This window comes from Vibrio ostreae, from assembly GCF_019226825.1.
Lineage (GTDB): Bacteria > Pseudomonadota > Gammaproteobacteria > Enterobacterales > Vibrionaceae > Vibrio > Vibrio ostreae.
Map to the genome: position 1 here is coordinate 2,478,435 of NZ_CP076643.1, position 115,343 is coordinate 2,593,777.

General features: G+C 49.2%; 96 protein-coding genes, 6 tRNA genes, 3 rRNA genes and 3 pseudogenes (2 of these 108 cut by a window edge). 54 read left to right on the top strand and 54 right to left on the bottom strand.

What is annotated here, in order from left to right; translation table 11 throughout:
• The 5 genes from tuf to KNV97_RS17515 all read right to left on the bottom strand — a co-directional run.
• Positions 1 to 464, bottom strand: the 5' portion of a protein-coding gene (gene tuf / locus KNV97_RS17495) for an elongation factor Tu (protein ID WP_218562431.1). 721 nt of this gene lie to the left of the window's left edge; 464 of the gene's 1,185 nt are visible here — the first part of the coding sequence; it begins with the start codon at positions 462 to 464; its stop codon lies off the left edge, out of view.
• 105 nt (positions 465 to 569) lie between these two features.
• Positions 570 to 645: transfer RNA gene (locus tag KNV97_RS17500), tRNA-Thr, on the bottom strand.
• A gap of 13 nt (positions 646 to 658) precedes the next feature.
• Positions 659 to 733: transfer RNA gene (locus KNV97_RS17505), tRNA-Gly, on the bottom strand.
• Positions 734 to 767: 34 nt separating this feature from the next.
• Positions 768 to 852 (bottom strand) — tRNA-Tyr (locus KNV97_RS17510).
• 48 nt (positions 853 to 900) lie between these two features.
• Positions 901 to 976: transfer RNA gene (locus KNV97_RS17515), tRNA-Thr, on the bottom strand.
• Between the two features lie 207 nt (positions 977 to 1,183).
• On the opposite strand from KNV97_RS17515, the gene coaA reads away from it, so the two are divergent.
• On the top strand, positions 1,184 to 2,107 hold the full coding sequence (gene coaA / locus KNV97_RS17520) for a type I pantothenate kinase (protein ID WP_136487962.1): 924 nt from the start codon (positions 1,184 to 1,186) through the stop codon (positions 2,105 to 2,107).
• Between the two features lie 108 nt (positions 2,108 to 2,215).
• Here the strand turns inward: coaA and birA are convergent, their stop codons facing one another.
• Both birA and murB read right to left on the bottom strand, forming a co-directional pair.
• Positions 2,216 to 3,178, bottom strand: a complete 963-nt coding sequence (birA, locus tag KNV97_RS17525; RefSeq protein WP_218562444.1) for a bifunctional biotin--[acetyl-CoA-carboxylase] ligase/biotin operon repressor BirA — start codon at positions 3,176 to 3,178, stop codon at positions 2,216 to 2,218.
• Positions 3,178 to 4,218, bottom strand: coding sequence for a UDP-N-acetylmuramate dehydrogenase (gene murB, locus KNV97_RS17530; protein WP_218562445.1), 1,041 nt, complete (start codon positions 4,216 to 4,218; stop codon positions 3,178 to 3,180). The genes birA and murB overlap by 1 nt, the downstream gene beginning before the upstream one ends.
• Before the next feature lie 65 nt (positions 4,219 to 4,283).
• Here murB and KNV97_RS17535 point away from each other — a divergent pair, with 65 nt between their 5' ends.
• Both KNV97_RS17535 and pssA read left to right on the top strand, forming a co-directional pair.
• Positions 4,284 to 4,718 (top strand): GNAT family N-acetyltransferase, encoded by a 435-nt coding sequence (locus KNV97_RS17535; protein ID WP_218562446.1) that lies wholly within the window; start codon positions 4,284 to 4,286, stop codon positions 4,716 to 4,718.
• Positions 4,719 to 4,807: 89 nt separating this feature from the next.
• On the top strand, positions 4,808 to 6,148 hold the full coding sequence (pssA, locus tag KNV97_RS17540) for a CDP-diacylglycerol--serine O-phosphatidyltransferase (protein ID WP_136487958.1): 1,341 nt from the start codon (positions 4,808 to 4,810) through the stop codon (positions 6,146 to 6,148).
• Positions 6,149 to 6,635: 487 nt separating this feature from the next.
• Here the strand turns inward: pssA and KNV97_RS17545 are convergent.
• From KNV97_RS17545 to trxA, 11 genes are all read right to left on the bottom strand, one after another.
• Positions 6,636 to 6,712: transfer RNA gene (locus tag KNV97_RS17545), tRNA-Asp, on the bottom strand.
• A gap of 86 nt (positions 6,713 to 6,798) precedes the next feature.
• Positions 6,799 to 6,914: ribosomal RNA gene (rrf, locus tag KNV97_RS17550) — 5S ribosomal RNA — on the bottom strand.
• A 167-nt stretch (positions 6,915 to 7,081) separates the two neighbouring features.
• A 23S ribosomal RNA gene (locus KNV97_RS17555) occupies positions 7,082 to 9,972 on the bottom strand.
• 317 nt (positions 9,973 to 10,289) lie between these two features.
• Positions 10,290 to 10,365 (bottom strand) — tRNA-Glu (locus KNV97_RS17560).
• Positions 10,366 to 10,465: 100 nt separating this feature from the next.
• A 16S ribosomal RNA gene (locus KNV97_RS17565) occupies positions 10,466 to 12,018 on the bottom strand.
• Together the 16S, 23S and 5S rRNA genes with 2 tRNA genes alongside form the textbook arrangement of a ribosomal RNA operon.
• Positions 12,019 to 12,543: 525 nt before the next feature.
• On the bottom strand, positions 12,544 to 13,257 hold the full coding sequence (gene fre, locus KNV97_RS17570; RefSeq protein WP_218562447.1) for an NAD(P)H-flavin reductase: 714 nt from the start codon (positions 13,255 to 13,257) through the stop codon (positions 12,544 to 12,546).
• Positions 13,258 to 13,272: 15 nt separating this feature from the next.
• Complete coding sequence (locus KNV97_RS17575; protein WP_136487147.1) at positions 13,273 to 13,542, bottom strand: 2Fe-2S iron-sulfur cluster-binding protein; 270 nt, start codon at positions 13,540 to 13,542, stop codon at positions 13,273 to 13,275.
• Complete coding sequence (gene ubiD / locus KNV97_RS17580; protein WP_218562448.1) at positions 13,539 to 15,392, bottom strand: 4-hydroxy-3-polyprenylbenzoate decarboxylase; 1,854 nt, start codon at positions 15,390 to 15,392, stop codon at positions 13,539 to 13,541. The genes KNV97_RS17575 and ubiD overlap by 4 nt, the downstream gene beginning before the upstream one ends.
• A 131-nt stretch (positions 15,393 to 15,523) precedes the next feature.
• On the bottom strand, positions 15,524 to 16,522 hold the full coding sequence (locus KNV97_RS17585; RefSeq protein WP_218562449.1) for a hypothetical protein: 999 nt from the start codon (positions 16,520 to 16,522) through the stop codon (positions 15,524 to 15,526).
• A gap of 100 nt (positions 16,523 to 16,622) precedes the next feature.
• Positions 16,623 to 17,882 carry a transcription termination factor Rho gene (gene rho / locus KNV97_RS17590; RefSeq protein WP_136487150.1) on the bottom strand — a complete coding sequence of 420 codons (1,260 nt, stop codon included), beginning with the start codon at positions 17,880 to 17,882 and terminating at the stop codon, positions 16,623 to 16,625.
• A 196-nt stretch (positions 17,883 to 18,078) separates the two neighbouring features.
• On the bottom strand, positions 18,079 to 18,405 hold the full coding sequence (gene trxA / locus KNV97_RS17595) for a thioredoxin TrxA (protein WP_136487151.1): 327 nt from the start codon (positions 18,403 to 18,405) through the stop codon (positions 18,079 to 18,081).
• Between the two features lie 111 nt (positions 18,406 to 18,516).
• On the opposite strand from trxA, the gene rhlB reads away from it, so the two are divergent.
• A complete protein-coding gene (rhlB, locus tag KNV97_RS17600; protein ID WP_218562450.1) occupies positions 18,517 to 19,869 on the top strand; it encodes an ATP-dependent RNA helicase RhlB in 1,353 nt (450 codons plus the stop codon).
• A 7-nt stretch (positions 19,870 to 19,876) separates the two neighbouring features.
• A complete protein-coding gene (gene gppA / locus KNV97_RS17605; RefSeq protein ID WP_218562451.1) occupies positions 19,877 to 21,370 on the top strand; it encodes a guanosine-5'-triphosphate,3'-diphosphate diphosphatase in 1,494 nt (497 codons plus the stop codon).
• A gap of 91 nt (positions 21,371 to 21,461) precedes the next feature.
• On the opposite strand, the gene KNV97_RS17610 is transcribed toward gppA, so the two are convergent.
• Together KNV97_RS17610 and KNV97_RS17615 are read right to left on the bottom strand one after the other, a co-directional pair.
• Positions 21,462 to 24,896: a hybrid sensor histidine kinase/response regulator gene (locus KNV97_RS17610; protein WP_218562452.1), complete on the bottom strand. Its 3,435-nt coding sequence runs from the start codon at positions 24,894 to 24,896 to the stop codon at positions 21,462 to 21,464.
• 150 nt (positions 24,897 to 25,046) lie between these two features.
• Positions 25,047 to 26,214, bottom strand: a pseudogene (locus tag KNV97_RS17615) (3-phenylpropionate MFS transporter).
• Between the two features lie 288 nt (positions 26,215 to 26,502).
• Between KNV97_RS17615 and KNV97_RS17620 the strand changes: the two are divergent.
• The 12 genes from KNV97_RS17620 (at position 26,503) to KNV97_RS17675 (ending at position 38,902) form a co-directional block, all read left to right on the top strand.
• On the top strand, positions 26,503 to 28,326 hold the full coding sequence (locus tag KNV97_RS17620; protein WP_136487156.1) for a DUF294 nucleotidyltransferase-like domain-containing protein: 1,824 nt from the start codon (positions 26,503 to 26,505) through the stop codon (positions 28,324 to 28,326).
• A 13-nt stretch (positions 28,327 to 28,339) separates the two neighbouring features.
• Positions 28,340 to 28,966: a 3'-5' exonuclease gene (locus KNV97_RS17625; protein ID WP_136487157.1), complete on the top strand. Its 627-nt coding sequence runs from the start codon at positions 28,340 to 28,342 to the stop codon at positions 28,964 to 28,966.
• A 213-nt stretch (positions 28,967 to 29,179) separates the two neighbouring features.
• Positions 29,180 to 31,129, top strand: coding sequence for an acetate--CoA ligase (gene acs / locus KNV97_RS17630; protein ID WP_218562453.1), 1,950 nt, complete (start codon positions 29,180 to 29,182; stop codon positions 31,127 to 31,129).
• 306 nt (positions 31,130 to 31,435) lie between these two features.
• Positions 31,436 to 31,885, top strand: a complete 450-nt coding sequence (gene aroQ, locus KNV97_RS17635) for a type II 3-dehydroquinate dehydratase (protein WP_136487159.1) — start codon at positions 31,436 to 31,438, stop codon at positions 31,883 to 31,885.
• A gap of 61 nt (positions 31,886 to 31,946) precedes the next feature.
• Positions 31,947 to 32,405 (top strand): acetyl-CoA carboxylase biotin carboxyl carrier protein, encoded by a 459-nt coding sequence (gene accB, locus KNV97_RS17640; RefSeq protein ID WP_136487160.1) that lies wholly within the window; start codon positions 31,947 to 31,949, stop codon positions 32,403 to 32,405.
• 13 nt (positions 32,406 to 32,418) lie between these two features.
• Positions 32,419 to 33,762, top strand: a complete 1,344-nt coding sequence (gene accC, locus KNV97_RS17645; protein WP_136487161.1) for an acetyl-CoA carboxylase biotin carboxylase subunit — start codon at positions 32,419 to 32,421, stop codon at positions 33,760 to 33,762.
• A 205-nt stretch (positions 33,763 to 33,967) separates the two neighbouring features.
• Entirely contained in the window at positions 33,968 to 34,855 is an 888-nt protein-coding gene (prmA, locus tag KNV97_RS17650; protein ID WP_136487162.1) for a 50S ribosomal protein L11 methyltransferase, read from the top strand.
• A gap of 139 nt (positions 34,856 to 34,994) precedes the next feature.
• Positions 34,995 to 35,963, top strand: a complete 969-nt coding sequence (gene dusB, locus KNV97_RS17655) for a tRNA dihydrouridine synthase DusB (protein WP_218562454.1) — start codon at positions 34,995 to 34,997, stop codon at positions 35,961 to 35,963.
• A 23-nt stretch (positions 35,964 to 35,986) separates the two neighbouring features.
• Entirely contained in the window at positions 35,987 to 36,283 is a 297-nt protein-coding gene (gene fis / locus KNV97_RS17660) for a DNA-binding transcriptional regulator Fis (RefSeq protein WP_000462885.1), read from the top strand.
• A 241-nt stretch (positions 36,284 to 36,524) separates the two neighbouring features.
• A complete protein-coding gene (locus KNV97_RS17665) occupies positions 36,525 to 37,391 on the top strand; it encodes a TIGR04255 family protein (RefSeq protein WP_218562455.1) in 867 nt (288 codons plus the stop codon).
• Positions 37,391 to 37,996 carry a hypothetical protein gene (locus KNV97_RS17670; protein ID WP_218562456.1) on the top strand — a complete coding sequence of 202 codons (606 nt, stop codon included), beginning with the start codon at positions 37,391 to 37,393 and terminating at the stop codon, positions 37,994 to 37,996. Before KNV97_RS17665 ends, KNV97_RS17670 begins: the two co-directional genes overlap by 1 nt.
• A 9-nt stretch (positions 37,997 to 38,005) precedes the next feature.
• Positions 38,006 to 38,902, top strand: coding sequence for a hypothetical protein (locus KNV97_RS17675; RefSeq protein WP_218562457.1), 897 nt, complete (start codon positions 38,006 to 38,008; stop codon positions 38,900 to 38,902).
• Between the two features lie 193 nt (positions 38,903 to 39,095).
• Here KNV97_RS17675 and KNV97_RS17680 read toward each other — a convergent pair whose 3' ends face one another.
• Positions 39,096 to 39,854 (bottom strand): AEC family transporter, encoded by a 759-nt coding sequence (locus KNV97_RS17680; protein ID WP_218562458.1) that lies wholly within the window; start codon positions 39,852 to 39,854, stop codon positions 39,096 to 39,098.
• A 403-nt stretch (positions 39,855 to 40,257) separates the two neighbouring features.
• On the opposite strand from KNV97_RS17680, the gene KNV97_RS22060 reads away from it, so the two are divergent.
• A complete protein-coding gene (locus KNV97_RS22060; protein WP_256612235.1) occupies positions 40,258 to 40,551 on the top strand; it encodes a uroporphyrinogen decarboxylase/cobalamine-independent methonine synthase family protein in 294 nt (97 codons plus the stop codon).
• Positions 40,448 to 41,422, top strand: a complete 975-nt coding sequence (locus KNV97_RS17685; RefSeq protein ID WP_256612236.1) for a uroporphyrinogen decarboxylase/cobalamine-independent methonine synthase family protein — start codon at positions 40,448 to 40,450, stop codon at positions 41,420 to 41,422. The genes KNV97_RS22060 and KNV97_RS17685 overlap by 104 nt, the downstream gene beginning before the upstream one ends.
• Before the next feature lie 62 nt (positions 41,423 to 41,484).
• Here KNV97_RS17685 and KNV97_RS17690 read toward each other — a convergent pair whose 3' ends face one another.
• Positions 41,485 to 41,655, bottom strand: a complete 171-nt coding sequence (locus KNV97_RS17690; protein WP_218562459.1) for a hypothetical protein — start codon at positions 41,653 to 41,655, stop codon at positions 41,485 to 41,487.
• A 412-nt stretch (positions 41,656 to 42,067) separates the two neighbouring features.
• On the opposite strand from KNV97_RS17690, the gene KNV97_RS17695 reads away from it, so the two are divergent.
• Positions 42,068 to 44,158, top strand: a complete 2,091-nt coding sequence (locus KNV97_RS17695) for a TonB-dependent receptor domain-containing protein (RefSeq protein ID WP_218562460.1) — start codon at positions 42,068 to 42,070, stop codon at positions 44,156 to 44,158.
• A 132-nt stretch (positions 44,159 to 44,290) separates the two neighbouring features.
• Here the strand turns inward: KNV97_RS17695 and zntR are convergent, their stop codons facing one another.
• Entirely contained in the window at positions 44,291 to 44,689 is a 399-nt protein-coding gene (gene zntR / locus KNV97_RS17700; RefSeq protein ID WP_218562461.1) for a Zn(2+)-responsive transcriptional regulator, read from the bottom strand.
• A gap of 74 nt (positions 44,690 to 44,763) precedes the next feature.
• Between zntR and KNV97_RS17705 the strand changes: the two genes are divergently transcribed.
• The 3 genes from KNV97_RS17705 (at position 44,764) to purD (ending at position 47,948) form a co-directional block, all read left to right on the top strand.
• Positions 44,764 to 44,892: a phosphoribosylamine--glycine ligase gene (locus KNV97_RS17705; RefSeq protein ID WP_136487254.1), complete on the top strand. Its 129-nt coding sequence runs from the start codon at positions 44,764 to 44,766 to the stop codon at positions 44,890 to 44,892.
• Positions 44,893 to 44,999: 107 nt separating this feature from the next.
• Positions 45,000 to 46,592 carry a bifunctional phosphoribosylaminoimidazolecarboxamide formyltransferase/IMP cyclohydrolase gene (purH, locus tag KNV97_RS17710; protein ID WP_136487168.1) on the top strand — a complete coding sequence of 531 codons (1,593 nt, stop codon included), beginning with the start codon at positions 45,000 to 45,002 and terminating at the stop codon, positions 46,590 to 46,592.
• Positions 46,593 to 46,655: 63 nt separating this feature from the next.
• Positions 46,656 to 47,948, top strand: coding sequence for a phosphoribosylamine--glycine ligase (gene purD / locus KNV97_RS17715; protein ID WP_218562462.1), 1,293 nt, complete (start codon positions 46,656 to 46,658; stop codon positions 47,946 to 47,948).
• Positions 47,949 to 48,080: 132 nt separating this feature from the next.
• Here purD and KNV97_RS17720 read toward each other — a convergent pair whose 3' ends face one another.
• Positions 48,081 to 48,788: a DUF1481 domain-containing protein gene (locus tag KNV97_RS17720; RefSeq protein WP_218563453.1), complete on the bottom strand. Its 708-nt coding sequence runs from the start codon at positions 48,786 to 48,788 to the stop codon at positions 48,081 to 48,083.
• A 42-nt stretch (positions 48,789 to 48,830) separates the two neighbouring features.
• Positions 48,831 to 49,103, bottom strand: a complete 273-nt coding sequence (gene hupA / locus KNV97_RS17725) for a nucleoid-associated protein HU-alpha (protein ID WP_136487170.1) — start codon at positions 49,101 to 49,103, stop codon at positions 48,831 to 48,833.
• Between the two features lie 330 nt (positions 49,104 to 49,433).
• Here hupA and KNV97_RS17730 point away from each other — a divergent pair, with 330 nt between their 5' ends.
• The gene (locus KNV97_RS17730) at positions 49,434 to 50,513 is read left to right on the top strand and encodes a CNNM domain-containing protein (RefSeq protein WP_136487171.1); all 1,080 of its coding nucleotides are present in this window, start codon (positions 49,434 to 49,436) and stop codon (positions 50,511 to 50,513) included.
• Positions 50,514 to 50,598: 85 nt separating this feature from the next.
• Here the strand turns inward: KNV97_RS17730 and KNV97_RS17735 are convergent, their stop codons facing one another.
• Complete coding sequence (locus tag KNV97_RS17735; protein WP_136487172.1) at positions 50,599 to 51,894, bottom strand: mechanosensitive ion channel family protein; 1,296 nt, start codon at positions 51,892 to 51,894, stop codon at positions 50,599 to 50,601.
• 366 nt (positions 51,895 to 52,260) lie between these two features.
• Positions 52,261 to 52,866: a YjaG family protein gene (locus tag KNV97_RS17740; protein WP_136487173.1), complete on the bottom strand. Its 606-nt coding sequence runs from the start codon at positions 52,864 to 52,866 to the stop codon at positions 52,261 to 52,263.
• Between the two features lie 72 nt (positions 52,867 to 52,938).
• Here KNV97_RS17740 and KNV97_RS17745 point away from each other — a divergent pair, with 72 nt between their 5' ends.
• The 8 genes from KNV97_RS17745 to KNV97_RS17780 all read left to right on the top strand — a co-directional run bounded on the left by KNV97_RS17745 (position 52,939) and on the right by KNV97_RS17780 (position 60,071).
• Positions 52,939 to 53,865: a D-2-hydroxyacid dehydrogenase gene (locus tag KNV97_RS17745; RefSeq protein ID WP_136487174.1), complete on the top strand. Its 927-nt coding sequence runs from the start codon at positions 52,939 to 52,941 to the stop codon at positions 53,863 to 53,865.
• Positions 53,865 to 54,509 carry a uracil-DNA glycosylase family protein gene (locus KNV97_RS17750; RefSeq protein WP_218562463.1) on the top strand — a complete coding sequence of 215 codons (645 nt, stop codon included), beginning with the start codon at positions 53,865 to 53,867 and terminating at the stop codon, positions 54,507 to 54,509. Before KNV97_RS17745 ends, KNV97_RS17750 begins: the two co-directional genes overlap by 1 nt.
• Before the next feature lie 105 nt (positions 54,510 to 54,614).
• Positions 54,615 to 55,589, top strand: coding sequence for an LPP20 family lipoprotein (locus tag KNV97_RS17755; protein ID WP_218562464.1), 975 nt, complete (start codon positions 54,615 to 54,617; stop codon positions 55,587 to 55,589).
• 97 nt (positions 55,590 to 55,686) lie between these two features.
• A complete protein-coding gene (locus tag KNV97_RS17760) occupies positions 55,687 to 56,700 on the top strand; it encodes a hypothetical protein (RefSeq protein WP_136487177.1) in 1,014 nt (337 codons plus the stop codon).
• A 3-nt stretch (positions 56,701 to 56,703) separates the two neighbouring features.
• Entirely contained in the window at positions 56,704 to 57,300 is a 597-nt protein-coding gene (locus tag KNV97_RS17765) for an LPP20 family lipoprotein (RefSeq protein ID WP_136487178.1), read from the top strand.
• Between the two features lie 156 nt (positions 57,301 to 57,456).
• Positions 57,457 to 59,061, top strand: coding sequence for a transglycosylase SLT domain-containing protein (locus KNV97_RS17770; RefSeq protein WP_218562465.1), 1,605 nt, complete (start codon positions 57,457 to 57,459; stop codon positions 59,059 to 59,061).
• A 63-nt stretch (positions 59,062 to 59,124) separates the two neighbouring features.
• Entirely contained in the window at positions 59,125 to 59,295 is a 171-nt protein-coding gene (locus KNV97_RS17775; RefSeq protein WP_256612240.1) for a hypothetical protein, read from the top strand.
• A 2-nt stretch (positions 59,296 to 59,297) separates the two neighbouring features.
• A complete protein-coding gene (locus tag KNV97_RS17780; RefSeq protein ID WP_218562466.1) occupies positions 59,298 to 60,071 on the top strand; it encodes an ETEC_3214 domain-containing protein in 774 nt (257 codons plus the stop codon).
• A gap of 97 nt (positions 60,072 to 60,168) precedes the next feature.
• On the opposite strand, the gene KNV97_RS17785 is transcribed toward KNV97_RS17780, so the two are convergent.
• Positions 60,169 to 61,488 carry an MBL fold metallo-hydrolase RNA specificity domain-containing protein gene (locus tag KNV97_RS17785; RefSeq protein WP_218562467.1) on the bottom strand — a complete coding sequence of 440 codons (1,320 nt, stop codon included), beginning with the start codon at positions 61,486 to 61,488 and terminating at the stop codon, positions 60,169 to 60,171.
• Positions 61,489 to 61,908: 420 nt separating this feature from the next.
• Here KNV97_RS17785 and KNV97_RS17790 point away from each other — a divergent pair, with 420 nt between their 5' ends.
• Entirely contained in the window at positions 61,909 to 62,781 is an 873-nt protein-coding gene (locus tag KNV97_RS17790) for an alpha/beta hydrolase (RefSeq protein WP_218562468.1), read from the top strand.
• A 27-nt stretch (positions 62,782 to 62,808) separates the two neighbouring features.
• On the opposite strand, the pseudogene KNV97_RS17795 reads toward KNV97_RS17790, so the two are convergent.
• A pseudogene (locus KNV97_RS17795) lies at positions 62,809 to 63,189 on the bottom strand (GDP-mannose 4,6-dehydratase); the annotation flags it as partial.
• 357 nt (positions 63,190 to 63,546) lie between these two features.
• Between KNV97_RS17795 and wecA the strand changes: the two are divergent.
• Complete coding sequence (wecA, locus tag KNV97_RS17800; protein ID WP_218562470.1) at positions 63,547 to 64,623, top strand: UDP-N-acetylglucosamine--undecaprenyl-phosphate N-acetylglucosaminephosphotransferase; 1,077 nt, start codon at positions 63,547 to 63,549, stop codon at positions 64,621 to 64,623.
• Between the two features lie 138 nt (positions 64,624 to 64,761).
• On the opposite strand, the gene KNV97_RS17805 is transcribed toward wecA, so the two are convergent.
• From KNV97_RS17805 to KNV97_RS17885, 16 genes are all read right to left on the bottom strand, one after another.
• Complete coding sequence (locus KNV97_RS17805) at positions 64,762 to 65,580, bottom strand: glycosyltransferase (protein WP_218562471.1); 819 nt, start codon at positions 65,578 to 65,580, stop codon at positions 64,762 to 64,764.
• Complete coding sequence (locus KNV97_RS17810) at positions 65,577 to 66,689, bottom strand: glycosyltransferase (RefSeq protein ID WP_322972701.1); 1,113 nt, start codon at positions 66,687 to 66,689, stop codon at positions 65,577 to 65,579. Before KNV97_RS17810 ends, KNV97_RS17805 begins: the two co-directional genes overlap by 4 nt.
• 1 nt (position 66,690) lies before the next feature.
• Positions 66,691 to 67,731, bottom strand: coding sequence for an acyltransferase family protein (locus KNV97_RS17815; protein WP_218562473.1), 1,041 nt, complete (start codon positions 67,729 to 67,731; stop codon positions 66,691 to 66,693).
• 26 nt (positions 67,732 to 67,757) lie between these two features.
• Positions 67,758 to 68,750, bottom strand: coding sequence for an EpsG family protein (locus tag KNV97_RS17820; RefSeq protein WP_218562474.1), 993 nt, complete (start codon positions 68,748 to 68,750; stop codon positions 67,758 to 67,760).
• Between the two features lie 123 nt (positions 68,751 to 68,873).
• Positions 68,874 to 70,334: an asparagine synthase-related protein gene (locus KNV97_RS17825; RefSeq protein WP_218562475.1), complete on the bottom strand. Its 1,461-nt coding sequence runs from the start codon at positions 70,332 to 70,334 to the stop codon at positions 68,874 to 68,876.
• Positions 70,321 to 71,601, bottom strand: coding sequence for a glycosyltransferase (locus KNV97_RS17830; protein WP_218562476.1), 1,281 nt, complete (start codon positions 71,599 to 71,601; stop codon positions 70,321 to 70,323). Before KNV97_RS17830 ends, KNV97_RS17825 begins: the two co-directional genes overlap by 14 nt.
• Before the next feature lie 398 nt (positions 71,602 to 71,999).
• Entirely contained in the window at positions 72,000 to 73,019 is a 1,020-nt protein-coding gene (locus KNV97_RS17840) for a lipopolysaccharide biosynthesis protein (RefSeq protein ID WP_218562478.1), read from the bottom strand.
• Between the two features lie 22 nt (positions 73,020 to 73,041).
• Positions 73,042 to 74,172, bottom strand: a complete 1,131-nt coding sequence (rffA, locus tag KNV97_RS17845) for a dTDP-4-amino-4,6-dideoxygalactose transaminase (protein ID WP_218562479.1) — start codon at positions 74,170 to 74,172, stop codon at positions 73,042 to 73,044.
• The gene (locus tag KNV97_RS17850) at positions 74,165 to 74,857 is read right to left on the bottom strand and encodes a CatB-related O-acetyltransferase (protein WP_218562480.1); all 693 of its coding nucleotides are present in this window, start codon (positions 74,855 to 74,857) and stop codon (positions 74,165 to 74,167) included. The genes rffA and KNV97_RS17850 overlap by 8 nt, the downstream gene beginning before the upstream one ends.
• 214 nt (positions 74,858 to 75,071) lie before the next feature.
• Entirely contained in the window at positions 75,072 to 75,722 is a 651-nt protein-coding gene (locus KNV97_RS17855; RefSeq protein WP_218562481.1) for an NAD-dependent epimerase/dehydratase family protein, read from the bottom strand.
• Positions 75,719 to 76,828: an ATP-grasp domain-containing protein gene (locus tag KNV97_RS17860; RefSeq protein WP_218562482.1), complete on the bottom strand. Its 1,110-nt coding sequence runs from the start codon at positions 76,826 to 76,828 to the stop codon at positions 75,719 to 75,721. The genes KNV97_RS17855 and KNV97_RS17860 overlap by 4 nt, the downstream gene beginning before the upstream one ends.
• Complete coding sequence (gene rfbA, locus KNV97_RS17865) at positions 76,825 to 77,709, bottom strand: glucose-1-phosphate thymidylyltransferase RfbA (RefSeq protein ID WP_218562483.1); 885 nt, start codon at positions 77,707 to 77,709, stop codon at positions 76,825 to 76,827. The genes KNV97_RS17860 and rfbA overlap by 4 nt, the downstream gene beginning before the upstream one ends.
• 54 nt (positions 77,710 to 77,763) lie before the next feature.
• A complete protein-coding gene (rfbB, locus tag KNV97_RS17870; RefSeq protein WP_218562484.1) occupies positions 77,764 to 78,822 on the bottom strand; it encodes a dTDP-glucose 4,6-dehydratase in 1,059 nt (352 codons plus the stop codon).
• Positions 78,823 to 78,966: 144 nt separating this feature from the next.
• Positions 78,967 to 79,929 carry a Wzz/FepE/Etk N-terminal domain-containing protein gene (locus tag KNV97_RS17875; protein WP_218562485.1) on the bottom strand — a complete coding sequence of 321 codons (963 nt, stop codon included), beginning with the start codon at positions 79,927 to 79,929 and terminating at the stop codon, positions 78,967 to 78,969.
• A 128-nt stretch (positions 79,930 to 80,057) separates the two neighbouring features.
• Positions 80,058 to 82,688, bottom strand: a complete 2,631-nt coding sequence (locus tag KNV97_RS17880) for an SLBB domain-containing protein (RefSeq protein ID WP_218562486.1) — start codon at positions 82,686 to 82,688, stop codon at positions 80,058 to 80,060.
• A gap of 135 nt (positions 82,689 to 82,823) precedes the next feature.
• On the bottom strand, positions 82,824 to 83,342 hold the full coding sequence (locus KNV97_RS17885; RefSeq protein ID WP_218562487.1) for a porin family protein: 519 nt from the start codon (positions 83,340 to 83,342) through the stop codon (positions 82,824 to 82,826).
• Positions 83,343 to 83,885: 543 nt separating this feature from the next.
• Between KNV97_RS17885 and KNV97_RS17890 the strand changes: the two genes are divergently transcribed.
• The 13 genes and pseudogenes from KNV97_RS17890 to KNV97_RS17950 all read left to right on the top strand — a co-directional run bounded on the left by KNV97_RS17890 (position 83,886) and on the right by KNV97_RS17950 (position 99,126).
• Entirely contained in the window at positions 83,886 to 84,182 is a 297-nt protein-coding gene (locus KNV97_RS17890) for a hypothetical protein (protein ID WP_218562488.1), read from the top strand.
• 291 nt (positions 84,183 to 84,473) lie between these two features.
• The gene (locus tag KNV97_RS17895) at positions 84,474 to 85,157 is read left to right on the top strand and encodes a YjbF family lipoprotein (RefSeq protein ID WP_218562489.1); all 684 of its coding nucleotides are present in this window, start codon (positions 84,474 to 84,476) and stop codon (positions 85,155 to 85,157) included.
• Positions 85,154 to 85,951 (top strand): capsule biosynthesis GfcC family protein, encoded by a 798-nt coding sequence (locus KNV97_RS17900; protein WP_218562490.1) that lies wholly within the window; start codon positions 85,154 to 85,156, stop codon positions 85,949 to 85,951. The genes KNV97_RS17895 and KNV97_RS17900 overlap by 4 nt, the downstream gene beginning before the upstream one ends.
• Before the next feature lie 2 nt (positions 85,952 to 85,953).
• Complete coding sequence (locus tag KNV97_RS17905; protein WP_218562491.1) at positions 85,954 to 88,191, top strand: YjbH domain-containing protein; 2,238 nt, start codon at positions 85,954 to 85,956, stop codon at positions 88,189 to 88,191.
• Positions 88,192 to 88,461: 270 nt separating this feature from the next.
• Positions 88,462 to 89,400: an ADP-glyceromanno-heptose 6-epimerase gene (rfaD, locus tag KNV97_RS17910; RefSeq protein WP_218562492.1), complete on the top strand. Its 939-nt coding sequence runs from the start codon at positions 88,462 to 88,464 to the stop codon at positions 89,398 to 89,400.
• A gap of 309 nt (positions 89,401 to 89,709) precedes the next feature.
• Positions 89,710 to 90,876, top strand: a complete 1,167-nt coding sequence (locus KNV97_RS17915; RefSeq protein ID WP_218562493.1) for a nucleotide sugar dehydrogenase — start codon at positions 89,710 to 89,712, stop codon at positions 90,874 to 90,876.
• A 306-nt stretch (positions 90,877 to 91,182) separates the two neighbouring features.
• Positions 91,183 to 92,162 (top strand): annotated as a pseudogene (gene lpxM, locus KNV97_RS17920) (lauroyl-Kdo(2)-lipid IV(A) myristoyltransferase).
• 3 nt (positions 92,163 to 92,165) lie between these two features.
• Complete coding sequence (locus KNV97_RS17925) at positions 92,166 to 93,362, top strand: O-antigen ligase family protein (protein ID WP_218562494.1); 1,197 nt, start codon at positions 92,166 to 92,168, stop codon at positions 93,360 to 93,362.
• Position 93,363: 1 nt separating this feature from the next.
• On the top strand, positions 93,364 to 94,404 hold the full coding sequence (locus KNV97_RS17930) for a glycosyltransferase family 4 protein (RefSeq protein ID WP_218562495.1): 1,041 nt from the start codon (positions 93,364 to 93,366) through the stop codon (positions 94,402 to 94,404).
• Between the two features lie 92 nt (positions 94,405 to 94,496).
• Entirely contained in the window at positions 94,497 to 95,579 is a 1,083-nt protein-coding gene (locus tag KNV97_RS17935; protein WP_218562496.1) for a glycosyltransferase family 9 protein, read from the top strand.
• A gap of 71 nt (positions 95,580 to 95,650) precedes the next feature.
• A complete protein-coding gene (waaF, locus tag KNV97_RS17940) occupies positions 95,651 to 96,691 on the top strand; it encodes a lipopolysaccharide heptosyltransferase II (protein ID WP_218562497.1) in 1,041 nt (346 codons plus the stop codon).
• A 62-nt stretch (positions 96,692 to 96,753) separates the two neighbouring features.
• On the top strand, positions 96,754 to 98,034 hold the full coding sequence (gene waaA / locus KNV97_RS17945) for a lipid IV(A) 3-deoxy-D-manno-octulosonic acid transferase (RefSeq protein WP_218562498.1): 1,281 nt from the start codon (positions 96,754 to 96,756) through the stop codon (positions 98,032 to 98,034).
• Positions 98,035 to 98,046: 12 nt separating this feature from the next.
• Positions 98,047 to 99,126, top strand: coding sequence for a glycosyltransferase (locus KNV97_RS17950; RefSeq protein WP_218562499.1), 1,080 nt, complete (start codon positions 98,047 to 98,049; stop codon positions 99,124 to 99,126).
• Here the strand turns inward: KNV97_RS17950 and KNV97_RS17955 are convergent.
• The gene (locus KNV97_RS17955; protein ID WP_218563454.1) at positions 99,123 to 99,842 is read right to left on the bottom strand and encodes a 3-deoxy-D-manno-octulosonic acid kinase; all 720 of its coding nucleotides are present in this window, start codon (positions 99,840 to 99,842) and stop codon (positions 99,123 to 99,125) included. The genes KNV97_RS17950 and KNV97_RS17955 overlap by 4 nt on opposite strands.
• Positions 99,843 to 99,937: 95 nt before the next feature.
• Here KNV97_RS17955 and KNV97_RS17960 point away from each other — a divergent pair, with 95 nt between their 5' ends.
• The 5 genes from KNV97_RS17960 (at position 99,938) to coaD (ending at position 104,618) form a co-directional block, all read left to right on the top strand.
• A complete protein-coding gene (locus KNV97_RS17960; protein WP_218562500.1) occupies positions 99,938 to 101,020 on the top strand; it encodes a glycosyltransferase family 9 protein in 1,083 nt (360 codons plus the stop codon).
• Positions 101,013 to 101,855: a glycosyltransferase family 2 protein gene (locus KNV97_RS17965; protein ID WP_136487203.1), complete on the top strand. Its 843-nt coding sequence runs from the start codon at positions 101,013 to 101,015 to the stop codon at positions 101,853 to 101,855. The genes KNV97_RS17960 and KNV97_RS17965 overlap by 8 nt, the downstream gene beginning before the upstream one ends.
• Positions 101,855 to 102,886: a glycosyltransferase family 4 protein gene (locus KNV97_RS17970; protein WP_218562501.1), complete on the top strand. Its 1,032-nt coding sequence runs from the start codon at positions 101,855 to 101,857 to the stop codon at positions 102,884 to 102,886. Before KNV97_RS17965 ends, KNV97_RS17970 begins: the two co-directional genes overlap by 1 nt.
• Positions 102,887 to 102,946: 60 nt before the next feature.
• Positions 102,947 to 104,029, top strand: coding sequence for a glycosyltransferase family 4 protein (locus tag KNV97_RS17975; RefSeq protein WP_218562502.1), 1,083 nt, complete (start codon positions 102,947 to 102,949; stop codon positions 104,027 to 104,029).
• A 91-nt stretch (positions 104,030 to 104,120) separates the two neighbouring features.
• Positions 104,121 to 104,618: a pantetheine-phosphate adenylyltransferase gene (gene coaD / locus KNV97_RS17980; RefSeq protein ID WP_136487206.1), complete on the top strand. Its 498-nt coding sequence runs from the start codon at positions 104,121 to 104,123 to the stop codon at positions 104,616 to 104,618.
• A 71-nt stretch (positions 104,619 to 104,689) separates the two neighbouring features.
• Here coaD and KNV97_RS17985 read toward each other — a convergent pair whose 3' ends face one another.
• The 8 genes from KNV97_RS17985 to KNV97_RS18020 form a co-directional block, all read right to left on the bottom strand.
• Complete coding sequence (locus KNV97_RS17985; RefSeq protein WP_218562503.1) at positions 104,690 to 106,693, bottom strand: LTA synthase family protein; 2,004 nt, start codon at positions 106,691 to 106,693, stop codon at positions 104,690 to 104,692.
• Between the two features lie 236 nt (positions 106,694 to 106,929).
• On the bottom strand, positions 106,930 to 107,934 hold the full coding sequence (locus tag KNV97_RS17990) for an NAD-dependent epimerase (protein WP_136487208.1): 1,005 nt from the start codon (positions 107,932 to 107,934) through the stop codon (positions 106,930 to 106,932).
• A 48-nt stretch (positions 107,935 to 107,982) separates the two neighbouring features.
• Entirely contained in the window at positions 107,983 to 108,810 is an 828-nt protein-coding gene (mutM, locus tag KNV97_RS17995) for a bifunctional DNA-formamidopyrimidine glycosylase/DNA-(apurinic or apyrimidinic site) lyase (RefSeq protein ID WP_218562504.1), read from the bottom strand.
• A gap of 280 nt (positions 108,811 to 109,090) precedes the next feature.
• On the bottom strand, positions 109,091 to 109,564 hold the full coding sequence (locus KNV97_RS18000; protein WP_218562505.1) for a hypothetical protein: 474 nt from the start codon (positions 109,562 to 109,564) through the stop codon (positions 109,091 to 109,093).
• A 259-nt stretch (positions 109,565 to 109,823) separates the two neighbouring features.
• On the bottom strand, positions 109,824 to 109,991 hold the full coding sequence (rpmG, locus tag KNV97_RS18005) for a 50S ribosomal protein L33 (RefSeq protein ID WP_005371942.1): 168 nt from the start codon (positions 109,989 to 109,991) through the stop codon (positions 109,824 to 109,826).
• A gap of 13 nt (positions 109,992 to 110,004) precedes the next feature.
• On the bottom strand, positions 110,005 to 110,241 hold the full coding sequence (rpmB, locus tag KNV97_RS18010; RefSeq protein ID WP_004728407.1) for a 50S ribosomal protein L28: 237 nt from the start codon (positions 110,239 to 110,241) through the stop codon (positions 110,005 to 110,007).
• 422 nt (positions 110,242 to 110,663) lie between these two features.
• Positions 110,664 to 111,338 carry a RadC family protein gene (gene radC / locus KNV97_RS18015; RefSeq protein ID WP_218562506.1) on the bottom strand — a complete coding sequence of 225 codons (675 nt, stop codon included), beginning with the start codon at positions 111,336 to 111,338 and terminating at the stop codon, positions 110,664 to 110,666.
• Between the two features lie 176 nt (positions 111,339 to 111,514).
• Positions 111,515 to 113,191 carry a methyl-accepting chemotaxis protein gene (locus KNV97_RS18020; protein ID WP_218562507.1) on the bottom strand — a complete coding sequence of 559 codons (1,677 nt, stop codon included), beginning with the start codon at positions 113,189 to 113,191 and terminating at the stop codon, positions 111,515 to 111,517.
• A 279-nt stretch (positions 113,192 to 113,470) separates the two neighbouring features.
• On the opposite strand from KNV97_RS18020, the gene coaBC reads away from it, so the two are divergent.
• Positions 113,471 to 114,691, top strand: a complete 1,221-nt coding sequence (gene coaBC, locus KNV97_RS18025) for a bifunctional phosphopantothenoylcysteine decarboxylase/phosphopantothenate--cysteine ligase CoaBC (protein ID WP_218562508.1) — start codon at positions 113,471 to 113,473, stop codon at positions 114,689 to 114,691.
• Positions 114,692 to 114,933: 242 nt separating this feature from the next.
• On the top strand, positions 114,934 to 115,343 hold the 5' portion of the coding sequence (gene slmA, locus KNV97_RS18030) for a nucleoid occlusion factor SlmA (protein ID WP_136487214.1). The gene runs 181 nt beyond the window's last position; only the first 410 of its 591 coding nucleotides appear in the window; its start codon is at positions 114,934 to 114,936; its stop codon lies beyond the right edge, outside the window.

Below are 115,343 nucleotides of genomic sequence, written 5' to 3' on the forward strand. Positions count from 1 at the left end.
CGAACTTCCATTTCTACTAGTTCTAGCAGCTCTTCATCATCAACCATGTCACATTTGTTCATGAATACGATGATGTATGGGATACCAACCTGACGGCCTAGCAGGATGTGCTCACGAGTTTGTGGCATTGGACCATCTGTCGCAGCAACAACTAGGATACCACCGTCCATCTGTGCAGCACCGGTGATCATGTTTTTAACATAGTCAGCGTGTCCTGGGCAGTCTACGTGTGCGTAGTGACGAGTTGGAGTGTCGTACTCTACGTGTGAAGTAGAGATCGTGATACCACGCTCACGCTCTTCTGGAGCGTTGTCGATTGACGCGAAGTCACGAGCTGAACCACCGTACACTTTTGACAGTGTAGTACAGATAGCTGCTGTTAGAGTTGTTTTACCGTGGTCAACGTGGCCGATAGTACCAACGTTTACGTGCGGTTTCGTACGTTCAAATTTTTCTTTAGACATGAGTTGTCCCTCTAGGTACGGATATAGGTGGCTTTAATTAATGACCACGCAACCAAAAATTACCGGTAGTAAAGTATATATCAAAAGGAAAGTTTTGCTTAGAGCTGGTGCTGATAGGCAGAATCGAACTGCCGACCTCATCCTTACCAAGGATGCGCTCTACCGACTGAGCTATATCAGCACTCTTAAATGAGTGGAGCGGGCAGCGGGAATCGAACCCGCATCATCAGCTTGGAAGGCTGAGGTAATAGCCATTATACGATGCCCGCACACGTAACTCTGAGAGCTATTTCCTTAAGAATATGGTGGAGGGGGACGGATTCGAACCATCGAAGGCGGAGCCGGCAGATTTACAGTCTGCTCCCTTTGGCCACTCGGGAACCCCTCCAAATTTTTTGCCATTTTCACTGCCATCAAGCCTAGCTTGAGGAGAAAATGGTGCCGACTACCGGAATCGAACTGGTGACCTACTGATTACAAGTCAGTTGCTCTACCTACTGAGCTAAGTCGGCATAAGTGGGGCGCATTCTATTGAATGATTTCTCACCTTGCAACCCTTAAACTTAAAAAAAATCAAAATTTGCCACGTTTTTGTTTATTCGATGGTTTTTCATTCAAATTTCCGGCCAATCGCTAATTATGCCATCTTTCTCATTTGCTTTATCAGCACCATATTGTATGTTCCCCTCTCTTATTCTAATTATACGATTGAGCATTTTATGAGCCCGTACTTATCTTTTGCTCGTCATCAGTGGGCAGAGTTACGTAATTCTGTACCTATGACGTTGTCGGAAGCGGACCTGCGAGAGCTGCAAGGCATTAACGAAAGCCTCACAATTCAAGAAGCGGTCGAGATCTACCTCCCGCTGGCGAGGCTGTTAAACCTGTATGTCGCCGCCAGGCAAAGCCGCAACTCAGTACTGAATCAGTTTTTAAGCAATACCGAGAAAGCACCTCCTTTTGTCATCGGCATTGCCGGCAGTGTCGCGGTAGGCAAAAGCACCACTGCACGTCTGCTGAAAGCGCTGCTGTCACGCTGGGACAACCACGCCAAGGTCGAACTGATCACTACTGATGGCTTCCTGTACCCGAACCAGGTGCTCAAAGACCGCGGTATCATGCATAAGAAAGGGTTTCCCGAGTCTTATGATATGCGCCGCCTGGTGCAATTTGTTTCCGATGTCAAAGCCGGCACACCGCATGTGACCGCACCGGTCTATTCCCATCTGACCTATGACATCACCGAGGAACAAAAGGTGGTTGACCGCCCTGATGTACTGTTGATTGAGGGATTGAACGTGCTGCAAAGCGGGATGGACTATCCGCATGATCCACACCGGGTGTTTATCTCTGATTTTCTCGACTTTTCCATCTATGTCGATGCCGACAGCAGCATGATTGAAAAATGGTACATCGAGCGCTTTATGAAGTTCCGCCAGGGTGCCTTTACCAAGCCCGGCTCTTATTTCAGTCACTACACCCAGTTAAGTGAAGAAGAAGCGATAAGCAAGGCGAAAGAGATTTGGCACAGCATCAACGGTAAAAACCTGCAGGAAAACATCCTGCCGACCAAGGAACGCGCCCAGCTCATCCTGCGTAAAAGCATCGACCATACCGTCGAGCGGGTTCTGCTACGCAAATAGTGCCGTACTGGAACAAGCCGAATAAACAACAAAGAGGCAGCTGCCTCTTTGTTGTTGTACTTCATTCTGATTGCTCTCGGCCAGAGAAAGACTGGCGCTCAAAGCACGTTACTCACCTTTACGCAGTGATATCTCACCACCGACGTAGCTTTTCAGGCCTTGCCCGGTTTCCAGCAGTACACCGCCATGAGCATCGATGCCGCGTTCGATACCACTTACCTCGTTATTGCCCATAATCAACTTCACTTTGCGGCCGATGAAGTTATCCAGGCGGTTCCAGCGCTCGACGAAATCCTGCATACCATGCAGCTCATATTCACGCAGCGCCTTATCCAATGCCTGAATAAAGGCGATCGCCAGCTGGTTGCGATCAATACGATCCTGACCGATCACCTCCGCCAAACTGACCCAGGGCTGATCGATAGCCGATTCACGATCCTGCATAATCAGGTTCATACCCATACCGATCACCAGATGGGCGGCACCGCCGGCCTGTCCGGACATCTCAACCAAAATCCCGGCCAGTTTGCGGTCCTGATAGTACAAATCATTTGGCCACTTGAGCTTAACACCATCAAAGCCCATGTTTTCCAGCGCTTCGACCACGGCCACACCCACAACCAGGCTCAGCCCCATCGCGGCAGCCATACCGGCTTCCAGACGCCAGTACATGGAAAAGTAGAGGTTAGAGCCAAACGGCGATATCCACTGCCGTCCGCGCCGTCCGCGACCGCTGGCCTGATATTCAGCCAGACACACAGTACCGGAGGCGATATTGTCGAGATTATCGATCAAATGCTGATTGGTTGACCCGATGATGGGATGCAACTCAACCGGATTACTGACCTGCGACTGGATAGCCGCTTCTTCCAGCATCATCAGCGGCTGGGCCAGTTGATAGCCTTTGCCCTGCACGCGGAAGACATCTACGCCCCACTCCTGGATTCCCTGGATATGTTTGCTGATGGCTGCGCGGCTCATGCCAAGCTGCTCACCTAATGATTCACCGGAATGAAAAGTGCCATCTGACAGGGTCTTTAATAACGCCAGCTTTACACTATGCTCTTTCACTACGCTTGCTCCAGTATTTCCGTTAAGTTGGTTTCCCCTTGCACGCCGATAAAGCGCACTTCATGCTCAAGGGTAATAGCATATTTGTCCTGTACCCTCTGACGGACCAATGCCGCCAGCTCAATCACATCCCGTGCCGTGGCATTATCCGCATTAATCAGCACCAAAGCCTGTTTGCTGTGTACCTGGGCACCACCAACACGAGTGCCTTTGAGACCAGCACTGTCGATAAGCCAACCGGCCGCGATTTTCATGCCGTCACCGGCCGGATACGCCACCATGTGGGGAAATTCAGCCAGCAACTGGTGATATTGTGCCTGACTTATCACCGGATTTTTGAAAAAGCTGCCCGCATTACCGACTTCATGCGGGTCCGGCAGTTTATCGAGCCGGGTCTGACACACACACTGGTATATCGCTTCAGCGCCACAGGGCTGCGCCAGTGCTTTAAGCGGCCCATAGGAAGAGACCGGCTGCCAATTCTTGGCCAGCTTAAGCCCGACAGCCACCACAATCGCCTTGTCATATAAAGCGTGCTTGAAAATAGAGTCACGATAACCAAACTGACACTGTTCAGCGGTCAGACGTTGTACCGTCAGGGTATCCAGACATAAGTAATCGACGTAATCACACACATCTTTAAATTCGACCCCATAAGCACCAATATTCTGAATCGGCGCCGAACCGGCACAGCCCGGAATCAAAGCCAGATTTTCCAGTCCGTATAACCCCTGCTCCATACACCAGGCCACCAATTGCGGCCAGTCTTCACCGCCATGGACATGCAGATAGTGAAACTCAGCATCCTGGCTGTGGTCGATGCCGGATAACTGGTTCACCATCACCAGGCCCTGATAAGGCGCAGTAAACAGAATATTACTCCCCTTACCCAGCATCAGTTTTGGCGTGTGTTGCCATTGCTCGGATTGATAAATAAAAATCAGGTCCTGAACCGACTCAATCACAGCCAGAGATCGACAAGACTGATCGATGGCGAAGGTATGGTACGGCTTTAAATTCGCGTCGAGATGTAATTGCATGGGATTCTTTGGATAAACTAAACTTGGGTCATTCTACAACAGATGCACTTTTAAGACAGATACAAATGCCGACTCTGAACTTTGAACACATAGACCCGATAAAGTTGCCTCTGGTAAAGCGTTTTTACAAACAGCACTACCCGGGCACCAAGCCAAAAAGCGATGAACTGATGATCGGTGGCTACACTGAACAGGGAATGAAAGCCATCGTGCGCTTTCGCCAGGTCGCTAAGTACCGTCTGCTGACCGGCATGGTCGTAGACAGCCGCCTGCGCGGTGACAAAATAGGCTCTCAGCTGCTGAGTTATTGTCAGCAGAACGTACTACAGGACAAGGATTACTGTTTTGCATACTCACATCTTGAGGGTTTCTATCAGCAAGCCGCGTTTGAAACCATTGATTCCAGCCAGCTGCCAGCCGAGCTGCTCGGTCTGTTCCAGCGTTACAGTGCGAGTGGAAAAGATCTCATTCCAATGCAATTCATTCCAGAGATCAGGTAAGAATTGTCCTCTTTCCTAGCCATTGTTCATTCACTTTTGGTAATATGCTCTGATCGCAATTTTGCACATACGTAAGGTAAAGCATCCCTATGATTGCTCGTAGAAATCCATTCGAACAGCTACCCACTATTGCGCAAGATCCGGATAAGTTTGGTATTTTGTTCTCAGCCGAGGAATTTCGTACTCATTTGATTGAGTCGATTCGTCAGGCGAGTAAACGCATTTATATCGTGGCTCTCTACCTTGAGGACGACGAAGCTGGACGTGAAATTCTCACTGAGCTGTATGAAGCGAAGCAGCGCAACCCCGGGTTGCAAATCAGTATTTGTGTAGACTGGCATCGCGCCCAACGCGGCCTGATAGGCGCCGCGACCTCAGAAGGTAATGCGGCGATGTACAAGTCTTTTAAACAGCAGTATGACCACTGTATCCCGGTCTACGGTATTCCGGTGCGGGGCAGAGAAGTGTTTGGTGTTCTGCATCTCAAGGGCTTCATCATCGATGATGAAGTGATCTACAGCGGTGCCAGCCTGAATAACGTCTATCTGAATAAGAAAGAGCGTTACCGTTTTGACCGCTACCATACGTTCGAAAACAAAACGCTGGCTGACAGCATGGTGAAGTTTATCCAGCAACAGATGCTGGAGCACCCTGCCGTTAACGATTTGGCATGTAACAGCAAACCAAGTACCAAAGAGATTAAAGCCGATATTCGTCAGTTCCGTGCTTCGCTAACCCAGGCAAGCTACGAGTTTGAGCCGGAGAAAGTCTCAGAGCAGCAGATTGGTGTAACACCACTGGTTGGTATCGGTAAACGCCGTAACCGGCTGAACCAGTACATAGTCCAGCTCATCGCTCAGGCGAAAGAAGAAATCTTTATTTGTACCCCTTACTTCAACTTCCCGCGCGGAGTCGCGAAAGAGGTACGCAAAGCGATTCGCCGTGGAGTGAAGGTACATATCGTGGTGGGTGACAAAACCGCGAATGACTTCTACATTCCGCCAGAGCAAGGTTTTAAAACCATCGGTGGTCTGCCTTATCTGTATGAACTTAACCTGCGCCGCTTTGCCAAGCTGAACGAGGCCAATATCGCCAGCCGTAACCTGTCGATTCACTTGTGGAAAGACGGTGACAACAGCTTCCACCTCAAAGGCATCTGGATCGATAAACGTTATATGCTGCTGACCGGTAATAACCTCAATCCACGCGCGTGGAAACTGGATCTGGAGAACGCCCTGCTGATCACCGATGATCACCATCATCTGAATGAGCGCTTTGAGCAGGAGATTGAAAACATCCTGCAACATACTCAACTGGTGTGTACTTATAAGCAGATAGAGAAGATGGAAAACTACCCAGAGCAGGTCCAGCGCCTGATCCGCAAGATTATGCGCCTCAAAGCCGACCGGGTACTGAAACAGATTCTTTAACCCATACCTGCGATATCACATAGTAAATAGCCCTGGCCTAGTACCGGGGCTTTTTTGTAAGGGTCTAGGGTCTAGGGTCTAGGGTCTAGGGTCTAGGGTCTAGGGTCTAGGGTCTAGGGTCTAGGGTCTAGGGTCTAGGGTCTAGGGTCTAGAACTTAAAATAATAACCTGGGCAGATAACAAGATATTCCGGTCTCGATGTTGGCAGGAATAGATAAGGAAGTAGCGGACGGCTGGGGTCGCACACGACGGGCAGGCCTCCCTGCGGGACTCGTCATCGCAACGCGATGAATTTGGCTCAACTTAAACGACAAAACCCCAGTATTACTGCGGGGACGCCTAGTCTAGGGTTTAGAATAAGTGGCGGACGGCCGGGCTGACGCACCATCGGAGACGCGTACGTCCGGGACTCGTCATCGCAACGCGATGAAACTGGCTCAGCTTAAAACGACAAAACCCCAGCATTTCTGCTAGGGTTTCGAATAAGTGGCGGAGCGGACGGGACTCGAACCCGCGACCCCCGGCGTGACAGGCCGGTATTCTAACCAACTGAACTACCGCTCCGCATTGGTCAGACTATAAAAGTCTTTTCTCGTTTTTGCTTTCAGGCTATTCCTTAAAAAAGGAGTAAACTGAAGCAAGTAATTAAAGCCTGGCGATGTTCTACTCTCACATGGGGAGGCCCCACACTACCATCGACGCTGTTTCGTTTCACTTCTGAGTTCGGAATGGAATCAGGTGGGTCCAAAACGCTATGGTCGCCAAGCAAAATTTTGTCAGGAACAAAATTTAACGCACTTTAGTGCGGCCCGGAGGGTTAACTACATGGATGTAGTTAATAAATTCAATTCCAAAATTCGGAAAGCTGTTTATGTTCTCATTACACATTCAATGTACTGGTCATTGAGTCCATCAAAACCCCTTGGGTGTTGTATGGTTAAGCCTCACGGGCAATTAGTACAGGTTAGCTCAACGCCTCACAACGCTTACACACCCTGCCTATCAACGTTCTAGTCTCGAACAACCCTTTAGGACACTTAAAGTGTCAGGGAAGACTCATCTCAGGGCTCGCTTCCCGCTTAGATGCTTTCAGCGGTTATCGATTCCGAACTTAGCTACCGGGCAATGCGTCTGGCGACACAACCCGAACACCAGAGGTTCGTCCACTCCGGTCCTCTCGTACTAGGAGCAGCCCCCTTCAATCTTCCAACGCCCACGGCAGATAGGGACCGAACTGTCTCACGACGTTCTAAACCCAGCTCGCGTACCACTTTAAATGGCGAACAGCCATACCCTTGGGACCGACTTCAGCCCCAGGATGTGATGAGCCGACATCGAGGTGCCAAACACCGCCGTCGATATGAACTCTTGGGCGGTATCAGCCTGTTATCCCCGGAGTACCTTTTATCCGTTGAGCGATGGCCCTTCCATTCAGAACCACCGGATCACTATGACCTGCTTTCGCACCTGCTCGAATTGTCATTCTCGCAGTCAAGCGGGCTTATGCCATTGCACTAACCTCACGATGTCCAACCGTGATTAGCCCACCTTCGTGCTCCTCCGTTACTCTTTGGGAGGAGACCGCCCCAGTCAAACTACCCACCAGGCACTGTCCTCGAACCGGATAACGGTCCAGAGTTAGAACATCAAACATACAAGGGTGGTATTTCAAGGACGGCTCCAACGCAACTGGCGTCACGTCTTCAAAGCCTCCCACCTATCCTACACATGTAGGTTCAATGTTCAGTGCCAAGCTGTAGTAAAGGTTCACGGGGTCTTTCCGTCTAGCCGCGGGTACACTGCATCTTCACAGCGATTTCAATTTCACTGAGTCTCGGGTGGAGACAGCGTGGCCATCATTACGCCATTCGTGCAGGTCGGAACTTACCCGACAAGGAATTTCGCTACCTTAGGACCGTTATAGTTACGGCCGCCGTTTACCGGGGCTTCGATCAAGAGCGTCGACCGAAGTCTAACCCCATCAATTAACCTTCCGGCACCGGGCAGGCGTCACACCGTATACGTCATCTTACGATTTTGCACAGTGCTGTGTTTTTAATAAACAGTTGCAGCCACCTGGTATCTGCGACTCTCATCAGCTCCATCCGCGAGGGACTTCACCATCAAGAGCGTACCTTCTCCCGAAGTTACGGTACCATTTTGCCTAGTTCCTTCACCCGAGTTCTCTCAAGCGCCTTGGTATTCTCTACCCGACCACCTGTGTCGGTTTGGGGTACGATTCCTTACAATCTGAAGCTTAGAGGCTTTTCCTGGAAGCATGGCATCAATGACTTCATCACCGTAGTGACTCGACGTCGTGTCTCAGCCTTATAGAGAGCCGGATTTACCTAACTCTCAAGCCTACGCACTTGAACCTGGACAACCGTCGCCAGGCCCACCTAGCCTTCTCCGTCCCCCCATCGCAATTGTAAGAAGTACGGGAATATTAACCCGTTTCCCATCGACTACGCCTTTCGGCCTCGCCTTAGGGGTCGACTTACCCTGCCCCGATTAACGTTGGACAGGAACCCTTGGTCTTCCGGCGAGGAGGTTTTTCACCCCCTTTATCGTTACTCATGTCAGCATTCGCACTTCTGATACCTCCAGCATGCCTTACAGCACACCTTCAACGGCTTACAGAACGCTCCCCTACCCAATGCGATAAATCGCATTGCCGCAGCTTCGGTTTACAGCTTAGCCCCGTTACATCTTCCGCGCAGGCCGACTCGACTAGTGAGCTATTACGCTTTCTTTAAATGATGGCTGCTTCTAAGCCAACATCCTAGCTGTCTGAGCCTTCCCACATCGTTTCCCACTTAGCTGTAATTTGGGACCTTAGCTGGCGGTCTGGGTTGTTTCCCTCTCCACGACGGACGTTAGCACCCGCCGTGTGTCTCCCGGATAGTACTTACTGGTATTCGGAGTTTGCAAAGGGTTGGTAAGTCGGGATGACCCCCTAGCCTTAACAGTGCTCTACCCCCAGTAGAATTCGTCCGAGGCGCTACCTAAATAGCTTTCGGGGAGAACCAGCTATCTCCGAGTTTGATTGGCCTTTCACCCCTAGCCACAAGTCATCCGCTAATTTTTCAACATTAGTCGGTTCGGTCCTCCAATTGATGTTACTCAATCTTCAACCTGCCCATGGCTAGATCACTCGGTTTCGGGTCTATATCCAGAGACTGTGCGCCCAGTTAAGACTCGGTTTCCCTACGGCTCCCCTAAATGGTTAACCTTGCCACTGAATATAAGTCGCTGACCCATTATACAAAAGGTACGCAGTCACACCACGAAGGTGCTCCTACTGCTTGTACGTACACGGTTTCAGGTTCTATTTCACTCCCCTCACAGGGGTTCTTTTCGCCTTTCCCTCACGGTACTGGTTCACTATCGGTCAGTCAGGAGTATTTAGCCTTGGAGGATGGTCCCCCCATGTTCAGACAGGATAACACGTGTCCCGCCCTACTCGATTTCACTGAACATACGCTGTCGGCTACGGGGCTATCACCCTGTTTCGCGGTCCTTTCCAGAACCTTCACCTGACGTATATAAAGCTTAAGGGCTAATCCAATTTCGCTCGCCGCTACTTTCGGAATCTCAATTGATTTCTTTTCCTCGGGGTACTTAGATGTTTCAGTTCCCCCGGTTCGCCTCATTAACCTATGTATTCAGTTAATGATACCTGCTTATGCAGGTGGGTTTCCCCCATTCGGAAATCGTAGACTCAAGTGGCTCTTACTGCCTCATCTACGCTTATCGCAAGTTAGTACGTCCTTCATCGCCTCTGACTGCCAAGGCATCCACCGTGTACGCTTAGTCACTTAACCATACAACCCGAAGGAGTTTCGAGTTGATGAACCAAGTCACCAAGGTTTCGTTGTCTCTCATTATTTGAATGAGCGAGAGACTTTTCGATTTTGCCGGACTCAATTTTGAAACTTGTTAAACAAGTTTCTACCAAGCACACTTGAATGTGTTGTTGGTGTATTCCATTTCGGAATACATTGAGAACTTTACAAATAATGTTTCGTTTACGAATAAACAAAAGATTATTTTGTCAGCTTTCCAAATTGTTAAAGAGCAAGAGTGACTTTCTGTAAAGAAAGAAACCATTTTTAAACACACTCGTAAGAATGCTTAAAAGTGGTATCCCGTAGGGGAGTCGAACCCCTGTTACCGCCGTGAAAGGGCGGTGTCCTAGGCCTCTAGACGAACGGGACACAGCAAAGTGCTCCGCATTCAAAGGCAGAGGCACAAATCTCTTCACTTTAATTAAACCATATCAATCTGTGTGGACACTCATCGTTATAATCATTCGTATAAGGAGGTGATCCAGCGCCAGGTTCCCCTAGCGCTACCTTGTTACGACTTCACCCCAGTCATGAACCACAAAGTGGCAAGCGTCCTCCCGAAGGTTAAACTACCTGCTTCTTTTGCAGCCCACTCCCATGGTGTGACGGGCGGTGTGTACAAGGCCCGGGAACGTATTCACCGTGGCATTCTGATCCACGATTACTAGCGATTCCGACTTCATGGAGTCGAGTTGCAGACTCCAATCCGGACTACGACGCACTTTTTGGGATTCGCTCACTTTCGCAAGTTGGCCGCCCTCTGTATGCGCCATTGTAGCACGTGTGTAGCCCTACTCGTAAGGGCCATGATGACTTGACGTCGTCCCCACCTTCCTCCGGTTTATCACCGGCAGTCTCCCTGGAGTTCCCGACTTTACTCGCTGGCAAACAAGGATAAGGGTTGCGCTCGTTGCGGGACTTAACCCAACATTTCACAACACGAGCTGACGACAGCCATGCAGCACCTGTCTCTCAGTTCCCGAAGGCACAAGACTGTCTCCAGTCTCTTCTGAGGATGTCAAGAGTAGGTAAGGTTCTTCGCGTTGCATCGAATTAAACCACATGCTCCACCGCTTGTGCGGGCCCCCGTCAATTCATTTGAGTTTTAATCTTGCGACCGTACTCCCCAGGCGGTCTACTTAACGCGTTAGCTCCGAAAGCCACGGCTCAAGGCCACAACCTCCAAGTAGACATCGTTGACGGCGTGGACTACCAGGGTATCTAATCCTGTTTGCTCCCCACGCTTTCGCATCTGAGTGTCAGTATCTGTCCAGGGGGCCGCCTTCGCCACCGGTATTCCTTCAGATCTCTACGCATTTCACCGCTACACCTGAAATTCTACCCCCCTCTACAGTACTCTAGCCTGCCAGTTTCAAATGCAATTCCGAGGTTGAGCCCCGGGCTTTCACATCTGACTTAACAAACCACCTGCATGCGCTTTACGCCCAGTAATTCCGATTAACGCTCGCACCCTCCGTATTACCGCGGCTGCTGGCACGGAGTTAGCCGGTGCTTCTTCTGCAGCTAACGTCAAACGAATGCGCTATTAACACATCCGCCTTCCTCACTGCTGAAAGTACTTTACAACCCGAAGGCCTTCTTCATACACGCGGCATGGCTGCATCAGGCTTGCGCCCATTGTGCAATATTCCCCACTGCTGCCTCCCGTAGGAGTCTGGACCGTGTCTCAGTTCCAGTGTGGCTGATCATCCTCTCAGACCAGCTAGGGATCGTCGCCTTGGTGAGCCCTTACCTCACCAACTAGCTAATCCCACCTGGGCATATCCTGACGCGAGAGGCCCGAAGGTCCCCCTCTTTGGCCCGAAGGCATCATGCGGTATTAGCCATCGTTTCCAATGGTTATCCCCCACATCAGGGCAATTTCCCAGGCATTACTCACCCGTCCGCCGCTCGCCGCCCTTAACGTTCCCCGAAGGTTCAGTTAAGTCGCTGCCGCTCGACTTGCATGTGTTAGGCCTGCCGCCAGCGTTCAATCTGAGCCATGATCAAACTCTTCAATTTAAGATTTGATTCCCTAAATAATTAGGGGAGGCTCAATGAATACTGACTTTAAATTACCTTAGTAATTCAAAGCTATTATCGTTCCAACAGAACGATAATGAATTGACTGTGCCAAGTCCGAAGACTTGATTGGTCACCCAGTTCATTGATACCTAAGTTGATTCTTTAGAATCATCTTCGATTATCATCAACGAGTGCCCACACAGATTGATAGGTTTATATTGTTAAAGAGCGTTGCCTTTCGAAACTTTCTTCTCAAAGCGGAGGTGCATTCTAGCGAGTTAATTTGAAGAGTCAAACACTTTTTCAAATTTATTTCTCAGAAGCTTTTCACCTCGCTGACCAGCGCTGAAGCCTTGCGGCGTCTGCCGTGTCAGTGAGGCGGCATTATAGGGAGGTTTTAAAATGGCGCAAGGGCTTTTTGCAAAAAACTTTAAAAAAACGGCCATTCGCTGAATAAAGCATCGAAATGATGAAAAAGAGGGCATTTTAGCCCTCTTTTCTTTATCTGCGCTGTAGTCACAGTTAGATAAATGCGTACGCATCCGCAAACATACGTTCACTCAGCGCCTGTTTGTTCTGAGTAAACATCTCTCTTGCCGCGCCCGCCATCTCAAATCGACCGGCGATATAGATATCGTAATCAGCAAGTGATTCGAAATCCTGACTGATGGCCTGAAGCACATTACCCACTTTGCCCTGCCAGTTAGCTTCTGCTTGTTCCACTACCGGAATAAAATGCACATTGTCATATTGAGCGGCAATTTGAGTCAGTTCATCTTTAGCATACAGCTGGTTCGCATCACGGCCACCCCAGTACAGATAGATAGGATTGCTCTTCTTCTGGGCCACACAATGATCAAGAATAGAACGCACATAGCTAAAGCCGGTACCGCCGGCGACCAGCAACAGCGGACGTTCGCTGTCTTCTTTTACCCAGGCATCACCGTGCGGTGCATCAATCGTGATGTCACCATTTTCTTCCAGCGCCTGACGCATCGCGTTCACCACATCCTGCGCGTAAGCATTATGTTCTGCCGCACCGATGTGCAGTTCCAGTTCACCTTCGTGGCGACACGGGCTACTGGCAATCGAAAACGGGCGCTTGTCTTTCTCGCCCATAACTACCATCAGATACTGGCCAGCTTTAAACGCAACCGGTGCTTCCGGGTGCAGCAAGATCTGGAAAGTGTTGCTGGCTAATGGCTGGATAGACTTTACTTTACATTTAATGGTCATGAGCTTCCTTCTTACCTACTCCTCGAAAGTAAGTACTAAATGACTTTCAGCGAAGGCCTGACAGGGAAATACCCATCCTTCGGCTTGCTCCCTCTCTGTGAGCATAGGCTCCAGGTGGTAACTCACCTCACCTTCTACTTTACGGCACAGGCAGGCTGCACAGGCTCCTACCTGGCAACGGTGCGGAAATGAAACATGCTGGTTGAGCGCAGCATCCAACACCGTCTGGCCTTTTTCTACCTCAAACTGAATATTACTCGGAAGCAAACGTACAGTGTAGGTCATAGGATATCTAATTTGTCCCAGATTTGGTCGATTTTTGCTACTAGTTTAGGATCCTTTTTAATCGGCGTCCCCCACTCACGTTCAACCTCTCCGGGATATTTGTTGGTGGCATCCAGGCACAGTTTCGAACTCTGCTGGTCGCAGGCCGGAATCCGTAACGTATCACGCGCCGGATCCATCCGGGTAGTAATAGCCCAGATAATGTCATGCCAGTCATGGATATTGACGTCTTCATCACACAGCACAACAAACTTGGCATCAACATAATCAGCAACGAAAGTTTGCAACGCATCTAATACGGCTCTGGACTGCCCCGCCATCTCTTTATACATAGAGACCAGCACAAAACGATTATCCGCTGAGGCTGGAAGATGAATATCGATGATTTGTGGATGCTGCTGTTTAAATGCCTGCAATGCCTCAGCCGGAATGTCACTTTTCTCTGCAGTGCTCACTGGCGCTGACATCGCCAGTTCCGCATCCCACTTAATCGTAGCATCCAGCCCCATTTTCGAACCCAGTCCGACCACAGGTGAGGCGAAATCGAGTGAATCAATCGGCGTATGCTCAATCATCAGAGTATCGCGCACCGGATCCATATGGGTGGTCATGGCCGCAATCACTTCGCTCCAGTCACGGGCATTGACCGACTCATCGCACACAATCACATATTTGGTGTACATAAACTGACGCAGGAAAGACCATACCCCCATCATCACCCGTTTGGCATGACCCGGATACTGCTTCTTCATAGTCACCACCGCCATACGGTAGGAGCATCCTTCCGGTGGCAGGTAGAAATCCTCAATTTCCGGGAACTGCTTTTGCAGAATCGGGACAAATACTTCGTTGAGTGCGACCCCTAATACCGCAGGTTCATCCGGCGGACGTCCAGTGTAGGTACTGTGATAAATCGGCTTTTGCCGCATGGTCACATGGGTGACCGTAAACACGCGGTGCCGCTCGACCTCATTGTAATAACCGGTGTGATCGCCATACGGACCTTCATCGGCAAACTCATTCGGGTCAATGTAACCTTCCAGCACAATTTCAGCGCTGGCCGGTACTTCCAAATCATTACTGATTGACTTGACGACTTCCGTTTTACTGCCGCGCAGCAAACCTGCAAACGCATATTCGGATAAGGTGTCCGGCACCGGTGTGACCGCGCCGAGAATAGTGGCCGGATCCGCTCCGAAAGCGACCGAAACCGGGAAAGGTTCACCCGGGTTGGTTTCCATCCAGTCACGCAAATCCAGTGCACCGCCACGGTGAGCCAGCCAGCGCATGATGATTTTGTTCTTAGCAATTTTTTGCTGACGATAAATACCGAGATTCTGGCGCTTTTTGTTTGGTCCGCGGGTCACAGTCAGGCCCCAGGTCAGCAACGGGGCGACATCATCAGCCCAGCAGCTCATGACCGGAATCTTATCCAGGTCCACCTCATCGCCCTGCCAGACTATCTGCTGGCAAGTCGCCTGACGCAGACGCTTGGCCGGCATATTGAGGACCTGTTTGAACACCGGCAGTTTATCCAGTGCGTCTTTAAAGCCACGTGGCGGCTCTGGCTCTTTAAGATAAGCGAGTAGTTTACCTACTTCACGCAGCTCTTTGGCATGACTGCGTCCCATCCCAATCGCGACCCGCTCCGGCGTACCAAACAAATTCGTCAGCACCGGGATATCGGAACCAATCGGATTTTCAAACAACAGAGCCGGACCGCCTGCGCGCAGCGTGCGATCGCTGATCTCTGTCATTTCATAATGAGGGTCAATCGGGTGAGTAATGCGTTTTAGCTGACCATGCTGCTCAAGATGGTCGAGAAATTCGCGTAAATCCTTAAAACTCATAGGGCTTCTGATGGCTGGTTAATCTGCAGGCAGTATAACAAAAAGAGGGAGTTACGCTCCCCCTTTTGCTGTATAGAATCGTTATAAACAACGCCTTTGTCTGCACAGGTGTGCCCGGAAAACCGAAAACATCACTGAGAAAGAACCTGTAAGATAGCGTGTCGCTTGACCTCACGGTTATTGACCAGCAGATCGTTGAGCCACGATTGATAACCCTGCTCGGCCAATGCCTGTGCCACTATCGGCGCATCGTCGGCACGGCCGAGACGCGACACCAGAAAAGCTTTCACTTCATCACTCATCGGATTGAGACGCGCCAGATCCTGCAAAGCCTGGGATTTCAGACGTGGATTACCCTCCGCCACCATCAGTTGCCCGATGGCAAATTCGTCACCCTGGCGGGCCAGACGGGCGAGGCGATCCAGCTCCTGCTCAATATAGAAGTCGGCGCGCATCAGCCATAACAGTTTGTAAACCTGGGGATCTTCACTGACCTGTGCCAGACGCACCATCAAAGAGGAAGTGGGTAACCAACTGGTCACCGGGGCCTGAGTCAGCTGCTCTGTCAGCGCTTTGACCGCAGGCGGAGACAAATTGCCGAGCTCACGGATCAGCAGCGCTTCTCTGGCCTGAACCAGGTGTTCATGCCCGGATAGCCACTGCTGCAGGTTGAGTTCATAGCGCTCGGCTTTAAACACCAAATCCAGCACACGCTGATCCTGATTCCACTGCTTGATTAACCGGTTCGCAATGCTCTGGTAATCAAACGCCGGAACCGAAAACTCGTAGCCCTCTCCTTTCTCCATGGTCTGATAGACCGGAACCGCCTGACGCTGCGATTCGATAAAATTGACCATATACGGTGTCAATACCAGTTGGCTCTGATCGAGATGCTGCAACAGCAGATAACGCACCGCTTCCTGTTGCGGCAGGGCCAGCCGTTGCAGAGCAAAATTCAACGCATCGACATCATCCTTCACCGCCATTTCGACCAGTTCCGCTACTTTCTGTTGCAGCTGGCTGTCTTGCAATAACTGCTCACGCTGCTGCGGGGAAATTTCCACCGCCCGGGCGGGCATCATACTGAGTGAAAAAGTAAGGAGAAGTGTGCACAACATTCCTTGTTGCATATTAACCTCCTGTTAACATTTCAGCCATTGTCGATGCTTACTGGCCAGAATGCAAACAAAAACACCACCCATTGGGTGGTGTTTTTTAACCTGTTGATTGTTATTGACGACGCATGGCGTCAAAGAACTCATCGTTGGTCTTGGTCATCGCCAGTTTGTCGATGAGGAACTCCATTGCGTCGGTTTCACCCATCGGGTGCACAATCTTACGTAGGATCCACATCTTCTGCAGCTCATCGGTTTTGGTCAGCAACTCTTCACGACGGGTACCTGAACGATTGAAGTCGATAGCAGGGAAAACACGTTTTTCTGCAATCTTACGATTCAGATGCAGTTCCATGTTACCTGTACCCTTGAACTCTTCGTAGATCACCTCATCCATCTTCGAACCCGTATCCACCAGCGCAGTCGCGATGATAGTCAGGCTACCGCCCTCTTCAACATTACGGGCCGCGCCAAAGAAACGCTTCGGACGGTGCAGTGCGTTGGCATCCACACCACCAGTCAGCACCTTACCTGATGAAGGTACCACGGTGTTGTAGGCACGTGCCAGACGAGTGATAGAGTCAAGCAGGATAACGACGTCTTTCTTATGTTCAACCAGACGCTTGGCTTTTTCAATCACCATTTCTGCCACTTGTACGTGACGAGAAGCTGGTTCATCAAAAGTCGAAGCAATCACTTCACCTTTAACCAGACGCTGCATCTCGGTCACTTCTTCCGGACGTTCGTCAATCAGCAGTACCATCAGCACACACTCAGGGTGGTTGCTGGCAATGCTCTGCGCGATGTTTTGCAGCAGCATGGTTTTACCCGCTTTCGGCGGAGCAACGATCAAGCCACGCTGACCTTTACCAATCGGCGCTGCCAAATCGAGTACGCGTGCGGTGATGTCTTCAGTCGAACCGTTACCACGCTCCATCACCATACGTTCGTTGGCGTGCAGCGGCGTTAAGTTTTCGAACAGGATCTTGTTACGGGCATTATCCGGTTTGTCGTCGTTAACTGTGTTCACTTTCAACAGTGCAAAGTAACGCTCGCCTTCTTTTGGCGGACGGATTTTGCCAGCTATTGAGTCACCGGTACGCAAGTTGAAACGACGAATCTGGCTTGGTGACACATAAATGTCGTCAGGACCGGCCAGATATGAGCTGTCTGCACTGCGTAAGAAACCAAAACCGTCTTGAAGAATTTCCAAGACCCCGTCACCAAAAATATCTTCACCACTTTTCGCATGCGCTTTTAGGATGGCGAAAATGATGTCTTGTTTTCTCAGGCGCGCCAGGTTTTCAAGGCCCAGACTCTCACCAAGTTTCACAAGATCAGACACAGGTCTGTTCTTCAATTCTGTTAGATTCATTGTGGTGGATACTTGTTTAGTCAAAATAGGATCTGTTTTTAAGTTAAGATGGATTTGGTCTCAGGATTGACCAAGAAGTGAACATTTGTTTAATTAACGTGCGATAAACTAGCACTAAATATTAGCCTAGTCTAGAAAATGTTTTTTACCAAAAACAAAACCGCACATATTGCTATGTACGGTTTGGGGCGTGTTTTTACAGGTTGGCGTCCAAGAATTCTTTCAGCTGAGTCTTAGATAGCGCACCAACTTTAGTTGCTGCAACGCTGCCGTCTTTGAACAGCAGAAGCGTTGGAATGCCACGAATACCGAACTTAGGTGGTGTACCAGCGTTGTGGTCAATGTTCAGTTTGCCGATAGTGAGTTTGCCTTCGTACTCTTCAGCGATTTCATCAAGAATAGGCGCAATCATCTTACAAGGACCACACCATTCTGCCCAAAAATCAACAAGAACAGGGCCTGCAGCTTTGATCACATCTGCTTCAAAACTATCGTCAGAAAGCTGCACAATTTTATCACTCATCTTCCACTCCAGTGTGTTTTTCTGAACTGGTTGCATACTAACCAGTAAATAGATGCTCTATTGGAATGTATTTACTTCCGTATTGCAAGCCTAAGCTGATATTCTATACCTATGAAAAAGACGCATATCACAGAGCACAAGTTCGCCGACTTCGGTTTACATCCGCAAGTCATTGAAGGATTGGAAAAAAAAGGGTTTGAATACTGCACCCCGATCCAAGCTTCGGCGTTGCCGGTACTGCTCGCCGGCCAAGACATCGCAGGCCAGGCCCAAACGGGCACTGGTAAAACGCTCGCGTTTCTTACTGCTACATTCCACCATTTGCTGAAAACACCACCTGTTGAAGGTCGTCAGCCAACGCAGCCGCGTGCCATTATCATGGCGCCAACGCGTGAACTGGCGATTCAGATTTACAACGATGCCGAGTCACTGATCGAAAGTACCGGTATTAAGGCCGGTTTGGCCTACGGCGGCGAAAGCTATGATAAGCAGTTGGGTAAACTGCAGGAAGGTGTGGACATTCTGATCGGCACCACCGGCCGTATCATCGATTTCTACAAACAGCGCGTGTTTAACCTGAACGCGATTCAGGCTGTCGTGCTGGATGAAGCTGACCGTATGTTCGATCTCGGCTTTATTAAAGACATCCGTTTCTTGTTCCGTCGCATGCCGGAAGCCAAAGACCGTCTCAACATGCTGTTCTCTGCAACACTGTCGTACCGTGTGCAGGAGCTGGCCTTCGAACACATGCACAATCCGGAACACGTGGTGGTGGAACCTACCCAGAAAACCGGACACCGCATTAAAGAAGAGCTGTTCTACCCGTCGAATGAGCACAAAATGTCGCTGCTGCAGACACTTATCGAGGAAGAGTGGCCGGATCGCGCCATCATTTTCGCCAACACCAAACACCGCTGTGAACAGATCTGGGGCCACCTGGCTGCCGACGGGCACCGTGTTGGTCTGCTGACCGGCGACGTACCACAGAAAAAACGTGAGCGTATTCTGGCGCAGTTCACCAAAGGTGAAGTGGATATACTGGTTGCTACCGACGTGGCTGCCCGTGGTCTGCATATTCCGCAGGTAACCCACGTGTTTAACTACGATCTGCCGGATGACAGCGAAGACTACGTACACCGTATCGGCCGTACCGGTCGCGCTGGCGAAAGCGGTAACTCACTCAGCTTTGCCTGTGAAGAGTACGCGATTAACCTGCCGGGTATCGAAGAGTACATCGAACACACTATCCCGGTTTCCGAATACGATCCTTCAGCTCTGCTGACTGATCTGCCAAAACCGCTGACCATGCGTTCTACTCAGCAGCGTCGTACCAACACTGGTGGCTCTCGCTCAGGCAACAATAACAACCGTGGTAAATCGCAGCGCCGTTCGCGTCCGCCGCGCAACCGCCAGAACCAGAACCAGAACCAGAACCAGAACCAGAACCAGAAAAAGGATTCGTAAGCCGTCTATGAGTCAAGCCGTCTCTTCACCGCTGTATGCGGCTATCGACCTCGGGTCGAACAGCTTTCACATGCTGATTGTGCGCCACATTGAGGGCAGCGTTCAGACCATGGCCAAAATCAAGCGTAAAGTTCGCCTGGCAGCTGGTCTGGACGAGCACAATGCGCTGAGCCAAGAAGCGATGCAACGTGGCTGGGATTGCCTGAGCCTGTTTGCCGAACGTCTGCAGGATATTCCTGATGAGAATATCCGTATCGTCGGTACCGCGACTCTGCGTACCGCGACCAATGTGGATGCGTTTCTAGCCAGAGCCAATACCATTCTCGGCCATCCGATTGAAGTCATTTCGGGTGAGGAAGAAGCGGCGACCATCTATAAAGGTGTCGCCCATACCTCCGGAGGCATGGGACGTCGGCTGGTCGTTGATATCGGCGGCGCCAGCACAGAGCTGATTATCGGTGAAGGGTTTGAGGCAAAGGCACTGACCAGTTTGAAAATGGGCTGTGTAACCTGGCTGGAGCGGCACTTTAAGGATCGCCAGCTCAACAGCACCAATTTCAATAACGCCATCCACGCGGCCAAGCAGATGCTGGAGCCAATCCTGGAGCAGTATACCGCTCTGGGCTGGGATGTGTGCGTCGGTGCCAGCGGTACTGTGCAGGCACTGCAGGAAATCATGCTGGCACAGGGGATGGATGAAGTCATAACTTTAGCCAAACTGAAGCGACTGCAAAAGCAGGCCATGCTGTCGGACCATCTCGAAGAGCTGGAAATCGAAGGCCTGACTCTGGAACGTGCCCTGGTATTCCCAAGCGGTTTGTCGATTCTGATCGCGGTGTTTGAATCACTTAATATTGAAGCGATGACCCTGGCCGGTGGTGCGCTGCGTGAAGGGCTGGTGTATGAAATGGTCGCTGGCCTGCGCCAGGATGATATCCGAGCCCGCACCATCACCAGTGTACAGAGCCGTTACCAGCTGGATGAAACTTATGCCGACCAGGTCGCCACTCTGGCCAGTAAACTGCTTGCGCAGTGCGGCGGCGATGAGTGGGTCGGTGAACCGCAGGCCGAGATGCTGCTGCGCAGTGTCGCCCAGTTACACGAAATCGGTTTGTCGATCGACTTTAAAAAAGGCGGCGAGCACAGTGCCTATCTGCTACAGCATCTTGATTTGCCCGGTTTTACCCGTGCCCAGAAACACTACCTGGGGGAGCTGGCACGCCGTTACCGTGAGCAACTGACTTCACTGCCGGAGCAACATGCATTGTCGAGCAGTAGCAGTAAACGGGTGCTGCGCCTGTTCCGTCTCGCGGTCATCCTCAGCCATCGTCGTAACCCGGCGCTGGAGCCGGAGTTTGCCCTCAGTGCAGAAGGCGACAAACTGACCCTGAGTATCAGCAATGCGTGGCTGCAGGCCAACCCGCTGACGTATGCCGAACTGGAACTGGAGGCTAACCGCCAGACCGATATCGGCTGGCCATTGACCCTGCTTGCCAGCTAAAGCAGCAAAAGGATCATGGCAACCCAAAAGCTCAAACGCCCTCTTGTGAGGGCGTTTTTTATTGACGTTTAGTAACGAAATCATTGCGTGCTCATGCCACCCGATTGAGCAGCGCGCGCAGTTTAAGCGGCTTGACCGGTTTGGCGATGAAGCCAAAGCCGTTGGATTTAATCCCGTCGAGAATATCTTCACTGCGGTCAGCACTGATCACGATACCCTCAAAGCAGTCACCGAGACGCAGGCGACACTGCTGCAACACTTCCAGCCCGGTCCGGCCCTGATCGAGCCGGTAGTCCGACAACACCACATCCGGCACCCAGTGATTATCCAGCGCGCGCAGGCTGGTCACCAGATCGGTGGCAGTGCGCACTTCACAGCCCCAGCGTTCCAGCAGGTCACGCATCCCGACCAGAATGTCTTCCTCATTATCGACACACAGCACCCGCAATGAGAGCAGCTCAGGCACACTCTGCGGCGCGGCGCTAACCGGTGCCACCGGATCGACCGGCACGGCTTTATCGAGCGTAATGGAAAAGACACTGCCCCGCCCTGGCCAGGAGCGCATCGAAATTTCATGCCCCAGCACATGGGCAATGCCTTTCGAAATCGCCAGCCCCAATCCCAGCCCCTGCTCGGAGCGCACCTGCCCGCCACGGTTGAACTCTTCAAAAATCTCCTGCTGTTTATCCTCTTCGATACCAATACCGTTATCCCACACATCGATTCGCACCTGGTCACCCAGATTACGTACCCCGAGCAGCACTTTGCCATGCGGGTTATAGCGAAACGCGTTGGTAAGGAAGTTCTGCACCACGCGGCGCAGCAGTTTCGGATCTGAGCGGACGTATAAAGAAGACGGCACCATAGCGAAGGTAACGCCCTGCTGACGCGCCAGTGCACTAAATTCGGCATTGAGATTAGCCAGCACATCTTTAATGGCAAAACTTTGCGGATGAATTTCCAGCTTGCCGGACTCAAGGCGCGAGATATCGAGCAGGTCACCAATCAAATCTTCCGCCGCACTGAGCGCACTTTCGATATGGTGGGATAGGCGACGGGCCTCATCATCTTTAGCCACTTCCGCCAGAGAAGAGGCAAACAGACGCGCCGCATTGAGCGGTTGCATCAGATCGTGGCTGACCGCGGCCAGGAAGCGGGACTTAGAACGTGACTCGAGCTCTGAACGCTGGGTTGCCGAGACCAGTTGCTGGTTGAGTTTTTCCAGCTCACGGGTGCGATCCAGCACGCGCTCTTCCAGAGTTTCGTTGGCTTCTTTCAATGCCTGCTCGGCATCGCGGAATACCGTGATGTCGGTAAAGCTCATCACAAACCCACCGCCCGGCATCGGGTTACCCTGCACTTCAATCACCCGCCCGTCAGGACGAACCCGCGATGAAGTGTGTCGGGTGCCCTGTTCGAGGTGATACACCCGGCGCCGCACATGATCTTCCGGGTCACCCGGACCACATAAGCCTTGCTCGGCATTATGGCGAATCACATCGGCAATCGGTCTCCCGACCTGAATCAGGCCGAGCGGAAAATCGAACAACTCAAGATAACGCTGGTTCCAGGCTACCAGCCGCAGTTGTTTATCCACCACCGCAATACCCTGCCCGATATGCTCAATCGCGCCCTGCAACAGGCCGCGACTAAAGTCGTACAGCTCGGAGGCTTCATCAACAATCGTCGCGACCTCTTCCAGCTGCATATTGCGCCCCTGCAACGCCGAGGTCAGCACCAGCTTGGCCGACGACGCGCCGAATACCCCGGCCAGCACCCGCTCGGTATGACGAATCAGAGTGGACGGAGCCTGCTGATTAGGCATCAGGGTTTCTCGCTGCTGACTCCAATACTGACTGAACGCACTGCGCACCCGCGAGCGCCCAACAAAGCGTGAAGCCAGCATTTCCAGCTCGGCCACCGTTACCCGGCTCTGATACAGGCTCATATTCTCGTTTTCCGGCAGCGGTGTACCAACAAACGCCGCCGACTGCAAACGTTCACTCAGGCTGCAGCGGGTCACCATTGAGACCAGCACATAACATAGCGCATTGACACTGACACTGAGCAACATACCCCAGTCAGCACTTTTCAGACCGAGACTGGCAATAACCTCAGGCGGAGTAATCAACCACAGCAGCACGTTACTCTGCTCATCACCGGCCAACATATTCGTGGCAGTCATCAGGGTCACCAGCCACAGGGTAAAACCGACTGCCAGACCGACATACACCCCTTTACGATTGCCTTCACGCCAGTACATGCCGCCGATCAGCGCCGGCGCGAACTGAGTAATGGCAGAAAAAGAGAGAAAGCCTATCGCCGACAGGGACGGAATCGCATCCAGTGCCAGATAGAATCCCCATGCGCCCATCAGCAGCGCGAAGATCAGGCTGCGTCGGATCACCACCAGCAGGCCGGAGAAATGGCGATGATTACGCTGCGCCAGGCGCATACGGCGCAGCAGCAGCGGCATCACCAGATCGTTGGAGACCATAATCGCGAGCGCGATGGTCGAGACGATGACCATGCCGGAAGCGGCCGAGGTGCCGCCGAGAAACGCCAGCAGAGCAATGTCTTCCGCCCCGACCGACATCGGTAAACTGATGACAAAGGTATCGGCCGAGGTACCACTGAGCATGCTCTGGCCAATCCAGGCAATCGGCAGCACAAAAATACCCATCAGGATCAGATAAAGCGGAAACAGCCAGCGCGCGGTATGCAGATCCTGGGCGCGCTCATTCTCCACCACCATGGTATGGAACTGACGCGGCAGACAGATGATTGCCATCATGGTCAGCAGCGTGTGCACCAGCAGCGTCGGCCAGTTCGGTGACTGATAAGTACTGCGCGCGGTTTCGAGCAGGTTTATGCTGTCACTGCGCAGCGCCAGAAACACGATGAACAGCCCGACCACCAGAAACGCGACCAGCTTAACGATCGACTCAAACGCTATCGCCATCATCATGCCGCGGTGATGTTCAGTGTTATCGATATGGCGGGTACCGAACAACATGGTAAACAACGCCAGCGCCAGGACCACAAACCAGGAGACATTGATGTCCTGGTAACCAAATTCGGTGCGCAGATCGGGCGCGACAATATTGAGCCCCATGGTGATCCCGCGCAACTGCAACGCGATATAGGGCAGAATCCCGGCCACCGCAATCAGGGTTACCAACACCGCCAGGCCCTGGGATTTACCATAACGGGCACCGATAAAATCGGCAATTGAGGTAATGTGCTCACGCTTGGCGATAAGGATCAGGCGGGCCAGAATGCGCCAGCCAAAGGCAAACACCAGGATCGGCGCAATATAAATAGGCAGGAACGACCAGGGATTGGCACTGGCCTGACCGACCGTACCGTAAAAGGTCCAGGACGAACAATAGACCGCTATCGACAGGCTGTAGATCCACGGCCGCCATTTGGCCAGCCAGTTTGTCTGCCGATCGCCGTACCAGGCAATCAGAAACAACACCCCGAGGTACATAAGCGATACCGGTATCACCAACCATCCTTGCATTTGTTATCCTTGTTTTCGCAATCCAGCCACAAAAAAGCCCTGCGCTCCGGCAAGGCTTTTATTAAACAAAGGATAACGGATCAGCTCAATCACGCTGCATGAAATCTGTGCATCAGACTCCGCTTTCTGCCGTTAACCCTAACTATGGCTTCACGCCACACGAGTTTTGAGTGACGACTGCGGCGCCTCGACTTTAATCAGCAGTGCCAGCAGCCCCATCACCGCCATCATCCAGAACATGGTGCCGGCACCGGCCGAGTCATACACCCAGCCGCTCACCATGGTCATCAGCGCGGTAAACGCACCCAGTGCCACCGCGTTATACAGCGCCTGCAAGGAGACAATCTTGGTGGTCGGCGCGCGCTGGATATACTGCACGGCCGCCAGATGGGCGGTAGCAAAAGTGACGCCATGCAGCAGTTGCACCAGCACCAGCAGAGCAAGCGACGTGGTTGACGCCACTATTCCCCAGCGCAACATTACCCCCACCGCTGCAACGGTAAATAGCAGGCGCAGGCTCCAGCCGGCAAACAGACGCTTACTGAATGCGAACACAACCAGCTCGGCCACCACCGCCAAGCCCCATAAGTAACTGGTGATATCTTCCGAGTACCCCGCCTGCTTCCAGTACACCGCACTAAAGGCGTAATAAGCGGCATGACTGCCCTGAATCAGCGCGGTCAGGGCAAGAAACTTAACCACCGGCCATTCGCGCAGCACCTGCAGCAGCTTCGGACGTACGCCGTGATCGTCCACTTCTGTGACCGGCTTGTGGCGTGGATGACGCAGACTGAGCAGCAGACACACCAGGGCGCCAAACATCGCGGTGTAGACGATCATCACGGCGCCGTAGCGCGCGACTAACTGGCCAACGGCGACCGTACCGGCCACAAAAGCGGCCGAGCCCCACAAGCGGGCACTGCCGTAATCGAGCAGATTAAGTTTGGCATAGTGGTTGGCAGTGGCATCGGAGAGCGGAATGATCGGCCCGAGACACAAGTTGACCAGGACCGTTGCCAGCGCCAGCATCCAGAAGTTCCCCCCCGGCAAACAGGTGGAAGAGAATAAACAGCAGCAGGGCAAAACTGAGCCAGCGCAGCGCCGGCAGAAGATGTTCGACCCGGTGTACAACCCGGGTAATCAGCAGATTAGCGACACAGCGCGTCACCAGACCGATCCCGACCAGTAAACCGATGTCGGTGGCTGAGACGCCCTGCTCTTTAAACCACACTGACCAGAACGGCAGGTAGACCCCGTACGCAAAAAAGAAGCCGCTGAAGTACTGAGCTACCCAGCCAAAAGGAGAAGGGTTAAACATGATGTGTCCTAACAACAAAAATCAACCGCGCGCATCGCCAGCACAGCAAGTGTGACGAGCCCGAACCACTGCTCAGGCAATCCAGCCTGACAGCCCGGTTATTATGCAGCGCCAACCGGAGCGGAAAAAGTGCTGTTTACTCAACGCACTGTTTCCTCTTTTCTGCAAAATAGCGCTTGTTTTACTGTGACCCGCCTGCCAGGAACCGCGGCCATTAGACCAAAGTCGTCTGGAGAGGCGAAAGAAATTTGTCACACTTAAACTGAGAACATTCCCAGGATAGCCGCCATGCCGGATAAATTTAACATGCACTCGCCACCGTTCGATCGTCTGAGCGAAAGCCAGCAAAAACATCTGCGCGCTTCGCTCGACGTGGCCTACTATCGTGAACGCGAGACCATACTGCATAGCGGCCAGGCGTGTTCACAGCTGTTTGTGCTGATCAAAGGCACGGTGGAAGAGCGCTCGGCAGACGGCAGCGAGGTTTACGCCCACTACGCCAACGACGACATGTTCGATGTGCGTTCACTGTTTGAGGGCCAGAGCAAGCACCATTACATCGCCCTGGAAGATACCCTGAGTTACCTGCTGCCGCAGCCGGTCTTTCTCGAGCTGTATAACAACAACGGCGAATTCGCGGCCTACTTTGATAACAATCTGGCCAGGCGACAGGAGCTGATTGAAGCTGCGCAGCAACAGCAAAATATCGCCGAGTTCATTCTTACTCAGGTCGACCGCTCTATTTTCACCCCGCCGATGCTGCTCAGTCCGGAGCAGCCGCTGCAGCACGTCACCCGGCAGATGAAAGAGAGCGGCGTCGATGCGGCACTGGTCAGGCTCTCAGACGACGACCCGCGTCTGACAGAGAGCCGTGAACATCCGTATGCCATCGTCACCCGGACCAATATGCTGCATGCAGTGATGCTGGATGATATCGCGATCGATGCGCCGGTCGGTGACATCGCAACGTTTCCGGTGCTGCATGTCGATCAGGGCGAGTTCCTGTTCAACGCCATGGTGATGATGACCCGCCACAAGGTGAAACGCCTGATGGTATGTGAAGGCAATCAGGCGGTCGGTATCCTGGATATGATTCAGATCCTGAGTACCTTTTCGACCCATTCCCATGTCCTGACCCTGGCAATTGCGCGCGCGACCAGCATCGAAGAGCTGGCACTGGCCTCAAATAAACAGCGCCAGTTGGTGGAAAGCCTCAGCCGCCGCGGCGTACGCACCCGCTTTGTGATGGAACTGATTTCGGCGGTCAACGAGCAAATCATTGAAAAAGCGTTTGAACTGGTGGTGCCACCAGCGCTGCACGATCATGTCTGTCTGCTGGTACTCGGCTCTGAGGGGCGCGGTGAGCAGATCCTGAAAACCGATCAGGATAATGCGCTGGTCATTAAAGATGGCCTGCAATGGCATCAGTGCGACAGTATCATGCAGACTCTGACCCATACCCTGCTGCAACTCGGTTATCCGCTCTGCCCCGGCAAAGTGATGGTCAACAATCCGAAGTGGGTCAAATCACAAAGTGCCTGGAAACAGACTCTGAGCAGTTGGGTCAGAGCCGCCCGGCCTGAGCAGGTGATGGACATCGCCATCATGGCCGATGCGCATGCCGTGGCCGGCAATAAACAGTTACTTGAACCGGTGCAGCAGCATCTGAGAGATCTGATGGCCGATCAGGAGCTGATTCTGACCGAATTTACCCGTCCTGCGCTGAGTTTTTCCGTACCGCTCACCTTGTTTGGCAATGTCAAAAGCGCCAAATCCGGCCTGGATATCAAACAAGGCGGCATCTTTCCGATTGTGCACGGCATCCGGGCGCTGAGTCTGGAATACAAGCTCGATGTCAACAATACCTTCCGTCGTATTGAAGCCCTGGTCGAGCGTAAAGTGCTGGAACAGGAGACCGGCGATAACCTCAGTGAAGCACTGAAACAGTTTTTCAAACTGCGCCTCGCCCAGCAACTGAGTAACCAGCACAATGCCAACACTCTGGATTTGAAACAGCTCGACCGTGCGGAACGCGATCTGCTGCGCCACAGCCTGCATGTGGTGAAGAAATTCAAACAGTGGCTCGGCTACCACTATCAGATTCGCGACTGACCGGCAGGTAACGATGAACTGGCTAACGCGCCGCTACTGGCATCACAGACTGCAAGGCTCCCCTTATCAGGCACTGTTTACCAAGCCTGAGAGTCAGGTGTTTGTGTCGCTCGACTGCGAAACCACCAGCCTGGATCCCAAACGCGCCGAACTGGTCACCATAGCGGCGACCAAAATTATTGATAACCGTATTCTTACCAGCCAGCCGTTTGAAGTACGGCTGCGCGCCCCGCAGTCGCTCGATTCCGGTTCAGTACGCATCCATCGTATGCGCCATCAGGATCTGGCCGACGGCCTGAGCGAAAAAGAGGCGCTGAGCCGCCTGATTGAGTTTATCGGCAACCATCCTCTGGTCGGCTATCACATTCGCTATGATAAGACGATTCTCGATATTGCCTGCCGTAAGCATTTCGGCTTTCCGCTGCCTAACGACCTGATTGAAGTCAGCCAGATCTACCATGACAAACTGGAACGCCACCTGCCCAATGCCTATTTTGATCTCAGCCTGGATGCCATCTGCCGCCATCTTGATCTGCCGCTGCAGGACAAACATGACGCGCTGCAGGACGCCATCGCCGCTGCGCTGGTGTTTGTACGTCTGACCAAGGGCGATTTGCCCACCTTCACCTCTCCGTCCTGACTACAGCCGGTCCACGGCGTACCACACAGCCTGACCCAGCTCGCAAAAAACTATTTAACTCTCTATTTTTCCAATAAAAAGTCGGCATTCATCCTAAAGTCTAATTGTGCAAACCCGGCCTGTGGCTAACAGTTATAGGCAGATTCGATTTCTTGCCCCGTGTTTGAAACACGGCGCGAAAGGAACTGGCTGTATTCACAAGGAGAATAAGCAATGAGTGAAGCCCACATTTATCCGGTCAAAGCGAACATCAAAGCGAATACCCATGCAGATAACGATACCTACCTGGCGATGTACCAGCAGTCTGTCTCTGATCCGGAAGGGTTCTGGAGTGAACACGGCAAAATTGTCGATTGGATCAAGCCATTCACCCAAGTAAAAAATACCTCATTTGATACCGGCCATGTCGACATCCGCTGGTTTGAAGACGGCACCCTCAACGTGTCGGCCAACTGTATTGACCGCCATCTGGCTGAGCGCGGTGACGAAGTGGCCATCATCTGGGAAGGCGATGATCCGGCCGACGACAAGACTCTGACGTTTAATCAGCTGCACCGCGAAGTGTGCCGCTTCTCCAACGCACTGAAAGCTCAGGGCGTTCGCAAAGGCGATGTGGTGTGTCTCTACATGCCGATGGTGCCGGAAGCCGCCGTGGCGATGCTGGCCTGTACCCGTATCGGTGCGGTGCATACCGTGGTCTTCGGCGGCTTCTCTCCGGAAGCACTGGCCGGGCGTATCATCGACTCCGATGCCAAACTGGTCGTGACTGCCGATGAAGGCGTGCGCGGCGGACGCGCAGTACCGCTGAAGAAAAACGTGGATGAAGCCCTGACCAATCCGGAAGTAAAAAACATCAGCAAAGTCATCGTATTCCAGCGCACCGGCGGCGATGTCGCCTGGCATGAGCATCGCGACGTGTGGTGGCATGATGCCGTCGCGAGCGTTTCTGATGTCTGTCCGCCGGAAGAGATGAACGCCGAAGATCCGCTGTTTATCCTGTATACCTCAGGCTCAACCGGCAAACCAAAAGGCGTACTGCACACCACAGGTGGTTATCTGGTGTATGCGACCATGACGTTTAAATACGTCTTTGATTACCAGCCTGACGATATTTTCTGGTGTACCGCGGATGTGGGCTGGATCACCGGCCACACTTACCTGATTTACGGACCACTTGCCAACGGCGCCAAAACCATCCTGTTTGAAGGTGTGCCCAATTATCCAAGCACAGCACGCATGAGCGAAGTGGTCGACAAACACCAGGTCAGCATTCTTTACACTGCGCCAACCGCAATCCGTGCGCTGATGGCGAAAGGTGACGAAGCGGTCCAAGGCACTTCCCGCAGCAGCCTGCGTATCATGGGCTCGGTGGGTGAACCGATTAACCCGGAAGCCTGGGAGTGGTACTACAAAACCATTGGTAATGAAACATCACCGATTGTGGATACCTGGTGGCAAACGGAAACCGGCGGCATCCTGATCACGCCGCTGCCGGGCGCAACCGAACTGAAACCAGGCTCAGCCACTCGTCCGTTTTTCGGCGTGCAACCCGCCTTGGTTGATAACAGCGGTGACATCATTGAAGGCGCAGCCGAAGGTAACCTGGTGATCCTCGATTCATGGCCGGGCCAGATGCGCACCGTGTACGGCGATCACGAACGCTTCGAGCAAACCTACTTCTCCACCTTTAAAGGCATGTACTTTACCGGTGACGGCGCACGCCGTGATGAAGACGATTACTTCTGGATTACCGGCCGGGTCGATGACGTCCTCAACGTGTCCGGACACCGCATGGGGACTGCAGAAATCGAATCCGCGCTGGTGGCGTTTGACAAGATTGCGGAAGCCGCTGTGGTCGGCGTTCCACACGATATCAAGGGACAGGCGATTTACGCTTACATTACTCTCAATGACGGCGTGTTCCCGAGCGCGGACCTGCACAAAGAAGTCAAAGACTGGGTACGTAAGGAAATCGGCCCAATTGCCACCCCGGATGTCCTGCACTGGACCGATGCACTGCCAAAAACCCGCTCAGGAAAAATCATGCGTCGTATCCTGCGCAAGATTGCCACCGGCGATACCAGTAACCTGGGTGATACCTCAACTCTGGCCGATCCAAGCGTGGTCGACAAACTGATTGCCGAAAATCAACAGCTGAATTAAACCAGCAAAATCCATACGTTAAACTCCGGTCGGGGAAACCTGCCCGGAGTTTTGTTTTTCAGTCCCGGTAAGCCGTTATCCAGCCACAGGACGCCCCTTTCTTTTTTACCAATCTGTTAACCTGAGCCCAGTCGCTGACGCCTAACTAGGTGATTAGACCAGTAAATTGCTGCCATTTGCTATGAATTAGCTATAATCTTGGTCAATTTAATAAAACCCGCGTTTTTTTGACAAAAAAATCTCGCGGATCTGCGATAATATGGGAATATTCGTAATTACAACATTATAAACGGAGATAACAACACAATGTCAGCAAAATTACGCATTCTGGTACTAAATGGTCCAAACTTGAACTTATTAGGCTTGCGCGAGCCAGCCCACTACGGTTCAAACACGCTGGAACAAATTGTAGCTAAGCTGCAGCAACAGGCAGAAAGCGCTGACGTTGAGTTGGAACATCTCCAGTCGAATCGCGAATATGAGCTTATCGAAGCCATTCACCAGGCTTACGGTAAAGTGGATTTCATCATTATCAATCCGGCCGCATTCACCCATAGCAGCGTAGCGCTGCGTGATGCTCTGCTGGGCGTAGCGATTCCCTTTATCGAGGTGCATTTGTCAAATGTACATGCTCGTGAACCGTTCCGTCATCACTCCTACCTGTCTGATAAAGCACAGGGCGTGATTTGCGGCTTAGGTGCACAAGGTTATGAATTCGCTTTGTCTGCTGCCATTCGTGCGCTGCAAACAAAGTAACCCCAAACACTCTGCAGCCCTTTAGGGCTGTCTTACTCACAAGATAAAAGAGAAAGAAACAATGGATATTCGTAAAATCAAGAAGCTTATCGAATTGGTTGAAGAGTCTGGCATTGCTGAGCTGGAAATTTCAGAAGGTGAAGAATCGGTACGCATCAGTCGTAACGGCGTTGCACCAGTAGCACCGATTCAGTACGCAGCGGCGCCTGCGCCAGTTGCGGCACCAGCTCCTGCAGCAGCACCAGTGGCGGCACCAGCAGAAGCTCCAGCTGCTAAAGTGCAAACTGGTCACATGGTTCTTTCTCCAATGGTTGGTACGTTCTACCGCTCTCCAAGCCCGGATGCGGCGTCATTCATCGAAGTCGGTCAGAAAGTTTCTGTTGGCGATACGCTGTGTATCGTTGAAGCGATGAAAATGATGAACCAAATCGAAGCGGACAAATCTGGTGTGGTAACTGAGATCCTGGTAGAAGACGGCCAGCCAGTAGAATTCGACCAGCCGCTTGTAGTCATCGAATAATCGAGGCGCTGTTATGCTAGATAAGTTAGTCATCGCGAACCGAGGCGAAATCGCGCTTCGTATCCTTCGTGCATGTAAAGAATTAGGCATCAAAACTGTTGCCGTACACTCAACCGCAGACCGTGATCTGAAACACGTCCTGCTGGCTGATGAAACTGTCTGTATCGGTCCTGCGAAAGGCATCGACAGCTACCTGAACATTCCGCGTATCATCTCGGCGGCAGAAGTGACCGGTGCGATTGCTATCCACCCGGGTTACGGCTTCCTGTCTGAGAACGCAGACTTCGCTGAACAAGTTGAGCGCAGCGGCTTTATCTTCGTGGGTCCTAAAGCGGACACCATTCGCCTGATGGGTGACAAAGTGTCAGCAATCAACGCGATGAAAAAAGCGGGCGTACCATGTGTACCAGGCTCTGACGGCCCGCTGGACGGCGACGAAGCGAAGAACAAAGCGCACGCGAAACGCATCGGCTACCCGGTCATCATCAAAGCATCGGGCGGCGGCGGCGGTCGTGGTATGCGCGTGGTTCGTTCTGAGAAAGAACTGATCAACGCCATCAACATGACCCGCGCAGAAGCACGTGCAGCATTCAACAACGACATGGTGTACATGGAGAAATTCCTGGAAAACCCACGTCACGTTGAAGTTCAGGTTCTGGCTGACGGCCAGGGCGGCGCTATCCACCTGGGTGAACGTGACTGTTCAATGCAGCGTCGTCACCAGAAAGTGGTAGAAGAAGCTCCGGCACCAGGCATCACTGAAGAGATGCGTAAGTACATCGGTGAACGTTGTACCCGTGCGTGTATCGAAATCGGTTACCGCGGCGCAGGTACGTTTGAGTTCCTGTACGAAAACGGCGAGTTCTACTTCATTGAAATGAACACCCGTATCCAGGTTGAACACCCGGTGACCGAAATGGTGACTGGCGTTGACCTGATCAAAGAACAGCTGCGTATCGCGGCCGGTCAGCCTCTGTCATTCACTCAGGATGACATCAAGATCCGCGGCCATGCGATGGAATGTCGTATCAACGCAGAAGATCCAGAGCGCTTCCTGCCATGTCCGGGCAAGATCACCCGTTTCCACTCACCAGGTGGTATGGGCGTTCGTTGGGAATCACACATCTACTCCGGCTACACGGTACCGGCATACTACGACTCAATGATCGGTAAACTGATCACTTTCGGTGAAAACCGTGATGTCGCGATTGCCCGTATGCGTAATGCACTGGAAGAGATGATTGTGGAAGGCATTAAGACCAACATCCCGCTGCAGCAAGAAATCATGAAAGATGAAAACTTCCAGCACGGTGGCACGAACATCCACTATCTGGAGAAAAAGCTGGGTCTGCAATAATCCCCTGCTGATTTCATCAAAGATGCCCACCTCGGTGGGCATCTTTGTTTTTATGCGCCGCCCTTTGTCAGTGATATGACTGCGCTACAAGACGCAGCCGCGCTACACAAGCTGCTGCTGGAGTACAAACGCCACTGCTTCTATAAAAGCTCGCTAAATCTGCTACACTCTGCGCCAACTGAACGAACTGAAGAGAGCAAGAGCCATGCCTTGGATTCAAATTAAACTCAATGCGACCAACGAAAACGCAGAAGCCATCAGTGACATGCTGATGGAAGAAACCGGTGCGCTGTCGGTCACCTTCATGGATGCAAAAGACACCCCTGTGTTTGAGCCTCTGCCGGGTGAAACCCGTTTGTGGGGCGATACCGACGTTCTTGCCCTTTACGATGCCGAAGCAGACACTGCCTGGGTACTGGAACAGATTCGTCATAGCCAGCTATTGGCGCAGGATTTTGCCCATAAAGTTGAGCAGATCGAAGATAAAGACTGGGAACGCGAGTGGATGGATAACTTCCACCCGATGAAGTTCGGCGAACGTCTGTGGATTTGCCCGAGCTGGCGCGATATTCCGGATCCGAGCGCAGTGAATGTTCTGCTTGATCCGGGCCTGGCGTTCGGCACCGGTACCCACCCGACCACAGCGCTGTGTCTGCAATGGCTTGACTCCCTCGATCTGGCGGGCAAAACCGTCATCGACTTCGGTTGTGGCTCCGGCATCCTGGCGATTGCCGCGATTAAACTCGGCGCCGCACGCGTGATCGGTATCGATATCGACCCGCAGGCGCTGCTGGCGAGTAAAGATAACGCTGAACGTAACGGCGTCGCTGACCAGATTGAAGTCTTCCTGCCACAAGACCAGCCACAAGGCCTGGTGGCGGACGTCGTAGTCGCCAACATTCTGGCCGGCCCGCTGCGTGAGCTGTCACCGGTGATCAAGAGCCTGATTAAACCAGGCGGTCTGCTGGCGATGTCCGGCGTGCTTAACACTCAGGCCGAAGATGTGGCTGATTATTACCGTGATGAACTGCAACTGGATCCTATCGCAGAGAAGGAAGAATGGTGCCGTGTGTCCGGTCGCAAACAAGGCTAGATAAGACTTTGCACGCTAATTGACTGAAAAATAGACCATTTACCAAAACATTTTGTAAATGCTCAAATATTAGTCTTTTCACGCATCGAAAAAATGCGTAAAATGCGCGCCCTTGCTGGTATGAAGCTGTGAACACGTTTTGAAAATCGGAAATTATCAACTTAAGAACAATCTAATCGTCGCACCTATGGCTGGTGTCACCGACAGACCGTTTCGAGAGTTGTGCCTCCGTTACGGAGCTGGTATGGCCGTCAGTGAAATGATGTCCGCTAACCCGGCTCTGTGGAAAACAGACAAGTCGAGAAACCGCATGGTGCATGAAGGCGAATCGGGCATTCGCTCTGTACAGATTGCGGGAAGCGACCCACAGCTGATGGCCGATGCGGCCCAGTTCAGCGTTGAGAACGGTGCGCAAATCATCGACATCAACATGGGCTGCCCGGCAAAGAAAGTGAACAAGAAGCTGGCTGGTTCTGCCCTGCTGCGCTACCCGGATGTGATCGAAGACATTCTGAAAGCGGTAGTGGATGCAGTGAGTGTCCCTGTGACACTGAAAACCCGGACCGGCTGGGACACAGACAATAAAAACTGTGTCCAAATCGCTAAACTTGCCGAAAACTGCGGCATTCAGGCACTGGCGCTTCATGGGCGAACCCGTACCTGCATGTACAAAGGTGAGGCGGAATACGACAGCATTAAAGCGGTCAAAGCGGCTATTCAAATCCCGGTCATCGCTAACGGTGATATCGATTGTCCGGAGAAAGCCAAATATGTGCTGGAGTACACCGGCGCGGACGCTTTAATGATTGGACGCCCTGCCCAGGGACGTCCTTGGATTTTCCAGGAAATCCAACACTATTTGGAAAACGGCACCACGATGCCTGATCTTCCCTATGCGGAAGTGAAAGACATCCTGCTTGGTCATGTGAAGGCTCTCCATCAGTTTTATGGTGAGTATTTAGGCCCACGCATCGCGCGCAAGCACGTTGGGTGGTATCTCAAAGAACATGAGCAGGCGAGTGAGTTTCGCCGTACCTTTAATGCCATCGAAGCAGCACCACTGCAGTTAGAGGTATTGGAAGGTTATTTTGATAACGTTGCATCATAATTAAGAGAAGAGCTAGACCGAATATGTTCGAACAAAATCTGACTTCAGAAGCTTTAACAGTAACTACCGTAACTTCACAAGATCAAATCACGCAAAAGCCACTACGTGATTCAGTTAAAGCGTCTCTTAAAAACTACCTGGCTCAATTAAACGGTCAGGAAGTCACAGAACTTTACGAATTAGTTCTAGCTGAAGTTGAACAACCACTACTAGACACCATCATGCAGTACACTCGCGGTAACCAGACTCGCGCAGCAACCATGATGGGTATCAACCGCGGTACTCTTCGTAAGAAACTGAAAAAATACGGCATGAACTAATCACGTTCACCCAACACCTTGAAAAGCCACGAAATTTAAATCTTGTGGCTTTTTTACATCCATTTAACACCCACAAAAACCCCCTCATCCTAATTTATAACTTCATATCTGCTTTATACTTTCACTTTAAAGTGTAAAAAAAAGTGTAAAGTTTGAACTAATATTAGTTTTTAAGTGTCAAAAAAAGTGTAAAATCCCCGTTCTCAGTTTGTCCTCTCTCTGAAAATTTATGGTAGATAGTATGAAAAAAACTCTAGAAAAGGCACCTTTGGTACATGCTTTGATTCACTTAAGATTTGCTGAAGTACCGAGTATAAAGGCTATCGCACCTGAGCTTATTAATGCTCTGCACATTAGGATGATAGATGAAGGCTTCCCTGAAAAAATCGAAAGTAAAGCTGAAATTTTAGAATGGAACTTTGACGCAGCTTCTCAACAAATGAGACAGAAAAAACTTTCAAACACGCGTCTATTGTTCCGTGCGGCAGGAGAACAAGAAATAGTTGAGATCTCTGAATCTTCTCTTATCCTTAAGTCAACTACGTATCGTACATTTAGCGAATTTTATAATAAGTTCCATAGGTTGCTGCTCGTATGTAAAGAAACTATCCCTAACTTAGAAAAAACGCTACTTAAGAGCGTTGGGTTAAGATATGTTGATGTAATAGCACCTACAGGTCAGTCTACACTGAGTGACTTCGTTCAAGGAGGCGTACAGCCACCTTCATTTGGAGACCTTGGTACTCACCTACAAGGACACTCACTTAAGGCTGTTAAGGTGGCAGAAAATCAAGTTCTTGTAATTAACTTTGAAGAACTAGCAACTTTCAATAAAACCGTACAAAAAGTTTTGCCTGACAATCTAATAGAACCAGATGCAAAATGTGGCCTAGTAATCAATGGTCAACAAGATTGGTTTAATGTAGAATCTGCAACATATGGAATATTGGATATTGACCATACCTATCAATTTGCTCATAGCCCTACCTTTAATTCAGAGCAAATTGAAGATGCAACGATCAAGCTTTACCAAAGGGCTAGTGACATCTTTTGGAGTGTCATAACCGATGAAGCTAAACGTGCATGGGGATATAAGGAGACTGAGTAATGTGGAAAACAACAGCATCTACCAATGTAAAAGCCACTGCCTCTGTAATAGCACTGAGCATGGCATTCAATACGCATGCTAATATAGATGATATTGAAACTGCTGTATTGCCCCAACGTGATGTCTTATATAGCTCTAACATTCTAGGTCATCAGTGGTCATCTGTAGGTGTGTACGAGCAAGCAGATTATGAAAAAAATACTGATATCCTCAGTATTGCGGATATCGTAAATTCGGTAAAGGTAACCTTAGGTTTGCCTAACAAGGATATTGCTAGCATTTTTAAAGTTTCGAGACAAACTCTGCACTCATACAAAAACTCTAATGATCAACACGCCGTAAACTCTTCAACTAAAGAACGAGCATTACTGCTATCTGAAATCATTACAGAGATCAGTCCTAAATTTAATCGCAGTCCTGGTGCAATGGCTAAAAACTACGTGATGGATGGTAAATCACTATTAGACTTATTATCAGAAACAAAGCTAGATATTCCAAGTATTGTGAAAATATCTAATAGCCTCTCTGATAAGTTGTCGTCTAATACAGCGAAAGAAACTCCTGTAAATGAAATCTCACTTCATCAGTTAACATCTATTGCATAGGTGGTTTAAGTGGCAGCAGAGCTTTCCAATGGTCAGAAACTGTTACATGACAAGAAGCTTACCCAAGCTTCTTGTTTTTTTGTAAATATCGTCCCTGAAGCGACAAGACTTCAATGGTCTGAATCTTTCTCAAAACCAGCACTGCGTGCAGATAAGAAAAAGTTTAAAGACTCATCAGTTTTTCTTGTTCTCTCTCAAAACTGTGACATTGCTTGTAGAAACGATGGCATAGAAAGCACTATTGAAATTGCCGTCTGTAAAAAGATTAGAGAAAAAGACGTTTTCTCTGGAAACTCCTTTGTAAAAAGTGTTCGCAAGCTTCATTTTAAGGCTGGAGAGTTTTGGTACGAAGCAAATGTAGACTATATCCTACATGTAGATAAAGCCGAATTACTCAATTTGCTGGACGGGACAGAGAACTTTGAACCCATAACTCTATCTAACGAGTACGCAATTTCAGTTCCTGTATGGCGCTCTAACCGTTATATGCGAAGTGCGCTACCTGATAACTTCAACGCGCAACTAGACCCTATAATAGATTCTCATTTATCAGATATCGAATCCGCAGCAACCCCACAAGACGCAGAGCAAACTACATTTTCTAGTTACATAAGAGCTTTTTACGTTTGGGTTAACTCTACAGAAGAACTGGATAACTATTCTTTCGAATTTTTTGCTCTCCTCAGGGACGAAGTAGATGACGAACAAGCTTCAAGAATTCAAACTGCTGTAGAAAACATGGCGGAAGCTTTTGAAGAAGAAGCAGGCTATAAAGATATGAGTGAAATCTATGCGGGAAGAGAGAATACAACTTACGTGTCATATTTGACTCGATTAGTTAGGCTAAACCTCGATCATCACTCTTTATCCCAAGGCGATGAAGATACGGGGCCAGAAAAAGTATAGTGTCTATCTGCTAAGGTATCTTGTACATAGACAAAAACTCTATTGTATCCCTTTATCTAGCTAGCACCCCTTGAAACTATCGAAAGTCGATAATTTCAAGGGCAACGCCCTTGGTCTTCATCAAATCTATAGAGATAAATCTATCTCTGGCACCATTTGAGGTAGCTCAAGTAGCAAGCCTGTACACCTCTGCCTACACAATCACCCACATCTTAATCACCACCAGCGCCACCAGCGCGGTCGGCAGGGTCAGAAAGGTCAGGCCGGCGACGTCATTGACCGGGCCGTTAAAGCGGGTCGCGAACAGATAGTTCAGCACAGCGACCGGCATCGAACAGGCGATCATCAGATTCGCGGTATGCAATGGCGACAGCTGGAACAGCAGCGCAGCGCCCCAGGCGGTCAACAGGCCAATCAGCGGGCGGTAGACCGACATCAGCGCCAGCTTAAACCAGGGCGCTTCGCGCACCTTCATGTGCGCCAGGGCGCGGCCCAGCATCAGTAGCATCACCGGCACGGTAATACTGCCGATCATATCGAACGCCCGCAGCAGAAACTCCGGAATCGGCACATTCAGCCCAAGCAATACGGCACTGACCAGCAACGCCAGCATCGGCGGATTGGCCACCAGCTTGCGCGCTGAATAGGTGCCGGACATCATGCCCATCCCTAAGGTAAAGTGGCTGATTTCAATAATCGAAGAGATGATCACCGCGCCGGCCAATCCCTGCTCACCAAGCAGAGAGTAAGCGATCGGAATACCCAGGTTACCGGTATTCGGGTTAACCAGCACCGGCAGGTAAAAACGCAGTGGCTGGCCCGTTGCTTTGAGCACTAGCCAGGTTGCCACCACCATTGCCAGCAATGCCGTAACTGCGCCCAGTACCAACTTGCTCATACCAAGAAAATCAATGTGACTGCCAAGCATCGAGTGCAGCAGCAGGCACGGCATCGCAACATTGACCACCAGCCGTGGCAGGTTGGGGTCATCCAGATAAGCAGTCTTTTTTACTCAGCAGAGCGCCGAGCAGCGCAATCATAAGCACCGGGAGAATTGCGACAATAAATGCAGCCAGCATGGTGTGTCCTTACACAGGTTGGTCCCGGCACAGCCCGGGGATAGCAGAGGGGCGAGGTCGCCAAAGCAGCAAACAAGGTCCTAATCTACAAGGCATGGCGGGCAAGCACAAATCAATCACGCTGAAAATTCATCCGATCTTCATCACAGCATGCCTTTACCACTCTATAGTGAATTAATTTCATACTCAGCATGAAAAAGCATCCCTTAACAGCCGTCTGGACATCCGATAATTTAACCCTACACCCATTAATCATTCACCGAGAGGCGCCTTGCTATGTCTACTGTACTTCCTCCTTTTCGTGCTGACGTTGTCGGCAGTTACCTTCGCCCGGATTATCTGCATCAGGCCCGTCGTGATTTCGCCAGTGGTACTATCGACCAAGCGCAACTGACCGCGGTGGAAGATCGTGCCATCACTGAACTGGTGGAAAAGCAGCAACAGGCCGGCCTGAACGTGATTACCGATGGCGAGTTTCGCCGCAGTTGGTGGCATCTCGATTTCATGTTGGGGGCTGAATGGTGTCGAAAAAGCGCAGATCGAGCAGGGTTACCAGTTTGCCGCGGTTGAAACCCGCGCCGAAAGCACCCGCCTGAGCGGCAAAATCTCCGGCCACAACCACCCGTTTATTGAACATTTCAAGTTTCTGCTACCGTTGGCTGCGCCAGGCGTCACCCCGCGCCTGACCATTCCGGCTCCGGCCCAGTTTTTAAAAGAGCTGTTGCGTCCGTGCAATAAAGCCCACACCGAGAGCATCTACCCGGATGAAGCCGAGCTGCTGGCCGACATCGCCGCCGCTTATCAGACCTTTATCGCTGAATTGTACGCCGCCGGCTGTCGCAACCTGCAACTCGACGATTGTACCTGGGGCATGCTGACCGACCCGAAAGTCGCCCAAGCGAGCGTAAAAAATGATGCCGCGTGCGGCTGTGGCCACAGCCACGAGAACGGCTTTGATCATCAGGACGCGATTCAACCGCTGCTGAATAAACTGGTGAAGGTGAATAACGCAGCGCTGCTTGGCGCGCCGCAGGATTTGGTCCTCACCACCCACGTCTGTCGTGGCAACTACCGCTCAACCTGGGCCGCAACGGGCGGTTACGCACCGGTCGCGGATGTGCTGCTCGGTGAGTCTGCCGTCTCGGCGTTTTATCTTGAGTTTGATACCGACCGCGCTGGTGACTTTGCCCCGCTCGCCAAACTGGCCCCCAACAAACAAGTGGTGCTGGGGCTGGTGTCCTCCAAAGAAGGTCAGCTGGAACCGGCAGACGCGATCGTCGCGCGCATTAAAGAAGCAGCTCAGTACGTACCACTGGAGAATCTGTGCCTCAGCACCCAATGCGGCTTCGCCTCCACCGAAGAAGGCAACGCCCTGAGTGAAACGCAGCAGTGGGCCAAAATCGCCCTGGTCAAACAGGTCGCCGATGAGGTGTGGGGGTAAATCCCCGACTGGCGCCAACACGCTATGACAAAATTTGGCTGCGCCGGACATGCCGCAGCCCTTTACCCCATGTTGAGCGAGCCGTCTGGTTCGCTCTTTTTTATCTGCCGGACAGCTAAAAACAGGCTCAAACCCGCCTCTGAACCCCAATAAGCACGTGCTTCATCTCCAGCCGAAAGCGCCACGGACACTGCTGAGCGAAAATAATTCGTTCCAAATACGGAATAGCTCATCCCACATCCTGCATATTAAAGACCGGTTCCGTTTGTTTGCCAGCACTCTATGCAAGTGCCTGATTTGCTGCCTGCGTTACTGCCGCGTTTAAAACGCACAGCCCGCCCTTGCCCCATTACTTAAAGAAAAAATATATTAAGTAACATTGATTTACAAAAACTTACATTCTAAAGATCTGTTCGCATAAGTTCAGATAATGGCTACACAAACCGCGTATCAAGCCGGTTTTCACTGCCCAAACCGGGCCGTTCTTGAGCAACCAATCATCATCCCTATCAATATATCTGCCAGCACATCTCTACTCTGCGTGCCATTACTGACACAAGCACCAATACGAATGGTATTGATAATTGTTAACATTAGTAAATATAATGCGCTCCTCTCAACGTTTTGTTTCAAGGATTTACAATCGTGAAGTTCCACTACTCAGCCCTAGCTATCTCTATTCTGTCCAGCTTATATGCCGTGAACAGTGTTGCGGCAACCGCCGCCGATGACACTCTGGTGGTCACAGCCAATGCAGGTTTAGAGAAAAAAATCACCGATGCTCCGGCATCAGTTTCAGTAGTCAGCCAGCAAGATCTGGCCGAGAAAAACTACATGGATCTCGGTGAAGCGCTGAGTGGCCTGGAAGGCGTTGACGTGCGCAGCAGCACAGGTAAAACCGGTGGCCTCAACATCAGCATCCGCGGTATGAGCAGCAGCCATACCCTGATCCTGATTGACGGTATCCGCCAAACCGCCAGTTCAGACACCACACCAAACGGCTTTGGTGAGATGGGCAATGGCTTCGTACCACCGCTGTCTGCGATTGACCATATCGAAGTGATCCGCGGCCCGATGTCGACCCTGTACGGTTCTGACGCGATTGGTGGTGTGGTCAACATCATCACCAAGAAGAATCAGAAAGAATGGGTCGGTAACGTCAGCGCGGGTTACAACCTGCAGGAACACGATAAATGGGGTGATACCTCATCGCTGAGCTTCAACACTTCCGGTCCGTTAGTTGAGGACAAACTGAACCTCAACCTACGCGGCACCATCAAGCACCGTGAAGGTTCAAGCATTACCTCGCTGAGCGAAAACAGCGCATCCCGTACGCCTTACCCGACTGAGAGCGACAACTACAACATCGGCGGTAAGCTGAGCTACAACATCAACGACGATCACACTGTGTTTGTTGACGGTCATATCGCTCGCCAGACTTACGACAACAGCGACAGCCAGTTGGGCGATGTCGGCACTTCCGGTGGTGGTTATGAAGATGAGCTGAAATTCAACGAAGATCAGCTCATTATCGGTCACGAATCCACTTTTGACTTCGGTCGCATCCAGTCCGATGCCTCTTACATGGAAACTGAGAGCAAAGGCCGCGTACTGTCGGCAGGCAGTGGTTTTAGTGGTTCATTGTTGGGTCAGGATCGTCAACTGGAAAACAGCAACACTATCGTTAACTCCAAACTGATGACCGACATCGGTGACGATCACGCAGTGACCATCGGTGGGCAGTACTGGCACGCAGAAATGAAAGACGGAGTGGTCATCAACACCACTGGCGAAACCTTCAAGCAGGATACCTATGCCCTGTTTGCGGAAGATGACTGGTATCTTGCCGATCCACTGATCCTGACTCTGGGTGCCCGTTACGAGCACCACGACTCCTTCGGTAGTCACGTCAGCCCGCGTGCCTACCTGGTATGGAACGCCAACCAGAACTGGACCGTCAAAGGCGGTGTCAGCACCGGTTACCGCACGCCGAGCCTGGCGCAACTGCATGACGGTATCAGCGGTATCTCCGGCCGTGGCACCGTTAACGTCATCGGTAACCCGGATCTGGATCCGGAAGAGAGCACCAGTTACGAAACTGGTGTTTACTACGAAGGTGACAACAACTTCAAAGCCAACGTGACTGTATTCGTTAACCACTACAAGAATGCGATCCAGTCTTATGATGTCGACAGCACAACGACATCATACGAAAACGTCGGTAAAGCGAAAATTGAAGGGGTCGAAGTCGGTTCATCCTTCCCGCTGTTCCGCGATGATCTGTCGATGAACCTGAACTACACCTACACCCACAGCGAGCAGGTCGGCGGCGATGACGACGGCGCACCATTTGGTAACACGGCCAAACACATGGCGAACGCCAAAGTGCGCTGGATTGCCAGCGAGTCACTGGATGCCTGGCTGGGTGCGGAATACCATGGTAAAACGCCGCGTTACACCAGCAACTACGACAACCTGAGCAACACACAAAAATCGATCATGGATCAGAAAGGTAACCTGAAAGCCTGGACTGTGGTCAACATGGGTGCCACTTACGCAATTACCAAAGATCTGAAACTGAACGGCGCGGTGTACAACCTGCTGGATAAAGACTTCACCGATCTGGAGGTGATTGGCGGCGAATACGCGGGTGATTACTTCGATACTTCACGCTCAACGTCAGGTTACGTGAACCCAGGCCGTAACTACTGGGTATCGGTGAATTACGACTTCTGAGTCAGCATGACATTCTAACAAGGTTGCAGGTAACCTTCGGGAGACTCAAAGCAATCTGAGCAATGACAGAGCCAGCCTTCGGGTTGGCTCTGTTTTTTTTCAGCGCGAACACACCATCATCACGCAGCGCGGCTATTCCAGCGCAGCCAGAATCGAGCAGTGGGTCGCATCATCATCGATATCCCCGCAGCAGGCATCATTGATTTTCTGCAGCGCGGCACGAATCCGGGTCAGCTCGGCAATCTTGTCATCAATCACCTGCAGTTTGGCACTGGTAATCGCTTTGGCTTCAGCGCAACTGTGTTCGCTGGCATCCAAACGAATCTCGAGTAATTCGCGGATCTCCTCCAGGCTCAGACCGAGCGCCTTCGCTTTGAGAATAAAACTAACCTGTTTTAAATTATTTTCATCATACAAACGATAGCCGGACTCACTGCGTCCGGCCGGTGCGATCAGCGCATTTTTCTCGTAAAAACGCAGCGTATCGGTGGAAACTTGGCACCGTTTGGCTAATTCTCCGATTTGAAACATAGTATCTCTCATTGGAAACATAGTATCTCCCGTTGGAAATATAGTATCGCCCATTGACTGCTTGGCTACTTTTTTTGCTTGAAAAACCAGTTTTTAGCTATTATTTTTCCCATGCCAAACGATTGCGCGAGATCTTTTGTAATAAATTGGTTAGAATACGCGCCATCCTGAAAGCCTGGAACAAAGGTCTTTACCAAAACTGACCAAGCTGTGATCAGAACGGATAAAAAATTCCCCTCTGCGTCACCCATGAACACTTTTGGCAAACATCTTTCGTCATTAACTCCATGAATTAAAGGAAAATGGAAGCATGAATAACGCTCGTCCTATTCGCCGTGCACTGATCAGCGTATCAGATAAAACTGGCATTGTTGAGTTCGCACAAGCGCTCGCTGAGCGCGGTGTTGATATCCTGTCTACTGGCGGTACGGCTCGTCTGCTGGCTGAAAAAGGTATCGCTGTGACTGAAGTCTCCGATTACACCGGTTTCCCAGAAATGATGGATGGGCGCGTAAAAACGCTGCACCCGAAAGTTCATGGTGGCATCCTGGGCCGTCGCGGTCAGGATGATGACGTAATGGCCACTCACGCCATTAACCCAATCGACATGGTAGTCGTGAACCTCTACCCATTCGCAGCAACCGTTGCCAAACAAGGCTGTTCACTGGAAGATGCGGTAGAAAACATCGATATCGGTGGCCCGACTATGGTTCGCTCTGCAGCGAAAAACCATAAAGACGTGACCATCATCGTGAACGCAACCGACTACGATCGCGTCATCGCAGAAATGGATGCCAACGACAAGTCTCTGACTCTGAATACCCGTTTCGACCTGGCTATTGCCGCATTCGAGCACACTGCCGCCTACGACGGTATGATCGCGAACTACTTCGGTACCATGGTAGCAAGCTACGGCGAAAACAAAGAAGGCGACGAAGAATCTCAGTTCCCGCGCACTTTCAACCAGCAGTTCATCAAGAAACAAGACATGCGTTATGGCGAAAACAGCCACCAGAACGCCGCGTTCTACGTGGAAGCGAACCCGCAAGAAGCGTCCGTCTCTACTGCGCGTCAAATTCAGGGTAAAGCTCTGTCTTACAACAACATCGCTGACACTGACGCCGCACTGGAATGCGTGAAAGAGTTCGCAGAACCAGCGTGTGTGATCGTTAAGCACGCCAACCCTTGTGGTGTGGCACTGGGCAGCGACATTCTGGAAGCGTACAACCGCGCTTACCAGACTGACCCGACCTCTGCGTTCGGCGGCATCATCGCCTTCAACCAGGAGCTGGATGCTAAAACGGCATCAGCTATCGTTGAGCGTCAGTTCGTGGAAGTGATCATCGCACCGAAAGTTTCTGCCGAAGCGGTTGAAGTGGTAGCGGCGAAGAAAAACGTCCGTCTGCTGGAGTGTGGCGAATGGTCAACCAAGACCACAGGTTTCGATCTGAAACGTGTTAACGGTGGTCTGCTGGTACAGGACCGTGACCAGGGTATGGTGACTCTGGATGACCTGAAAGTGGTGTCTAAGCGCCAGCCAAGCGAAGAAGAGCTGAAAGATGCGCTGTTCTGCTGGAAAGTCGCGAAATACGTTAAATCAAACGCTATCGTGTACGCAAAAGGCGACATGACTATCGGTGTCGGCGCTGGCCAGATGAGCCGCGTATACTCGGCGAAAATCGCCGGTATCAAAGCCGCGGATGAGAATCTGGAAGTGGCCGGTTCAGTAATGGCATCGGATGCGTTCTTCCCGTTCCGTGACGGTATCGATGCAGCCGCCGAAGCGGGCATCAAGTGTGTGATTCAGCCAGGCGGCTCAATGCGTGATGACGAAGTTATCGCAGCAGCAGACGAGCACGGCATGGCGATGATCTTCACTGGTATGCGTCACTTCCGTCACTAATTTATTTATGAGGTCCCGGGGCTGATTAGCCCTGGGCATTTATTCTTTTCGTTAGGATAGATTATGCAAGTTTTAATTATCGGTTCTGGTGGTCGTGAGCACGCACTGGGCTGGAAAGTCGCGCAAAACCCTGCGGTTGAGACCGTGTTCATTGCACCAGGTAATGCGGGTACTGCGCTGGAAGCGAAACTGCAAAACGTCAACATCGGCGTAGAAGATGTACCTGGCCTGGTAGCGTTTGCCCAGGACAACGCGATTGGACTGACTATCGTCGGTCCGGAAGCGCCACTGGTTATTGGTGTGGTGGATGCATTCCGCGCCGCTGGCCTGCCAATCTTTGGACCGACCGAAGCAGCGGCGCAGCTGGAAGGCTCAAAAGCGTTCACCAAAGATTTCCTGGCACGCCACAACATCCCGACGGCGGCTTACGCTAACTTCACTGAAATCGAACCGGCGCTGGCTTACGTTCGTGAGCAAGGCGCACCAATCGTCGTTAAAGCCGACGGTCTGGCGGCAGGTAAAGGCGTTATCGTCGCGATGACGCTGCAAGAAGCTGAAGATGCGATCAAAGACATGCTGGCTGGCAACGCGTTTGGCGATGCCGGCAGCCGCGTGGTGATCGAAGAGTTCCTGGACGGCGAAGAAGCCAGCTTTATCGTTATGGTTGACGGCAAAAACGTTCTGCCGATGGCCACCAGCCAGGATCACAAACGTGTCGGCGACAAAGACACCGGCCCGAACACGGGCGGTATGGGTGCTTACTCTCCAGCGCCAGTGGTCACTCAGGAAATCCACGACCGCATCATGCAGGAAGTAATTTACCCGACCGTGAACGGCATGGCTTCTGAAGGCCACCCGTACACTGGCTTCCTGTACGCTGGCCTGATGATCGACGCATCCGGCGCGCCAAAAGTGATTGAGTTCAACTGCCGCTTCGGCGATCCGGAAACGCAACCCATCATGATGCGTATGCAGTCTGACATGGTGGAACTGTGTCTGGCGGCTATCGACGGCAAACTGGACCAGGTTGAATCTAAGTGGGATCCACGTGCCTCAATCGGTATCGTCCTGGCCGCTGGCGGCTACCCGGGCGATTACGCTAAAGGCGATGTCATCTCCGGCCTGCCAACCACAGACGTGGAAGGCGAGAAAGTGTTCCACGCCGGTACCACAGACCAAGATGGCCAGGTGGTGACCAACGGCGGCCGCGTACTGTGCGCAACCGCGCTGGGCAACACTGTGCTTGAAGCGCAGCAACGCGCTTACCAGCTGGCGAAACAAATCAGCTGGGACGGCATGTTCCACCGCAATGACATCGGCTACCGTGCAATTGCACGCGAGCAGGCGGAAAAATAAGCAGGCTGACGGAGTGACCGGTTCGCTCCTCAGTTAAGCCTCGGTATTTTCACCAAGGCTCAGACAGACCAAAGGCGCTCATTGAGCGCCTTTTCTTTATGCATTTCTGATCTGCATCAGCAGAGTCAAACCTTATCCGTCCTGCTCAGCGATCAGAGCCGGGCGTTTCACACAGTCGTGGCTGTCATCATCCAGAATGAGGATTTGGTCGATGCGTACCGTCTGTTTATCCGCCGAACCAAGAAATGCGACATAACGGTCGAGCGAGGATAACCGGCTGACGACAAAATCCGGCAGAGTCTGATTGAATTCGACCTTGCTGTAGTCGGTGTCGGAGCAGCTTTCAAACACCTCCCCATCCCAGATGCCCTGAATTAGGGTCAGCCCCTGGCTGTCGAGCTGCCTGGTTTTCTCAACCAGCTCACTGGCCTGCTGCTGGTACTGAGCGAGCTGATTCTGATTGAGTGGCAGGACTTTGCCATCGACCCGGTACTGCTGATAAATCGCATCACCGTTTTTATCAAAGCGGATCTGCACCCGGTAAGGCACCAGCTGGCGCTCTTTCGGCTGCATACCCTCGCGAACCACTTCGCGCAATTCACCTTCGTCCCAGCGATAATTGGACTGATACCAGCCAAATCGCTGCGAAACCACGTAATCAGCCGCAGAGACAGTCTGATCCTGCCGCGCGCTGGTCCAGTAAAAGCTGGTCGCGTCGCCTGCGGTTTCACCGCCACTGTAATCACTGATTTGCTGGAGCTGCAGGGGATCGTACGGAAGAGAAGTGGCGCATCCGGCCAATAAGGCCGCACTGAAAGCGGAGAGAAGAAATGGTTTCATCATGAAAAAACGCCGAGACTAAGAATCTCGGCGTAGTATAGATTATTTCACTGAATCTTTCAGTGCTTTACCAGCAACGAACGCTGGTACGTTAGCTGCTTCGATTTTGATCTCTTCGCCAGTCTTAGGGTTACGACCGGTGCGCGCTGCGCGGTGATTTACTTTGAATGTACCAAAACCAATTAGTTGAACCTGGTCACCCTCTTTCAGTGCGCCTTCAACCGCGCCCAGAGTCGCTTCCAGAGCAGCTTTTGCCTGAGCTTTAGACAGGTCTGCTTTTTCGGCAATAAAGTCGATTAATTGGGTCTTGTTCATTAGGTTTCCCTTCTCATAGGTTATCGAATTGAGTTCACTCTAAAGCATAAATGCCCCGTCTGGCAAAGGTTTGTCGCGTAACTTGTGTCTCTCTGACGTAGTTTTAACCATAATATGAGTATTCACTCACAATTTGTTACCCAATGCCGCGAGCGCCTGACTTATTTTTAACGCAAAATATCCCTGGCTCTAGCAGGAAAATCCTCTTTAAGCCTTGTCATATCAAGGCTTTTACCTGATTGAGTGCAGACAAAAAAGCAGCAGTTGCTGTTGTTTTTTCGTCACATAATGTCACCCTTAGCGGGGTAGATGAACCATTAAGGAAGCTCCATGTTTTTGCTTACGATTTACGTCGCGATTGCGATTGGCGTATCGTTTATCTGTTCTGTCCTGGAAGCCGTACTACTGAGTATTACGCCCAGTTACCTGGCGCAGTTGCGCCAACAATCCCACCCGTCATCAGACAAGCTGGCTCAGCTCAAAGCGGATATCGACCGCCCGTTGGCCTCGATCCTGACCTTAAACACCATTGCCCATACCATAGGCGCGGCCAGTGCCGGCGCCCAGGCCGCGCTGGTATTCGGCAGCGAGTGGCTTGGCCTGTTCTCTGCCGCACTCACGCTCGGTATTCTGGTACTGTCGGAGATCGTGCCGAAGACTATCGGCGCCACTTACTGGCGCCAGTTGGCGCCGCTCACCGCGGTCATTTTGCGCTGGATGGTCTGGATTCTGGCCCCCTTCGTCTGGTTTTCGCAGCAGATCACTCGCCGTTTGGCCAGCAACAGTCAGTTGCCGCGCATGCGTGAAGAGCTGTCGGCGATGGCGATGCTGGCCGATGAAAGCGGCGAACTGGCGGAAGGTGAGTCGAAAATGCTGCACAACCTGCTCGCGATCCGCGATGTACTGGTCACCCAGGTGATGACGCCGCGTACGGTGCTGTTCCGGGTTCCGGCCGAGCTGACCATTGATGAGTTCCTGACCCAGCACCGTGATACGCCGTTTTCGCGCCCGCTGATCTACACCGAAACCACCGATAACATTATCGGCTTCGTCCACCGCCTGGAGCTGTTCCGTCTGCAGCAGAACAAGCTGGGCAGCAAGCAGCTGGGCGCGGTAATGCGTCCGATCCATGTCCTGCTCAACACCCAGACCTTGCCGGTTGCGTTTGAGCAGATGATGCAAAGACGACTGCAACTGGCCCTGGTGGTGGATGAATACGGCACAGTACAGGGGCTGCTGACCCTGGAAGACATCTTTGAACACCTGCTGGGAGAAGAGATCATCGATGAAGCTGACCGCACCACCGATATGCAAAAGCTCGCCACCGAACGCTGGGAACGCTGGAAAGCCGAGCACGGGGTACGTGAGAGCCGCGATGATGAGGACGATCAAACCAAATCCGGTTTCTAACCGCTATCTCAGCGCCTGACAGTACGCAGAAAAAAGCGCCGCCCTGATTGCAGAGCGGCGCTTTTTTATCGGTTGGCAGCAGCGGTTACTGCTGTGAGGCCCGCTCGTCATTCAGCGCGGGTTCAATCCAGGCTTGCGGCGCAGCCGGGCTTAAACGGCGAAAGTCACTGCCGGTCGGCGCCTGCGCCACGCGCAGACCAAACTGCGGCAGCACCGCATAAACATGGTCAAAGAGATCCGACTGAATACGCTCATATTCAACCCACTCGGTATTGGCCGCAAAGCAGTACAACTCCATCGCAATACCTTCATGCGTCGGTGCTAATTGGCGCACCATCAGGGTCATCGACTGGTGGATTTCCGGATGGGCACGCAGATAACGTTCCAGATAAGCACGCAAACTGCCAAGGTTGGTGAGATGACGGCCGTTAATCAGGCTGCCGTCGTCATAGTTATGACGCTGGTTAAAAGCACTGATCTCTTCCACTTTGTGTTTCAGATAGGGCTCGAGCAATTTGGCGCGGGTCAATTGCTCCACTTCCTGCGGCGACAGAAAATGCACACTGGTGGCATCAATCAGCACACTGCGCTTGATACGCCGGCCACCGGAAACCTGCATCCCTTTCCAGTTTTTAAACGAGTCGGAGATCAGCGAATAAGTCGGGATGGTGGTAATGGTTTTGTCCCAGTTCTGCACTTTAACTGTGGTCAGGCTGATATCAATCACATCACCGTCAGCGCCGTATTTCGGCATCTCCAGCCAGTCACCGACACTGAGCATCTTGTTGGCAGAGAGTTGCACCCCCGCCACCAGGCCCAGGATCGGGTCACGGAACACCAGCATAATAACTGCGGTCATCGCACCCAGGCCACTAAGCAGGATCACCGGCGACTTGTCGACCATAATCGAGGTCGCCAGCAGTGCAGCGATGACAAAGAAGACGATTTTCAGGCTCTGGACGATGCCGCGTACCGGCATATTGCGTCCGAAGGCCGTGCGCGCCAGCAGGGTATCGGCCACATCCAGCGCCGAGAACAGCGCCAGTAGGGTAAACAACACCACCCACAAGGCCACCAGCGTCACGATCCATTCGCGGATAATGCTTTCCTGCGACAGCCAGAGATTGGCCTGTATGCCGATCAGCATGCCCTGAATAACCAGGAAAATACGGCTGAATAACTTACCGGAGAACAGCGCATGGCGCCACATCGCACGTGATTGATCCGCGCGGCGCTTGAGCGTACCGACAATGCCGCGCTGCAAAATAAAATGCACCACGACCGCAATCAGGACAATCAGCCCCAATGCCTTCGAAATCTGCATTAACTGCGTCATTTCAATGCCGTTCTGGCTCAGCCAGTTTTCAACAGACTGCCACATACCCTCTCCTTATTACTTTGCCGCCGGATAACCCAGCACCACACTACGCACAGACATTGAGCATGGTACCGTATTCAGATGGCGTTTTGTGTGTCCGTCATCTTTTATAACAAAAACCCGACCTGACATTGAAAAAACGCTGAAATGAACATGCTGCTTTGCCGTACCTTGCTCCCTGATTTACACAAACAGGCACGATTTTCAGAAATAGACCCGATTTACCGAGACAGGCTCGACTTGCAAAACCTAAGAGGCAAGTAGTCATCATTCGTCCTCAATGTGTAAACACATTTCAGGACGAGGCAAACAACATAAAAAAAGCAGGCTAAAAAGCCTGCTTCTCACCATCCATCCGAACCAAGAGGATTAAAGTTCAATACCAATGTTGCTGACGCACTCATCACGCAGCTCAAAACGCAGGTCTTTAATCAGCTCGATATCGCGCTCGGTCGCTTCACGCAGCGGACGGTACAGCGCCCACTGCACATCCCATTCACCGCACACCGCTTCATTCTCTTTCTGGTTAGCGTTGCTGATGCTCTCACCGGTTTGTGCTTCTTCCAGTTGAGCCACAGTCTGGACCGAGATCTGGCTGACTTTCTGCATCGATTCGTACAAACCATCACGATCGAGCAGACCGTGCAGCAGAGTCGCCAGTGCTTCACAGGCATCAATCGCCGGATACACCATGTAAATATCAAACTCTTCTGACGTCGGGATCAACTCCTCCAGCTTTTCCAGCTGACGCTCGAAGTTGATTTTGGCGTTTTTCACCGTCATCAGTTCCCACACCGCATCGAGAATATCACGGTAACGACGCGGATCCGCAAATTGGGTATGTTCACAGAACATGGCGTAATTTGGGTACATGCGTTCACACAGGCTCGCCATAAAGGTAATCTGTTGCCAAGGTTCAAACTTCTCAAGGCGAAGTTGCAAAGGGTTCTGTAACCCATTTGATGTCTGTAACATGGTCACTCAATTCGTTGCGGATAAAGACAGCGGAAGTGTACTGGATAACCAGCGGGGAAAAAAGGCGCATCTATGAACAATTTTACGCATCAGCTGTATATTTTAACCGAGCATGATGAGCTCTATCGCCGGGCGATTGAAACGCTCAATCTGCCGGACCTGACCATCACCACCAACCGGGATGAAGCCACCCTGCTACTGGCTGCACCGCCAATGGCCGCGCCGTACCTGAATGACTTCCCGCGCCTCACCTGGCTGCAGTCGGCCTATGCCGGGGTCGACGCCCTGATGGCACCGGGCTTGCGCCAGGATTATGAGCTGACCAATGTCAAAGGCATCTTCGGCCAGCAAATCGCCGAATACGTGCTGGGCTACGCGATAAGCCATTACCGCCATTTTGCCTGCTATCAACAGCAGCAAACTCAGCAACGGTGGCAACCGCACCTCTATCAGTCACTGAGCGGCAAAACAATGACCATACTCGGCACCGGTTCCATTGGCAGCCATCTGGCCAAGGTAGCCAGTGCCTTCGGTCTGGAAGTGATTGGCGTCAACCGTTCCGGCATTCCACCCAAACAGAGCCAGTTCACCACCACCTATCATGTCAACGAACTGGGCGCGGCACTGGCGAAAGCGGACATCATAGTCAACACCCTGCCCAATACACCGGACACCATTGGCCTGCTCGGCGCGGAGACTTTTGCCCACTGTCACCAGGCATTGCTGTTTAATGTCGGACGTGGCAAAACTCTGGTGGAAGACGATCTAATCCCGGCCATCGACGCCGGCCAGCTGGCGCACGCTTTTCTCGATGTGTTTGTCAGCGAGCCACTGACCGCTGACCATCCATTCTGGCGCCATACGGCGATTACCGTCACGCCACACATTGCTGCGCTGAGCTTCCCTGAGCAGGTCGTGGAAATTTTTGCCGCCAACTACGCCCTGTGGCGCGACGGCTTCCGCCTCCAGCACCGTATCGATTTCAGTAAAGGTTACTGATGCGCCGCGCAGACATTCCCACCACCGATCCGCTGCAGCCGCTGCTGGGGGAGATCCGTCACTGCCGGGTGTGCGAACCCGATTTGCCACTCGGCGCTAACCCGGTGATTCAGGCTCATGGCGATGCACGCATCCTGATCATCGGCCAGGCGCCGGGGCTTAAAGTGCACCAAAGCTCCGTGCCATGGAACGACCCAAGCGGCGACCGGCTGCGCAGCTGGCTCAACATCGACCGCGACACCTTTTACGACCCGCGCCAGGTTGCCATCATGCCAATGGGGCTGTGCTACCCCGGACGGGGCAAAAGCGGCGACCTGCCGCCACGCAAAGAGTGCGCGCCACTGTGGCACGCCAAAGTATTACAGCAACTGCCCAATATTGAACTGACACTGCTGATCGGCCAGTACGCGCAGAACTATTATTTATCCGGGGTCACTCAGCCAGAGAAGCCAAAGACTCTGACCGAAACCGTGCGCCAGTGGCAACTCTGGGCGCCGCACTATGTGCCGCTGCCGCATCCGTCACCGCGTAATACTTTGTGGTTGAAGAAAAACCCATGGTTCGAAACCGAGGTTGTGCCCTTTTTATCCAAGCAATTACATGACATTCTCAATTGTCAGAAAAAAGTCAAAAACCTGATCTGACTCATAAAAATGTGACACTCTACCAAGAAATGCGTTTATCTCAAAAACACATACATATAGTATTCAGTGCACAAACACGTCTTGTAGTGCCACTGATTTGATAACATGCTAACCATAAAAAGAAAGCTCATTCTCGGCTTATGCAGTCTCGCGCTGTTGGCCTGTCAGTCGACCACCGCGCCGGACTGGTACAGCGCACCACCAACCAATGACCCGCAGTACCTCACCGCCGTCGGTCAGGGCCTCAATCTGACTCAGGCCAAGCAATCGGCACTCAGTCAAATCAATGCCCAGCTCTGGACCCAAATCAACTCCTCGTTTGTCTCACGCGACATCGTCCAGAGCCGTAACCAGTCTGAGCATGCCAGTTCTCTCATCGATAACCATGTCAACAGCAAAACCGCCAATATCACTCTGACCGGCATCGATTATCCGCAGGTCGCTAAGAACGATATCGGTTATTACGTCCAGGCGAAAGTCAGCCGCGACACTGTGGTGCGCCAGCTGCGCTCCGAGATTGAACAGAGTAACCGTCATGCACAAGCCGTGCTGCAACAGCGCCAGCATCAGGATGCCCTGTTGTGGTGGCTGGCCAACCGCGCGCAAAGCGAGCAAGCTCAGGCCGTTGCCGTGCGTCAGGCGATGTTGCGCGCCCTCGGTCAGGACGATATACCTAAGGCAGAAAGTATCGACCAGCTGGCTTCGGCACTGGCGCAAGTGCAGTCCGGCATTGTTATCCGCGTCTCCGCCAGCCGCAAAGATCAAAAAAGCGCTGAGCTGCTGGCAGAGCAGTTTTCCAAGCAAAGCCTGAAAACCACCTTCAGCGGCACCCCAAATACCACCCACGTACTCAAATTAACGTCACAGTTGCGCCAGAGCACGGTCGGCCAAGCCTATATTTCTACGCAGTTTACGACACTAAAACTCCAGGGTCGTAACGGCAACATACTCGCGAGTCACGAGATTATTTCCAGTGGTAACTCACTGACCAATTATACCTTCTCGAAAGAAGGGGCTGAGCGCAATTTCGCAGACACTGTCAGCGCTCAAGGGCTGTGGACTTCACTTGGAATTCAATAAACAGAGGCACGGGATTGAATAAGAAAAGCTTGGTATTAAACCAGCAAGATCCCGGGTTCAAATAAATAAAGAAAATAACAATATGGAGTTGTCTATTATGTTCAAACCAACCGCAGTGGCGCTGGGTGTGTCGGTTCTACTTTCTGGCTGTAAATTGATGGGGGAAGATGCCATCTGTACCCCGGATACCGCCGTGCCATTAGCACAAGCGGCAGTGACCGCAGCCTCAAGTGAAGACCGTAAAGTGATCGTATTACCTGTCGATATGGAATATGAAGACAGTGCACAGAAACGCATGAAGTCGAGTATGCGTAACTCACTGGAAAGTCAGGTTATCAGCACAGGTACTCAACTGGTCGACCGTAAACTGGCCAACAAACTGAAAAGTGAAATCAAGCTGGCAGAACAAAGCGGCCGTTACAACACCAAGGGCGTGCCGATTGCGGATTACGCTGTGCTGACCGAAATCACCAACTCAGATTTGTCGGCGTCTTTCAGTGAGTCTTACACCTATAAAACCAAAAAAGGCGAAACCAAACGTGTGCCGTCGAAATGCAGTTTTACCGTCGACGTCAAAGCGATCGTCAAAGTGGTTTCCCTGCCGGATATGGCTCTGGTGAAACGCATTGAGATCAGCGGCGATGAAAGCGCCACCAGCGAAACCCGTGATTCACGTTGCCCTATCTCGCCGGCCAGTTACAAAGGCATGGCAACCAAAGCTGCGGCAGAAGCGGTTGAATATAGCGGCGACATCAAAGAGCTGCTGGCAGCACAAGCCTCGGTACTGGAGCTGCGTCAGTGTGAAACCGGCTCTATGGTTAAAATCGGTGTGGGTTCAGACAAAAACGTGCAACCAAACGACGAAGTCTCTTTCTCCACCATTATGAAAAACGCTTCCGGTGAGAAAGAAACCTTTGCTGTCGGTGAAGGTGAAGTGGTCAACAACCCTCAGCACGGCATCAAGCCAAAATATTCCTGGGTGAACATCGACGAAGAAACAGCACTGAAACTGCATATTGGAGATGCGGCGAAAATCGTACCGTCAACGTGCCAAAACTTATTTGATTTGCAGTGCCACACCAAAAACATGATGGAAACGGCGGGACTATAAACCATGAAAAAAACGATATTAATGAGCCTGATGGCACTGTCGCTGGCGGCATGTAACAGCACTCAAACTGTAGAGCAAGCGCAGCAGTTCGCGCAGTGTACTTTCCCGGATGCACCAACCACAGAAGCACCCGCCTGGATCTGTGATGTGATGCCAAACGATCTGGAAGCCGGAGCCATGGGTTACGCCAAAAAAAGCGTTGCGGGTATGGGCGTGATGCGCAAAGTGGCTATCAACGAAGCACGCGTACAACTGGCCGCGCAATTCCAGACCGACGTCAACAACCTGTTTAAACAAGCGGTGGAAAGTTCGGTCGATACCGATGAAACCGGCGCGATCGAAAGCGTGGTTGAGACGTTTGAAAGCGTAACCAAAAACGTGGTGACCCGCAGCCTGTCTAACAGCAAGCTGATCGTCAGCCAGGTCAGTCCGACCGGCGGCCTGTACGTACTGGTGGGTATGGACAAAGCGACCTATCAGGCCAACGTGGATCAGGTAGTCGATGCGGCGGCCAAAGAGTCTCAACTGTGGAGCCAGTTCAATTCAGAGAAAGCTGAGCAAGAGCTCAGCAATGCGCTGAATTCACTGAAAACCATGTGATATCAAAGCGGATAAGCCGTGATTTCCCTCTGCTTCGCCATGGTCATCACTGCTTAACCTGATACAGAAGTATTCAGACGGGTAAATCATATCAGCAGGGAGAAGGACTCTCCCTGCTGGTGTCTCACTCGCTGATCGATTGGTTAGGACCTGCCAATGCGACTATTTTCGAAAACACTTATCGCCCTTTCACTCTCCGCTCTCTGTTCCGGCAGTTTTATCGCCCATGCGACCACGACAAGCCAGGACGCCGAACTGACCCAAGCCACCGCCCAGGTACGCAATCCGCAGGATCGCTCTGCCGAGTTTGCCAAATGGGTCGATGAGCGCCTGAATGAATACGAAACGTGGCGCGAAGATTACACCCGCGATCTCGACCACAAGCGCCAACAATTGATTGACCAGTGGGGCAGCGCGCAAATCTCCGATGCCACTACAGACGTGGAATACAGCACCGACAGTACGGTGAGAAAAGTGGTCGATTATCAGGACAACACCGCAACCGTATCTGTCCTGGTCGACGCCAGCATGAGTGATGAGCAGGCCAAGCAACTGCTACTGGCACAAACCGCATTACCGGATGGCGAAACGGCCGACCTGAATCAGGCGACCCTATACCAGCAGAGCGTCAAATACTCAGGTGCTGAAGAGAAACGTGAAACAGATTTTGTCCTCAGCCAGACCCGCGCCCAGATGAACGAATTTGATGTCCAGGCCGAACGCCTGGTGATGGCCAATATCGGCATCAGTGATCAATTTATCTATCAGCGCGCCTACATTAAAAAGCTGGCCCTGATTGACGAAGCCAAACTGCGCATCCAGGCAATCCGTGAACAGTACAGCGCCAAACGGGCAGAACTCGGCATACCGGAACCTGAGCGTACAACCAGCGAGCCAACGAAGACCGTGGTTCAAAGCGATCCTGTTTCTAAACGCGAAGCTGTTTCTAAACACGCTTCCGTTTCTAAAGATAATGCCGGTGAGAAAAACACCGCCGGTCAGCAAAATAATAACGGCGAACAAACTGAGCGTCAGATTGCCACCGTCAGCACGCAACAGCCGGAAACTGGCGCGCAGCAAGCGACGGCTTCTAAGGCAAGTGCGCAAGCAGCAAAGGCAGCACAAACCCAAAGCAGCCAGCCAAACGAGAAATCTCAGCCTGCTGCGAAAAAAATCGTCAGCTACAAGATCAGCCTGCCCAATAACAGCCTGACCAAACGTGCTCAGCAGTATCAGCCGATAGCACAGCAAGAGAGCGAGAAGTTCTCGGTCAACCCGGCGCTGGTCATGGCGATCATGCACAGTGAATCGGCGTTCCGCCCGGAGGCAAAATCCCACGTGCCGGCCTTTGGTCTGATGCAAATCGTGCCGACCACCGCCGGTCACGATGTCAATCTGCAGGTACGAAACATTGATGCCCCCATGCGCGAAGCCGAACTGTATCAGCCGCCGGTCAACGTCGAAACCGGTACCGCCTATCTGCATATTCTCGACAGCAAGTATCTGAAAAACATTAAGGATGAGCAGAGCCGGCTGTACTGCACCATCGCCGCCTATAACACAGGGGCTGGCAACGTGGCGCGCGCCTTTAACCCGGATCGTTCAACCAATATTCGTAAAGCCGCCACCACCATCAACCAACTGACGCCGCAGCAGGTTTACCAGCAGTTGATGACCAACCTGCCTTACGACGAAACCAAGAATTATCTGAAAAAGGTATCGGCACGTATTGCACTCTACCAACCGCAAAGCGCGCTTTAAGCCTCTGGCAGGCAGGGCCAAGCAACAGCAACAGAAACAGGAGCAGCGGCGATGTTGCGCTTAATGCCGATAATTTTAATCGTGACCGGTATCTATATCGGTATGCAATATAAGGACACCCTCATTGACTGGCTGGGTCAGGACTCGCTCGATAACATCGAAGACCTGGCGACGGAAATGGTCAGTCAGAGTGGTGATGCCATTGTCGATAAACTGAAAGAGATGAAAGAGTAGTCATGTCAAATCAGCAACAAACTCTGGACCAGTCCGGGCAGCCACAGGCTGAACAAGGCAGTGTACTGAAACAGCAGTGGGGCAAAATCATCGCTCTGGTCTCTATCGTCGCGATTGCGCTGGGCAGTTTTAATGACAGCATGGACGCGCTGGAGAAAATCTACGATTTCTCGCTGGCCCAGTTCACCGACATTCCCTCCCAGAACAAGCTGGATAAAGTCTACGTGCGCGCTTCGGCTAGCGTGCTGGATGAAGCACTGGGCGCACCGGTTTACATCAAGCGCTCCGGTGCCGGTGATGTGATCAAGTATTATCAGGATGACCGCTTTGTGCTGTCGGCAGTGATCAAAGATGATGCGATTGCGGCCTACCTGGTCTTTCCGGCCAACGGCTTTATGCCGGATACCAGCAAATCGTCCGGCGGCAGCGATCTGCTGCGCAGCCACTTTGGCGACCAGGAAGGCGTGAGCGATCTGCGCGCGGCGCTGTCGCGTATGCTGACCTACTATATTGAAGAGAACACCGGCGGCGAGTTCAATACTCTGTATAACTCGGTCAGCGGCTACTCGGATTTTGAAACCAGCCTGAGTGAGCAGCAACGTGCCCAGTTGGGTCGTCTGGTTGACGATATGCTGCTGGGCGATGATGTCAGCGATGCCGCGCAAACTCTGCGTCACAATCTGATTCCGAACTTTTACGGTTACAGCACCATCGGCCTGTCAGCACTGGAAGATGCGATTCTGACCAAATCCGAGTTCCGCCTTATCCAGCCCTGAGCTGTCACAACGGAACCCGAAAATAAAAAGGCCGCGTCCGGTATCACTGGGCGCGGCCTTTTTATTACTGGCGGATTGAATCCAATAAATGACGGGTTTAATCCACCACGTTATACCCTTCACTGCGCAGCAGCGCGGCAAACGCTTCACGCGCGCTCTGCTCACCGTGGATCAGATGCACCGCTTTCGGCTTGTCGTCCAGGCCATGGACAAAATTGAGTAAATCCTCCTGATCGGCATGAGCCGAATAACCCGACATGACGTGGATCTGTGCATTCACCACAATTTCCTCATCATCAATAGTGACGGTTTTATCGCCCTGCATCAGCGCGCGGCCTAACGTGCCTTGCGCCTGAAAGCCAGCAAAAATCACATCGGTGCGCTCATCCGGCAGTAAGGCTTTGAGATAATCAACAATCCGCCCGCCTTCGCACATGCCGGAAGCCGCGACCACAATCGAGGCTTCACCGGTTGAAGCCAGGCGATTAACCAGCGCCAGATGCGAGCGGTGATCTTCAATCAGGACACACTGGTCAAACGCGAGCGGATGACGGTGCATTTCCAGGCGTTGCTTAGCCTCCTCACCCCACAACTGTTTAAAGCGGCGATACGATTCCGTCACCTTTTGCGCCATCGGTGAATCGAGAATAATCGGCAGGTCGGCCTTGATCTGATGCTGATAAACCAGCTGCTCAATATCAAACAGCAGCTCCTGGGTTCGTCCGACACTGAACGCCGGGATCAAAATCGTGCCGCCATCGGCCAGCGAGCGGCTGATAATCTCATTGAGCTTTTGCGCGCGCACTTCCACCCCGTCATGCTGCGAACCGCCATAGGTGGTTTCCAGCACCAGGTAATCGGCATGCATCGGCGCAACCGGATCCGGCAGCAGAGGGGTATTACTCGGCCCCAGATCGCCGGAGAAGATGATCACTTCCTGATTCGGCAACTGGATTTCCACATAGGCCGAACCGAGAATGTGTCCGGCCGGGACAAACTGACACTGCAACATATGCCCGAGCGGCGATTCAATCCGGAACCGCGTTTCGTACTCCACCGGCTCGAGCAGATGATCGATTTTATCCAGCACCACTTCGCGCTGTTTGGCAGATAAATCCGACTGCAGCTTCATGCCATCTTGCAGCATCAGCGGGATCAGCTCTGCCGTGGCCGGCGTGCAGTAAATCGGCGCGCTGAAGCCAAGCGCAATCAGCCACGGCAGACGGCCGATGTGGTCAATATGGGCATGGGTCAGCAGCAACGCCTGTATCGGCTCGATATCAAACTCCGCCTCGGCGTCCTGCACATCCTGGCCCTGAAACATGCCGCAGTCGATCAGTACCGCCAGGTCATCGACCCGCAGCTCGTGGCACGAGCCGGTTACCGTATGTTTACCACCATGATGAATCAGTTGCATGCGCGTTTCCTTGTAAAGCTGAAGTGACACTCCGCATAGCGCGAAGCGCTGAGTAGCAGAGCCGGCAACCTTCCCGGCGTGGCCTGCCGTTACTAGCAGCATAGTCTGAAAAGCGGGATATTAACCGGACGCACTGAGCACTCTGCGACAGATTTCAAACCCGGCGTTGCACCTGGCCCGCGATTTCGCTTCCCGCTTTGAAGTGGCTCGAAAAACGCATCATCCGCGCACAAACCCCATCACCCGCTCTCACAGCTGCGAGTCACTTAACGCCTGCAAAGCAACGCGCTGTTGCCTTCTCAGCCATCGCTGAACACTCACTCGCAGCGCGGCACTTTCAATAGTGGTTCCAGGCTGCAATACGGTTACAACCACAGCTTTGCATTGATTTATCCCTTTCCATCAATCCGGAGCCAGGCCATGTTACTGATCACCAACCGCAAGCTGGATAAACAGCGTTTTGTCGCCAGCAATGAACTGTCGCAGTCGATTTTGTATTGTCAGCAGCAGGGCGACTACACCGTCGAACTCGGCAGCGAAGTGTGGATGCGTACCCTGCAGCAAACCAAAGCGAAGCAAGTGTTGATCTATATTCACGGCTTCAACAATCAACCGTATCAAGACATCCTACCCCGCGCGCAACAGCTGCAGGCGATGCTTGATGATGCCGGGAGCCAAACCGTGCTGATCCCGGTGATCTGGCCGTGCGATAACAACTTTGGCATCATCCGCGATTACTGGGACGACCAGCTGGCCGCAGAACTGTCCGGGCAGATATTCAGCCGCGCTCTGGGCAAGCTGTTACTGTGGCAGGAACGGCACGCCGACACACCCTGCTACCGGCCCATTTCACTGCTCGCGCACTCGATGGGCAACCGGGTGATGCTGAAAACCTTGTCCAGCTTCGCCACCTCGTACGGCAATCAGGGCGTACCGCTATTGTTTGATCAGATATTTTTAATGGCCGCAGACATCCCGAACGATGTGCTGGAAGAAGACAAAGAAGGTTACTGGATAACCCAGGCAGGCAAGCAGCTGACCTGCTTTTACGCCAAAGACGATCTGGCCATGCCGGCCAGCAAAGTGATGAATGTGAAAAACCGGGTCTACACCCGCCGCCTTGGCCACAGCGGCCCCACACACCCTATCCCGGATTTGGATGTCATCGACTGCAGCCGTTTCAATCAGCGCTTCGACCCCATCAAGGGCCACAGTTATTTCTTTGATAGCGACAGCCCGGCTTGGCAGGCAGTCGTGGAAAGGTTAGCTAGCTTGGAAATACGGCAACCGTAATCCCTATTCCAGTATCGTATAGCCTAGTTACACATGCTCCAGCAGCCACTGCTGATTGTCTAAATACCACTGCACGGTTTTGCGCAGCCCGGACTCAAACGATTCTTGTGGCTGCCACCCGAGTTCGCGCTGAATTTTGCTCGCGTCGATGGCGTAGCGCACATCGTGCCCGGGACGATCGGCAACATAGGTAATCAAATCGGTAAACCGTTTAACGCCGTCAGGTTTTACCGCTACCAGATCTTCCAGCAGCTCGCACAGGGTAGTGACAACCTCAAGATTCGTCTTCTCATTATGGCCTCCGATATTGTACGTCTCACCGCTGATACCAAATTTAAGCACCTGATACAGCGCGCGGGCATTATCATCAACGAACAGCCAGTCGCGAATTTGCTGTCCACCGCTATATTTATTGCCCACATGGAAAATAAAACCCACTCATCAAATCCGTATTATCCGATCAAAACGGAAAATACTTTGAGCTATTCCACTTAGCAACACAACAAAACTGTCAATAAAACTGCAATCTAAAAATCTTAAACTAAAGAATTTGAAGCAAGATTAAGATTTTACAAAATAAGCATTATGAAAAAACATACTCATGACATTGTTTTTAAAGAAATTTAATTATCAAACCACCTCAAAAACAAGCAATTAAAATCTCATGGTTTCATATAATACAAACTTTGAGTAACTCCAGTTTTGGGTTAAAATTCCTATAATCAATAAACACAAATAATAACAAACTTAACGGATTAAACGGCTATGGTACTGGAACTCACTTTTATCTTTTTTAGTGCGTTTGCGATTCTCTTTGTTATGAGAAAGATCGCCAAACGAATCGGCTTAGTGGACAAACCGAATTCAAGAAAACTCCATCAGGGGGCAGTGCCCTTGGTTGGCGGTATCTCAACTTGTATTGTTATTTCCCAGTTTCTGACTTTCCGTTCAGAGATCATTCAATACAGTGAACTGTTTGTATTCTCGATTGCAGCCCTGACTTTCGTCGGCGCCCTTGATGATAAGTTTGATCTCAGCGTCAAAGTGCGTATCGCGGTACAGACGGTATTGTCGATTGTAATGATGCAAGTTACCGGGATTGAGCTGCATAGCTTAGGAAACCTGTTTGGTAATGGTGAGATCTATCTGGGTTGGTTTGGCTCAGTGGTTACCGTATTTGCGGTGATTGGCGCGATTAACGCGTTTAATATGGTAGATGGTATTGACGGGCTGTTAGGTGGGTTATCGATTGTAACCTTTGGCGCAATCGCTTTACTGCTTAATGTCGACAGCCAACACGGGCTCGCTTACCTGTGTGTGGTGTTTATCACCGCGATGCTGCCGTACATTTTTATGAACCTGGGTATTTTAGGGCGCGAACGTAAAGTCTTTATGGGTGATGCCGGCAGTATGATGATCGGCTTTACCGTTATCTGGTTACTGTTAGGCTCAAGCCAGATGGGCACTCACCCGTTAATGCGTCCGGTTACCGCGTTATGGCTGATCGCAGTGCCGCTGATGGACATGGCCGCTATCATGCTGCGCCGGATTAAACGCGGAGATTCACCGTTTAAGCCAGACCGCGAGCACCTGCACCACATCTTCCAACGCTTGGGGTTAAGCTCACGGCAAACGCTGGTCGCCATTTGCGCCATTGCGATGTGTTTTGCCGCGTTTGGTTTGTATGGTGAAGCCGCTCAAATTAGCGAAGCCACGATGCTATATACCTTTATTGCTTGTTTCCTGATTTACGCGACTTTGCTGACTTATGTATGGAGAATTACGTCATTCCTGCGAAAGTTCAAAGTCGCACGTCCAGGTGAGAAAGTATCTGCTGATTAGAAAAACTGGGAATTATAAAAAAAGGTAAGCAGATTAGATTGCTTACCTTTTTTATAGCTATATTTCAACAAAAAATAATTACGTAGTAACTAAAAATGTTAAATCGACAATGTAAAAATAACGTATATTATTTAATATTTACCTTAAGTAATTGTATGCTATTCTTTTTAAAAAAGATGGGCTCAATCGTAGGGCAAATAATGAAATAGTATAAAACCAATTTAAAAAATTATGTCTTCTAAGCTTTTTCATAGCATAAAACCTAGATAGAAGATCATTTTTAGCTTTAGTTAATCCCCTTCTAGAATGAAATTTTTCATCAACTCTAAATCTTAGAAGTGGAAGATCTAAGTTCGCAAACACGTATCCTTTACTCATCAAATCAACCCACAAAAAGTAATCTTGTGTATTTTTTAATTCTGAATTGTATTTGAGGTCGCATATAGATAAATGAGATAAATTAAACATCACTGTAGGATGATTAAATGGACATCTTTTTATAATGTTATCACTCAAATCTTTATGACTAGTTGGCATCTTTTTATAGAATTTTTTATTGTTGGCTCCAAATTCAATAACACTTGTGCCCAAAACTGAAACATTATTATTGTTTCTAAAATACTCAACCTGTTTAGTTATTCGGTGTGGTTCGCAAACATCATCAGCGTCCATTCTGGCCAAATAAGAAAAACTACCAAGTTTAAAAACCCTACTAATTATGTCATTCAATTGAAATGCTAATCCTAAGTTTTTTTCAAAAAACTTTATATGAAAATTATCTTTTTCCTCGTATTCAGTCAGTAAACTTCTAAGTTCTTTACTGATATTCCCATCTACATTAAGGAATATATCTATACTTTTATAATCTTGGTTATATAAACTATCCAGGCTTTCCTTAACATATTCAGGCTTATCTTTCGTGTATACTGATATAGCAACTGCTACTCTTTCAATCATCGAATTCCGCCTTTATAAATTTCTTGATACTTACGAGACATTACTTCCGCGCTAAGGCATTCGTCGATGAGTTCTAATGAAGAAGAGTGCATCGAGCTATAGTCTTGGTTGGAAACTAAAGTCATTTCTTCGGAACATCCATTACCCAACCTGTAAAGAGAACCAATATTGTAGCCAAGATCAAAAAACTCTTTATGCGGTTCTATATCTGACAAGACCACTGGAAGCCCGCAGGCTAAGCTTTCTAATACAGTATTAGGAAAACCTTCGGCCTTTGAAGCAGAGATAAAAAAATCACTAGCATTAAGATAATCATATACATTTGGAACGCGTCCAATGACTCTAACGTTTGAACTACTATATTTATTACAAGTCTCTGCTAAAGGACCATCACCTACAAAAATCAACATAGCATCAGATTTTGTTTCATTATACTCTGAAAAACTTCTAATTACGGATTCTGGGTCTTTCCTAGAACTTAAATGACCTACAGATATCCATATCGTTTTATCTTTTGGCAAACCTAATTGACTACGAAGGCTCATCTTACTATCTTTAAAATAGAATTTCGTAGTATCTACACCATTTAATATAGTCCTAGTATTAGTAATCCCAAAATATTCCGACAAATTATCACAAACACCATTGGAGACACCAACTACTAAGTTCATTTTACGAAGACTACGTGAATGAATCAAAGAAAGATATCGACCTAAAATCTTCCCATAAGTCATGGGATAATCAAGTTGTGGATAGTTCCTTAACGTCGCTATTTTAAGTGAATCCACGTCGGTCCCAGACACTAATTTATCAGATCTGACGCCTTGTGAATGTATAATATCTGGTTTGAATTCTCTCACAAGCCTTTCGAATCGACGCTTCATTAGAAAAAGTCCCGCTACTCTCGTAAGACCAAGACACATAACCTCTATATTATTAGATATAAATTCAGTTTTCAGACTGTCTTTACTTTCATAAGACAACGTGCAAACTATGACTCTATAGTCTGAACTAGGCAAGTTTTTAACTATGTTAAACAACTGATTTGTGGGGCCACTTCTTTTCAATGTGGAACAAACATAAAGTATATTTTTCAAACCCAACTCCAAACTATAAATTATTAAATTTTAAACGTATCACTTTATTTCTTAGAAAGTCGACATAACTTGAATTCTCGACATAGTTATAAGTTAGTATTGATACAAAATAAACACTGCAAGACATCAAAACTAAAACAGATAACTCTCCTAAACCCGTAAGGTCGTTACCAAACATGTAGACGAAAACATGCAATATAAGAACATGGCTTAAATAGGTCGAATAGGATATATCACCAAGCTTAACTAAAAATCTTACAACGAAATTTTTTTTATCTAAAATAGGCTCTATCAGTATAAATCCGAGAACCAAAAAAGTCGCAGAAAGCGTTTTTTGAACAAAACCATAACCGAAAAAAGAAGAGATAACAAAAAAAGCAAGAACAATAAAAAAAAATCCTGTCCTATAGTTAAAAAACGGTATATTAGTATATTTACTTATAAAAAGACCCACGAAAATACCAAATATAAACTGCCACAACTTGATACTATTTAAAACATAAAAAATGACATCAACCTGACTAGGGATAACAAGTGGAAGGAAAAATATTATTATGCAGCATAAAAACAAAGCCTTATTATTCCCCCAAAACAGACATACCGACAATATTAGATAGAACATCATTTCAAAATTAAGAGTCCAACCAACCGTTAACAATGGGTATACTCCTAAACCGGTAGGATTTTGGTGTGGAATAAAAAACAAAGAAAGAACAAGTGATTCTAATGTAAATACTCTTTCACTCAAACCTGAAGGTATCAGCAGTATTAAAAATACGAAAGAAAATGTATAGAACCAATATGCCGGAAAAATTCTAAACAACCTTTTAACAAAAAATATTACCGGAGAGGTATTTGAGTTACTGTTAATTGAACTATACATAACAAAGCCGCTAAGAACAAAAAAGACATCAACACCAAACCCACCACGATAAGAGAAAAACTCTCCCAAAAAGCTATTATAATTGAAATTGTAAAACACTTGCATAAAGTGATGATAGACAACTAACCATGCTGCAAGTGCCCGAAGAATCTGTAATGATTGTAATTTCAAAATTTAATCCCTAACAGAGACACTGTTCAAAATAAAGAAAAATCATAGCTATTAAAAGCATTTCTCGAGTAGAGATTTAATCCCAAAGTCAAAGTATATATAATTATAACCGCTAGACTTGCGAAAAACCTCAAACTATAAGATTGCAATCTATATATAAAATATGGGACTGCAATAATCTCCACTACAAAAAACATAGATGCTACCCTACCTGCTAAGACAGAATAATCTCGGAGACCAAATATCCAGACAACAGCGCAAAACAAAGAGTATACAATTATTCTTAGTAATCCATCTTGGTTTATCTCACTCTCTTTGAAAAAAATACAAAACATAAGAAATATGCCTAAGTATTTTATAGACACCGGATTAAATAAAGGAAGAGGACTAGCATAACCACCAGTATCAAAAATATACTTATAGGCCTTGGCACTTAGCATCTCTCCCAACGGCAATACATCCAAATTAAGAAAAATATAATTTGACAAATAGGGACCTAAAAAAACACCAATAAGAGCCAAAAAACAAAAAACAATTTTTCTAAACTTTAATCTAGATAAAAACAATGGAATCAGTGAAAAAACTGCCGTAAAGTGAAACAACGATGCTAGAGTAAATAACGCTATCCTAGAGTAATACCTTACATCATAAAATAATATAAATAATAGAAATACGAACCCGTAGGATACAGCAGCTCTTATCTGATTTAATTCCCTAAACCAATAAGCGTGAGAGATAACAATTATAATGCTCAATGAAATATATGGTGATTTCTTATAAATACCAAAAAAGTAACACCCACACGATAATAAAATTACCGAAGCATAAAGATAATTAACATCATTCGTCATCCAGGCGACAGAGTTCATTAACAACTCAAAACCTAGATCAACACTCTCAGGAACATAGCCGTAAGTGTTCAACATTAGAAAATATTCTTGATAACTGATATCATCGCTACCAAAGCCTGAATTTCTCCAACCACCAAACACTATGATAAAAAACAAAGGAAAAATCACGATGCCCAATTTGTAATAACTCGAATTACAGGGTGAAATTTCTTGGGATATCATCATTTCATAGAAAGAAAGTACACATAATGCGGAAAAAACAATAATAAAAAAGTATAACATAAGATATATTTACTCTTTATATTTAAATGATGTATATTTATAATATAGAGATTCGTATATCTTAGCTCTTTCCAGACTAATAAAGTTATTGAAGTTAATGTTTTTATTCTTATTTGGAATTAATCCACGAATATTATATTTCTCTACGAATATAGACAACGAGGCCAACCAAGCCATTTTCTCATCCAATCGGTCTACTTTATTTCTCTGATCTGATCTCCAGTTGTCACACCAATACTTTAAAGCTTTTTCATTAAATATGTTCAAACTTTGCAGACAACCGTTTGAGATTCTTTCTAAGATGAACTCTCTATTGTCATTCCTTAACCAATTACCATAATTATGATGTATCTTACTAAAGTTATCTAATGGGGCCGAATTCTGATCATTATACAATTTACCATTTCTTGCCCAAGGTATAGTTAAAAGCTCCTTAGAGACCTTATATAGAAGTTTTTCATAAACAAGATTATTCCTGTTATTAAAGTCTAAAGACCAAATAAAACCAAATACTTCTGGTGCTGAAAACATCTGATATAAAGGTATATTTTCATCGATAACAGACATACAAGAGTTTAATTGTCTCCTCATATAATGCATTTGCATTTCCATTTCTCTATAACTGAGTTCAGTTCTTTCTGGGAAACGCTGCCTATAGTTTTTAGCATCCGACATTAATTGTTTTAAAGCCCATCTCTCAATATCTTTAGACATAAATGCATAATGATTAAGGTGATGACGAAACATATTTGGCAAATTTTTAACTTTCTTTCCAGAATACTCACCCCGGCCAATGCTATCCCCGTAACTTCCAGCTAAAACTCCGTCAATCCCCCCCAACAAAGAAACGTCTCTCATAGCATGAAGATGTACTGGAGAATATTCAGCGCCTCTTATACCCGCTGTATAGATATTATCTTTTAGTAATCTGGGAGATAAATTAAAATGCTTAAAATCCCAACCAAAATAATCGGCTATTCGTTTAGCATAAACAACATCTCGACTGTCTTCTAAACCCCAAGTAAGCGCTGTAACCTTACCTAGGTATAATCCATCTTTTTGCATTCGGTTTAGAATTGAAGCAATTATTCGGCTATCCATACCACCACTAAGAAGTATACCGATAGACTCCTTTCCTTTGAGCCACTTTTGCGCTTCCGCCGCCAATAACTTTATCAATTTATCGGCAACATCATCTTCATTTAAGGATTCATTTCCATGAAAAGGTGGTTGATATTGTACAATTTTATTATTATAAAATGAACTCATCCATGGTTGTTTGGATATCCCAGAGACTAACGTTCTATCACCTATAGCGTAATTTTTCATTAATATCCCGAGGATTGACACAGGATCAATTTCATTTACATCTCGGACTTTAATTAGATCAGATATATTTCTGTAAACAGAACCACTTTCTGACACATATCTATCATGCCCTGTTATATAGTTTGATTTAAAATCTTTCATCGTTTCCACTCTCTAAAACTGGAAGTGTTTGCTTTTCTTTTAATTTATTTGGAGACAACTTCCAAACGATTTTCGAATAAATACGACTAAATTCATAGAGTGATTTTGAAAAACTACTGAATTTATAGCTTGGCATGTTAACGGAACTCAACTCATTCATAGATGAAACACTATTTTCAATCAAATATCTTTCGACACAATCTATATGCTTCTGCCTGATAATATTAATAGATTCGAAATCTAACGAAAAATACATTTTGATTACATCGAATAGCTTCTCTTTATTTGCATCTAATCCTATACGACCATATTGCCTATCAGAAACGTTATAAAAATATCCGTAGCAATCGGCCTCGTTTGAATTGTCTATAGTTGCTATAGATGGAACACCTAGTGCAGATGCTTGTACGATTGCCGTTCCTGTACCAATAAATAAATCGTATAAAGAAACTATATTGTCAAATTGAGAATAATCAAAACTTCCTTTTAGGGTTACGTATTTTTCAACTTTATATTCTTGAATTAGATTTTTTATTTTTCCATAGCAGGGTCCGTCACCATAAATATCCAAACTTACGTTATAACCTTGCTCTAATAATTTTTTTATCACGTTAATAAGTTGGAGGTTATATGTTTTGAAAGCAACCAAACGCCCGACTGCACAAATATTTACGTCGTTTTTATTTGTCTCAATTTTTTCTATTACATTTTTTTTATCAATAACACCGATACTAAATGTACTAGCAGATGAAAAATCTTCCCCCGTATGCTTTTCATATAGTTTAATATTATCTTCACTAAACATCATCAAAAGCCTTTTAGGCAAAAATTCCAACACAAACTTTCTATTAATTTTTTCAAAATATGGAATTTTAGTCCCACCCCATAAGTAATGAACATAGTGATAGAAACCTACAGATATCGGCTTTATTGAATTGGTAATATTTGTTAAACGATAACCAAGCAAAGCATCTTCTCCTTGGAAGACATGAATTTGATCAACATTGTTCAACAGAATATTAGCTAGTTCACTCTTTATCGGTGAAGTTAATTTAAAATATTTTGCCACTCTGGGAAAAACAAACAGATCATCATAACTAACAATTTCACCATATTGAGTAAATTCGTCTAAAAGCTCTTTATTACTTTTCTCAGGGTATTGTAATAGTAATTTGGTTGTTAACCCAAGCTTAGAACGATGCTTAGCTATTCTTACGAAAAAGGTCTCTATTCCACCAATGCCTAATGCACCATATATAAGCAACATATATATATCCTATAACTTAAGAATGTTTAATATAATTAATATATTTAGACAATGTTTTCCTTGATAATATCATCGTTAAAGATAGGCATAGCATCCATATCAACTCACTTAGTAGTCGGCTATTAGAATACAGTGCCATTACGATAGAAACAGCAATAAAAAAAATTGTGATTGTATAATATTTAGCTCTAGGAAAAGAGAGCCAAATTAGAGAGGATATTTCCGTTCTTAAAATAAAAAGGACAAAGAATGAAATTAAACTAGCAATTGCAGCGCCATTAGCACCGTACTTGGGTATAAACAAGTAATTAAGAATGCCATTAACTAATACTGCCACGATTACAGGTACAATAGAAAGCCAAGATTTACGTTTAATTCCAATACCGATTTTTGTTGACTCAGAAAAAAAGCTTTAATATAGGCCCACCGATCAAAAGCAAAAATATCGTTTCAACCTTTTTTAACTCTTCCGGTAAAACCAATGGAATAATCCATGAAAAAACACCAGATAATGACCATAAGCATAAGATAGCAATAAATACTAAGTCCATACTATTGGTGAACTTCACTAGTCCTGTTTTTTCTGCCACCCATTTGTAAACCAATGGATTCCATATATTCAAAAAGACTGTTGAAAACAAAGCAATTATTGCCGTGAAATTGGCAGCCATGGAATAATAACCAAGCTCAGAATATGATGATAATTGCTTAATAAATACTTTATCCATAGCGGTTAATAGCCAGAATGCTAACCCACCGAGGACTAATGGCGAACCAAAACGAATCATATTGCTCGTTATTTTTCTATCAAATCCTTCACTTAAAGCATACATTAATGCGCCTTTGTTTAGGAAAAGACAAAACAACATTGAACAAAAGTAAGACACCAGGGCACAATAAATGAGCCCTTGAAAATCAGACCTTTTAAAATAAAATACCAGTGTTAAAGTAGATAGTAACGTTAATAACTTAGGAAGAAATAACATCACAGCATAAGAATTGACTCTTTCTTGCATTCTCAGTATGTGATTAGTCAAATGAATCCATAGACCACTAAACAAACATATACTGACAAATAAGTCTAGTATATCGCTTTCAATTTCAAACAGATAATGAGAATAACTTACATTTAATATTTTCGAGAATAAAATCGTTATAAAAAAAAGGCTGATTGGCACTAACACCATAGATAGGGTAAGTGAACCTTTTTTTCCACACTCGTAGTATTCTCTGACGAAAGACTGATGCAGCCCAATACTAAAAATAACTAAAGATAAGTTCACAGCGAGTTGAAGCATAGAAAACTTACCAATATCATCAATACTAAAGTAATTTGACAAAATTGGCAGAGTGATAAATGATAAAAATGCAGTAATAGAGGGTCCTAAAAAATGTGCACCTAACTTTTTCTTATTCACACTATATCCCTAGGGTAATAACTCACAAATAATAGCTTTTAATCTCATCACACACTCTATCAATATCATTTTTAGTAATCCCATACCATAGTGGAAGTCTTAGCAATCTTTCACTTTCACAAGTAGTAAATCTATCTTCACCTGAGAATTTAGAAAACTTCTTGCCAGCTTCTGAACTGTGTAATGGTACATAATGAAAAACAGATTGGATATTTTTTTCTTTAAGGAATTTTATTAATCCATCTCTCTCATCAACATCTTTGACTTTAATATAAAACATATGCGCATTATGGCTGAGATGTTTTTCTATTAAAGCCAACTCGATAAATCCACTTTCCCAAAGAGAAAACAATGAATTGTAGTAATACTGCCACGACGATAATCTATCACGGTTAATCTCATCCGCATTATTAAGTTGTGCCATAAGATACGCCGATTGCAATTCGCTAGGAAGCATACTACTACCAACATCTACCCACGAATATTTATCAACCGTACCACGTAAAAATTTGCTACGGTTTGTACCTTTTTCTCTTAATATTTCCGCTCTTTCATTGAAAACTGAATCATTGATCAATAACAATCCACCTTCACCACCACTAGTATAATTTTTAGTTTCATGAAAACTAAAAGCACCTAAGTGGCCTATGGTGCCTAAGGCACGTCCTTTGTATTTAGACATAACACCTTGAGCGGCATCTTCAATAACATATAATGAGTACTTATCTGCTATTTGCATGATCTCATCCATTTCACAGGCTACACCGGCATAATGAACTGGAACAATAGCTTTTGTTTTACTCGTTATTGCTTGTTCAATGAGCTTTTCATCTATATTCATTGTATCTGGACGAATATCTACAAAAACAATTTTTGCACCTCTTAGAACAAAAGCATTTGCTGTACTCACAAACGTGTAACTAGGCATAATTACTTCGTCACCTGGTTGAACATCAATGAGTAAAGCAGCCAACTCTAGAGCATGAGTACATGAAGGCGTTAGGAGTGCTTTTTGACAATGAAATTTTTCCTCAAACCAAGCTTGACAGCGCTTACCAAACTCTCCGTCACCACACAATTTGTTTTTCTCAATTGCCTCAGTGATAAAATCAATTTCTCCACCTACCTTAGGGGGAATATTAAAACTAATCATGTTTTTCCTCTAATAAACTTAATAGTGTATCGATATTTGGACAATCGGAGATAGTTGCATATTTATCAGTGATTTTTTTGACGGACCAATCCCACCACTGTATTTCTAACAACTTATTAATTACAGGTTGAGAAAATCTATATTTTAAAACCTTGGCAGGATTACCAACTACAATTGCGTAAGCTGGTACATCTTTCGTTACCACTGCATTCGAGCCAACAACCGCGCCATGACCAATTTTTACGCCTCGAGTGATCACTGCTCCGGCAGCAATCCAAACATCATTTCCGATATCAACCGGTTGCTCAAAGCGTTGATATGCAACAGAATAATTTTTAGGCCGAATGTTATCGTAATCATTATACAAAAATGAATGCTGAGTCATTCGTTCATAATCATGATTCGCACCACCAATGGTTACATTCCAAGAAATTGAACAAAACTGGCCAATTGAAGCATGCATGATCACTGTATTCATACCGGTGTAAGAATAACGTCCTAATTGAGAATGATAGATCTGATTGTTTCTATCTATACGAACATGTTGGGATAAAATAGAGTAATCAACACGGCTAAAGTTTCCAACGATGTTATTTCCTATTAAGGTGCTATTTTTCACCCTCGCTCCTTGGTAAATTGACAAATCAAGACCAAGTTCACTATCAATTAATTCATACTCTTTCATGTTAAACTAATCATTTATTATTTTTGACGTAGCGGAACGGAAATCATACTCAGGCTTCCAGAAAAAAGTATTCATAAATTTAGAAGAGTCCATTAAAGAATACTCATTTGATACTTTTGCATCTTTTTGAACAATCACTTGTGAACCCTGCCCGAATGTCTGAGCGATACAGTTAGCCATCGCTTCAATACTGATAACCTCTCCACTTCCCAAATTATAAATACCAGGAGCAATTGGCCCTAACAAAACCTGTCGAATGGCACTCACTACATCTTTGATATAAATATACTCGCGTAATCCCCCCCACAACAGAGACATATAAATCTTTGCCACAACGTGCCTGTTCAAAGAATCTATTTAACATGCTACCAGTGTATTCTTCGTCAGAATAGATTTGAGCAAGTCGCAAGCTAGTAATACACATCGCTTTATTTTTGACATAACGCTCAGCCAACTCCTCAGAACTTATCTTGGCACGCGCATAGTCATTTTCTGGGCAGACTGGTTGACGCTCAGACCAGGGTACAGGACTACTACCATAAACGCTTCTCGTAGATGTGTATATTATATTATTGACACCTGATAAATAAGCTGAATCGAAAACATTTTTATCCAACGTAATATTGCTCTGATAGATACTATCCATCGTTCTATATGGCCGAGTAGCGGCCAAATGTATGACTGCATCATGCCCCTCAAAAATAGCCACTAAGTCTTCATAATCAGAGCAAACATATTTCACATCAGGGTATCGACAATCTATTTCAGAACGAGAAACAGCCGTAATCATAAACTCATGACGTAAATTTTCTATTAGGTTTCGAGCTAATAAACCGTTAGCACCTGTTATGACTATTTTATTCATACTGACGGGTACACCTTATAACCACATTTTTCCATCTTGCCGTTCATTCTTCTTACTGTATCGCCGTTACAATAATACAGTTCTTCATATACAGCTTGATCATCTTTTTCAGGAGTCACAAACACGTGCTCTGGCGGAAAACAATGAAATTCTAATATAAAAGGCTGACTAGAAGTTGATACTGTGCTCAGCTTAGGTGCCTCCCCCATAAGGTGATTGACTAAAATATTTAACAAATCGATCCCATTTGCTTCTTTAATCAACTTCCACATATGACAACCATCAAATCGTGGTGTAACTTCGATTAAGTATGGTTCATCACCATTCATTTTAATTTGGAAATAAACTGGACCATTGGTAATATCTAACTTAGCAATACTTTTCTTAACAAGGCGTTGCACATTGGCTTCCGCAACTTCAGATATCGCAGATGGTAAAAAATGTTTGTGGATCACACCACCATCAAACTGTGGCCAAGAAACTCTGCCGGAGGACAATGAGAAAACCAACTCACTGTTGCTAACATAGGCGTTAACAGAAATCTCTTCTCCTTCGATTTTTTCTTCCACGATGACTTTACCACTGCGAGAGTGTGTTATTGCCTCATCATAAAGAGCCTTAACTTCTTGTACACTTGCTGCTGTACCAACGCCTCTTTGTCCCTGGCTATCCACTGGCTTGACTATGACAGGAAAGCGTAAACATGCTACTGAGTCCAATTGGTCAAGGCTTGTTATAACAACATGAGGAACTGAACCATAACAGTCTGCCAGTTCTTTCCTAAACATGTCTTTATTGTTACACGTTAATGCCGTTGTATAGTTGACAAAACACGGCAAACTTAGCTTTTCAGCAACATATGCAACTGTTGGCATTGCAACATCAGAACCTATGCTATAGATATAGTTGATATTATTCTCTAAAGCATATTGTAGGACTGCCTCTTTGTCGGTTATATCAATCAGGTCAAATTTATCAGCATACTGATATCCGCGCCCTTCCATGCTATTGCTCAACGCATATACGCAAAATTCATTTTTTAACTTCAAGTAACGTAAGAGGTCAACCTGTGCATTACCAATACCAAGTACTAAAAAGTTTTTCATATGTTATTTGCCTTTCGCTCTGACTTAACTGATGCCAAATATTTTCCATAGCTGTTTTTTTTCAGTTTATTAGCTTGCAAACTTAACTCATCATCAGTTAGCCAGCCGTTTCGCCAAGCGATCTCTTCCAAACAAGCAATTTTAAACCCTTGTCTCTTCTCCACAGTTTCAACAAACGATGAGGCTTCATGCAAGCTTTCATGCGTCCCTGTATCAAGCCATGCAAAACCTCGACCTAAAAGTTCAACATTAAGCAAACCTTGATCTAAATACATTTGATTTATTGTTGTTATTTCCAACTCACCACGCTCTGATGGTTCAACATTTTTTGCAAATTCAACAACTCTATTATCATAGAAATATAAACCTGTGACAGCAAAGTCAGATTTAGGATTAATTGGTTTTTCTTCTATTGATATAGCTTTAAGGTTCTTATCAAATTCAACCACACCAAAGCGCTCAGGATCACGAACTTTGTAACCAAAAACCGTTGCTCCAGATTCTCTAGTTGCGGCTTTAATTAGTTTGGGCGTGAAACCTTGTCCCCAGAAGATATTATCACCTAAAGCCAAACATACTGATTCGCCATCAATAAACTCTTCACCAATAATGAATGCTTGTGCAAGACCATCAGGGCTAGGCTGGACTGCATACTGTAAATCTATCCCAAATTGCTTTCCATCACCTAGTAGTCTTATAAAACTACTCTGGTCTTCTGGCGTGGTGATGATCAAAACCTCTTTTATCCCTGCCAACATCAAAACTGATAACGGGTAATAAATCATGGGCTTATCATAAATAGGAAGAAGTTGCTTCGAAACTCCCATAGTAATAGGATAAAGACGAGTACCGGATCCTCCGGCCAAAATAATACCTTTCATTTTACGACCTAGTTATTATTATCCTAGCTGAATTTAAAATTTCATAATTTAAAGTTAGTTCCCTAGACGCTCTAAACTATAAGAACCATCTAATACACGTAGCCACCAAGATTTATTGTCCAAGTACCACTCAACTGTTTTTCGTAGTCCCGATTCAAAGTTCTCTTTGGGAATCCAACCTAGTTGTTGTTCAATTTTACTCGCATCAATAGCGTAACGAACATCATGCCCAGGTCTATCTTTAACGTACATAATAAGATCTTGATAATGAATAACCCCTTCAGGTTTACTCGGTACTAATTCTTCCAATAATGAACAAATAGCTTTTATAACTTCAATATTAGATTTTTCATTATGACCACCAATATTATAAGTTTCGCCTACAATACCTTCCGTAACAACTTTATATAATGCGCGTGCATGATCTTCTACAAACAGCCAATCTCGTATTTGCATGCCATCGCCATAAACTGGCAATGCTTTCCCTTCTAAGGCATTCAGAATCATGAGAGGGATTAGCTTTTCAGGGAAATGATAGGGGCCATAGTTGTTTGAGCAGTTAGTCACTATAGTGGGCAAACCGTATGTACGATACCATGCTCTGACTAGGTGATCACTTGACGCTTTCGATGCCGAATATGGACTTGATGGGTCATAAGATGTTTCTTCAGTAAACAGATCATCAGTATCTTTCAGATCGCCATATACTTCATCGGTAGAAATATGGTGAAAACGGAATGCGTCTTTACATTCACTCTCAAGGCTGTTCCAGTAACAACGTGCAGCTTCAAGCAGTGTATACGTGCCAACGATATTGGTTTCAATAAACGCTGCAGGCCCATCGATAGACCTATCTACATGCGATTCGGCGGCAAGGTGCATTACCACATCTGGCTGGTACTCAGAAAACACGCGGTCGAGTTCATTTCGATTGCAAATGTCCACTTGCTCAAATGCGTAACGCACGTGACTGTCTACTTCACTCAAGGACTCTAAATTACCGGCATATGTAAGTTTATCTAAAACTATGACATCGTCTTGTGAGTTCTTAATGATATGGCGAACTACAGCGGAGCCAATAAAGCCCGCTCCGCCAGTGACGAGAATTTTCATAAACTGTTACTCTTAAAATCTAACTTTATGTTCGCAGAATCATCCCTCTGCAAACCAGAAAAAACACTCTATAACTTTATAGTTATAAAGTTATTAACATTAACCTTCGATACATATCGTTATAATTAAGTGTCTTAAGGAAATCTATTGTTTTCTTAAGGCAAAAATCAGAAGCCAAACACTGACACTAAGCGCTCCACCTAACAAGGTACCAATTATGCAAATCAATGCTCTCTTTGGTTTATCTTTGACCTCAGGAATAATGGCTGGGTCTACTGTTTTAAATACAAATTCCTCTTGTACTTCTGCCAACATTAAACTTTTTGTTTGCTCTTCTATTAACTTATAAAACGTACTTTTCATGTCTGCCACAGCGGTTTTTTGTAGTTGGCTATTGAGATATGCTAAGTTTTGAGTGGTTTCTGAAATCGCCCTTTCTCGCATTACATCGTTAATATCTTCTATTAACCAATCAAGCCATTGTTTTGCTATAAAAGGAGAATAGTGAGAAATTGACACTGTGTATAAACCACTATCCTTACCTTGACCTATACCCAAAATACCCTTGATGAAAAAATCATACGCTTCTTGTGCTGTTGGCTGCGATCCTCTCAACCCACTGGGTTCTCTTAGCCACTTTTGCGTTTTTATATCATAAATATCTTTATTAATTAATAATTCATTATTTTTCAAGTCCCAACCTTCAGTAGCCATAAGAGGGATCAGTAAATCATGTTCTTTTATGAATGTTTCTACAAATTGCCGTGATTGCATGACTTGTATAGCGAGTTCAGTTTGTGAAGTTTTAGCTCCACCTATATTAACCCCAGCTAGAGCAGCTAGGCCTCCTAATTGTCCAGCCATTTTCGACAAGCCGCCACCACTTGAACTTTCAGAAGGCGCTAATAAAACATCTGCTTTATATATATTCGGTTGTTTAATGGCAAAAAACACAGAACCAATCGCAAATATACTTGTGACAAAAATCACAAACCACTTGCCCTTCCAAATAGCACCAATTAACTCATGTAACTTTGCTTCATTCGTCTCAAAGTTACTTTCTGAAGAAGGTGAACCATCTGCGTTGATATAATTTTTTTGTTGCATGTTTTAATCCTAAGTTTCTTATAGCGTAGCTATACAAAACAAGGTCAATTATAAAATTAGTAAAATCTTAATCTATAGTATATTTAATATCCTCAAGAAACTATAACATTAGTCTCTTGAGGAATTGGTTAGTTAAGAGCGTTAACTGCTACGCCGGTTTGATACAGGATTTGAGTGGCAGCAGTCCAGATATTAAGCGCATCGCGGTAGTCGGTATCTAGTGGCACCACGATGGTATCGCCTGCTTCTAAATCGGGGTGATGGCTGCCAAACCAGTAACTTGACGTTGGTTTAAACACTGAACCATCTGCTCGAATTACAAAGATGCGGTCTTCATCCGCCTGCTTCTTCGCGCCGCCAGCTTTGCTGATGTAATCCTCTACATCCAGCGAGTTATCCAGCAGGTAAGTCACCGGCACCTGAACTTCACCCATAATAGAAACCGTGTTGCGGAAGGTTGGTACATACAAGAAGTCACCATCTTCTAACGTAAAATCGGCCGCCGGATCTTCCAGCATCACGCGATTAAGTTGCACTACCATACGGCCCAGCGCTTTGCTTTTGCTCGCCTCTTCTACAAACTGGAGCGTTTTATCCGGATCGTTAATCATAGAGTTGGAGTTATTATCTGCTCGGAAGGTTTTTTTCACTGTTTCTTTACGCATCTCTTCCGCGTATTGATTGAGAAGCCTTTGCTCTTGCTGACGCAAAGCTTCACGAGTGAAAATAGCACCTTTCGGATTGGCAAATTCGGTTAAACCACCCGCCCGTTGCAGTAGTTGGCTCATGGTCTCACCACGGCGCACATTATACGTGCCCGGGAAGCGAACTTCACCTTGCAGCACCACAGTTTGTTGCAAGTTAGCGGCTGGCTTTTCCAACACGTTTAAGCGGTCACGGCCCTGAATGAGCACATCACTATTGGCACGCTTTTCCAAAGCTTTACGTAAATCGATACGTTGAATCTGAGTCGTGGTACGCTCATCATTAGCATCAACAGTACGTCTGGCCAGCTCGGCATTAATAGTAAATGCATCATAGGTCAGGCCTCCAGCTGCGCCGATTAACCCAGAGACTGTCATATTTTCAGTGATTGGGTAGCGGCCAGGGTATTTCACTTCACCAAAGACTTCCGCCACCTGCGGTGCCATTCCGGGGCGAGACTGCTCTTGTAACTTAAGTAAAACGGGAGCAAGTAAGGCTCCTCGTGTATTGGTTTTAAGTTGATTTCTTTGCTCTGCAGTTATTTGAGAACTTCCTAGAAGTTGAAGGATATTCTCTCGAGTGAAAGTAGAACTTGCCTCATTTTCACTTTCATCATTTTGAGCATCTTTCTGAGCCTGAGTTAAACTTTTTGCAGTAGCTTTTTCGTTATCAAATACGGATAGATTACGAGTACTCAGGCGATTAAACACCAGAACTTTATCACGTGATTCCAGCATCAGATTATCGCGGCTCTCTGGTTTTAACAGCGCATTCGCCAGGTTAAATTGCAGCACTTCAATATCACGCTGCGGATTAATCTCCCGCACCAAGAGCGCATAGTTCACATCCGCAGTACGGTTAAACGCACTGTCCATGCTGCTGAACAGGTCCGCCACTTTCAGGCCTGGTTTCCATTCGCGATACCCTGGCTGCGCCACATCCCCTTGCAGTTCAATATAGCGGGTCAGCTCATCGTTTTTCTTGGCAATCGTGATTGCATCACCATTTTTAAGTGCTGTGCGTTTTGCTTGGTTCTGAGTTAAATCCAGCGTTAGCACTTCCCGGCTGCCATTGGGCTGATAACGTTTCACTTCCACCTGGGTATCATCGGCATTGGCGGTGAAGCCGCCAGCCATGGCCACGGCGTTTTGGTAGTTTTCACCTGGTTTCAGTTCATAAATCGCCGGCCGATTGACCTGACCTTTGATCGCTACTGTCGGGCCTACCGGCGCGATATACACCACATCGCCCGGCATCAGGCGCACGTCATCACTGGCATCGCCTTTTAACAGCAGGTCATATAAGTCCAGCTTAGCGATCACTTTGCCATCACGCTTGAGCTGCACATCACGCAGCGCACCACTGTCACTCAGGCCGCCACTAAAATAAATCGCCTGCGAGATAGTGGTTAGTGCACTGACGGTATAAGCACCTGGTTTATAGGCGTCACCCATGACAAAAATTTGCATGCTGCGCAGCTCACCCATAGAGATATCGGCGCGCATCCCGATCATCTGCTCTTCAACCCGGGTAGTCAGCGACTGGCGAACTTCGGAAAACTTCATGCCCGCCACTTGCACCGGGCCCAATTCAGGGAAGTTGATCACACCAGCACGGTTAACCCGCAAACGGTAGGTCTGGTTCTCTTTACCAAACAGCTGAATCACAATTTCATCACCCGCACCAACGGTATAGTTAGATGGTACCGGCACATTACTGATTGGCGCAAAAGTACTTGGTGAGCCTGCGAACAGATCCAAGCCAAAGCGTTTCAAACTGCCACTTTTTGTTGCCTCAGCCGATTGTTTTTTAGTTTCAGAGTGAGATGTGGTATCGCGTGCTTCTATCACTTGCGGGTTGCTGTATGACGTCGCTTGCTGACCGCCACTGGGGATCGAGACACCATACTGGCTGGCTAACGCTTGTTGCTGATCTGCAGGTAAATTTTTAAACATCTGTAGCTGAGCCGGCGTCGGTGTAGGCGCAGCATGGCCTGCTGAAACAAACAGACTCGCCATGACTCCCACGGCAAGAGAGTAATATCCTTTATGCATTGTTTATTCGCTTTTGATTACTGATAACTTAGCGCCAAAGGCTAAGTTCCATTGTTAATTCAAAAATTCGCACCAATCGTATGCAAATAGGGTGAATCTTTGATGAAAAAGTGATTGTTGTTATTCGACGTAAGATTAAAAACGATATTGAAAGGCTAAATTCATCGCATACAAACTGGCATGGTCAGCGTCTGCATAGCGAATCACATCTAAGGCAAGCGCTTTATGGCGATCCAAAGCAAAATGAATCCCGCCTCCAAAGCTGAATCCGGATTCATCGACCGATGCTACGCCCTGTTTATCAAGTGTAAATGTGGAATAGCCCGCCAGGCCGTACAATGCAATTCTGGGTGTGACTGGTAAGTTCAACTTTGCAAAACCACTCGTCAGCTCATCCATCTTAAGTCCGGATGAACGTTGCACCGAACGGCTGTAGCGCGCTTCCAGGCCCAGATAATCATTCAAGAAATAACCGGCCTGCACACCGATATTAATAGGGTTGCCATCACCGGAAAGCTGAGCGTGATCGGGTTGGTACTCAGCATCGCTGTAGCCCAATTCTGCGCCCACATAGGGTGCAGAAAATGCAGCCGGACTTATCGTCACTGCGCCAACAGCCAGAAATGCAAATAAAAGTGGATTAGAGATATTCATGAAAACGTTCCTTGCGACGCCTTGCTTCTTAGGTAGCCGATTTGGTTCTTAGGTAGCCGAATAGAAGTGTGGAAGAAACGTATTGTGGGATGTGGACAAAGCAGCACAATATGCACTACCTTGAGTAATGAGAGAGGAACATTAAGCCTGATGAGTTACCGGCGTCCTGATTGCCTCACACTCACACCTCGCACAACACTGTTATTCGGTCACGCTACCGCCCATTGGTTACTGCGCTAACCACATTGCGCTCACGGCAGCCGACAAGGCTTACTCCGTAAAACCTGATTTTGACGTTGTTTTTATGCGCAGCTTGAACTGCTTTTTGTAATGCGCAACTATTATGCACATCGTATTTAGAATAACAATTTATTGTGATCGATTTACCACACAATTCGCGTTACTAATTCGAATTTAGCGAAATCATGACTTACCCGATGCATATTGACGTTTACTTTACAAACAAGTTGTCACTACAATAAGTTCTGAAGCAAAATACAAGCTTCAAACATCGATGTTAAAATTTGTATATAAGGATTTACTATGAAAAATATCGCGTTAGCAATGCTAGTTGCGCTGGGTGTTTCTACTTCAGCATTTGCAACTTCAGCGCTTGACACTCCTCCACCTGCACCAGCAGGACAAGCTACTGCTACTTCAGCAAGTGGCGGCGCTGCAGGCGGCGGTGCTGCAGGCGGAGCTGCGGCTTCTGGTGCTGCAGCGGGTAGTGTCGCTGCGGGTACGGTAGGTGCTATTGCAGCAGCGACTGCTGTAGCCGCTGCTGCAGCTTCAAACAGCGGTAGTAATTCTGGCACGTCAGGCACTACCGGCACCAACTAAGCCCAAGTGAAAGTTTCTTTCATGAATAGAACTCAAGGCCAGCTTTGCTGGTCTTTTTTATTATTTTTGAACAGGGCCAATCCTGACTGAGATCATTAAGACAAAATTTGTGACCCCCGTCATGAAATAATTTGCTATTAATAGCTTCATTGTATTTCTTTAATTTATTTACTTCTCTCAACTGGCAGCGGCTTGATTGCCCCAATCTATTTAGGCTGATAATCTAAGTAGCTGTTTGCTCTTACTCCTATTGTATCTACTGACATTTTCAAACAAGGCTGTTTAACTCACATGAAAACCATAAACAGGCGACTGCGCCAGCAGGGATGCGCCTTCATTATGCTCGCACTGCTTTCCGGTTGTTCGCAAAGATTCGCCGGTATCAATGATACGGTACAAGAAGCCTTCCTCGGCCTGAGTGATATCGAGATCAGTCAACAACAACTGCAAGACCTGCCCTATGCCTCGACCTATGTGCGCATCAATGATGACCGTCGCGTGTTTATGGTGCTGGCCTACATCGAAAAAAACCAAAAAACCGGCAACAACCAGTTGAAATGGGTCTCTAATGATGGCGGTATGATTGTGACCGAGCAGGGTCGTATCGTGAAAACCCATAAGCTGTTTGCTGGTAATTTAGCACGCCGCAGCGGATCAGTCCCCTCCTGGCGCAACAATATGCCCTGGTCAACCTTGTATGACTGGCAGGACGATCAGCAATATGGGCACGTAGGTAATCTCAATATGCTTTACCTGGGTAAAGAGACCATTACAACCCCGCTGTGGACTGAACAACTCAATCACTGGCAGGAAAACATCACTTTCCCGGATCTCGATGCAACTATTTATAACCAGTATTGGGTCAACCGTAATGGAGAAGTGCTGAAAAGCGTCCAATACCTTGGCCCAGATATGGCACGGATTGAAATGGACATTCTGAAACCTTACCAAGAGCAAGCGGAGGTCGCCCAATGAAGCTAACATCTGCTACCTCACTGCCGCTAAAATCGCTTCTCACTCTTTGCTTGCTGGGTCTTTCATCTGCGGCCTACTCCGCAGCCCTGCAAAATTTTGATGACCCCACTTATGATACGCCCACGCAAGTGCAGCTAACACACCATGACGTCCGCCTTGAATACAACCAGCCGGTACGTTTAGAGCGTGTCCTGGCCGATGCTACGCAGCAGGACTTACTCTCGGTCGATAACCACAGTTACCACGAAGGTTATCGCCTGTTTGATGTCAGTAAGCAACCGCAAACAGATGAGCTTTATACCTCAGTTCGTGAGCGTCTTAATGTTCTGGCGCAGGACTCTGATTATCAAACCATCGCATCCAGCCTGTTGCGCCAACTCAAACAGCACCAATATGGTTACCGCTTGGTGACCAATCTGGATCGTGACGTACTGCGCTTAGATAATACTCTGAATCCGTTACTCCCGGGCCAATATGAGTTAGCGCTGAATGGCCGTCCAAGCACAGTCAGTTTATTTGGTGTGCCCGAGCAGCAGAGCCTGCGCTATCACGCAGGTTGGTTTATTTCCGACTACCTAAAACAAGCCATGTACCCTCGTACCTCTCGCGACAGTTTTGCCTGGCTGATTCAGCCCGATGGCACAATAGAAAAAACCGGCATTGCCTACTGGAACAATCAGCACATCAGTCCGCTGCCTGGCGGCGCTATTTTTATCGGCTTTAATTCTGGTGATGACGAACTACAGCAGTTAGAACAAGACATCGCAACTCTGATCAGCATGGTGAAAAACTAACAATGGCAAACACAACTCATTCGATCTCCTCTCACTCGCGAATGCTCAGTGCAGTTTGCCTGGGTATGCTGGCCAGTCAGGCGCATGCCAGTGAATTACAACCTGCTCAGCTTCGCCCTTCTCAATCGGATTTTGGCGGAGTCGGCCTGATGCAAATGCCGGCCGCGCGCATGGCGCCGGAAGGCGAATTTAACTTTGGTATCACTGTCAATGATGATTACCAGCACTATTTTTCTTCGATTCAGCTTTTCCCCTGGTTAGAAACCACCATTCGTTATACCCGGGTGCCGGATGTGCGCTATAACTCCAACAAAGCCTACAGCGGCAACAATAATTACACCGATAAAGGCATCGACGTTAAACTGCGTTTATTAGAAGAGAGTTACTGGCTACCGGAAACCTCGATTGGTATCCGTGATATCGGTGGTACTGGCCTGTTTGACGGCGAGTTTATTGCTGGCACCAAACGTTTTGGCCCGCTGGATATTACTCTGGGCTTAGGCTGGGGCTATATCGGCCAGCGCGGTAATGTCACCAATCCATTGTGTAAAGCCGCCGACAAATATTGTATTCGTGATGATTCATTTAGCGGTAATGGCGGTTCATTTGAGGCTGGCCGTTGGTTTAAAGGCCCGGCGTCTGTATTTGGTGGCGTCGAATATCAGACACCTTACGCACCGCTGCGCCTCAAGCTGGAATATGACGGCAACAATTATTCGCAGGACTTCCCGCACGTTCGTGCCGGCAAAGATATGCAACCGCGCACACCAATTAACATCGGTGCACTGTATCGCTTAGCGGACTGGGCCGATGCCAAAATCAGTTATGAGCGCGGTGATGTTTTCACCTTCGGCTTAACACTGAACACCAACTTTAATCAGTTGGAAACCTTCTGGCGTGATGAGCCGAAACAAACCGTGACCGCGCAACCAGCTCAGGATCCAGATTGGAAGCAAGTCTCGGCGCAGCTTGATAACAATGCCGGTTACACCCGCAACACCATCAGCGAAGATGGCGATACCCTGGTGGTGAGCGGTGAACAGATCAAATATCGTGACCGCAAAGAAGCCCAGGATCGCGCTGCAGCCATTCTGGCCAATAATGCCCCGGGTTACATCAAAACCTATCGTATCGTCGAGCGTAGTAATGGCGTCGATCTGACTCAAACTGACATTGATGCCGCGGCATACCGAAAAATCGCGAACAACGAATATTTTGGTGCCAAACTGGAAGACGCCACCAAGCAAAAACAACCACAAGCCGAACGCTCAGGTAAACCACTGGCCAGCAACGACTCACGCTGGAACGCCAGTATTGATCCGGTACTAATTCAGTCGGTGGGCGGTCCTGAGTCGTTCTACTTCTATCAGGTCGGTTTTAATACCAACGGCAATGTGTGGCTGAGTGACAATATTGAAGCCAGCGGCTCGATCTACTTCAACCTGTTCGATAACTACGACAAGTTTAACTATGTGGAAAACAACCCGCATATCTCCAACTTTGCCGTGCCCCGGGTGCGTACTATGTTCCGTGCCTATGCACGTGAAAACTCAGTGCGCCTCAACAACCTGCAGCTCACCTGGTTTGAGCAGCCGACTGATAATATTTACACCCAGGCCTATGCGGGTTATCTGGAAACCATGTTTGCCGGGGTAGGTGGTGAGGTGCTATACCGCCCGCTCAACAGCAACTGGGCATTAGGTTTAGATGCCAACCTGGTCTCACAGCGTGAACCGGATTCCTGGTTTGGTGTATTTACCGACTCGTACGTTTACTACGATGGTTACAACGCCAGTAACTGTTCCGCCGGTGACGTGAGTTGTCAGGCGTATGTGCTGGATCAAGGCACGACAGGTCAGCTGACCGCATACTATATGCCGCAGTGGAACTGGATTAATGACACCCTGTTTAAAGTCAGTGTGGGTAAATTCCTTGGTGGCGATAAAGGCGCCCGCGTCGATTTCTCCAAGCAGTTTAAATCTGGTGTAATCGTTGGTGCCTACGCGACAGTAACCGATCTGACGACTGATGAGTATGGTGAAGGCAGCTTTAACAAAGGCTTCTACATCACCATTCCGTTTGATCTGATGACGGTGAAACCAACCACCAGCCGCGCCAACATCGCCTGGCAGCCAATCACCCGTGACGGTGGTCAGCAACTGGATCGTAAATATCACTTGTTTGACGTCACCGATTCACGCAGCCAGTGGTCGCAGCGGCCAAGTAGCGTAGGTAAATAAGTTCTTGGGGTTCTAGGATGCAGTTTAGTTCCTAGGACCCTAGGTTCTAGATGGTGGGCGCTATAGTTTTCTAGAAATTTTGAATTTCGTATTCGCTTGAATAACAGCAATGAGATAATTCTGGAAAGACTTAAAACTAAAAGCGTAGATCCTAGGACCTAGGAACCAGGATCTAGGAACTAAGCCCTAGTAACCTCTATGAGACCTAGAACCTAAAACCCTTCCCTGCTACTATTCGACACAGTATTTAAGCTTAAGTGGAAAGTAATTATGATCATCGTAACTGGTGGTGCTGGCATGATTGGCAGCAATATTGTGAAAGCTCTGAATGACCGTGGTATCACGGATATTCTGGTGGTCGATCATCTTAAAAATGGCCGTAAATTTAAGAATCTGGTTGATTTGCAGATCACCGATTACATGGACCGTGACGACTTTCTGACTCAGGTAATGGCCGGTGATGATTTCGGCCCGATTGAAGCCGTATTCCATGAGGGCGCCTGTTCAGCCACCACCGAGTGGGATGGCAAGTACATGATGCTCAACAACTATGAGTACTCCAAAGAGCTGCTGCACTTCTGCCTCGATCGTGAAATCCCGTTCTTGTATGCCTCATCGGCTGCGACTTATGGTGAAACCGATACCTTTATTGAAGAGCCACAATATGAAGGTGCGCTCAATGTCTACGGTTACTCCAAACAGCAGTTTGACAACTACGTACGCCGCCTGTGGCAAGATGCCGCAGAACACGGTGAAAAACTGCCGCAAGTGACTGGCTTCCGTTACTTTAACGTCTATGGCCCGCGCGAGCAGCACAAAGGTTCTATGGCATCCGTAGCGTTCCACCTGAACAACCAGATGAACGCGGGTGAAAACCCGAAACTGTTTGCCGGCAGTGAAACCTTCAAACGTGATTTCGTTTACGTCGGTGATGTAGCAGCGGTAAACCTGTGGTTTATGGATCACGGCGTGTCCGGCATCTTTAACTGCGGCACTGGTAAAGCGGAATCATTTAATGAAGTGGCCAAAGCGGTCATCGCGCATCACGGCAAAGGCGACGTGGAAACCATTCCGTTCCCGGATCACCTCAAAGGTGCTTACCAGGAATACACTCAGGCCGATCTGACCAAGCTGCGCGCCGCAGGCTGTGATGTTGAGTTCAAAACCGTCGCCCAAGGTGTGGCAGAGTATTTAGCAATTATTAATTAAAAAGGTTCTAGGGAGATACGTTCCTAGGTAAGAAAGGTCCTAGGATCCTAGGTTCTAGGCCCTGGGATGCGTGCTGGTAGTTTTTAAGTTTTATTTCAACCGGCACAAACCCCAAAACCAGGGTCTAGAAAGCGATCTGTGATGTAAAGGTTTTACCCAAACTCTCAGCGAAGACCCTAGGACCTAGGAACTAGTACCTAAAAACCTGATACACAGGATCTAAAAACCTTTTACACCAAAACTTAAAAAGAATGCTGACCCTAGGACCTAGGCCCTAGGATCTAGGAACTAAAAAACCGGAAAACTAAAATGAAAATAGCCGTAGCAGGGACAGGTTACGTCGGCCTGTCCAATGCCTTGCTGCTTGCGCAGCACAACGAAGTTGTCGCTTTGGATATCGTTCAGGAAAAAATCGAGATGCTCAATCGCGGTCAGTCGCCGATTGTTGATAAAGAAATTGAGCAGTTCCTGAGTGAAAAATCGCTGAACTTTACCGCAACTACGGATAAAGAGCAGGCTTATGTCGGCGCTCAATTCGTGATTATCGCCACTCCGACTGATTACGATCCAAATACGAACTACTTCAACACCTCATCGGTTGAATCGGTGATTCGTGATGTGATGGCGATTAATCCGGATGCGACTATGGTGATCAAATCCACCATTCCGGTCGGTTATACCGAAACGCTCAAACAAGAGATGCAGTGTAACAACCTGATCTTTTCGCCTGAGTTTCTGCGTGAAGGCAAAGCGCTGTACGACAACCTGTACCCGTCACGTATTATTGTCGGTGAGCAGAGTGAGCGCGCACAAACCTTTGCCAACCTGCTGGCACAAGGTGCCATCAAGCAAGACATTCCGATGCTGTTTACCAACTCCACTGAAGCCGAAGCGGTCAAGCTGTTCTCAAACACTTATCTGGCGATGCGCGTGGCTTACTTTAATGAGCTAGACTCGTATGCCGAAGTGCATGGCCTCGACAGCCGCCAGATTATCCAAGGCGTCGGTCTGGATCCGCGCATCGGTAATCACTACAACAACCCGTCGTTTGGTTACGGTGGATACTGCCTACCGAAAGACACCAAGCAGCTGCTGGCCAACTATGATGAAGTACCGAATAACATTATCGGTGCCATCGTCGATGCCAACCGCACCCGTAAAGATTTTATCGCCGACTCTATTATCAAACGTCAGCCAAAAGTGGTCGGTATTTATCGCCTGATCATGAAGTCCGGCTCAGATAACTTCCGCGCTTCTTCTATTCAGGGCATCATGAAACGCATCAAAGCCAAGGGTATTGAAGTGGTCGTGTATGAACCAGTGTTGCAAGATGAGCACTTCTTCAACTCCCGAGTGATCAATGACCTGGCAGCGTTCAAGCAGGAAGCGGATGTCATTGTCTCTAACCGTCTGGCTGAAGAGCTGAAAGATGTGGAAGAGAAGGTTTATACCCGCGATCTGTTTGGTAGTGATTAGGTTTTAAGGTTCCAGGATCCTAGGCTTTAGGATCCTAGGGGCTAGGTCCTAGATGCGTTCGCTGGAACTTATTCGGCATTTCTAAGCTTGAGGTCTGCGGCACGTTTGCCTTCAGCAATCCAACCCGTAACAGCCAAACTGAACGCGACCTTCTAGGGCCTAGGATCCTAGGGGCTAGGTCCTAGTGAAAACCAAACTGAAAGCCCCCCTCTAGGGCCTAGGATCCTAGGACCTTTTCCCTATATCCCCTACTCCTGTTATACTCCTCGATAATTTTACTCAAAAAACAAACAATCTGAGCAAACTATGTCGACTTCTCGTCTCTCTTCATCACCGCGTGATGACTTTGATGAATATGCCTACAATCCGCAGTTTCAGTGGAATTTCCTGCATCCCAAATATTGGGGAACCTGGTTTGCTATTGCCTTTGCTTGTCTGCTGAGTTTTTTACCGGCCGCCGCCAAGCGGGCTATTGCCGGGGCTCTGGCCACATTTGCGCTGAAAGTAAACAGCAAAGCTAATACCCGCGCGCGGGTGAATCTACAGATGTGTTTTCCGCAAAAATCGGACGCTGAGCGTGAAGCCATTCTTAAGCAGATGTACATCACCTCGACCATGTTTCTGATGGGCTTTGCCTCGACGTCCATACGCAGTAAACGCTGGCTGGAAAGTAACACCACCATTCGTGGTTTCGAACATGTGCAGCAAGTGCTGGATCGTGGAGAGAACGTTATTCTGCTGGTTCCACATACCTGGGCGATTGATATTCCGGCCATTTTGCTCGCTTCACGTGGCCTGCCGGTGTCTGCCATGGCCAAAAGTCAGAAAAATAAAGTCTCTGACTGGCTGATGCATAAGCAGCGCGTACAATATGGCGGCCGCGTGTATGACCGCAGTGTCGGCATTAAACCGTTTATTAAATCGGTCCGTAAAGACGGTTACCTCGGCTATTACCTGCCGGATGAAGATCTCGGCCGTGAACACAGTGTGTTTGTCGACTTTTTGCGACCCAAAAAGCAACCATTGCCGGTTTAGGCCGCCTTTCTACGCTAAGCAAAGCGAAAATTGTCCCGCTGTTTGCGATGTATAACAGTACCAGCGGCGAGTATGAACTCGACTTTTATCCTGAACTGCCGTTCCCGACCGGTGACGAACATCAGGATGCACGCATGATGAATGAATGCATTGAAAACTATGTGACTCAGCGCCCGGAGCAATATATGTGGATTCTGCGTCTGCTTAAGACCCGCCCGGACTCTGATCTTAACCCATACAGTAAGAATTAATCCATGATGCCATCATCGCTGTGGAGCAAAACCATAATTTTGCTGCCTTATCTATTCCTGTTTACCGGCCTGAGCATTATGCAAAACGGTAACAAGCGCATGGTACTGTTTGCCGTTATTGCTATTATCGCCAGCATCGTTATATACAAAAAACAGATGCTCAGAGAGAACCTGCGCAACTGGGTTCTTTGGGCAGTATTGGTTTTCTCGACTTATGTCATTCTGCATTACCAATATAAAGATGGCAGTCCGAGCTTGATTCGCGCTTATCTGGCAGCCGCACTGCTGTTACTGGTTTTCCCTTGGCAGATGCTGACTCGCCGTGTTTGGTTAACCTTGAGCGTAGTCGGGTCCGTTTGCCTGATGAGCAACAGTATTTATCACACTTTTTACTTAGATCAGGAAAGAGCTGCCGGGCTGATGAATGTCATTCCCTACGCCACATTTTGCTCTGGTATCGCCATCTTAGGCTTTCATTTTTTCCTTGAGGCACCAAGAAGCAGATCAGGCTTGTGCGGATTGCTGTGCGTTCTGTTTTCTTCTTCAGCGGTTATCCTGACCCTGTCGCGTGGTGTCTGGCTGGCGCTGCTGGCTGCGTTTGTTGTTATGCTGGTGTTTCATGCCAAAAGCATTCGCCATCTGGGACGTTACTTTGTTATTTTCTTGGTTAGCTCAGCACTCGTTCTATTTGTGTTTAAAGATCAGTTGGAAACACGTATTGAGCAAACACAAGCTGAAATTAGCCGGATTGAATCCGGCGATATGGACAGCTCCATCGGGCTAAGATTTCAGATGTGGCGGGCCGCCTTTCTGATTTCCAAAGACAACTTTTGGCTGGGTGTCGGGAACGAGCATCTGCCTGAGCTGGAGCAAAGATATGAAGACGGACAAATTTCTGTCGGCATTATCAACTTCCGGGTTTATCACTTCCATAACCAGTTTATTGATACTCTTGTCCGTTTTGGATTCGTTGGACTTATCCTTTTTTTGCCTATATATTTTCTTCCCATATATATTGCTTTAAAAAGTAACCACACATACAGAGTCGCCATTTTAGGCTTGGCAACGCTGTACATTGTTGCCAGCTTAACCGATGTACCCTTGAACCATAGCCAAACTATCTTGCTCTACATCATGCTGATGATCCCTCTGTGTGGTTTTGCCCAAACCGAGAAAAACGATAAAACAGAGAAAACGTAGAATGAAAACCATTGCACTGTTTCGTAAAAACATCTCCAACAAAAGCGGAACAGGCCAACTCATTGTAATGCAAATGAATAAGCTGAAAGCCGCTAACCACGACTTTCAGCTTTATTGTAAAAAGGGATTTTTCCGAACCTGGCTGATGGCCCGCTTATGGCCCCAAAAAGCCAAAGTCAACAATCACCGCCTTCAGGTAGCCCGTCCAGATTGCACTGTTATTGTCGATCATGACAGTAGTCTGCGTAATGCTGATTTCACCTTTATTCACAACCTGATCTCTTCCGATCCTGCCGCCCCCAACGAATACCTCATCTGGCTGCAAAACAGTCAGTGCCACATCATTGCCAACTCGGCTTTTACCAAACACAAACTGCAGCAGCAAGCCATCGCGCCGCAACGCATTTCTGTGGTTCATCCGGGTTACAATCACCTCAAATTCAATCGCGACAATAAAGCCCGTTTTCGCCTGCCAGCGAGAAAGGCGCTCGGTATTGCTGCCGATAAAAAGGTGATTGGCTTTATTACTTCCGGTGATTTTAAAAAACGCGGCCTGGTCGACTTTCTTGATATCTGCCTCAATATCCATCAACAGGATGCAGCTGTGGAATTTTTTGTTCTCGGTTCACACTCATTTCCTGCCGAACTGGCCGATCATCCAGTAGTGAAACTACCGCAGTTTCACTACAAACCGAAAAATGCCCGGCCGGAATACTGGCTCAGCGTACTCGATATCTTCGTTTACCCCGCCAAGCTGGAAGAGTTTGGTATGGTAATTCCAGAAGCGTTGGCCATGGATATTCCGGTGATTACCACCGCGAATGTCGGCGCAACCGAAATACTACCTGCAGAGTACAGGCCCTGGATTCACCCTCAGGTTGATGTGGCCTGGTTTAGCGAACGTACTGCATCACTGCTCCGTGACCACAGCGCTTACCAGTTATTAGTTGCGGCATCACGCATCGCAATTGGTTACAATAACGACGACTACGCCACGCGGACCCTGGCCACGATTCAACACCAAATCGAACAACGTCAGTGATCGTGATTGAACCCAGACGATTTTGTGATAACTTCAGGTTCTCGCTGCCTGGCAGCAAGCTGTATGTACCACGCTGATTAGGTAAGTAACTCATGCTCAAAACCCTTAAGAGTGTTAACCGGGCGCTCAGAAACAAACAGAAGAAGCTCAAGCTGGATTACTATTGTCGACGCTACGACAAGGCTCCCCAACCGAAAATGCCTATGAAGGACGTCCGCACGGTTGCACTTCTGCGTTGGGATAACAAACTGGGCGATGCCATCATGAGTGGTTTGTTTATCAAAGCCTTGCAGCTAGCCCGTCCGGATATCACCGTGTCTGTGATTACCCCGCCGTTTTGCGGTAACTGGTACCAGAAAGCCACCGGATGCGAAGTGATTCACTGCGACAAACGCGGCGTGAAAACCGCGCACTCTTTCCGCCAGTACCGTGGGCAGTTTGATGCGGTGGTTGAACTCGGTACCAGCTTTGACTTCAAAGAGCTACTGGCCGTGCACGAGCTCGGTGCCAGTTACAATATCGGGTTTAATAAAACCAACCATCCGATCTTTAATGTCAACCTGCCTGCAGAGGCGGTACATTTTAAACAGCGCTACCAGGCCGCCGCTGAACTATTCTGTTCTCAACCGTTCGATGATGTTATTCCGCTGATTCCCTATCCCAGCGAACAGATCGTCGATGCTGAAAAAACCAATGTCGCTATCAACCTGTTTGGTTCCAGTAAATACCGTCAATTTTCTAGGCAAGAAGCACTGAAACTACTCCATAACTGGTTACGTGATTTTCCGCACGACTGCCTGTATCTGATCCCGGTACCGGGCAAAATCGAGCTTCTGCAGGATCTGGTCGAGGAATGTGCCAGTGAGCGCGTCATTCTGCCCAGTGAAACCTCATCGCTGGAATTCTCGCTGCAACTGCTCAGTCAGGTTGACCTGTGTGTCACGCCGGATACTTCGGTCGTGCATATGGCCAGCGCGCTGAACACGCCGATTCTGGCTATCTATGCTGATAACCCTCGCAACTATCAGGAATGGCATCCGCTTTCTGACCAGAACAAAGTGCTGTTTAATCCAGCCACCAAAGACAAACATGACCGGGTGTATGTGCATGAATTTGACTGGGCGGATTTCAAAGCGAAACGTGAATCTTTGGCCGCTAACCAGTACACTAAATAGCAAACCAGCCGGCCAATGGTTTTCTGCCTGTAACTGCTGGCTACTCATTATTTAAATTTGCTAAGTATCGAATGAAAATACTCGTCATAGGCCCTTCCTGGGTCGGAGACATGGTGATGTCTCAGTGCTTGTACACAAGCATCAAACAGCAGCATCCCGATGCCATCATCGACGTTATGGCGCCGGCCTGGTGTAAACCGATTCTGGAGCGCATGCCGGAAGTCAATCAGGCGCTTGATATGCCGATTGGCCACGGCGAATTTAACTTTTTCGCCCGCCGGGCAATCGGTAAGTCGATGCGTAGCCAGTATGACCATGCCTACATACTGCCGAATTCCGCCAAATCAGCCCTGATTCCCTGGTTTGCCGGTATTCCGGTTCGCACCGGCTGGAAAGGGGAAATGCGTTATGGTCTGCTCAATGACCTGCGCCCGAATAAAAAATCATTCCAGTACATGACGGAACGTTATGTCGCCCTGTCGCGACCAAAAGCAGAGATGATCGATTCATCATCACTGGGCGGTCTGGACACGTTACCTCGCCCAAGCTTATCGATTGACGCGGAAGTTCAGCAGCAAACCCGGGATAAGTTCGCGTTGAACTCTTCACGCGCCGTGATTGGCCTGTGTCCCGGTGCAGAATTTGGCCCGGCCAAACAGTGGCCGACTGAGCATTATGCCGCAGTTGCCGGCGCCATGATCGATCAGGGCAAACAGGTGTGGCTGTTTGGCTCAGCTAAAGACAGCAACACTACACAGGCTATTATTGCTCAGCTTAGTGAAACGCAGCGCGAACATGTCGCTGACCTGGCCGGTAAAACCAGCCTGATTGAAGCGGTGGATATGCTCGCCTGCTGTGAAAGCGTGGTCAGTAACGATTCTGGCCTGATGCATGTTGCTGCTGCCGTCGGTTGTCAGGTGGTGGGCGTGTATGGCTCAACCTCTCCGACCTATACACCCCCACTGGCCGTGAAAAAGGCCATCGTGCACACCGACATCGAGTGCCGGCCGTGCTTTAAGCGTGAATGTCCGCTCGGCCACCTAAAATGCCTGAAAGATCTCGCACCGCAGCGGGTAATTGATGCTCTGGCGCAGTTTGACGCCAGCGCGTAGTGACCTCCGGTAACGCTATCGTTACCGGTTAAAGTAACGTTGACCCGATTTAAGATAGCCCTATGCGCCTGATATATACCCTGTTACTCGCTCTGCTCAGCCCGCTGTTTTTGTACTCGCTGTACAAGACTAAACCGGGTAAACCGGCCTTCGGATCGCGCTGGAAAGAACACTGGGGCTGCACGCCTCAGGTGAAAGCCCGCCGGCCAATCTGGATTCATGCGGTATCTGTGGGCGAGTCGATTGCCGCGGTCCCTGTGATTAAGGCGCTCAAACAGGCCCGGCCCGAGCAAGCTATCGTCGTCACAACGACTACCAGCACAGGAGCCGAGCAGATCGCTAAACTGGGCGATCTGGTTGAGCACCGCTATATGCCGCTCGACTTTGCCTGGTGCGTACGACGCTTTATCAAAGCCGTACAACCGGCGCAATTGCTGATTGTCGAAACCGAGTTATGGCCCAATACCCTCCAAACCGTTCATCAGCGCAATATTCCGGTTACTGTGATCAATGCAAGGCTATCGGAGCGTTCTTGCCAGCGCTATCAGAAGTTTTCTGCCCTGTTCAATCTGATTCGCCCTTATGTGGATCGCATCTTGTGCCAGTATGCCAGTGATGGTGAACGCTTTCAGCGCCTCGGTTTTCGCGCGAACCAGATTGAGGTCACCGGCTCAGTGAAGTTTGATATCGATATCAACCCGCAGGTGCAGGAAGCAGGCGCTGAGCTACGCCAGCAGTTGGGCACGCAGCGCCCGGTCTGGATTGCCGCCAGTACCCATGAAGGTGAAGATGCCATTCTGCTTGCTGCACACCGCCAACTGCTGACGCATTACCCGAACGCACTGCTGATTCTGGTGCCACGCCATCCGGAACGTTTTAACGCTGTATTTGAACTGTGCCAGCAACAAGGTTTTGCGACTCAGCGCCGCACAGCTCAGGCCTCAGACGCAGAAACATGTCAGGTGTATCTCGGCGATACCATGGGTGAAATGCTGACTCTGATCAGCGCGGCAGATATCTGCTTTATGGCCGGCAGTTTAGTCGGCGATAAAGTGGGTGGGCATAACCTGCTTGAGCCGGCGGCGTTAGGTAAACCGCTGCTCAATGGGCCGAGCTTTTTTAATTTCAGTGAAATTATGCAGTTGTTAACGCAACAAAATGCGGTAATTTTATGCAACAATGCTGGTGAAATCGCCAAACAACTCAATATGTTGTTCTCAGAACCAAATAAACTCACTTTAATGGGTAAGGAAGCGCGCTTAGTGGTCGATAATAATAAAGGAGCCATCGGTAAAACGATTACCACCATATTGAATAAAAAAGTTGTTACTAAGCAACTGTAAGATTATTGAGCAATGAATATAAAATTTTTAATAAGAGATTTGAAAATTGAAGGGGTGCAGATTGTTGTCATTCGCCTGGCTAAAGTCCTTCAGCATTACGGCCATGAAGTCGAAATACTCACCTTGTTTGATGATGTCAAACTTCCGCAAACCTCTGGGTTGAAGATTCGCTGTCTGAACATTCCACACGGCACCCAAGGGGTGGACCGTATATTTCCTTATTTCAAAGCCTGGTTCGATGAAAACAACGACTTTGATTTTCTGTTTGCTCCGCACAGTGAGAGTATTAAAGTCATTTCCCGTATCGACGATCAGAGATTGATTCCTTATATCCACAATTCGGATGAACAGTCCTACAATCGCAGAAGTTTGTTTAAAAAATTACGTTATAAACACCGCATAAAAAAACGCCTGAAGAACAAACACGTTGTTGTCGTATCAAATGGAATCCACGCTTTTACAGAAAAGTGCTGCGGCAAAAAGATATTATCCAACAACGTTCTGTATAATCCTTTTTGCATACAGGAAATACAGGCTCTAGCACAAGCACCTTTGCAATCAGAACTCCCGGATGAATTTATTTTATTTGTCGGCCGGCTGGAAAAGCAGAAAAGAATCGACCGCTTGCTAAAAGCATTTTCTCTGCTGAAAAACCAAACCGCCAAACTGCTGATCATGGGAGAAGGTGTGCTTTATGAGGATCTACGCAAACTAGTGGATGAACTGCAACTTAATGAGCGAGTCATCTTTACTGCGTTTGAATGCAACCCTTATCCAATCATGAAAGCGGCTAAGTGCCTGATATTAACGTCGGATCACGAAGGGTTTGGAAATGTCTTAGTGGAATCACTGGCTACTGGTACGCCTGCTCTGAGCGTTAACTGCCCTTCCGGACCGAGTGAAATTCTCACCGGCGAGCTGTCTCAATATCTGATTAACTCTTACGATGAAGGCGTGATTGCGCAACACCTTGACAGTGTACTGAGTCAAGCGCCTTCCTGCGATCTGACAGAGGGTTATAAAAAGTTTGACGAAGCCAAAGTTTATCAATCATTTATGGAAACCATGACGCGGATCAGTAGCCACCATTAACGGTTTTCGTGCTCATACCCCTGCAGCAGTGCCGACCACTGCTCAGGCTGCCACTGAATACTGAACCGTTGCTGCTCTTTGTTAAAAGAACGCAGTAAACGGTTCAGGTTTTCCTGCTGCCAGCCCTGCCCGCTCTTGCGCGCGCATTTATCAAAATCAATCAGCCACACCTTGCCTGCTTTATCGAGCAGGATATTGTGGATATTGAGATCGGTGTGATTCACCCCGGCCTCATGCATGGTACGAATCATCCGGCCGATGGCCTGATACACCTCATCACTCAAAGCCTGCTTTTGCAGTACATCGACCAAATCACTGGCGTTGGGCACTTTTTCCACCAGAATATCGGCCTGGTAACTGAAACCGCTGCGCCGGGCACGAGCCGCTATCGGTCGCGGCACATTCACCCCGGCCTCAGCCAAATGGCGCAGCAGTTCGAACTCCTGCGCACTGCGCGTGTTCTTCCAGCCGGTAAACAGATAGTGATCACTCACCAGCTTGCCGAACAAACCGCCGCGACGATAATGACGCAGCGCGCCCTGACAGGCCTCAAGCTGCACAAACCAGGTAGTGCCGCGCCCCTGCGCGCTGCCGGTCACTTTGCCGCTGCGCTGCCAGAAATCCGGGTCAAAACTGTGCTCCGGAGCGGTGGACAGCAGCTCAGCGTCATACCAGATTTGCTGGCCAGGAAGGGTAATATTACGAATATCGGACATAATCAGCGCTTTATCTGTCAAAGTAGGCAACGACATTTTACATTCATTCGTCCGATACGCATAATTGGCGTAATTTTCCTCTTTATCGATGAGTTATGAGTCTACTGAGCTCTCCACCTAAATCGTTGTGTGTGCTGCGTCTGTCCGCCATTGGTGATGTCTGCCACGCCATTTCTGTCGTACAAGCCATTCAGGCCCACTGGCCTGAAACCAAGATCACCTGGATTTGCGGAAAGGTCGAAGCTCAGTTAATGGCCGATCTGCCTGGTATTGAGGTGGTGGTCTTCGATAAGAAACAGGGTATGGCGGGGATGCGAGCGCTGTGGTCTCAGTTGAAACAGCAACGCTTTGATGTGCTGCTGCATATGCAGGCCGCGTTGCGGGCCAGCCTGCTGTCGTGGGGCATCAAGGCGCGTTATAAAGTCGGTTTTGGTAAAAACCGTACCCGTGAAGGTCAGTGGTGGTTTACTAACCGTCATCTGCCGGAGACTCAAGCGTTGCATGTGCTGGACAACTTTGCCGAATTTGCTCGTTATCTCGGCGTGCCGTTTGACCAGCCACGCTGGAATATTCCGCTCAGCGCTGACGATACAGAGTTTGCGACCCAAGCACTGCAGGGTAAACCGTCATTGGTCATCTGCCCGGCCGCGAGCAAGGACAGCCGCAACTGGCTGACTGAGCGCTACGCCGCCGCGGCGGATTTCGCGGCTGACAACGGCCTGCAGGTCGTGCTGTGCGGCTCACCGGCCGAGCGCGAAGTCAGATTAGGGCAGAGTATTGCCGAACTGTGCCGCCAGCCGGTGGTCAACCTTATCGGCCAGACCTCGCTCAAGCAGCTCACTGCAGTGCTGAAACAGGCACATGTGGTGCTGGCACCGGACTCCGGCCCGGCGCATCTGGCCACGACGCAAGGCACGCCGGTGATTGGCCTTTATGCGCACAGTAATCCGCTGCGCACCGGCCCCTACAACAGCCTGGCAACGACAGTCAACGCTTACCAGCGCCTGGCTGAGCAGCAGTTCGGACGCCCGGTCAGCGAACTGGCCTGGGGCACCCGCCTTAAGGGGGAGGATCTGATGAGTGATATTCAGGTCGAAGAAGTGACTAAGCTGCTGCAACCTTTTTTAAGCGATGCTTTTTTAACTGATGCCGTGTTAACAGGAAACCAAAATGACTGAGCGTAAGCCGACTCTCGGTGTACTGATGATTGTCAAAAACGCCGAACAACATCTGGAAACTACCCTGCGCTCCGTGCACGGCTGGGTAGACGAAATTGTGATTGTCGACTCCGGCAGCAGCGACAGCACGCTGGCGATCGCCGCCCGTTATACCGACAAGGTTTACCATCAGGACTGGCTTGGCTTTGGCCCGCAGCGTCAGAAAGCGCAAAGTTATATGAGCGCCGACTGGGTGCTGCCGCTCGACTCAGATGAAGAAGTCTCGAATGAACTCAAAGTCTCGATCCTCAATGCCATTGCGACCGATGACGGTCGTTCTGTTTATCAGATAAACCGCCTGACCGAAGCGTTTGGTAAATTTATCCGCCATTCCGGCTGGTACCCGGACTGGGTGACCCGCCTTTACCGCCGAGAAAGCACTCAATACAACGATGTGCTGGTGCATGAATCGGTGATGATTCCGGACGGTTATCGGCTCAAATCGCTCTCAGGCGATCTGTATCATTACACCATCGATAACCTGCCTAACTATGTTGAGAAAACCCAGCGCTATATGAAAGCCTGGGCCGACCAGCGCGAAGGGCGCAAAAAGTCCTCTCTGGGCGGTGCCATTTTGCACGGCTTTTTCCGCTTCTTTAAAATGTACGTGATTAAACTGGGCTTTCTCGATGGTCGCCATGGACTGCTGCTGGCTCTGCTGAGCGCCAACACCACCTTTACCCGCTACGCCGATTTGTGGCTGCGCGACTATATGAAAAAACAGGCTGCGCAGAAGCCGCCTGAGCAGGACACACACCCTAAAACAGCGGCGCCAGCGGAGAAAAGAGACCACTGATGAATATCTGTCACGTTAATCTGGCCTCCGGCTATCACGGCGGGGAAAACCAGACTCTGCAGCTGATCAAGCAGCAAATTAAACTGGGCTACAACCTGACGGTGGTGGCCAACCCGCAAAGCCCGTTCTGTGACCGGGTGTCTGAACTGAACTGCCGGGTCGTGCCTGCCAAACACTATCTGCTGCAACACGGCAAAGCGGTCACCGCGGATTGTCAGTTGATTCACGTCCATGAGGGACGTGCTATTTACTGGGCCTGGCTGCAGCACAAACTGCACGGCATTCCTTACCTGGTCACACGCCGGATTGATAACCCTCTCAAACGTAAGTGGTTATCGACTCAGGCCTACAGCCACGCCGCCGTGCTGGTCGGCCTTAGTAACGAGATTGCCGCGCGCATCCGTGATGCCTATCCGCAGCAGCAGGTGGAAATCATCCCCAGCTCGCCGGTCAGTTATCCGGTCGATAACCGTCAACTGGCGCAGATCCGTGAGCGATTTGCCGATAAGTTCCTGGTTATCCACGGCGCCAACATGCTCAAACACAAAGGGTTTGACGTCACTATCGGCGCAGCCAAACTGCTGGAACACCGCACACCTGACGTTCACTTTGCCCTGCTTGGTGATGGCAAACAGCGCGCCGAACTGGAACAGCAGGCTGCCGGGCTGAGCAATGTCAGTTTTGTCGGTAAGCAGAGCAACATGGGCGATTGGTTTGCCGCCGCAGATCTGCTGGTTCACCCGTCCTACAGCGAAGGGCTCGGCTCGGTGATTCTCGAAGCGATGGGCAGCGGCCTGCCTGTGATCGGAGCCCGCGCCGGCGGGATTCCGGACATCATAGAACATCAGCGCTCCGGCCTGTTAATTGAACCGGGCGATGCCAAGGGGCTGGCCGAAGCGATTGAGCAAATCCGTACTGACAGCGAGTTACGAGACGTATTAGCGGCGGGCCGCGCAGCCAAGCTGCAGGATTTTCTGATTGAAAATACCGCGCAGCGCTACGCCACACTTTACAGCCAAATCAGCGCCTGATGCGCTGATGGTATTTTTCACATCGTCATGCCAAAGGCATGACCGAGGTAAACAGACACCATGAAGATCTTAATATTCAGCTCATACAAGGACGCCTGGAACAGCGTGCGTCCGGAAGCGGAAATGTTTATTGAAATGGCCAAGATGGGCCATGACGTGACCATCATGACTCAGGGTCATGCCGAATATGTCGCGCGCTTTCGTGACAACGGCGTTAAGATCATCGATTGCTATCCGACCAAGAAAATCTGCCGCAAAAGCATCAGAACTCTGCGTCAGGCGCTGCGCGAAAACCAGTACGACGTGGTGTATGCGATGAACTCGAAAACCATCCCCAATGCGGCATTTGCCTGTATCGGGTTTAAAAACACCAAACTGGTCACTTATCGCGGCACCGTGGGTGGCTTATACCGTCACGATCCGAGTGCTTACCTGACCCACCTCCATCCGCGGGTTAACGGTATCAGCTGTGTAGCGCAGGCGGTAACCGACGATGTGCGTAAACACGTATGGAAGAACGCCGATAAGGTGACCACGATTTACAAAGGCCACGATATCGCCTGGTATCAGGCCCAGCCAGCCGAACTGACCAGCCTCGGTCTGCCGAAAGATGCGTTCAGCGTGATCTGTATTGCCAACGCCCGTCCGAGTAAAGGCGTGCATGTGCTGCTGGAAAGCGCCAAGCAACTGGCCAAACTGCCCAATCTGCATCTGCTGCTGGCCGGACGTGACATGGATACCGAGCAGAATCTGGCTTTAGCGGAGCAGAGCGGGATGCAAGAGCGCATCCATTTCCTTGGTTATCGTAAAGATGTGCCGGAACTGCTGGCCGCAAGTAAGGTGCAGGTTCAGCCTTCGATCAGCGGTGAAGGCCTGCCGAAAACCATTATCGAAGCCATGGCAATGGGCATTCCGTCGGTAGTGACCACCACCGGCGGCGGTAAAGAATTACTGCTGGACGGTGAAACCGGCTTTGTAGTACCGGTCAAAGACGCTCAGGCCATCGCCGATAAAATCGAGTGGCTGTATGCTTCAGAGCCGAACCGTGCCGAGATGGGACGCAAAGCGCAGCAGCGCATGATAGATGACTTCTCGTGCCAAGAAAGCGCTAAACAGCATCTGGAGTTTTTCGCTTCGTTATAAATCGCCGCAGGCGGAAGCCGCTAACATTTATTGGTTTCCGCCACGGTTTTTGTTTAGCATGAAAGTAAGCGCACAACCTGAGTAAAACAACGTGACTTCAAAAAGTATCTCCCGTGTGATTTATCCGGGCACCTTTGATCCGATTACCAACGGCCACCTTGACCTGATTGAACGTGCTGCCAGCATGTTTGATGAAGTAATCATCGCCGTAGCCGCCAGCCCGAGCAAAAATACCCTGTTCACGCTTGAAGAACGGGTTGAGTTTGCCAAAGCCGTGACCAGCCATCTGGATAATGTCACCGCGAAGGGCTTTTCTGGCCTGATGGTGGATTTCGCCAAAGCTGAAGGCGCAACCGTACTGGTGCGCGGCCTGCGTACCACAGTCGATTTCGAATATGAATTCGGTCTGACCAATATGTACCGCCGCCTGATGCCGGGGCTGGAAAGCGTGTTCCTCACGCCTTCCGAGCAGTACGCCTTTATCTCTTCTTCTCTGGTACGCGAAGTCGCCATTCACGGCGGCAATGTGGATGAGTTCGTACCTAAACTGGTCGCCGATGCACTGCATGATAAGAAAGTGGTTAAATGATATGGAGTTCCTAGGATCCTAGGAACTAGGGCCCTAGACTCCTAGGTACTAGACCCTATAAACCTAAAATACTACTGCACCATAGGGACCACCTGCGAACGCAGGTAGTAATCCTGCAGCAGATGGTATTCTTTCGCCCACTCGGCATCGAACGGAACGTCGCTGACCGGCATGGCCTGATTGCGCAGCGGCGATGACGCCTGCCACGGATAGTACAAACCATTGCCCTGGGTGCTGAAGGCTCCGTACTGATTAATACTGCGCGTGGCATTATAGCCAAAGCGGCTGACATCCTGCTCAGCCAGCATGTTCTCGCCGCCGAGTGAAATGTAATCCTGATCCGACAAGCTGAAATGATACAGGGTCGGGAACAGGTCACGGTGTGAACCGACCCGCTGCGCATCGAACTCATAGCGGGTGTTGGCCAGAATCGGCTGTGGCACATTGAGATAAAACGGCACCGCATAGGTCATGGCAAACTCTTCCGGCTCATCGGTACTGCTGTAACGCATACGGTGATCGCCGGTCACCGCAATCACAGTGTTGTCTTTCAGTTTATCGGACTGTTTGATGCGACCGATAAACTGGCCCAGTGCATCGGAGGCATACTGGAAGGTTTGCAGTAACACACTGGCCTGCTCACCCTGATAACCAATCAGATGGGCCAAACGCTCACTCATCCTAGTCGGCGCAGGCTGATAGTACTCCGGCACTTTATACGGCGAGTGATTGGTCACCGTCATAATAAACATCATGATCGGCTTTTCGGCCTGCTCCAGCACCCGATTGGCAAACTTGAACAAGTAACCATCCGGCACACCCCATGGCCCGGCATACTGCTCGGATTCAGGAAACGCTTCCATAATGTCATTTTCGTCATACACTCGGTCAAAGCCCTGCACTGGCAGGTAGTTAGCCAGGTTGCGCCACATACCGTTCCCCCCGTACAGAAACACCACCTCATAACCGGCCCGTTTATACGGCAACGCCGCCGAGCTTGGCAACGCAATATTCTGCACTGCCGAGTGGCTTATGGTCGCGACTGGGCTGTGAAACAGTGTCATGACGATACTGTCGATGGTAGCAGACGTGCCTGCCATAAAACGCTCAAACCAAAAGCCCTGGTCACGGTACTGACGGAAACTGCCGAGCAGATCATTGGTCTTAGCGTCATCTTCGACCAGTATATTCATGCCCATGCTCTCCATCATTGCTACCACCACATGCGGCGGATGCTGTTGCAGGTAATCATTGGCAGGCGTGCGATATTGCGGGGTCGGCTGACCAAGAATTTTGTTCATCTGCGCCGTCAGTTCAGCCTGGCTGACCGGAGCAAAGTTATGCTGCTCTTTGTAATCGGTCATCGCCCAGTCGAGCGCCATAAATACGTTCGGCGTGATCATATTCAGTGGTTTGTAAGGCGAGACTGCCGCGTGATAACGCTTAAGCGGATGACTGCTGAGCGAGCCACGTGCCACCGCGAAGGTCACCAGCACCACACACAACACCGCCAGCGATGTCACGCTCCAGTGCCAGCTGTGTTTGCACTTGAGCCGGCCAAATGCGCTGCGCATAAACCAGCGCGCCGTGACATAAGCCAGCACAGAAAAACTCAGTGCCAGCAGCAAAGCGCGCAGGATCGGATAGTCCTGCCAGATGTTAACCAGCACTGCTTTGGAGTCATCCTCCCACAAGCCAAACATGAACAGATCGATGTGGGTGCCGTAAGTCAGGTAGTAATAATAGTTACCGATGCAGCCCAGCACATACAGCAGTGCGATCAGCGCATGATAAAGCGGAGCGACATGACACCAGCGGGCATAACCACGCCGGGAAGCCGCCAGGACAAGGCCGGCCAGCAACAGCGGGGCATAAGCAATAGCGGTGACTTTGGCATCAAAGCGTGCGCCGACCCGGAATGCACGCCAGATATCCTCTGTCACGCCGGGCTGAATCAGTACGTCCTGAATATGATGAAAGAAAACACCACGCGCAATCAGCAAGATGCTGAATGAAAATACAAAAAACTGCAGCAGCACGAGACAGAGCTGACGCAAATGTGACTGATAATTCATGAGATAGACAACTACAACAGATAACGAGCGGCGACCTCTGAGGGACTTACCTGACTCATTATGAAAACAACAGACTTTAATTGACGTTGCAAATGTAAAAAGGTTCAGACATTAATAAAAGTTAATGATCTGACCGCTGATTTTATAAATATGAAGGAATGATTGCAGCGCGCGGGAGGATAACGATAAGCAGGCAGAGCACCAAGCTCTGCCTGTCAGGAGTGTGGCAGACGTCGCTATACCGAATAGAATTCTTTGTACCAGTTCACAAAATTAGCCACCCCCTGCTCAACCCCCATCTGCGGCTTGTACTGGGTTGCGGCAAACAGGTCTTCGGTATCGGCGTAAGTGGCGTACACATCACCCGGCTGCATCGGCAGCATATTTTTCTTGGCTTCAATGCCCAGTGCACTTTCCAGCGCCTTAATGTAGTCCATCAGCTTAACCGGACTGCCGTGGCCAATGTTGTACACCCGGTAAGGAGCAGAGCTGGTCGCGGGTGTGCCCTCTTCCACCGTCCAGTCAGTGTTGGCTTGTGGTACCACATCTTTAATACGCACAATGCCTTCCACAATGTCGTCGATGTAGGTGAAATCACGCTGCATATCGCCGTTGTTGTAGACGTCAATCGCATCGCCATTGATGATGGCTTTGGTAAACTTGAACAGCGCCATATCCGGGCGGCCCCACGGACCATACACGGTAAAAAAGCGCAGGCCGGTAGTCGGCACGCCGTACAGGTGCGAGTAAGTATGCGCCATCAGCTCATTCGATTTCTTGGTCGCGGCGTACAAAGAGACCGGGTGATCGACGCTGTCTGAGGTGTTAAACGGGGTTTTACGGTTCAGACCGTAAACCGAGCTCGAAGAGGCATACACCAGATGCTGAATCTTATGGTGGCGACAGCCTTCCAGAATCGTCAGATGACCAACCAGGTTGCTGTCGGCATACGCCATCGGATTATCGATTGAGTAACGCACGCCAGCCTGAGCCGCGAGGTGAATCACTTTATCGAACTGCTCAGCTTCAAACAGGCCAGCAATGCCTTCACGATCCGCTATGTCCATTTCAATAAAGGTGAACTGGTCGTGCGCCGCGCGCTCAAGACGGGCATCTTTCAACGCCACATCGTAGTAGTCATTCAGGTTATCGATACCGATAACTTCGTGCCCTTCCGCACACAAACGCTCTACCACAGCAGAGCCAATAAAACCGGCCGCACCGGTAACCAAGTATTTCATGTTCCTTCTCTTCAACTCGTTACATATAAAAGGGTTATATCACAAAAACTAATGTTTTTCTTGCTCAAACAGTTGGCATGACGGGCAGAAAAACGAGTTGCGCTGACCGATTTTAAGCTCTTCAATTAAGGTTTCACAACGCGGGCACTGGCCGCCTTTTTTACCATACACCTGCAGCTCCTGGGCAAAATAACCCGGTTTACCGTCCGCCTGGGCAAAATCTTTCAGCGTGGTGCCGCCCTGCTTGATCGCCGTCGCCAGCACCGTTTTAATATCCGCGACCAAAGAGGTCCACTCCGCTTCACTGATTGAATGCGCCGGGCGCAGCGGATGAATCCGTGAGCTGAACAATGATTCGTTGGCGTAGATGTTACCCACCCCGACCACGATTTTGTTGTCCATGATGAAGGTCTTGATCGCCACCCGTTTATTACGCGCTTTATCCAGCATGTATTGCGGATTGAATTCATCGGTCAGCGGCTCAGGTCCCATATGATCGAGCACGCTGTGGCTCTCACCCGGTTCACACCACAACCAGGCACCAAAACGGCGCGGATCGTTATAACGCAGCACTTTGCCGTTTGTCAGCGCCAGATCCACGTGATCGTGTTTGCCCGGCGCAAAGTCTCCATCCAGTACCCGCAGCGAACCCGACATCCCCAGATGCACAATCGCCGTGCCTGCCGTGGTTTCCAGCAGCAGATACTTGGCCCGACGCGTAATCGCGGTAATCACCTGCCCTTCCATCCGCTTCAGCTCCTGCGGGATATCCCAGCGCAGTTTCGGGGTACGAAAGGTCAGCGTACGCACGGTCTGCCCCACCAGATGCGGTGAGATCCCCATACGGCTGACTTCAACTTCAGGTAATTCAGGCATGCTTTCTCCTCGGGAGATCCTTGGTTCAAGGGTCTTTGCGGTTAGTAGGACTTAGTTTAACGGAACTCAGGCCACGCTGGCGAGGAGTAAAAGGATTTAAGATCCTAGGGCCTAGCCCCTAGGAAAAGAAGATTCTGTGCTCGGGGAAATCTAGTGATACAAATCCGTCATCTAAAATCAAAGCTAATTCACCGCCTTGATTATCGCTAAAATCTCGCAGCGATCTCCCCCCTAGGGCCTAGGACCCAGGAACTAGGAACTAGGAACTAGCATTTAGGAACTAAGGAAACAAATACCCCGCTTCCGCCGAGACCGCTATCCACTCGTTCTGCCAGTTTTTAAACAGCCAGAACTGCGGCGCCTGATAGTAGGTGATCCTTTGCGGCTCTTCCTGGCCCTGATACCAGACTTCTATGCTGTGTGGGTTACCCAGTTTAGGCTGCAACGACTGATAGGTTTGTTCATCGACCAGGGTGCCGGTCAGTTGCTGCCAGCGCTCAATCAGCGCCTGAGGTTCAATATTGATTGGCGGGCTGGCCTGCCACTCTCCATGACTCTTCTGCAGCGATAAGCGGGTAAAATGCATCGCCTGCAACTCAGCCTGCGGATTGAGTAATGCCGGATACGGGCTGACGAGCGGCTCGATTAAATAGCTTTTAATGATCGACGGCAGGTTGATGATGCCGATAAACAGAATCACCGCCAGAATCAGAAAATTATTCCAGCGGCGACGTCGCCGGGGCGAGACGCGCATGACCGCAGTCCTTAGTTGATTGAATCTTAAGCCAGATTAGCAGAGTGCGCAGCGGGATCCTAGCGTGCCGAAGACAGGTGGGTCAGGTAATGAAACGACAAGACGAGAAGGATGTGCAGAGCGGGAGCGAAGATAACCGGGTTACCTGCCAAAGGGGAACTTGGTGAGCCTAGTGAGAAACATTCGAACGGGATAGCAGAAAACAAAAAACCCAACCAAAAGGCTGGGTTTTTCTACTAACACCAAAGCAAGCGATCAATTACTTGATTTTCGCTTCTTTGTATAGAACGTGCTGGCGTACTACTGGATCAAATTTCTTGATCTCGAATTTGCCTGGCATGTTGCGTTTGTTCTTGTCAGTTGTGTAGAAGTGACCAGTACCTGCTGAAGATACCAGACGGATTTTCTCACGAATGCCTTTAGCCATTGTTTAATTCCTCTTAAACGTTTTCGCCACGTGCACGGATATCAACAAGAACAGCATCGATGCCTTTCTTATCAATGATACGCATGCCTTTAGCAGTTAGACGTAGTTTAACAAAACGTTTTTCGCTCTCTACCCAGAAACGATGAGTTTGTAGGTTCGGCAGAAAACGACGCTTAGTAGCATTTCGTGCGTGTGAACGGTTGTTACCCGTTACTGGACGCTTACCAGTTACTTGGCATACTCGGGACATGAATGTCTTCTCCAAATCGTTTCAGCTCGATATCAACCTTGGTGGCCGAACCTCTCTCTTTCACTTAAGAAGTTGAGGTTAAAAACCGTTATGGAAAATCCATACAAGGCTATCAAAGGTCGCGCATTATACTAACTTGACACGCGTTGCTCAAGACCCGAACAGATCCTTTTTACAGAATTACCTGATCTTTTTCTCTGTTGAGCTGATTGAGGTTAAAAAATGTGTGCGAATCATACCAGAAAACAGCAGAAAGCTAAGCATTTTTTGTACATTCCGCTCAAATGCCGATAAGGCCCGCTTTTATTGCTCGCTGCAAAATATCCACTTCATCGCTAGACCTTTGTATTACTTAGCTTGTTTGCACTTGACCACCAGGTTGCTTCACACCCGCATAGAGCAAAAAAAGAATACTTCAGCTGCTAAAGCCAGCCGCGTTCAGCAAAGGAAACCACCTCACCGTCGCCGACCACGAAGTGATCCAGCACCCGGATATCCACCAGCGCCAGTGCATCGGCCAGTCGGCGCGTGATCCTTCGGTCGGCCTGACTCGGCTCCGCGACACCGGACGGATGGTTATGGGCCAGAATCAGCGCAGCAGCGTTATGGTGCAGCGCCCGTTTCACTACCTCACGCGGATAAACGCTGGCGGCGTCAATGGTGCCTTCAAATAAAATTTCATCCTGAATGACCCGGTTCTGGTTATCAAGAAACAGAATATAGAAGGCTTCACGCTGGCGATCGCGCAATACGCTGGAAAGATACAATTTGGTGTGCTGCGGACTGGTCAGCGCTTCGCCGCGCCTTAACGCTTCCCCCAGATATCGCTGCGTCATCTCCAGTACCGCCTGCAACTGGACATATTTGACCTCGCCCAGCCCTTTATGACAGCAAAAGTGATCTTTGCGGGCAGAAAACAGCGCGCGCAGCGATCCAAACTCCCTGAGCAGAAAATCGGCCAGCTCGATCACATTCATACCCCGCGTGCCGGTACGCAGAAATATCGCCAGCAGTTCGGCGTCAGATAAGGATTGCGGCCCGCGGGCAAGCAGCTTTTCACGTGGCATCGACTCGCTGGGCAGAAACTTGAGACTCATATCGGCTCCTGTAAAAAAGCCTGCCGATCCTAATGCCCGGCAGGCTCTGTATCTACTCAAACCGATTTGACCTGTGCAATGCAAACGCAAAACAGGATCTTGGGTCACACTTCAATCTTTGCTGTAACTGCCCTGTTGCTCAAAGCGGCAAATCAACGTTGGCGCCGCAGCAGCGCTTACAGTTTGAAATGACCGACCAAACTGTTCATCTGCTGGCCCGACTGCGCCAGACGGCTGCTGATCGCTTCAGAGCGCTGCAGATTATGCGTCAGATCATTCACGATATGCTGAATCGCCACCAGGTTCTGGTTAATGTCTTCCGCCACCGCGCTCTGCTGCTCAGCGGCAGATGCAGTCTGGATGCCCATGTCATGAATCAGGCTGACCGCATCAGAAATGCCGGACAAGCTATCTTTAATCTGCACCGACTCCAGCGCCGTTTTCTCACCGCGCTCCTGACTCAGAGCCATACTGCGTACCGCTTTGCTAACACCCTGATGCAACTGCTGCAGCATGTCGCCGATTTCCTGGGTGCTGTTCTGGGTGCGGCTGGCCAGCGAGCGAACCTCGTCTGCCACCACAGCAAAGCCACGCCCCTGTTCACCCGCCCGCGCCGCTTCAATCGCTGCGTTGAGTGCCAGCAGATTGGTCTGCTCGGCAATTTCACCAATCACGTTCAGCACCTTGGTTATCTGCTCGGTTTGCTGGCTCAGCTCAGAAATGGCTTCTGAAGTGAGGTTGACTTCGTTGACCAGTTCGCCAATGCCTTCGATGGCCAGGTTCACTTCCTGCTGTGCATCGGAGATCTGGCGGTTGGCCGAATCAATCGCCTGCGCGGTGGAATGCGTGTTATTGGCCACTTCACGCGATGTGGCGCTCATTTCGGTTACCGCGGTCACCACTTTATCGGTTTCCAGACTGTGATCGCCCATCTGCTGGCTCGACTGACTGGTCTGCACATCGAGATCCGACGCTGCCGATTGCACTTCCTGCGCCGAACTGCGCAGATCGACAATTAACGGATGCAGTTTATCCATAAAGTCGTTAAAGGCCTTAGCTACTTCACCGATTTCATCACGGCTTTCTACTTTCAGCCGCGCAGTCAGGTCACCGCCACCGGCTGCCACCGCTTTTAATGAGTCCACGACATGCTGCAACGGCGCGACACCGCGCGAGACCAGCACGCTGACAATCACAATCGTCAGCACCAGCCCCGCCAGAGACAAACCGACCGCAGACCAGGTCTGTTCACTCAGCTGTGCTTCACGCTGCGCCTCGAACTGGGCGACCTGAGTGTCGATATCGTCAATATAAATACCCGTGCCCAGCACCCAGTCCCATTTTGGCAGGTACTCGGCATACCCCAGTTTCGGCGCCTGAGCATCAAGCGAAGGCTTGTGCCAGGAGAAATATAAGAAGCCGTCGCCACTTTTTGCGGCCTGGATCAATCCGGCGATCACCGGGACGCCATTTTTATCTTTCAGATCGTAGAGGTTCTTGCCTTCCAGCGCCGGATTGATCGCGTGCAGAGTATTAACGCCCTGCGAATCATAGGCAAAAAAGTAGCCGTCGCTTTCAAAGCGCATCGCTTTGAGGATCGCTTTCGCCTGCGCCTGGTTTTCACCGTTGCGATCTGCATCGTACAGATCCTGAATCGCCGTCACGCCCATCATCAGATACGCTTTAAGCTCAGCTTTGCGGCTTTCGACCAACTGGGCGCGGTATTGGGTCAGTTCCTGCTGTAACGAGTTCATCCCGCTCCAGTAATTGACGGCCGTCACGATGGCCGTGATCACGACCAACGGGATTACGGTCAGCAATAGCAGTTTAGTTCGGCTTCTAAGAGAGATCATGTTCTGGTCCTGTGGCTTTATAATTGTTGCTTTATTTTGTTGGTATACAAACAACCTGAGGCTATACCCTTGCTACTTGAAGCTGCAGCGGTGTTGGCTGCAACTTCAAGTTGTTTGGGTATATCTTGCCTCATTGGCAGAAAAGTTCTGTGAGGGTGACATAAGTTTCATACCTGCATGTTTAGCCTTTATCGGCCACCATCGGCGATACTTGACGCAGCTCCGACATCTTTCTGCAGTTGTGCTAACATAGCGCGCAGAATTTTTGAGGAATCCAGTATGCAAACGTTGGCAGGAAAAAAGATTCTGCTTGGTATCAGCGGCGGTATCGCTGCGTACAAATGTGCAGAACTCACCCGTCGCCTGATTGAGCGCGGGGCCGAGGTCCGGGTCGTTATGACGACGGCGGCGAAAGAATTTATTACCCCATTGACCATGCAGGCGGTGTCCGGTCATCCGGTGTCTGACAGTCTGCTCGATCCGGCAGCGGAAGCGTCGATGGGCCATATTGAACTGGCCAAATGGGCCGACCTGGTGTTGCTGGCACCGGCTAGCGCCGATTTGATTGCGCGTATGGCGGCTGGCATGGGGAACGATTTGCTGACTACGCTGGTGCTGGCAACGGATGCACAAGTTGTGGTGTCTCCGGCCATGAACCAGCAGATGTACCGCAACCTGGCCACGCAGGACAATATCGCGACGCTGACACAGCGCGGCATGCAGATCTGGGGGCCGGGCGCCGGTCAGCAGGCGTGTGGTGATGTGGGGCCAGGCCGTATGCTCGAGCCGATGGATTTAGTCCAGCGCTGTGAGGGTTACTTCGGCCCCAAGCCGCTGCGCGGTAAACGGGTGCTGCTCACCGCGGGCCCGACGCGCGAAGCGCTCGATCCGGTGCGTTACATCACCAATCACAGTTCAGGGAAAATGGGCTTTGCGATTGCCGACGCGGCAGCGAAACTGGGGGCAGAAGTGACCCTGGTCAGCGGACCGGTGCATTTAACTACCCCGGCCAATGTGTCGCGTATTAATGTTAGCAGCGCCGTGGATATGCATGCTGAGGTGATGAACCAGGCCAGCGCACACGATATCTTTATCGGCTGTGCGGCCGTGGCGGATTACCGCCCGCAGCAGGTCGCCGCCCAGAAAATGAAAAAGACCGATGACAGCGATACGCTGACCATCACCATGGTCAAAAACCCGGATATTGTCGCCAGTGTGGCCGCAATGGCGCAAAACCGACCATTTACTGTTGGCTTTGCCGCTGAAACTGAGGACGTAGAGCAATACGCCCGCGGTAAACTGGTGAAGAAAAACCTCGATATGATTTGCGCCAATGATGTTTCAGTCGCAGGTCAGGGGTTTAACAGTAACGATAACGCGCTGACGGTCTACTTTGCCGGGGATGCAACCCGTCCTGAAGGCAAACAGCTGCTACCACTGGCCTCCAAAGCCGAGCTGGCACATGCCCTGATGCTGTTGATCAACGACAAAATAAGCTAAACGCCGCTGAGTGCGCATCCCGCTGCGGGATGCGTGTCACGAGTTAACACTTTCCTCTTGTCTATTTGTGTTTACTCGCCGATATCACCACTCAGAGACAGCAACCGCCTGTGCGGTGCTGCCGTGCGCGCGACGACAGGCAGCCAAGTCAGTCGTCGCATAAAACTGTAGTGGTACTGAAAAGCTTGATTTGCAATAACTTTAATTTTAAAAAGCTTACGTTTTGAAAAGGAAAGACGGTTATGGCCGGCACTAAGAAAAGCAATCGACGTGAAGAAATACTGCAAGCCTTAGCAGAGATGCTCGAATCCCATGAAGGCGCCTCACGCATCACCACCGCCAAACTGGCCAAGCAGGTGGGTGTGTCTGAAGCCGCTTTGTATCGTCATTTCCCGAGCAAAGCACGTATGTTTGAAGGCCTGATTGAATTTATCGAAGAGTCCCTGATGTCACGCATCAACCGGATTCTGGATGAAGAAAAAGATACTCTGAACCGGATTCGGATGGTGATGCAACTGCTGCTGGCCTTCTCTGAACGTAACCCGGGCCTGACAAGAATTTTGTCCGGACATGCTCTAATGTTTGAAAATGAGCGCCTGCGTGAACGTATCAATCAGTTGTTTGAACGCATTGAAACCTCGCTGCGTCAGAT

Excerpts from the sequence above, each read along its gene's own strand:
- KNV97_RS17690 (WP_218562459.1), bottom strand. The coding sequence starts at position 41,655 with ATGAGCTATTCCGTATTTGGAACGAATTATTTTCGCTCAGCAGTGTCC.
- KNV97_RS17670 (WP_218562456.1), top strand. The coding sequence starts at position 37,391 with ATGTGGAAAACAACAGCATCTACCAATGTAAAAGCCACTGCCTCTGTA.
- KNV97_RS18000 (WP_218562505.1), bottom strand. The coding sequence starts at position 109,564 with ATGCGCGTCTCGCCCCGGCGACGTCGCCGCTGGAATAATTTTCTGATT.
- murB (WP_218562445.1), bottom strand. The coding sequence starts at position 4,218 with ATGCAATTACATCTCGACGCGAATTTAAAGCCGTACCATACCTTCGCC.
- KNV97_RS17720 (WP_218563453.1), bottom strand. The coding sequence starts at position 48,788 with ATGAAACCATTTCTTCTCTCCGCTTTCAGTGCGGCCTTATTGGCCGGA.
- hupA (WP_136487170.1), bottom strand. The coding sequence starts at position 49,103 with ATGAACAAGACCCAATTAATCGACTTTATTGCCGAAAAAGCAGACCTG.
- KNV97_RS17860 (WP_218562482.1), bottom strand. The coding sequence starts at position 76,828 with ATGAAAAACTTTTTAGTACTTGGTATTGGTAATGCACAGGTTGACCTC.
- KNV97_RS17925 (WP_218562494.1), top strand. The coding sequence starts at position 92,166 with ATGATGCCATCATCGCTGTGGAGCAAAACCATAATTTTGCTGCCTTAT.
- KNV97_RS17915 (WP_218562493.1), top strand. The coding sequence starts at position 89,710 with ATGAAAATAGCCGTAGCAGGGACAGGTTACGTCGGCCTGTCCAATGCC.
- KNV97_RS17790 (WP_218562468.1), top strand. The coding sequence starts at position 61,909 with ATGTTACTGATCACCAACCGCAAGCTGGATAAACAGCGTTTTGTCGCC.
- KNV97_RS18020 (WP_218562507.1), bottom strand. The coding sequence starts at position 113,191 with ATGATCTCTCTTAGAAGCCGAACTAAACTGCTATTGCTGACCGTAATC.
- KNV97_RS17775 (WP_256612240.1), top strand. The coding sequence starts at position 59,125 with ATGCCGATAATTTTAATCGTGACCGGTATCTATATCGGTATGCAATAT.
- KNV97_RS17950 (WP_218562499.1), top strand. The coding sequence starts at position 98,047 with ATGAATATAAAATTTTTAATAAGAGATTTGAAAATTGAAGGGGTGCAG.
- KNV97_RS17960 (WP_218562500.1), top strand. The coding sequence starts at position 99,938 with ATGAGTCTACTGAGCTCTCCACCTAAATCGTTGTGTGTGCTGCGTCTG.
- KNV97_RS17895 (WP_218562489.1), top strand. The coding sequence starts at position 84,474 with ATGAAAACCATAAACAGGCGACTGCGCCAGCAGGGATGCGCCTTCATT.
- KNV97_RS17805 (WP_218562471.1), bottom strand. The coding sequence starts at position 65,580 with ATGATTGAAAGAGTAGCAGTTGCTATATCAGTATACACGAAAGATAAG.
- KNV97_RS17885 (WP_218562487.1), bottom strand. The coding sequence starts at position 83,342 with ATGAATATCTCTAATCCACTTTTATTTGCATTTCTGGCTGTTGGCGCA.
- KNV97_RS17620 (WP_136487156.1), top strand. The coding sequence starts at position 26,503 with ATGCCGGATAAATTTAACATGCACTCGCCACCGTTCGATCGTCTGAGC.
- KNV97_RS17575 (WP_136487147.1), bottom strand. The coding sequence starts at position 13,542 with ATGACCTACACTGTACGTTTGCTTCCGAGTAATATTCAGTTTGAGGTA.
- KNV97_RS22060 (WP_256612235.1), top strand. The coding sequence starts at position 40,258 with ATGTCTACTGTACTTCCTCCTTTTCGTGCTGACGTTGTCGGCAGTTAC.
- coaBC (WP_218562508.1), top strand. The coding sequence starts at position 113,471 with ATGCAAACGTTGGCAGGAAAAAAGATTCTGCTTGGTATCAGCGGCGGT.
- purH (WP_136487168.1), top strand. The coding sequence starts at position 45,000 with ATGAATAACGCTCGTCCTATTCGCCGTGCACTGATCAGCGTATCAGAT.
- KNV97_RS17770 (WP_218562465.1), top strand. The coding sequence starts at position 57,457 with ATGCGACTATTTTCGAAAACACTTATCGCCCTTTCACTCTCCGCTCTC.
- accC (WP_136487161.1), top strand. The coding sequence starts at position 32,419 with ATGCTAGATAAGTTAGTCATCGCGAACCGAGGCGAAATCGCGCTTCGT.
- rfaD (WP_218562492.1), top strand. The coding sequence starts at position 88,462 with ATGATCATCGTAACTGGTGGTGCTGGCATGATTGGCAGCAATATTGTG.
- radC (WP_218562506.1), bottom strand. The coding sequence starts at position 111,338 with ATGAGTCTCAAGTTTCTGCCCAGCGAGTCGATGCCACGTGAAAAGCTG.
- KNV97_RS17760 (WP_136487177.1), top strand. The coding sequence starts at position 55,687 with ATGTTCAAACCAACCGCAGTGGCGCTGGGTGTGTCGGTTCTACTTTCT.
- trxA (WP_136487151.1), bottom strand. The coding sequence starts at position 18,405 with ATGAGTGATAAAATTGTGCAGCTTTCTGACGATAGTTTTGAAGCAGAT.
- KNV97_RS17785 (WP_218562467.1), bottom strand. The coding sequence starts at position 61,488 with ATGCAACTGATTCATCATGGTGGTAAACATACGGTAACCGGCTCGTGC.
- KNV97_RS17665 (WP_218562455.1), top strand. The coding sequence starts at position 36,525 with ATGAAAAAAACTCTAGAAAAGGCACCTTTGGTACATGCTTTGATTCAC.
- KNV97_RS17935 (WP_218562496.1), top strand. The coding sequence starts at position 94,497 with ATGCTCAAAACCCTTAAGAGTGTTAACCGGGCGCTCAGAAACAAACAG.
- waaA (WP_218562498.1), top strand. The coding sequence starts at position 96,754 with ATGCGCCTGATATATACCCTGTTACTCGCTCTGCTCAGCCCGCTGTTT.
- accB (WP_136487160.1), top strand. The coding sequence starts at position 31,947 with ATGGATATTCGTAAAATCAAGAAGCTTATCGAATTGGTTGAAGAGTCT.
- waaF (WP_218562497.1), top strand. The coding sequence starts at position 95,651 with ATGAAAATACTCGTCATAGGCCCTTCCTGGGTCGGAGACATGGTGATG.
- rpmG (WP_005371942.1), bottom strand. The coding sequence starts at position 109,991 with ATGGCTAAAGGCATTCGTGAGAAAATCCGTCTGGTATCTTCAGCAGGT.
- zntR (WP_218562461.1), bottom strand. The coding sequence starts at position 44,689 with ATGTTTCAAATCGGAGAATTAGCCAAACGGTGCCAAGTTTCCACCGAT.
- KNV97_RS17730 (WP_136487171.1), top strand. The coding sequence starts at position 49,434 with ATGTTTTTGCTTACGATTTACGTCGCGATTGCGATTGGCGTATCGTTT.
- KNV97_RS17685 (WP_256612236.1), top strand. The coding sequence starts at position 40,448 with ATGGCGAGTTTCGCCGCAGTTGGTGGCATCTCGATTTCATGTTGGGGG.
- gppA (WP_218562451.1), top strand. The coding sequence starts at position 19,877 with ATGAGTCAAGCCGTCTCTTCACCGCTGTATGCGGCTATCGACCTCGGG.
- KNV97_RS17610 (WP_218562452.1), bottom strand. The coding sequence starts at position 24,896 with ATGCAAGGATGGTTGGTGATACCGGTATCGCTTATGTACCTCGGGGTG.
- KNV97_RS17780 (WP_218562466.1), top strand. The coding sequence starts at position 59,298 with ATGTCAAATCAGCAACAAACTCTGGACCAGTCCGGGCAGCCACAGGCT.
- KNV97_RS17900 (WP_218562490.1), top strand. The coding sequence starts at position 85,154 with ATGAAGCTAACATCTGCTACCTCACTGCCGCTAAAATCGCTTCTCACT.
- prmA (WP_136487162.1), top strand. The coding sequence starts at position 33,968 with ATGCCTTGGATTCAAATTAAACTCAATGCGACCAACGAAAACGCAGAA.
- purD (WP_218562462.1), top strand. The coding sequence starts at position 46,656 with ATGCAAGTTTTAATTATCGGTTCTGGTGGTCGTGAGCACGCACTGGGC.
- rho (WP_136487150.1), bottom strand. The coding sequence starts at position 17,882 with ATGAATCTAACAGAATTGAAGAACAGACCTGTGTCTGATCTTGTGAAA.
- KNV97_RS17535 (WP_218562446.1), top strand. The coding sequence starts at position 4,284 with ATGCCGACTCTGAACTTTGAACACATAGACCCGATAAAGTTGCCTCTG.
- pssA (WP_136487958.1), top strand. The coding sequence starts at position 4,808 with ATGATTGCTCGTAGAAATCCATTCGAACAGCTACCCACTATTGCGCAA.
- KNV97_RS17965 (WP_136487203.1), top strand. The coding sequence starts at position 101,013 with ATGACTGAGCGTAAGCCGACTCTCGGTGTACTGATGATTGTCAAAAAC.
- KNV97_RS17855 (WP_218562481.1), bottom strand. The coding sequence starts at position 75,722 with ATGAATAAAATAGTCATAACAGGTGCTAACGGTTTATTAGCTCGAAAC.
- rfbB (WP_218562484.1), bottom strand. The coding sequence starts at position 78,822 with ATGAAAATTCTCGTCACTGGCGGAGCGGGCTTTATTGGCTCCGCTGTA.
- KNV97_RS17680 (WP_218562458.1), bottom strand. The coding sequence starts at position 39,854 with ATGCCGTGCCTGCTGCTGCACTCGATGCTTGGCAGTCACATTGATTTT.
- fis (WP_000462885.1), top strand. The coding sequence starts at position 35,987 with ATGTTCGAACAAAATCTGACTTCAGAAGCTTTAACAGTAACTACCGTA.
- KNV97_RS17905 (WP_218562491.1), top strand. The coding sequence starts at position 85,954 with ATGGCAAACACAACTCATTCGATCTCCTCTCACTCGCGAATGCTCAGT.
- KNV97_RS17755 (WP_218562464.1), top strand. The coding sequence starts at position 54,615 with ATGCTAACCATAAAAAGAAAGCTCATTCTCGGCTTATGCAGTCTCGCG.
- KNV97_RS17930 (WP_218562495.1), top strand. The coding sequence starts at position 93,364 with ATGAAAACCATTGCACTGTTTCGTAAAAACATCTCCAACAAAAGCGGA.
- rffA (WP_218562479.1), bottom strand. The coding sequence starts at position 74,172 with ATGATTAGTTTTAATATTCCCCCTAAGGTAGGTGGAGAAATTGATTTT.
- KNV97_RS17990 (WP_136487208.1), bottom strand. The coding sequence starts at position 107,934 with ATGAAATACTTGGTTACCGGTGCGGCCGGTTTTATTGGCTCTGCTGTG.
- KNV97_RS17625 (WP_136487157.1), top strand. The coding sequence starts at position 28,340 with ATGAACTGGCTAACGCGCCGCTACTGGCATCACAGACTGCAAGGCTCC.
- KNV97_RS17970 (WP_218562501.1), top strand. The coding sequence starts at position 101,855 with ATGAATATCTGTCACGTTAATCTGGCCTCCGGCTATCACGGCGGGGAA.
- KNV97_RS17890 (WP_218562488.1), top strand. The coding sequence starts at position 83,886 with ATGAAAAATATCGCGTTAGCAATGCTAGTTGCGCTGGGTGTTTCTACT.
- acs (WP_218562453.1), top strand. The coding sequence starts at position 29,180 with ATGAGTGAAGCCCACATTTATCCGGTCAAAGCGAACATCAAAGCGAAT.
- KNV97_RS17850 (WP_218562480.1), bottom strand. The coding sequence starts at position 74,857 with ATGAAAGAGTATGAATTAATTGATAGTGAACTTGGTCTTGATTTGTCA.
- KNV97_RS17880 (WP_218562486.1), bottom strand. The coding sequence starts at position 82,688 with ATGCATAAAGGATATTACTCTCTTGCCGTGGGAGTCATGGCGAGTCTG.
- KNV97_RS17875 (WP_218562485.1), bottom strand. The coding sequence starts at position 79,929 with ATGCAACAAAAAAATTATATCAACGCAGATGGTTCACCTTCTTCAGAA.
- aroQ (WP_136487159.1), top strand. The coding sequence starts at position 31,436 with ATGTCAGCAAAATTACGCATTCTGGTACTAAATGGTCCAAACTTGAAC.
- KNV97_RS17765 (WP_136487178.1), top strand. The coding sequence starts at position 56,704 with ATGAAAAAAACGATATTAATGAGCCTGATGGCACTGTCGCTGGCGGCA.
- wecA (WP_218562470.1), top strand. The coding sequence starts at position 63,547 with ATGGTACTGGAACTCACTTTTATCTTTTTTAGTGCGTTTGCGATTCTC.
- KNV97_RS17955 (WP_218563454.1), bottom strand. The coding sequence starts at position 99,842 with ATGTCCGATATTCGTAATATTACCCTTCCTGGCCAGCAAATCTGGTAT.
- fre (WP_218562447.1), bottom strand. The coding sequence starts at position 13,257 with ATGACCATTAAATGTAAAGTAAAGTCTATCCAGCCATTAGCCAGCAAC.
- KNV97_RS17975 (WP_218562502.1), top strand. The coding sequence starts at position 102,947 with ATGAAGATCTTAATATTCAGCTCATACAAGGACGCCTGGAACAGCGTG.
- ubiD (WP_218562448.1), bottom strand. The coding sequence starts at position 15,392 with ATGAGTTTTAAGGATTTACGCGAATTTCTCGACCATCTTGAGCAGCAT.
- coaA (WP_136487962.1), top strand. The coding sequence starts at position 1,184 with ATGAGCCCGTACTTATCTTTTGCTCGTCATCAGTGGGCAGAGTTACGT.
- KNV97_RS17985 (WP_218562503.1), bottom strand. The coding sequence starts at position 106,693 with ATGAATTATCAGTCACATTTGCGTCAGCTCTGTCTCGTGCTGCTGCAG.
- KNV97_RS17750 (WP_218562463.1), top strand. The coding sequence starts at position 53,865 with ATGCGCCGCGCAGACATTCCCACCACCGATCCGCTGCAGCCGCTGCTG.
- mutM (WP_218562504.1), bottom strand. The coding sequence starts at position 108,810 with ATGCCTGAATTACCTGAAGTTGAAGTCAGCCGTATGGGGATCTCACCG.
- KNV97_RS17830 (WP_218562476.1), bottom strand. The coding sequence starts at position 71,601 with ATGTTGCTTATATATGGTGCATTAGGCATTGGTGGAATAGAGACCTTT.
- KNV97_RS17585 (WP_218562449.1), bottom strand. The coding sequence starts at position 16,522 with ATGCAACAAGGAATGTTGTGCACACTTCTCCTTACTTTTTCACTCAGT.
- rpmB (WP_004728407.1), bottom strand. The coding sequence starts at position 110,241 with ATGTCCCGAGTATGCCAAGTAACTGGTAAGCGTCCAGTAACGGGTAAC.
- KNV97_RS17740 (WP_136487173.1), bottom strand. The coding sequence starts at position 52,866 with ATGTTACAGACATCAAATGGGTTACAGAACCCTTTGCAACTTCGCCTT.
- KNV97_RS17745 (WP_136487174.1), top strand. The coding sequence starts at position 52,939 with ATGAACAATTTTACGCATCAGCTGTATATTTTAACCGAGCATGATGAG.
- rhlB (WP_218562450.1), top strand. The coding sequence starts at position 18,517 with ATGAAAAAGACGCATATCACAGAGCACAAGTTCGCCGACTTCGGTTTA.
- KNV97_RS17825 (WP_218562475.1), bottom strand. The coding sequence starts at position 70,334 with ATGAAAGATTTTAAATCAAACTATATAACAGGGCATGATAGATATGTG.
- KNV97_RS17735 (WP_136487172.1), bottom strand. The coding sequence starts at position 51,894 with ATGTGGCAGTCTGTTGAAAACTGGCTGAGCCAGAACGGCATTGAAATG.
- rfbA (WP_218562483.1), bottom strand. The coding sequence starts at position 77,709 with ATGAAAGGTATTATTTTGGCCGGAGGATCCGGTACTCGTCTTTATCCT.